Origin of the sequence: Ramlibacter humi, assembly GCF_004681975.1 — a bacterium.
Taxonomy (GTDB): Bacteria; Pseudomonadota; Gammaproteobacteria; order Burkholderiales; family Burkholderiaceae_C; genus Ramlibacter; species Ramlibacter humi.
The window spans coordinates 53,768-165,070 of record NZ_SMLK01000006.1 but is presented as its reverse complement, the minus strand read 5'-3'; the positions used below and the strand labels follow the sequence as shown (position 1 = coordinate 165,070).

The following is a 111,303-nucleotide window of genomic DNA, read 5'->3' as shown; positions in this document are numbered from 1 at the left end:
CTGGCCGGCGGCGTGCGCTTCGCGCACTTCTTCGGGGCCGAAGGTCTTGGACACCGCCAGCAGCGTGACTTCTTCCACTTGGCGTTGCGCCCGGGCACAGGCGGCGGCAATCCGTCCCCGGACGGTCTGGAGGTTGGCGGCAATCGTCGTCATAATCGCCCGGCGCTAGTTACGCAAGCAAACGTCAAGAGGTAGGGACTCGTGGATATTACCCAGCTGCTGGCCTTCAGCGTGAAGAACAAGGCTTCGGACCTGCACCTGTCCGCGGGCCTGCCGCCCATGATCCGCGTCCACGGCGACGTGCGCCGCATCAACGTCGACCCCATGGACCACAAGCAGGTCCACGCGATGGTGTACGACATCATGAACGACACGCAGCGCAAGCAGTACGAGGAATTCCTCGAGTGCGACTTCTCGTTCGAGATCGAAGGCCTGGCGCGCTTCCGTGTCAACGCGTTCAACCAGAACCGCGGCGCCGGCGCCGTGTTCCGGACCATTCCGTCCAAGATCCTCTCGCTGGAACAGCTGAACGCGCCCAAGATCTTCCAGGACCTGGCGCTCAAGCCGCGCGGCATGGTGCTGGTGACGGGCCCCACGGGCTCGGGCAAGTCCACCACGCTGGCGGCCATGATCAACCACCTCAATGAGACCGAATACGGCCACATCCTGACGGTGGAAGACCCGATCGAATTCGTGCACGAGTCCAAGAAGTGCCTGGTCAACCAGCGCGAAGTGGGCCCGATGACGCTGTCGTTCCAGGCCGCCCTGAAGTCCGCGCTGCGCGAGGACCCGGACTGCATCCTGGTGGGCGAAATGCGCGACCTGGAAACCATCCGCCTGGCCATGTCGGCCGCCGAGACGGGCCACCTGGTGTTCGGCACGCTGCACACGTCCAGCGCCGCCAAGACCATCGACCGCATCATCGACGTGTTCCCGGCCGAAGAGAAGGAAATGATCCGCGCCATGCTGTCCGAATCGCTGCAGGCGGTGGTGTCGCAGACGCTGTGCAAGACCAAGGACGGCTCGGGCCGCGTGGCGGCGCACGAGATCATGCTGGGCACCTCGGCCATCCGCAACCTGATCCGCGAAGCCAAGGTGGCGCAGATGTACTCGGCCATCCAGACCGGCAACAGCTTCGGCATGCAGACGCTGGACCAGAACCTCACCGACCTGGTGCGCCGCAACGTCATCAGCCCGGCCGAAGCGCGGTCCAAGGCCAAGATACCGGAAAACTTCCCGGGCTGAGCCCCGGCCACCTTTCGCGCCCCCGAAGGAAGCGACCATGGAAAGAGACCAGGCCAGTAAATTCATCAACGACCTGCTCAAGCTGATGATCAGCCGCAACGGCAGCGACCTGTTCATCACGGGCGACTTCCCGCCGGCCATCAAGGTCGACGGCAAGGTCACCAAGGTCTCGCCGCAGCCGCTGACCGCCGGGCACACGCTGGCGCTGGCGCGTTCGATCATGAACGACAAGCAGGCGTCGGAGTTCGAGCGCACCAAGGAGTGCAACTTCGCCATCTCGCCGCCCGGCGTCGGCCGCTTCCGCGTCAATGCGTTCGTGCAGCAGGGCAAGGTCGGCATGGTGCTGCGGGTCATTCCGCAGAACCTGCCCACCATCGACAAGCTGGGCGTGCCGCAGGTGCTCAAGGAAGTGGTGATGGCCAAGCGCGGCCTGGTGGTGCTGGTGGGCGCCACGGGCTCGGGCAAGTCCACGACGCTGGCCGCCATGATCGACTGGCGCAACGAGAGCAGCTACGGCCACATCATCACCATCGAAGACCCGGTGGAATTCGTGCACCCGCACAAGAACTGCGTGATCACGCAGCGCGAAGTGGGCCTGGACACCGACAACTGGGAAGCCGCGCTGAAGAACACGCTGCGCCAGGCGCCCGACGTCATCCTGATGGGCGAGATCCGCGATCGCGAGACCATGGAACACGCCATCGCCTTCGCCGAGACCGGCCACCTTTGCATGGCCACTCTGCACGCCAACAGCGCCAACCAGGCGCTCGACCGCGTGATCAACTTCTTCCCGGAAGAGCGCCGCGCCCAGCTGCTGATGGACCTGTCGCTGAACCTGAAGGCCATGATCTCGCAGCGCCTGGTGCCCAAGCAGGACGGCAAGGGCCGCCAGGCCATGGTGGAGATCATGCTGAACAGCCCGCTGATCAGCGACCTGATCTTCAAGGGCGAGGTCACCGAGATCAAGGAGATCATGAAGAAGAGCCGCAACCTGGGCATGCAGACCTTCGACCAGGCCCTGTTCGACGCCTTCGAGAACAACCTCATCAGCTACGAAGACGCGCTGCGCAACGCCGACTCGGTGAACGACCTGCGCCTGCAGATCAAGCTGAACAGCCAGCGCGCGAAGACGCAGGACCTGGCTTCGGGTACCGAGAACCTCGCCATCGTCTGAGGGCCTCACGCCTTCGCAAACGCCCGCCTCGCGCGGGCGTTTTGTTTGCTTCCTCCCTCCCCTCCGGGGGAAGGTTGGGTGGGGGCTCTCCGGCCTTCCATTCCGCGCAAAGCGGTTATGCGCCGCATGCCATTTCCCCACGCCGGCGCTGCGGGCACAGTCTCCCCTCCCAAAGGAGAAACCGCCATGCCCCTCGTCCGCATCGACCTGCCCGCCGCCACTTCGCCAACCGAAGTCGCGGCCATCTCGCGCACCGTCCACCAGTCGATGGTCGAAGTCTTCAACGTGCCGCAAGACGACATGTTCCAGGTGGTCGCACGCCGCCCGCCCGGCGAGATCGTGTGCACGCCGCAGTTCCTGGGCGTGCAGCATTCCGACCGGGTGCTGTTCGTGCAGATCTTCTGCGCGCCGGGACGCACGGTCGGCGTGAAGGAAGCGCTCTACGAGCGAATCGCGCACGGCATCGCGGCGCAAGCATCGTTCGCCGCGGCCGACGTGATCATCAACCTCGTCGAGACGCTGCGCGAGAACTGGTCGTTCGGCAACGGGCTGGCGCAGTACGCCTTGCAGGACCGCGCCCGTCCGCAGGCGCGTGCCTAGAATCCGCGATTCCGGCCCAGGCCATCCGCAACACCCGAGACCCCCATGCCCAGCACCAACCCGAAGACGTACGACTCCACGACCCCGCGCAAGGTGGCCTTCCTCGGCCTCGGCGTGATGGGCTTCCCGATGGCCGGCCACCTGGCGCTGGCCGGCCACGACGTGACGGTCTACAACCGCAGCGCGGCCAAGGCCAAGGCCTGGACCGATGAGTTCAAGGGCAGGGCCGCGCCCACGCCGCGCGAAGCGGTGGCCGGCTGTGACTTCGTGTTCTGCTGCGTGGGCAACGACGACGACCTGCGGTCGGTGGTGCTGGGCGATGACGGCGCGCTGGCGGGCATGAAGGCCGGCGCGGTCTTCGTGGACCACACCACCGCATCGGCCAACGTCGCGCGCGAACTGTCGGCCGCCGCGAAGGCCAAGGGCCTGCAATTCGTCGACGCGCCCGTGTCCGGCGGCCAGGCGGGCGCGCAGAACGGCATGCTCACCGTCATGTGCGGCGGCGATGCGGCGTCGTTCGAGTCGGCCAAGCCGGTGGCGATGGCTTTCTCGCGCGCGTTCACGCTGCTGGGCGCCAGCGGCGCCGGCCAGCTCGCCAAGATGGTCAACCAGATCTGCATCGCGGGCCTGGTGCAGGGCCTGTCCGAGGCCATCGCCTTTGGCCAGAAGGCCGGCCTGGACATGGAGCAGGTGCTGGAAGTGATCGGCAAGGGCGCCGCGCAAAGCTGGCAGATGGACAACCGCGGCAAGACCATGATCGCCGGCAAGTTCGACTTCGGCTTCGCGGTGGACTGGATGCGCAAGGACCTGGGCCTGGTACTGGACGAAGCCAAGCGCAACGGCGCGCGCCTGCCGGTCACCGCGCTGGTGGATCAGTTCTACGCCGACGTGCAGCAGCTGGGCGGCGGCCGCTGGGACACTTCTTCGCTGATCAAGCGGCTGAAGTAAAGCGGACACCCTTGCGCGGAGAGCGCGGAGCAAGCGCAGAGGCCGCGGAGGAGACCTTCAAAAGGTTTCTTCTCCGCGGCCTCTGCGCTTGCTCCGCGTACTCTGCGTACGGGAGTTTGGGGGTTACTGCGTCACCGTGGGCCCGCTAGCCGCCTTCGCCGGCGGCGGCGCGATGCGGCGCAGTTCCTCTTCCGAGATGATCTCGAACAACCGCACCACCTTCTGCACGCCGCCGACGCTGCGTGCGATGCTGGTGGCGCGCTCGGCTTCGCGCTGGGTGACGCGCCCCATCAGGTAGGTGGTGCCGCGCTCGGTGACGACGCGGAAGGCGCCGGCCGACAGTTCGCGGTCGTCGACCAGCGAAGCCTTCACCTTGCCGGTGACCAGAGCGTCCGATGAGCGCTGGGCCAGCGTGGACGCGCCCATCACGCCCAGTTCGTTGACGACGCTGCGCACGTTCTCCACGCGCGACACGAGCTGTTCCACCTGCTGCTTCTCGCGCTCGGAAGGCACCTCGCCGGTCAGCAGCACCTGGCGGTTGTAGCTGTTGACGTTGACGTGCACGCGATCGCCCAGCGCATCGCGCACGCGCGCGCCCGCGCGCAGGTCGATGCCTTCGTCCTCCACCTGCGCGCCGGAAGTGCGGCGGTCCACGGCCATGATGGTGCCGACGGCGGCGCCGCCCAGCACCAGTGGCGCGCAGGCGGCCAGGGTGGCGGCGAGGGAAGCGGCCGCGAGGGCGGCGAGGGCGAAGCGGGTGAAGGGTCGGGTCATGCGCTGGGTTCCTGTTCTCCGAGCAGTTGGGCATCCACGCCGTCGCAGAGGCAGTGGATGGCGAGGATGTGGACTTCCTGGATGCGGGCGGTGCGCTCGTGCGGCACGCAGATGTGCACGTCGGTCTCGCGCAGCATCGCGCCGATCTTGCCGCCGCCGCGGCCGGTGAGGGCCACCACCGACATCTCGCGCTCGTGCGCGGCTTCGATGGCGGCGATGACGTTGGCCGAGTTGCCGCTGGTGGACAGCGCGAGCAGCACGTCGCCCGCCTGGCCCAGCGCGCGCACCTGCTTGGCGAACACGCGGTTGAAGTCGTAGTCGTTGGCGATGGCGCTGAGGATGGAACTGTCGGTCGTCAGCGCGATGGCGGCCAGCTCCGGCCTCTCGCGTTCGAAGCGGCCGACGAATTCGGCCGAGAAGTGCTGCGCGTCGGCGGCCGAACCGCCGTTGCCGCAGGCCAGCACCTTGCCGCCGCTGGTGACGCAGGCCAGCACTGCCTGCACGGCCGCCGCGATGGGCTTGGACAGCGCCTGCGAAGCCTGGTACTTCAGGTCGGCGCTGTCGATGAAGTGCTGCTGGATCCTTTGTTCGAGCATGGATGGGATGATAGCGTGCGCTCCCTGACCCTCCCCGGTGCCGGTCATGCGGCATCGAAGGCCGCGCGCAGCCACTGCAGCCGGCCTTCCTGCACCGCCACCACGTCGAACCGGCAGGGCGGGGGCGACGCATAGCGCATCAGGAACAGCCGGGCGGCGAACACGATGCGCCGCCGCTTGGCGCTGCTGATGCTGGCCGCCGCGCCGCCGAAGTCCGCCCGGCCGCGCCGGCGCACTTCGACGAACACCAGCGTGGCGCCGTCGCGCATCACCAGGTCGATCTCGCCGCCGCCGCGGCCCGGCGTCCGATAATTGCGCGCCACCAGCCGCAGGCCGGCCTGCAGCAGGTGGTGCAGCGCGCGGTCTTCCGCGGCATCGCCGGCGGCCTTGGGGTTGCGCGGCGGGGCCGGCGGGTCGCGTCCGAACATCTCCATTTCGATCCTTTCCGGGAACAGCCTCTTGTCCGCCGCTTCCTCGTTCACCTCCGCGCGGCAGGCCGCGCGCGAAGCCGCGGGCGCGCAGGACTTCCCCAAGGGTGCGCTCTACATGGTGGCCACGCCCATCGGCAACCTGGCGGACATCTCGCTGCGCACCCTCCACCTGCTGGAGATCGCCGATCGCGTCGCGTGCGAGGACACGCGCCACACGCAGGCGCTGCTGCGCGCCTATGGACTGGAACGCGCGGGCGACCGGCTGCTGGCGCTGCACCAGCACAACGAGGCGCAGGCGGCGCAGCAGGTCGTCGCGTGGCTCAACGCGGGCGAGCGCGTGGCGTACGCCAGCGACGCCGGCACGCCGGCGGTCAGCGATCCCGGCGCGCGGCTCGCGGCGGCCGTGCGCGAAGCGGGCCTGCGCGTGGTGCCCATGCCGGGTGCCAGCAGCGTGACCACGCTGCTCAGCGCGGCGGGCTGCGCGGGCGAAGGTGCTTTCGTGTTCGCGGGCTTCCTGCCGTCCAAGGCGGGTGAGCGCGATGCCGCCGTCGCGGCGCTTGCGCAGGAACCGCGCCCAGTGGTGCTGCTGGAAGCGCCGCACCGCATCGAGGCGCTGGCTTCGTCGCTGGCGGTCCTGGGCGATCGCCTGGTGACCGTGGGCCGCGAGCTGACCAAGCAGTTCGAGGAGATCGCCACCGTGCCTTGCGCGCGGTTGGGCGATTGGCTGGCCGCCAACCCGCAGCGCACGCGGGGTGAGTTCGCGCTGGCGTTGCACGGCGCGCCGGCGGCGCCGAAGACGGGCGAGGGCGAGCGCGTGCTGGCGTTGCTGCTGCCGGAGCTGCCGGTGAAAACCGCCGTGAAACTTGCCGCCGAGATCAGCGGCGAGCCGCGCAACGCCCTTTACGACGCGGCGCTGCGCATGAAGAAAGAAACCTAGATCGCCTGCGGGTCGACGTCCACGGCCCAGCGGATCAGGCCTTTCACCCGCTGTTCGTGCAGCAGCGGCTGCCACGCCGCCAGGAAGCGCTGCAGCGCCGGGCGCGAGATGCCCTCGGCCACCATCTGCGCCCGCTCCACGTCGGCCACGCGCTGCACGGCCATCGGCACCGGCGGGTACACCGTGACGTGCGGCGCGTCGGGCAGCTGCTGCGCCGCTTCGGATGCGGCGCGCAGGAACTGCTGCGCGACGTCCTGCGTGCGGGCCTCCGCGCGCACCAGTGCCTGGAAAGAGAAAGGCGGCATGGCTGCGGCTTCGCGCTCGCGCAGCTGCTGCGCCGCGAAGGCCGCGTAGTCGTGCTTGCGCAGCGCGCCGAACAACGCATGCGTCGGATGCCAGGTCTGCACCCACAACTCGCTGTGGCCCGCGCGCGCTGCATCGCGGCCCGCGCGACCGCCCGCCTGCATCAGCAGTGCGAACAGCCGCTCGGGCGCACGGAAGTCGCTGGAGAAGAGCGCGGTGTCCGGGTTCAGCGCGGCCACCAGCGTGATGCGCCGGAAGTCGTGGCCCTTGGCCACCATCTGCGTGCCGACCAGCACGTCGACCGCGCCCGTGTGCACCTCGTCCAGCTGCGCTTCCAGCGCGCCCTTGGTGCGCGTGGTGTCGGCGTCGATGCGGCCGATGCGCACCGGCTGGCCGCCGGGCCGCGTGGTGCCGGCGAACAGTTCGGCCAGGTGCTCCTCCAGCCGCTCGGTGCCGCGGCCCAGCGGCAGGATGTCGGGGTTGCCGCAGACCGGGCAGGCGCGCGGCACGCGCTCGGTGAAACCGCAGTGGTGGCAGCGCAGCGTGCGGTCGACCTTGTGGAACACGCGGAACGCGCTGCAGTGCGGGCACTCGCTCTTCCACTCGCAGTTGCCGCAGGCCAGCACCGGCGCGTAGCCGCGCCGGTTGAGGAACAGCAGCGCCTGCTCGCCGCGCGCGATGCGCTCCTGGATGGCGGCGACGAGTCCCGGCGCCACCACCGTCTTCTTGGGCTGCAGGTTCATGTCCACCAGCCGCACCTGCGGCAGGCGCCCTTCGCCGATGCGGGAGGGCATCTCCAGGCGCGTGTAGCGGCCCTTCTCGCTGGCGTGCCAGCTTTCCAGCGAAGGCGTGGCCGAGCCCAGCACCACCTTGGCGCCTTCGCTCTTGCCTCTGTACAGCGCCAGGTCGCGCGCGGAATAGCGCGCGCCTTCCTGCTGCTTGTAGCTGGGGTCGTGCTCCTCGTCGACGATGACCAGCTTCAGGTGCGGCAGCGAAGCGAATACCGCCATGCGCGTGCCCAGCACGATGCGCGCGGCACCGGCATGCGCCGCGAGCCAGGCTTTCAGGCGCTGCGGATTCGTCAGGCCGCTGTGCAGCGCGACCACGCCTTGCGCGCCGAAGCGTTCGGCGAATCGCGCCTGCAGCTGCGGCGTGAGGTTGATCTCCGGGACCATCACCAGCGCCTGCGCGTCGGGATCCGCGGCCAGCGTCTCGGCCACCGCGCGCAGGTACACCTCGGTCTTGCCGCTGCCCGTGGTGCCGTGCAGCAGGAAAGGCCCGGGCTCCGCGCGCAGGCGTTCCAGCGCCGCGGATTGCTCGCTGCTCAATGCCGGCGCCGCGGCGCCGGGGTCCGCCGGCGTGGCCGCCACGCCGCGTTTGGCCCGCCGGGCCCATTGGGCCGGCGTCAGCTCGCGCAACTGCGGCGGCAGCGCCGCCAGGGCCACTTCGCCCACGCCGCGCTGGTAATAGCCGGCGGCGAAGTCCACCAGGCGCCGCCAGCCCTCGCCGAGCGCGGGCAGGCCTTCCAGCACCGCCGCCACCGGCTTCTCGTCGCCGCGCGGCGGCTCGGTCGCGTCGCCCCACACCACGCCCAGGACCTCGCGCCGACCCAGCGGCACGCGCACCAAGGATCCCGCCGCGAGCGGCTGCTCACTGCCGTACGTGAACGGGCCCGCCGCACCACTGTGCGCCGGCGTCGGCACGACCACGGCGAGGCGGAACGCCGGCGGGCTCATCGTTGCAACGAACTCCTCATGTTCAGCTTTGGAATGGCACCCAAGTCCTTGATTTCCAAGGCCTTTGCCGCTGTTCAGATTTTCTGTGGATAACTTTGTTGACAGCTCACCCGGGGAGCGGCGCGAGGCCCGGAAAATCAAGGGTTTGGCTGCGCTGCCCGGAAAAGCGGCACTCGGCGGTACCTAATGAAATCAAGCACTTAGCAAAACTACCGGTTGAGCAGCCCATCCGGACCCACTTCGCGGGATGCATTGCGCCGCAACACGGTTTTTGTGCATAAGTCAAGGCGACCGCCGGTATTTGGCCTGACGTCCACTAGGGTATTCACCAATGACGCGGGCTCAGGCCAACACCTTCCGGGCGGAGTGCCGGTGCACCGCTTCCACCAGCACTTGCACGTGCTCCGGCGGGGTGTGCTGGCTGATGCCGTGCCCCAGGTTGAACACGTGCGTGGGGCCGGCGCCCGGGCCGGTGTGGGGCGCGCCGAAGCTGGCCAGCACCGAACGCACCTGTTCGTCGATGCGCTCGGGCGGCGCGAACAGCACGTTGGGGTCCAGGTTGCCCTGCAGTGCCTTGCTGCCGCCCACCAGTTGCCGCGCGCGGCCCAGGTTCACGGTCCAGTCGACGCCCAGCACGTCGCAATCCAGCCCGGCCATCTGCTCCAGCCACGGGCCGCCGCCTTTGGTGAACACGATGCGCGGGATGACCGCGCCCTCGTGCTCCCGCTTGAGTTGCGACAGCACGCGGGCGATATAGGCCAGGCTGAATTCCTGGAACGCGCCGTCGGCCAGCACGCCGCCCCAGCTGTCGAACACCATCACGGCCTGCGCGCCGGCTTCGATCTGGGCGTTGAGGTAAGCCGCCACGGCGTCGGCGTTCACCGCCAGCATCCGGTGCATCAGGTCGGGCCGGCCGTACAGCATGGACTTCACCAGCCGGTAGTCGTCGGAGCCGCGGCCTTCCACCATGTAGCAGGCCAGGGTCCACGGACTGCCGGAGAAACCGATCAGCGGCACCCGGCCGTCCAGCGCGCGGCGGATGGATGTGACCGCGTCGAACACGTAGCGCAGCTTCTCCAGGTCCGGCACCGCCAGCTGCCCGACCGCGGCCTCGTCGCGCACCGGCGAGGCGAAGCGCGGGCCCTCGCCTTCGGCGAACGACAGGCCCAGGCCCATCGCATCGGGCACGGTGAGGATGTCGGAGAACAGGATGGCCGCGTCCAGCGCGTAACGCTCCAGCGGCTGCAGGGTCACTTCGGTGGCGAAGTCCACGTCGGTGGCCAGCCCCATGAAGCTGCCCGCCTTGGCGCGGGTGGCGCGGTATTCCGGCAGGTAGCGCCCCGCCTGCCGCATCAGCCACAGCGGCGTGTACGGCGTGGCCTGCCGCAGGCAGGCGCGCAGGAAGGTGTCGTTCTTCAGCGGGGCGAAAGGCATCGCGCGATTGTCGCAGGGCGGGTCCTATGATCCGCCGCGATGGATGCGACGTTCGAACAGGCCAAGGCCTTCTTTCTGCAGGGCCTGGCCCACTACCAGGCCGGCCGCTGGGCCGCCGCGGAGCGCGCTTTCGCCGCCTCGCTGGCGCTGGTGCCGGGGCGGCCTTCGACGCTGACCAACCTGGGCGCCACCGTGCTCAAGCTGGGCCGTGCGGAGGAAGCCGCGGAACTGCTGCAGGAAGCGCTGGCGCAGGAGCCGGACAACGCCGAGGCGCTGGCGCAGCTGTCGGCGGCGCTGGCGGAGCTGGGGCGTGCGCAGCCGGCACTGGAGTGCGTGATCCGCTCGCTGTCGATCGACGCCCGCAACGCGGCGGCGTGGACGCTGCGCGGCACGCTGGAGCGCGAAGCCGGCCGGCGTGAAGCCGCCGCGTCGTCGTTCCGCCGTGCGCTGGAAACCGGCGCCGACGCTTCGCTCGTGAACTACTACCTCGCCGGCGTTTCGGGCGCAGACGCGCCGGCTGCGCCGCCGCGCGGGTACGTCGAGCAGCTGTTCGACAGCTACGCCGACGGCTTCGAACAGCACCTGGCGGGCGCGTTGCAGTACCGCGGGCCGGAGATCCTCGTGGCCGGCCTTTCGCGCGATCGGTACGGCGCGGCGCTGGACCTGGGCTGCGGCACGGGACTGGCCGCGCCGCTGCTGCGGCCACTGTGCGAACGGCTCACGGGCGTAGACCTGTCCGCCAACATGGTGCAGCGCGCCCGCGCCGGCGGCCTCTACGACGAGGTGCGGCAAGGCGAGGCCGTCGAGGTCCTGTCGTCGATGCCCGCCGCATCGCTGGACCTGGTGCTGGCGGCCGACGTGTTCATCTACGTCGGCGCGCTGGAAGCCGTTTTCGCGCAGGCCGCGCGGGTGCTGCGGCCGGGCGGCGAGTTTTCTTTCTCGGTCGAGCAGGCGGATGAGCCTCATGCGTTCGAGCTGCGCATGAGCCTGCGGTACGCGCATTCGGAGCGTTACATCCGGACGCTGGCGGGCCAATGCGGTTTCGAACTACACGCGGTGCAGCGCCATCCCCTGAGGATCGACCAGGGGCAGCCCGTGGCGGGCTTGTTCGCCTGGCTGCGCCGCAACGGCTGAAGCATTCGCCGGCGGCCGAGGCAGCCCGTTGGAGATGTGCATGAGGAATTCGCTCGCAAGCCTGGCCGCGCTGGCCGGCCTGTTCGCCGCGACGGCGGCACCGGCCCAGGTGACGCCGGCCGAGCCTTTCGGCGGCCGCCCGTTCGGCGCTGCCACCGCGCCCGTGCCGGCTCCGGCCCCCGTTCCCGCAGCGCCCGCGCCCGTGGTGGTGCAGCCCGGTGCCGGGCCGGTGGTGGTGCAAGCGGCGCCGGCCGTCGTGCAGCCGCCCATGCCGGTTCCGGCGCCGGCGCCCGCCGACGTCGCCGGGCCGAACGGAAGGCCACCATCCACGGTGAATTCACCGCGCGCGATGAACGCGCCGATTCCCGCGCCGGCGCCGGCACCGGCTCAAGCCGCCGCACCCGCGCCTGCGCCGGTGGCCGCACCGGCGAACGTCACGCCGCCGTTCACCGCCAACCGGCCTGGCAACCAGGCCCCCGTCGCAACGGCGCCGCCTCCGCCGCCCGTCAAGGGCCTGCCCGCGGACGCGCCGCGCATCGTCATCAGCGGCAGCGTGTACTCGCCCAGCGCGTCTCAGCGCATGGTGATCGCCAACGGCCAGGTGGTGCGCGAAGGCGCGGAGGTGGCCAGTGGCGTGAAGCTGGAGGAAGTGCGGCCGGAAAGCGCGGTGCTGGACTTCCGCGGCAACCGCTACAACGTGTTTTTCTGAAGCGTCACTGCGCCAGCGGCAGCGCGGTTTCGGCGGACTCGCCGGCGCTCCAGGTGCGGCGCTCCTGGCCCACCGGCACCAGCTCGTCGCGCAGGAAGCTGCCGTGGCGGTGCCTCTCGCCGTCGAACCACGAGCAGTGGCCGACGTCGCCGGTGAGTGCCTGCAGCATCATCACCGGCCCGCCCTCGCGCAGCTGCACCAGCGTGTCCGGCACCAGCCCGCCTGCGGAACGTGTGGCGAGCCCTCCGGTGCGCGCCTCGACGGCGGACCGCAGTGCGCCGATCACCAGTTCCGGCTGCACCGGCTTGGCCAGGTGGTAGCTGAAGCCAGCCCGCCGTGAGCGGTCCACGTGCTGGGGCTGCGTGTGGCCCGACATCGCGATCAGCAGCAGCCCGGGCCGCGCGGCGCGCAAGCGGGCGCCGGCGGTGTAGCCGTCCATGTCCGGCATCGCCAGGTCCAGGATGGCGGCATCGAACGCCTGAGCGCTGCCTGTCTGCGCGGCCTGGCGGCCGTCATACACGGTGGTGACGTCGTGGCCCTCGATCTCCAGCAGCATGGAGAGAGTGTCGGCCGCGTCACGGTTGTCGTCGGCGACGAGGATCTTCACGGGTGATGCTTTCCCATCGCCGGAAGTCTGACCGGTGACTGAGCCGTTCACCGTAGGACGGCGCTGACAATTCGAAACAGGTCAGGCCACGGCCTTGCGCAGCGCCTGGTCGATGTCCCAGAGGATGTCGTCCACGTCCTCGATGCCGACGGACAGGCGGATCATGTCGGCGCCCACGCCCGCGCGCCGCAGTTCCTCTTCGCTCAACTGCCGGTGCGTGGTGGACGCAGGGTGGATGACCAGCGTCTTGGCGTCGCCGATGTTGGCCAGGTGGCTGAGGAACTCGCAGGCGTCGATGAAGCGCTCGCCCGCCTTCGCGGGATCGGCCGCACGGATGCCGAAGGTGAGGATGCCCGAGCAGCCCGGCGTGCCGTCGATGGCGCGGAACTGCTTTTTCGCCAGCGCGTGGTCGGGCGACGACTCGAGGCCCGGGTAGTTCACCCAGCTGACGTGCGGGTGGTCGCTGAGGAACTGCGCGATCTTCAGCGCGTTGCGGCAATGCGCCTGCATGCGCAGGTGCAGCGTCTCGATGCCTTGCAGGATCAGCCACGCGTTCAGCGGCGAGAGCGAGCCGCCGAACGTGCGATTGACCTCCATGCGCGCCTTCATCGTGTAGCCGAAGTCGCCGAAGGTCTCGTAGAACTTCACGCCGTGGTACGCGCGGCTGGGCTCCAACATCTCGGGGAACTTCGTGCGCGCGAGCGGCGAGCCCCAGTCGAACTTGCCCGACTCCACCACCACGCCGGCCATCGTGGTGCCGTGCCCGCCCAGGTACTTGGTGGCGCTGTGCACCACGATGTCGGCGCCGAACGCGAAGGGGTTGCACAGGTAGGGACTCGCGACCGTGTTGTCGATCACCAGCGGGATGCCGTGTTCGTGCGCGATGGCCGCGACGGGCTCGATGTCGAACACGTTCACGCGCGGGTTGCCCAGCGTCTCGCCGTAGATCGCGCGCGTCTGCGGGCGGATGGCACGGCGGAAGTTGTCGGGATCGGCAGGATCGACGAACGTGGTCTCGATGCCCAGGCGCGAGAAGCCCACGCCCAGCTGGCCGACGGTGCCGCCGTACAGCGTGGACGAAGCGACGATGTGGTCGCCGGCCTTCAGGATGGCCAGCAGCGCCGTCATCTGCGCCGCCATGCCGGTGGCGCAGGCCAGCGCGGCGCGGCCGCCTTCGAGCGAGGCCACGCGCTCTTCCAGTACCGCGACCGTCGGGTTGCTGATGCGCGAGTAGACGTTGCCGAAGGTCTGCAGGTTGAACAGGCTGGCCGCGTGCTCGGCCGAGTCGAACACGAAGCTGGTGGTCTGGTGGATCGGCGTGGCGCGCGCGCCGGTCACCGGGTCGGGTGTCGCGCCGGCGTGGATCGCACGCGTGCCAAAGCCGTAGTCGCGGTCCTGGTTCGCCATGTCAGTACGGAAGTTGCTGCGGCCGGCGCGACGAGATCACCTTCGTGTTCACGCCGGCCCAGTTGAGGCCGCCGAACAGGCGCGCATGTTCGATCTTCACGCAGCGGTCCATCACGACTTCGAGTCCCGCCGCGCGTGCCTTCGTCGCCGCGGCCTCGTTCACCACGCCCAGTTGCATCCACAGGCACTTCGCGCCGATGGCGATGGCCTCGTCGGCGACCGGCGGGATGTCTTCGCTGCGGCGGAAGCAATCCACCATGTCGATCTTCACGCCTTCTTTCGCCAGCACCCGCGCCGCTTCGGTCACGCTGGGATAACAGCGCTCGCCCAGGATTTCCTGCGCCGATGGATTGACCGGCACGATGCGATAGCCGTGCGCCTGCATGTACTTGGCCGCGAAGAAACTCGGGCGGTGCCATTGCGGCGACAGGCCCACCACGGCCAGTGTGCGGCAGGTGCCCAGGATGCGCCGAAGTTCGTGGACGGAGCTCATGCGCGCCAGTGTACGAAAGCGCCGCCGTCCTACCTCGGTCACCGGTGGCTCAGCCTAAGGTGCCGCTGGATGGGTTTCAACGATCAATTCCACCTCATCCGTCGGCGCGAACTGCTGCGCTGGGCGGCCTTGGCCGGCGTGCCCGCGTTGCCTGGCTGCTGGGTCGGCGACAGCAACGCGCAATCCGGCCCGCCCAAATCCGGCTTCTCGCTCGGCACCAACCTGTCCGGCATGGAATGGGCGCAGCCGGGTTTCCGCAAGGGCGGCAGCACGCTGCCCAACCTGCACTACACCGTGCCGCGCAAGGCCGACATCACCTGGCTGGCCCAGCAAGGGTTCAAGCGCAACCGCCTGCCGGTGGCGTGGGAGATGCTGCAGCCGGTGCTGTTCGACGCGAAGCCCAACGACGCGGCGCGCGCGCTGGTGGGCCAGCCGGGCGAGTTCAACGCGCAGTACGCGCAGTTCATCACCGACGTGCTGGACGCGCATGCGGCCGCGGGCGCGAAGTGCATCGTCGACCTGCACAACTATTGCCGCTACCGCGACTTCCGCTACGGGCCCGATGGCGGCGTTGCCGGCCTCAAGCCCGGCAGCACGCCGCGGCACTGGCCCTACACCGAAGACCCGAACGGCGTGCAGGAGCGCATCTTCTCGCTGGCGGCGAACGCCACGCTGACGCAGGCGCACTTCGCCGACTTCTGGCGGCGCGCGGCGCAGCGCTGGAAAGACCATCCGGGCCTGGCCGGCTACGGCCTGATGAACGAGCCGCATGACCTGCCGCGGCCGGGCGAACTGGAAGCCAGCGAAGGCGGCGGCGAAGACCTCGCGATCTGGCCCGCGTACGCGCGCGCCGCGCTCGACGCCATTCGCAAGGTGGACGCGCGCACGCCGGTCTACGTCGCCGGCAACGAGTGGAGCGCGGCGACGTCCCTCGCCAGGAGCAACCCGGGCTTTCCGCTCGCAGGCGACAACGTGGTGTACGAAGTGCATCTGTACCTCGATGCGTCCAGCAGCGGCCACGCCTTCGACTTCGACACCGAAGCGAAGAAGGGCTACTCCGCGGGGCTGAGCCGCCGCGCGATCAACGCCGACACCGGCGTGAAGCGGCTGGAGCAGGCCGTCGAGTGGGCGCGCGACAAGAAGGCGCGCGTGGCGCTGACCGAGATCGGCATGCCGCTGGACGACCCGCGCTGGCAGGAGATGTTCATGCGCACCATGGCGTATGCGGCGTCCAACGGCGTGGAGGTCTACAGCTGGATGGGCGGTGGCCACTGGCCGGTGCGCAACTACCCGATCCACCACGTGCCGGGCTGGCACGAGAACCGCACGCTGCCACCGCCGGTGGCGGGGCCGATGCAGCAGGCCGCGGGCATCGAGCACTTCGCGCTGTTCGACGACGGCGCGGGCTGGGCGCAGCAGGGGCAGCCGGTGACCATCACCGTCTATGCGCGCGGGTTCCTGCGGCAAGCCATCACGCTGGAGGTGGCGTCGGACGGCGGCAAGTTGGGCAAGGCCCGCGTCACCATCCCGGCCGGCGCGAACGGCAGCGACAGCTACACCTTCACGCCCGAGCCGGGCCGCGTGCACACGCTGTCGTACAAGGCCGCGGGCAACCTGGCGTTGCCGCCTGCGCGGCGCGTGTACGCCATCGCCGACCCGGTGGCGTACGCCTCGCGCGACCTGGCGGAAGCCGCGCACGCCATCCTTGCGCGCTACGGCGCAGCGAAATGGGACATGGCGCAGGCGTACACCGACTACGTCAACGGTGCGCCTTCGCGCGACGGGCAGCCGGTGCGCGCGGTGTCCGACTCGGGCTTCGGTTCCAGCTTCGGCAATGCGCTGGAGATGCTGCACTTCGCCAACAACGACGGCGCGACGGCGAAGGTGAACCTGCCGCCCGTGATGCGCCCGGTGAACGGCCGCGCGGCCATCGACCTGTCGCCGCCCGAGACCTGGGGCCTGTGGTGCAAGAAGAGCGCGCCCCAAGCCGAAGTGCTGCCGCGCCCGCGCAACCGCGTGCCGTATGACGTGGGCGACGAGCAGTTCGCGCTGGTGGTCATCCGGCCCGCCGACGAACGCGCCGGCGGCGTTGCCTTCCAGGCTTCGCGCGCGGAGAAGGGCTGCCTGTCCGAGCTGTCGCTGGCGGAAGGCAAGCCGCAGGCGCGCTGGATCGACGAAGGCGGCGGGCAGGCGGTGCTGGCCGCGCCCGAACCGCTGCCGGCGCAGAAGCCCGCGGTGCTGGCCTTCGCGGCTTCGCGCGGCGCGCAGGTGCTGCGCGTGAATGGCCGCGCGGTGGCGCAGGGCAACTCGACCCTCGGCCAGGGCGTGTTCAACCAGCTGCTGCTGGGGTGGGGCTTCGTCGACTACTACCCGCGCGACAGCCTGCGCGGGCAACTGCATGCCGCGGTGACCGGCCGCGGCCGTCCGTCCGATGCCGAACTGGCGGTGCTGGAGAAATACCTGCTGTCGCTGGCGGCTGAGCGCTCAGCGTGACTGCAGGTCGGAGGGGCGGCTGATGTAGCGCTCGCGCGCGCGGCGCAGGTGCTGCTCGCGCGCCTGGCGCAGGTGGCGGTCTTCCTGCACGCGGCCGGCCAGCGAGTCGTGCAGCTTGGCCAGCGCGCCCGGCTGGCGCGAGCATTCGCCGGCCACCACGTCCGGGACCAGGATCACTTCGCCGCCGTCGGCTTCCATCTCGAAACGGCATGGCGTGCCGAGCGCGCCGAACACGGTGACCATGGCTTCGTCGTGCGTGAAGCCCTTGAGCAGCAGGGCGAAGCGGGCGGGCCCCGTGTGTGCCGCCAGCCCACGGCCGGCCGCCAGCGATTGCAACGCCGCGCCCACCTGGTGCACCGCCGCGCGGCGGATGTCCTCGCCGTACAGCTTGCGCAGCTCGTCCAGTTCCTCGAAGTCGAACACCAGCAGCGTCACCAGGCGCGAAGTGCCGGCCATCAGCCCGGCGCCTTCGTCCAGGAAGGCGTGCAGGTCCAGCAAAGGCCTCGTGGGCCGCCGCAGCCAGCGGCCCGTGATGCGGCGCCACCAGCCGGCGGTGCGCGGGTGCGAACGCCGGGGCGGCTGCCAGGTCGACGGCGACTCGGAAGCCGCAACTGTGTCCATGAATCCTCCCTGCATGCGGCGTCCGACCCTGTGCCGGGACGTGGTGCCGCTGGAAGGCCATTTTGGGGCGGCTGCGCCGCTTGTCAGCGCAATTCGTGACGCACACCCCGGCAGGTCTTACGGGGGTGTGTGGCGCCTGCGCGCCAATACGCCGGGAGGGCGCCCTGTCAGGGCTTGGCGGCGGTTGCGACGCGCCGGGGGATCTTCACGCTGGGCTTGCCTCCCAGGGAATCCAGGCGGTGGCCCATGGCGCGCTCCAGCGTGTCCAGGCGCTGCTGCGCCGGCGGGTGCGTGGAGAGCGACAGCGAGAACAGCGGGTTGTCCGGCGCCTGCGCGCGCAGCAGCTGCAACACGCCCGGCAAGCCGAACGGGTCGAAGCCCGACCGCGCGGCCAGGCCCACGCCCAGGCGGTCGGCCTCGAACTCGTCGGCCTGGTCCAGCCCGCTGGAATACAGGTTCTTGCCCAGCGCCAGCAGCTGCTGCGACACCATGCTGCCGATCGCATTGTTCGTGCGGATCTGCGACCCGAGCAGTTGCGTGGCGAGCCCAGCGCGTGCCTTGGCACGCAGCGCGTTGAGGTGGTGGCGCGAAGCCACGTGGCTGACCTCGTGCGCCAGGATGCCGGCCAGCTCCGCCTCGTCGACGCGATCGAGCACGCCCTTGGTGACGAACACGAAACCGCCGGGCGCGGCGAACGCGTTGAAGCCGGCGTCGTCCAGCACGCCGAAGGTCCAGGGCAGGTTGGGCCGGCTGGACTGCAGCGCGATCCAGCGGCCCAGCTGGTTGACGTAGCGCTGCGTGGCGGTGTCGGCCACCAGCGGCTTGCTGCCCAGGAGCACCGCGGCCAGCTGGCGGCCGATGGCGATCTCGTTGGCTTCGTCGATCTCGCCCTGCGATTGCGACAGCAGCTCGAACAGCGAGTTGCCCGGTTGCTGTCCCTGCGCCTGCTCCGTGGGCAGCACGCTGCCCAGCTTGCCGCCGCCGCCGGGAAGGATGTTGCCCAGCAGGCCGCCGAGATTGGGTTGCGCCGCGGCCGGCAGGCAGGCCAGCGCCGCGGCCAGGCCGAAGGTGAAAACGATGGCGCGGCACTTCATTGCGTCACCCCCGATTGGATGGCGGTTGCGGGAGCGGGGGCCGGCAGCGGCTCCACGTTCACCGGCGCCAGGTTGGCCTGCTTCGCGAACCGCTGCGCGTCGGCTTCGCTGGCGCGAAGTTTTTCCATGCGCGTGACGGCCTGCAGGTCGGGCTGCGCCTGGGCCAGGTCTTCGGCGCCCAGGCCGCGGATGCCGATGGTGGCGGTGGGCGTGGTGGTCTTCTGTTCCGGCGCCTTGCTGAAGAAGCCGGTGACGCCGCGCAGGGCGCCGGCCATGGTGCCGCCGCCGCTGCCGTCGCCGGTGCTGCCGGGCGAGCGCAGGTCGAACATGTGGAGCCAGCCGGTGGCGCCGGAAGCCGCCTTCACCTTGACCCAGGGACCTTGCCGGTCGCCGAGCCGCGTGACCTGCGAGTCGGCGGGCAGCGAGGCGGCGACGGCGCCGTCCGCGGCGGGCGTGGCGCGCAGTTCGCTGGCGCGGCGCACGACCGCGGCTTCGTCCTGCGCATGCGCGGCGGGCGCGGCGGCGGCCAGCGCCGCGGCGAGCACCACGGCCGCGCGAAGGTTCAAGGGTGTGAGCAGCCCCACGGGAATCCTCTCCTGATGTGCTTGAGGGCGCAAATGATGCCCGCGATTCGGGGGCGTGCCCGCGCCGCGGGTGGCCCAGCGCGTGAAGAAGTTCCGCGACCGGCCGGTCTTCAGGGGCGGGCGATGGCCGAGCGCACTTCGGCCACGCTCAGCACTTCGGTCAGCACCTGCGGCGCGCTGCCCTTGCGATAGAGCACGTAGACCGGCACCCCGCTGCGGCCCAGCGAGGCCAATGCCGCGGTGATGGCGGGATCGCGCCTCGTCCAGTCGGCGCGCAGCAGCGCGACGTTGGCGCGGCGGAAGTCGCCCAGCACGTCGGCGTTCGAGAGCGTCGTCTTCTTGTTGTATTGACAGGTGACGCACCATGCGGCGGTGAAGTCGACGAACACCGGCTGGCCCGCGCCCACCAGCTGGTCGGCCTTGGCGGTCGACCAAGGCTGCCAGTCGCCTTCGGCCTGCGTGGTGGCAGCCGCCGGCGGCTGGGTCAGCAGCGGACCGGCGGTCCACGCCACAGCCGCCAGCGCCGCCACCGCGGCCGCCGACAGCAGCAGCCGCGCGCGGCCATTCAGCGTCAGGGTCCACACCAGCAGGCTGAGGGCCACCAGCAGCGCGAGCAGCGCGCCCGCGCCGTCGATGCCGCTTTGCTGGCCCAGCACCCACACCAGCCAGGCGACGGTGGCGAACATCGGGAAGGCCATCAGCTTGCGGAAGATGTCCATCCACGCGCCGGGGCGCGGCAGCACGCGCGCGATCGCCGGCAGCGCGCTGGCCGCGAGGTAAGGCAGGGCCATCCCCGCGCCCAGGCAGGCGAACACCAGCAGCGCCTGGAACGCCGGCAGCGTGACCGCCAAACCGAGCGAGGCGCCCATGAAAGGCGCGGTGCAAGGCGATGCGATGGCGACCGCCAGCACGCCCGAGAGAAACGCGTTGGCGACCGGATGCCTCGCTTCCATGGATGCCACCGACGAAGGCAGCATGGAGCCGAACTCGAACACGCCCGCGAAGTTCAGCGCGATGAGCGTGAACAGCGCGGCCAGCCCCGCCACCACCAGCGGCGACTGCAGCTGGAAGCCCCAGCCCAGCTGTTCGCCCGCGGCGCGCAGCGCCAGCATCAGCCCGCCCAATGCGAGGAAGGCGATCACGACGCCGGCCGTGTAGGCCAGCCCCGAGATGCGATGCGCGCGCGCGTCTTCCGAATGCGTCGCGAAGCCCACCACCTTGATCGCCAGCACCGGGAAGACACAAGGCATGAGGTTGAGCACCAGGCCGCCGAGCAGCGCGCCCAGCAGCGCGGCGACCAGGCCGATCGGCGGCGCGGCGGGCGCGCCGGTGTTGCTGCGCAAGGCATCCTGCAGTGCGGGCGACACCGTCGCCGCGGCGCTGACCTGCGGCCAGGTGCCCGAGACGGCGAGTTCGGCGCGCCAGCCTTGCGCGCCTTCGGCCAGCACCACGGGCATCACGGTGGGGCTGCCGCTGCGCTGCGCCGACAGCGGCACGTGGGCGTGCCACACCGCGCCCTTCCACTCCTGCGTCCAGGCACCGGCGCTCTCGATCACCTCCGGCGTTTCGGGGAAGAACTGCAGCTGCTTGCCGCGCGCCTGCACCGGCAGTCCCTGCACCTGGATGTCCAGCGCGTCACCCGCGACGCGCGCCACGCTGGGCGGGATGGCGCCGCCGGGCACCTTCGGCAACTCGCGCGGCTGGGCATTGGCCGCGGCTTCGAACGCCGCGCCATTCAGCGCGGTGGACCCACGAACCGGGATGCGCAGCGTGAAGTCGCCTTCTTCCGGGATGCATTCCTGCCGGCACACCAGCCAGGCGGCATGCGCCTTCACTTCCAGGGAGTCCGCAAGGGGCGACGGCTTGAAGTCCGGCGACACCGTCAGCGGCACCGGCAGCAGCACCGTGCCTTCGTAACCGTAGTTGGCCAGCGTGCCGATGGGGATCTTCTTCGGCACCGGCCACTGGATGTCACCCGCGGTGACGCCGGGCGGCAGCGTGAACTGGATCTGCGTGGGCAGCCCCGAGTCGCCCGAGTTTTTCCAGTAGGTGTGCCACTCGGGCTGGTGCGCCAGCTGCAGGCCCACCAGCAGCGGCTGCCCCGGCTGCACGCCCTGGGGCGCGTACGCCATCAGCTCGGCGCGCACGCGCTCGGTGGTGACCACGGACTTGCCGGCACCCTGCGCGGACGCGCCCAGGCCCAGGGTGAGCAGCCACGTGGCGAAAAGGCAGCGCAGGAAAAAGGACATGGTGCTGTCGGAGCCCAACCGTGGCCTGAAGTTCCGCGCGCTCAGGCGAAGCCCAGCACCACGCGGCGCGTGGTGGCTGATTTCTTCTCGATCCTGGTGACGACCACGCCGCCGATCTCGGACGTGTTGGCCACGTGCGTGCCGCCGCAGGGCTGGAAGTCGATCAGGGCATCGGCGCCCACGCGGATGGTGCGGATGCGGCCCGTGCCTCGCGGGGGCTGCACCGACATGCTCTTGACCAGCGCCGGGTTGGCGTCCAGCTCCTCGTCGGTGATGGAGCCCACGGCGACGGGGTGCGCCGCGGCCACCAGGCGCGCGATGCCCTGCGTCAGCGCGTCCTTGTCCAGCGGGTCGGTCATGTTGAAGTCCAGCCGCGCGTACTCGGGCGTGATGGAGCAGCCGTTCACCAGTTGCGGCACCAGGTGGCACAGCAGGTGCGTGGTGGTATGGAAGCGCATCAGCTTGTGGCGGCGGTCCCAGTCGATGCGCGCGGTGACGCGCTGGCCGGGTTGCAGCGTGGCCAGCAGGGCTTCCTGCCCTGCCGCGGGCACGTGCCAGATGCCGCCGGTGGGCTGGCCCTGCTCGTCCTTGGCCTTGCGCGTGTCGGCGATGGAAAGCGTGCGGCCGTCGGCCAGCACCAGCACGCCGCTGTCGCCGGCCTGGCCGCCACCGAGCGGGTAGAACACGGTGCGGTCCAGCTCAAGGCCATGCTCGTTGACGGAGCGCATCTCGGCGTCGCATTCGCGCAGGTAGCCGTCGTCGCGGAAGAGCTCTTGGGTCATCCCCGGATTGTCGCGGTTTCTCCCTACAGCCCGTCCGCGCGCCGCGCCCGACACTGCCCGGGATGAGGCTTCACTGGATCCCCCTGGCGGCCGTCGCGGCACTGACGGCATGCAGCGGACTCGCGCAGTTGCCCGAGTCCAGCACCGTCGGCCCTTCGCCGCAACTGCCCGCGCCGCAGCAGAGCCTGGTGCCCACGGTGCACATCGCGCCCGCCGAAGGCTGGCCGGAGGGCGCGATGCCCAAGGCGCCCGCGGGCTGGCGCGTGACCGCGTTCGCGCGCGGCCTGGACCACCCGCGCTGGCTGTACGTGCTGCCCAACGGCGATGTGCTGGTGGCCGAGACCAACAAGCCGCAAGTGCCGGAAGACCGGAAGGAAAAGGGCTTCAAGGTGTGGGCGCAAGGGCTGGTGATGAAGCGCGCCGGCGCGCAGGTGCAAAGCCCCGACCGCATCACGCTGCTGCGCGATGCCGACGGCGACGGCGTGGCCGAAACGAAGTCGGTGTACCTGGAGAAGCTGCATTCGCCTTTCGGCATGGCGCTGGTGGGCGGCCAGCTGTACGTGGCGAACGCCGATGCCATCGTGAAGTTTCCGTATGCCGCGGGCCAGCAGCGCAACACCGCGGCGCCCACGCCGGTGACCGACCTGCCGGGAGGCCGCAACCACCACTGGACCAAGAACATCCTGGCCAGCCGCGACGGCCGCAAGCTGTACGCGACGGTGGGCTCCAACAGCAACGCCGCCGAAGGCGGCATGGGCATCGAGGAAGGCCGCGCGGCGATCTGGGAGGTGGACCTCGCCAGCGGGCAGAAGCGCCAGCTCGCCGGCGGCATCCGCAACCCGAACGGCCTGGGCTGGGAGCCCACGACCGGCGCGCTGTGGACCGTGGCGAACGAGCGCGACGAGCTCGGGGACGACCTGGTGCCCGACTACCTGACGTCGGTGAAGGACGGCGCGTTCTACGGCTGGCCCTGGAGCTACTGGGGCGCGCACGTGGACGACCGCGTGCAACCGCCGCGGCCCGACATGGTGGCCAAGGCCATCGCGCCCGACTACTCGCTGGGCAACCACGTCGCGCCGCTGGGCATGGCGTTCTCTGACGGCAAGCTGCCCGCGCCTTTCGCCAGCGGTGCTTTCGTCGGCGAGCACGGCTCGTGGAACCGGCGTCAGTTGTCCGGCTACAAGGTGGTGTTCGTGCCGTTCGCGAACGGCAAGCCTTCGGGCGCGCCGGTGGATTTCCTCACCGGCTTCCTCAGCCCGGACGGAAAGGCCTTCGGCCGGCCCGTGGGCGTGGTGCTGGATGGAAAGGGTGGCGTGCTGGTGGCCGACGACGTGGGCAACGCCGTCTGGCGCGTGGCGCCGCAGGCGGCGCGCTAGAGTGCGGGGTTTCGATCCTTTCGGGAGTCCCATCTTGCGTTCGCTTTTCATCGCCGCTTCTCTCGCCTTCATCGCCTCCGCTGCCGCCCACGCGGCCGAGCCCGTCAAGACCGCCAGCGGCCTGGTCTACGAGTCCCTGAAGGAAGGCAGCGGCGAATCGCCCAAGGCCACCGACGTGGTGCGCGTGAACTACCGCGGCACCTTCCAGGACGGCCGCGAGTTCGACAGCAGCTACAAGCGCGGCGAACCGGCCGAATTCCCGCTGAACCGCGTGATCCCCTGCTGGACCGAGGCGGTGCAGAAGATGAAGCCGGGCGGCAAGGCCAAGCTGACCTGCCCGCCCGAGATCGCGTACGGCTCGCGCGGCGCGGGTGGCGTGGTCCCGCCGAACGCGACCTTGAACTTCGAGGTCGAGCTGCTGTCCGTCAAGCGCTGATCACGTTCGCCGGAGAACCTGCTCCCAGGCCATCTTCGGCTTCGCGTACCGCAGCACCTGCCGTTCTTCGCGGTTCACCTCGGTCCATGCGGCCGGGGTGAACAGCCGATCCAGGTCGGCCGCATCGAAAAACCGTTTGAAGTCCGCGTAGTGCGCGTCCTGCCGGAAGTAGTGCGGCTCGACCTCCGTGCCTTGCATCGCGCCGTGATCCACGTCGTTGGTCGAGTTCACGCGGCATAGCAGCAGGCCGCCCGGACGCAAGCAGCGGCGGATCTCCGCGACGGCGGCCACGGTGGTGTGCCAGTCGAAGTAGTGCAGGCACAGGCTCGCGACCACGACGCCGAAGCTCGCATCCGCGAACGGCATCGGCTGCCGCAAATCGTGCAGCAGCAGCGCGGCGCGCGGTGCGGCCACCGAGCAGCGGCGCAACGCGTCCTCGGCGATGTCGGTGCCGATCACCTCGAACCCCTGCGCCAGCAGCCACGCCGTGTCGCCGCCGGTGTCGCAGCCCAGTTCCAGCACCGGCGTGCCCGCGGCGGCCGCGCGCATGGCGGGCAGCCAGTGCTCCATCCAGCGGTCGGCCTGTGGGCCATGCATCTGCGCACAATCGGGGTCGGTCACGGCGCGAGTGTCGCACCGTGCGCATGGAGATCGGCACGATGGCATTCCGGTACGTGAGCGTGGAAGAAGCGGTGCAGGCTCCCGGGCTGCGCATGGTGGTGGTGGGCGGCGTGCCCAGCCCGTGGGGCGAAGCGGCCAAGGGCATCTTCCACGTCAAGAAGCTCGATTGGCTGGCGGTGCGCCTGGACTACCAGAGCGACGCGATGAAAGCCTGGGCGGGCCAGCGCAGCGGGCCGGTGGCCATCCACGGCGAAGAGGCGCCGCGCGACCGCTGGATCGACATCCTGATGCTGGCCGAGCGGCTGGCCCCTTCGCCTTCGCTGCTGCCCGCCGACCCGGCGGATCGCGTGCTGGCCATCGGCTTGTCGCACGAGCTCATGGGCGAGCGGGGCCTGTGCTGGTCGCGCCGCTTGCAGCTGGTGCACATGGGCCTGGCGGAGCAGGGCGGTTTCGTGCCCCAGGTCGCGCAGTACCTCGCGCGCAAGTACGGCCACACGCCGGATGCGGGCGGGGCCGCGACGGCGCGCGTGGTGTCGCTCCTGCGGATGCTGGCGCAACGACTGAAGGCGCAGCAGGCCGCCGGCAGCCGCTACCTCGTGGGCGCCGCGCTGACCGCGGCGGACATCTACCTGGCCGCCGGGCTTGCGTTGTTCCGCCCGCTGGGTGCCGACCTCTGCGCGATGAAGCCCGACACGCGCGCGGCTTTCGAGACGCCCGATGCCCAGACCGATGCGGCCCTGGACCCGGTGCTGGTCGAGCACCGCGACCGCATCTACCGCGATCACCTGGTACTGCCCCTGGCCCTGTGATCAGGCGGCAGAAAGAGTGATGTCGCCGTACCAGGCCTGCAGCTCGATGTGCAGGTCGTCGCTGTCGGTCAGCACGCCGGCGTTCAGCAGCGGCCCGGGCTCCTCGCCGAACACCTGCTGGTAGTCCTTCGCGGCGTCGCGTTCGTACGAAAGCCATTGGCCGGCGCGCGCGGCGCCGCTCTCCACCACCAGGTAGCGGATGCGCTGGGTGCGCGCGTTGCTCACCACCGTGCCGACCGGCAGCCTGGCGTCCCAGACGTACATCAGCGTCGCATAGGGCAGGCGGTGGCCGGTGAACAGTTCGACCAGTTCGTAGAAAGCGCGGTCGCGGTTGTTCAGCGTGGTGTGGTCGCCGTCGAAGCCCAGCGCCACCCGCGCCGGCGAATCGTCCGTGTCGCGCTCGCCCACGCACAGGCCGTCGGGCACGCCGGCGACCTGCCAGCTCCAGCGCAGCTTCGGCGTGGCGACCGGATCGCCCACGCAGCCGCAGCGAAGGCCCGATGTGCCGCCCGTGCCGCTGGCGGCGTGCAGCACGCGGCGCCCGTCCAGCGCCGATACGCGGTAGTCCGTGCGGGGCAGGTCGCGGCGCAGCACGTACGGCTCCCAGCCGGGCGGCAGTTCTCCCAGCTCTTCGGCAGTGGAAAACGGCGCGATGCCGCCCCGCGCCGCGGGTGACGACTGGGGCGCCGCGCAGCCGCCAAGCCCGAGGGCGGCCACGGCGCCGGCCATGCCGAGCAGTTGCCGGCGCGTGGGCATGCGTGCGGCATCGGGATAGGAAGACTCGTGGGCCATGGCGCGCGGCAGTATCCGGTTGGGGCAAGTCGCAGGCATGACATCAGCCGTCATGTGCGGTGGGCCGCAAGGTTAGGGCGCCGCGAAGGCGAAATCAGTCCGCCGAAAGCAGTAGTCCGGCGCTCAGGAAGTCCGCTTCGGCAAGGGCAGCGCCGTCTTGTAGCGAACCTGCTTCAGCGCGAACGAGGAGCGGATCTTCTCGATGCCCGGGATGGGCGTGAGCTGCTCCAGGATGAAGCGTTCCAGCGCCGCGATGTCGGCGACGGCCACGCGGATCAGGTAGTCGCTGTCGCCCGTCATCAGGTAGCACTCCATCACCTCGTCGTGCTCGGCGATGCGCTGCTCGAACTCGGCCAGCGATTCGCGCGACTGCGCCTTCAGGCTGATGTTGATGAAGACGTTCAGGCCCAGGCCGACCGCCTTGGGGTCCGCCAGCGCGACATAGTGGCGGATGACGCCGGCGTTCTCCAGCGCCTTGACGCGGGCCAGGCAGGGCGAGGGCGAGAGGTGGACGCGCCGCGCCAGCTCCACGTTGGTGAGCGAGCCGTCCTGCTGCAGTTCCGCCAGGATGCGCAGGTCCAGCGCGTCCAGTTGCATGTCATGCCTTGAAAGTGTCTATATGCAGAATTTTATGCGGCCAAGCTCATCCGGGCGACAACATTCGACACCCGATTCCGCGCGGGGCGGCCTACAGTGGCGCGCATGACCGACCACAGCCTCTCCCGCTTCCTGCTCGCCCCGGGTGCCGACACCGACCCCGGAGAAACCGCCGAGTGGCGCGAGGCGCTGCAGACGCTGGTGGCGCACGAAGGGCCGCAGCGGGCGCGCTTCATCCTCGACCAGCTGGCCGCCATCGCGCGTTCGCCGCAGGTGGGCTGGTCGCCGGAACTGGTGACGCCCTACGTCAACACCATCCCGGTCGAGCAGCAGCCGCCTTTTCCGGGCGACCTGGCCATCGAGGAGCGGCTGGCGTCGCTGATGCGGTGGAACGCGCTGGCCATGGTGGCGCGCGCCAACAGCGCGTACGGCGAGCTGGGCGGGCACATCGCCAGCTACGCCAGCGCGGCGGACCTGTTCGAAGTCGGCTTCAATCACTTCTTCCGCGCGAGGAGCGGCGCGGATGGCGGCGACCTGGTGTTCTTCCAGCCGCACAGCGCTCCCGGTGTCTATGCGCGCGCGTTCCTCGAAGGACGGCTGGCCGAAGCGGACCTGGCGCACTACCGTCAGGAGATCGCCGCGCCGCAGTCCGGCGCGCGCGGGCTTTCCAGCTACCCGCACCCGTGGCTGATGCCGGACTTCTGGCAGTTCCCGACCGGGTCGATGGGCATCGGGCCGATCAGCTCGATCTACCACGCGCGCTTCATGCGCTACCTCACGCACCGCCAGCTGCTGGATTGCGGCGGCCGCAAGGTGTGGGGCGTGTTCGGCGACGGCGAGATGGACGAGCCCGAGAGCATGAGCGCGCTGACGCTCGCGTCGCGCGAGAAGCTGGACAACCTGGTGTGGGTGGTCAACTGCAACCTGCAGCGGCTGGACGGCCCGGTGCGCGGCAACGGCCGCATCGTCGACGAACTGGAAAAGCTGTTCCGCGGCGCGGGCTGGCACGTCGTGAAGCTGCTGTGGGGCAGCGACTGGGACGGCCTGTTCGCGCGCGACGTCACCGGCGCGCTGGTGAAGGCTTTCGCACACACCGTGGACGGGCAGATGCAGACCTTCGCTGCCAAGGACGGCCGGTTCAACCGCGACACGTTCTTCGGCCAAAACGATGCTCTGGCCGCGCTGGCGCAAGGCATGACCGACGAGCAGATCGACCGCCTGAAGCGAGGCGGCCACGACCTGGTGAAGATCCACGCGGCGTACCACGCGGCCGCGCGCCACGAGGGGCAGCCGGTGGTGATCCTGGCGCACACCAAGAAGGGCTACGGCATGGGCGCGGCGGGGCAGGGCCGCATGACCACGCACAGCCAGAAGAAGCTGGACGAGGCCGCGCTGCTGGAATTCCGCAACCGCTTCAACCTGCCGATCTCCGACGAGCAGGCCAAGACATTGGCGTTCTTCAAGCCGGCCGAGGACAGCGCCGAGCTGAAGTACCTGCACGCCAAGCGCCAGGCGCTGGGCGGCTACCTGCCCAAGCGCGAGACGAAGGCGCCTGTGCTGCCCGTGCCCGCGCTGCAGTCGTACGCGCAGTTCGCGACGCAGGCGGCCGGCAAGGAGATGTCCACCACGATGGCTTTCGTGCGCCTGCTGGGCAACCTGCTGAAGGACCCGCAGCTGGGCCCGCGCATCGTGCCCATCGTGGCCGACGAAGCGCGTACTTTCGGCATGGCCAACCTGTTCAAGCAGGTGGGCATCTACTCCAGCGTGGGGCAGAAGTACGAGCCGGAAGACATCGGTTCGGTGCTGTCGTACCGCGAGGCGCTGGACGGTCAGATCCTGGAAGAGGGCATCAGCGAAGCCGGCGCCATCGCCAGCTGGACGGCCGCGGCCACCAGCTACAGCGTGCACGGCTTCCCGATGCTGCCGTTCTACATCTACTACTCGATGTTCGGCTTCCAGCGCGTGGGCGACGCCATCTGGGCCGCGGCCGACCAACGCGCCCGCGGCTTCCTGCTGGGCGCCACCTCGGGCCGCACCACGCTGGGCGGCGAAGGCCTGCAGCACCAGGACGGCAGCAGCCACCTGGCCGCCGCGACCATTCCCAACTGCAAGGCTTACGACCCCGCTTTCGCCGGCGAGATGGCGGCGATCATCGACCACGGCATGCGCGAGATGCTGGTGGAGCAGCAGGACGTCTTCTACTACCTGACGCTGATGAACGAGAACTACGCCCAGCCGGACTTGCCGGAAGGCGCGGTGCAGGGCGTGGTGCGCGGCGGTTACCGCTTCGCGGCCTACGGCGAAGGCGAGCCCAAGGTCACGCTGCTGGGCTCGGGCGCGATCCTCACCGAAGTGATCCAGGCGGCGCAGCAGCTGGCCGCCGAAGGCATCGCGTGCGAAGTCTTTTCCATCACCAGCTGGAGCGAGCTGGCGCGCGATGGACTGCATTGCGAACAGCGGGCGATGCGCGGCGAAGGGCACACCACGCCGTACCTGCACACGCTGCTGGGCGACTCGCGTGCGCCCATCGTGGCCGCGACGGACTACGTGCGTGCGGTGCCGGAAGCCATCCGTGCGCACCTGCCGCGGGGGCGGCGATACCTCACGCTGGGCACCGATGGGTTCGGCCGCAGCGACACGCGCGCCGCTTTGCGGCAGTTCTTCGGCGTGGACGCGGCCAGCGTCGCGCAGGCCGCGCGGCACGTGCTGAACGAAGGGTAGTCGCGCGGTTTGTGGCACGCTGCGGCGGCATGAGCAACCTGACTCCTTTGCGCACCATCGCGGCCGGCGTGCTGGACGTCGCGTATTTCGAAACCGGGCCCGCGGACGGGCCGCCGGTGTTCCTGATGCACGGCTTCCCGTACGACGTGCACGCGTATGCGGAAGTCGCGCCGCTGCTGGCGAAAGCCGGCTGCCGCGTGATCGTTCCCTACCTGCGCGGCTATGGGCCAACGCGCTTCCGCGATGAGGCCACGATGCGCTCGGGCGAACAGGCGGCGCTGGGCGCCGACCTGCTGGCGCTGATGGACGCGCTGGCCATCCCGCGCGCGGTGCTGGCCGGCTACGACTGGGGCGGCCGCGCATGTTGCGTGGTCGCGGCCCTGTGGCCGGACCGCTGCGCGGGCCTGGTCTCGTACAACAACTACAACATCTTCGACCACTCGAAGGCGCTGGTGCCCGACACGCCGGAGAACGAGCAGAAGCTCTGGTACCAGTACTACTTCCACTCGGAGCGCGGCCGCGAAGGCCTGGCGCGCGACCGGCGCGCGTTGACGAAGCTGTTGTGGCGCACCTGGTCGCCGACCTGGAAGTTCGACGATGCGACGTTCGAGCGCTCGGCCGCCGCTTTCGACAACCCGGACTTCGTGGATGTGGTGATCCATTCGTACCGCCACCGCTTCAACCTGGTGCCGGGCGATCCCGCGTATGCGGACATCGACCTCCGGCTGGCGGCGCAGCCGGCCATCGCCGTGCCCACGATCACCTTCGACGGCACGGACGACGGCGTGCGGCCGCCTTCACCGGCCTCGGTGCATGCGCACCGCTTCACCGGGCCGCGCGAGCACCACATCGTGCCCGGCGCGGGGCACAACCTGCCGCAGGAGAACCCGGCGTTGTTCGCCGGCGCGGTGCTGAAGCTGGTGCGGGGCCGCTGAAGCGCGGACTAAGATGCGCGCCATGTCCCTTCCTTCGCGCTTCTGGGCCGACTTCGGCACCCGCGATTTCGCTCGCATGGCGGCTTTGCCCGACGCCGCGAACGCGGTCGCGGTGCTGCCCGTCGCCGCGATCGAGCAGCACGGCCCGCACCTGCCGGTGAACGTGGACCAAGTGCTCGTGGACGGCGTCGTCGCGGCCAGCCTGCCGCACCTGCCCGCACAGCTGCCGGTGCTGTTCCTGCCCACGCAGGCCGTCGGCCGCAGCACCGAGCACATCCGTTTCCCGGGCACGCTGACGCTGTCGGCGGAAACGACCATCCGGCTCTGGACGGAGATCGGCGAGTCGGTCGCGCGCGCCGGGCTGAAGAAGCTGGTGCTGTTCAACTCGCACGGCGGGCAGGTGAGCGTGATGGACATCGTCGCGCGCGACCTCCGCACCAAGTGCGGCCTGCTCGTGTATTCGGCCAACTGGTACGGCCTGCCGCTGGGCGACGAGGTCAACGGCCTCTTCTCGCGCGAGGAGCACCGCTTCGGCATCCACGGCGGCGACATGGAGACGTCGATGATGCTGGCGCTGCGCCCCGAACTGGTGGACATGGCGCAGGCGCGCGATTTCCGCTCCACCTCGCAGGACCGCGCGGCGAAGTACCCCATCCTCGGCAATGGCACCAGCGCCAAGCTGGGCTGGCAGATGCAGGACTACCACCCGGCGGGCGCGGCGGGCAACGCCACACTGGCCACGGCGGAGAAGGGCCGGCAGGTCGTCGAGGCGGCGGGGCGGCAGCTCGCGCTGCTGCTGCAGGAAGTCTCGCAGCTGCCGCTGTCCACGCTGGTGGACCAACCGCAGATCCCGCGCTGACGCTTCGGGCGCGAGCCCGGCGGCAATCGCGCCCTACCGATCCCGGGCCCGCGCGCCGATGGCGGGCCGCGCGGAATAATCGGGCCATGCTGCACTACAGGACGATCCCCGTCACCGCCTTTGCCCAGAACTGCTCCCTCGTCTGGGACGACAAGACGAAGCGCGCGGCCATCATCGATCCGGGTGGCGACCTGGACGAACTGCTGGAAGAGGTGCAGGCACTGGGCGTGACGCTGGAGCAGATCTGGCTGACGCACGCGCACATCGACCACGCCGGCGCCACCGGCGAACTGGCGCGGCGGCTGCAACTGCCGATCGTGGGCCCGCACCAGGGCGACCAGTACTGGATCGACGCGCTGCCGGAGCAAAGCCGCATGTTCGGGTTTCCACAAGCCGAGGCGTTCACGCCCACGCGCTGGCTGGAAGACGGCGACACGGTCAAGCTGGGCGCGCACACGCTGCACGTGCGGCATTGCCCGGGCCACACGCCGGGGCACGTCGTCTTCCACTCGCCGGAACTGCAGCGCGCCTTCGTCGGCGACGTGCTGTTCGCCGGCAGCATCGGCCGCACGGACTTCCCCGGCGGCGACCACGGCACCCTCGTCCGCAGCATCACCGAACGCCTGTGGCCCATGGGGGACGACACGGTGTTCATCCCGGGCCACGGCCCGGAAAGCAGCTTCGGCCGCGAGCGGCGCAGCAACCCTTTCGTCGGAGGCACCTGAAGACAGGCCAAAAAAAGGCCGCCTCGCGGCGGCCTTCGGGCAGGCGCATCGCGCCGGTCTCACATGGAAGAAGACTTCTTGCGATTGGCGCTGCGGGCCATGCCGCCCTTGCGGCCGGCCTCGCGGGCTTCTTCGGAAGTGAACTCGTGGGCCGTGCCCTTTTCGTGTGCCGCCTTGCCGCCTTCGCTGGCGATCTGGCGCTGGCGCTCGGGATCCATCGAAGCGAAACCGCGGTTGGACTTGCCGCTGTTCAGGCCGCTCTGGTTGTTGGAAGCCATCTGGTACTCCTGAAAAAAAGGCTTGGGAAGAACATGGGAGCTGTTTCGCGCCCGCCATGCGAAAGATTGGGCGGGCAAAGCCGAGGAAGCCTCGTCAGGGCGCTCTGGTGCGTGCTGTAGGACTTGGCCTTGCTGGGTTACATCCCGGCACGGCCTGTATCGGCTGCTAGCTTTTTCGGAGCAACAAGGGTGCGATGCGCACCAGCAGCGCGTGTGCTTCCGCAGGGGTTTCGCGGCCCGCGCGAGGGTCGTCGCGCAGCGATTCCAGCAGCCGCGCGACCTGCGCGGCCGAAGGTTGGACGGGGCCGAAGAAGCGCGCCCGGCCGTCCTGCGCGACCAGCAGCGTGGGGAAAGTCTCCACGTCCACGTCGCCCATGGCGTCGGCCTCGTCCTCGATGTCGATCCAGCCGAAGCGCACCTGCGGGTGCTGGGCGGAGAGCTCGTCGAACACGGACGTCCATTCGCGGCAGACGCCGCACCAGGCGGCGCACAGGCAGATCACCTGCCAGCCGGGGCCCTCTTCGCGTGGCGACTCGGTCATGCGCGGCAGTCTAGCAACGCGGGTGCGGCCTCACAGGTGCTTGTAGAAATAGGTGGTGGAGCAGGCGGGGCCGTCGGGCATCAGCGCGTAGTTGGGAATATCTCCCACGGCCTGCCAGCCGCTCCGTTGGTACAGGCGGTACGCATCGCCGTGCGTCACGGCGTCGAGCACGAGCACCGTGCGGCCCTCACGCACCGCTTCGCGCTCCGCCGCTTCCAGCAGCCTTTGCGCGAGACCCTGGCGCCGCGCGCTGCTGTGGACCTGCATCTTCGCGAGGTCCGCGCGGTGCGGCTGGTTCTCGGGCAGGTCCAGGATGAGCTGCACCGTGCCGGCGATGCGGCCATCGGGCGCCTGCGCGACCAGCAGCACGCGGTCGCCGCGCACCACCGCGTCGGCCACGCGGGTCCAGAAGGCGAGCGCCTTTTCGCGCGTGATGGGCAGCATGAACCCGACCGAAGCGCCGTGTTCCACCACGTCCACCAGCAGGTCCGCCAGGCCTTCGATGCAGCCGCGCGCTTCGTGCGGCGCGACCCGTCGCACCACGATGTTTTCCATGCCCATGACCGCCTCCTGTGCCGGAGGCAGTATGGCTCAGGCGTAGGTCACCCAGTCGCGCAGCTCCGGCGCGTCCAGGTGGGGCAGGGTGTTGAAGGTCACCAGCATGTGCCGCTTGGGCGTGAACGCGAACTCGGTGACCGCGGTGTTGCGGATGCGCAGGTTCAGCTCGATGGTGGTTTCCGGGCTGGTGCCCAGCACGTGCCCCACCGCGGTGGAGATCGGGCCGCCGCTGGTGACGATGAGCACCTTCTGCCCGTAGTGGTTGGCGCGCACGTGGTCCAGCGCGCCGGCCACGCCGGCGACGAAGTCGCCGTACGCCGGCATGCCGCGCGGGCTGGTGGTGCCGGCCATCCATTGCGCCAGGCCGTCGCGCAGCAACCGGAAGTGGTGGCGGTACATCTCGGGCGAATCGGGCTTCTTCAGCGGCTCGGGGTGCACGGCGGCGATGACCGCTTCGCTGTCGTATTCGTTCAGGCCTTCCCAGGACAGGTGCTCGCCCGCCCGGTTCATGCCCTGCAGGATGCCGGCCAGCGTCTGCTTGTGGCGGCGCAAAGTGCCGGCGATGAGGCCGTCGAAATGGATGCCCTGGTGCGCGAAGTACTCGCCCAGGCGAACGCTCTGGCGGTGGCCCAGCTCACTGAGCTGGTCATAGTCGTCGGCGCCGAAGGAGGCCTGGCCGTGGCGCACGAGGTACAAGGTTCCCATGCGCCGATTCTGGCGACGTCGCGATGCGCGGCGGTCCCGCGCGTGACTGGCGCGGCGCGGATCGTCACCTACGCGATAACGCGGCGCATTCCTTCAGGAGGGCATGGCTCAGCCGTGTTGACATCCCCGTTTTCCGTCCAACAACAGGAGTCCCCATGGCACGCTATGGCAAGAAGTCGCAAGACAAGGTCGAGGAAACGATGCACGAGCTCAAGCACGGCGAGCTCAAAAGCGGGTCCGGCAAGAAGGTGACCAGCCGCAAGCAAGCCATCGCCATCGGCCTGTCGGAAGCGCGCAAGGAAGGGGACAAGGTGCCGGCGAAGAAGGGCACCGCCAAGAAGAGCACGGCGAAGAAGAGTGCGGCCAGGAAGTCGTCGCCGTCCCGCAAGACGGCCGCCAAGAAGGCGCCGGCGAAGAAGTCCGCGGCTCGCAAGCCGGCGGCGAAGAAGACGACCGCACGGAAGACCACCGCGCGAAAGACGGCGCCTGCGAAGAAGGCCACCGGCCGCAAGACCGCCGCGAAAAAGACGACGGCACGCAAGAGCACGGCCCGCAAGACGACCACCAAGCGGCCGGCGCGCAAGTCGTCGAAGTAAACGGAAGGGAGAGGGCGGCGCAGCCGCCCGGGTCACGCGCGGCGCGCGGGCTTGACCGAAGGCGCGGTGCCGGGCTGCGGCTGCTGCGTACCTTCTGTGGCCGGGACGCCGCCGACCGGTACGCGGCCGCGGATGTGGCTGCGTGCCAGCAGTTCGGCACTGGCCATCGCGGCTTCGGGCGTGTCGAATAAGCCACCGCCGCACAGGTGCGCGCAGCAGTCCGGTTCCTCGCACAGCGTGGCCAGCCAGAAGCTGCCCGGCCGGGCGCAGCACACCTTGGCGAACCCGAGGTAGCGGCCGCTGATCTCGTTGGCGGAACTGGCGACGTAGTAGCCGTCGAACGGCCCGGTGACTCGGTCCATGCTCAAACTCCCGCGCCCCTGGGCGCTGCGTGGGAGGGCCACTCTAGACGGAGAGCGCCGACGCCGGTGTAGGACGGGGCTGACGCTGTGTCAGAACGCGAGCGAACACGGGGCTGTCCACGTTGCCCCCGGTCAGCGCGACCCCGATGGTGCGGCCGGCCCAGCGCTCCTTGCGCTGCAGGGCGGCCGCCAGCGCCGCGGCGCCGGCGCCTTCGGCCACGTTGTGGGTGTCGTGGAACAGGATGCGCATGGCCTCGGCCACTTCGTCGTCGGTGACCGCGACGATGTCCTCGGCTTCCCGCAGCACGATGTCCAGCGCTTCCTGGTCGGCGATGCGGCAGGCCATGCCGTCGGCCAGTTCGGTGGTGACGGGCGCCTCGCGCACCTGGCGTGCCCGGAAGGAGTCGAGGTAGGTGGTCGCGTGGGCGGACACCACGCCCACCAGCTTGCTGCGCGCGCCGGTGAACTCGCGCGCGGCCGCGGCGGCGCAGAAGCCCGAGCCCTGGCCGATGGGCACGAACACCACGTCGGGTGCGGCGCCGGGCGCGAAGCTCTCGAAGAATTCCAGCCAGTAGGTCATCACGCCCTTGATCAGGCCGTGGTGGAACGAGGGCACCATGTGCAGGCCCTGCTCGCGCGCGAGAGCACCCGCATGTTCGCGCGCCGCCTGGAAGTCTTCGCCATGCTCCACCAGTTGCACGCCCAGCGTGCGCATGGCCGTGTTCTTTTCGGTCGAATTGCCGTGCGGCACGACGATGGTGGCTGGCAGCCCGTGCAGCCGGGCGGCGAAGCCGACCGACTGGCCGTGGTTGCCGCGCGTGGCGCTGATCACACCCGCGGGCCGGCCCTCGCGCACCAGCTCCTCGAAGTACGTCAGGCCGCCGCGCACCTTGAAGGCGCCGGCCGCCGTGTGGTTCTCGTGCTTCACCCACACGGTGGCGCCCAGGCGGTCGCGCAGCATGGGCCAGGCGTACTGCGGCGTGGGCGACAGGTGGGCGTAGACCGTGCGGCGCGCCGCGTCCACTTCTTCGCGCGCGAAACGCATCGTCATCAAAGTCCTTTCGATTGCAGCCGAACCGGCTCGCCAGGGGTGTTCAGCGCGGCGCAAAGGTTGGCCGGGCCTTCCTTGACCGCGAGGCTTTCGAGCCCGATGGCCTCGAAAGCCTTGGCCAACAGCGCGGCTTGCGGATGGCGCACGCCGGCGCCGCGCAGCGTGACGCCGGACTCCGGCAGCGAATGCGCTGGGTGCGTCTCGCCCCACTGGATAAGCGTGGGCAGGCACCCGTCCAGCAAACGCTGGCCGTCGCGGCGGATGGTGATCTGCCATTGCAGCAGGCCGCGCGGCGTCATGCGGCTGGCTTCCACGATCTCGCCGCGGTCGATGCCCAGCTTCGCCCATGCGTCCACGGCCGTGCGCAGGTCCGGCACCTTCACCACCCAGTGGATCAGCCGGGGACCTTCGTCGCGCAGCGCGGACTTGACGGCGGGCTGGTCCAGGTCGAACCACCGCGCGCGCCCGTCCTGCGGCTGCGCCGGCGGGTTGTGCGCGATGATTTCGAGATACGCACAAGGGAAGTCGACGGTGGCGATGCGCATCAACTGGTTGTGCGTGCCCATCAACGGGTGCTGGCCGCCGGGATTCGGCTCGGCGCCCAGCGTCTTGCGGCTCCACGCGGCGCCCTGGGCCAGCGTGTCGGCACCGATGACGAGGTGATCGATGCGTGCTGCGGTCATAACCTCGCCTGGCCGTCTATGCAAGTGACCGATTGGCCGCCGATCCACAGCTCGGCGCCTTCGCGCTGCACGTGCACGCGGCCGGCGCGGCCCAGCGCCGTGCCTTGCGCGGCGACATAGCTGTCGCCGGCGTAGCCGGCGCGCGTGAGCCACTGCGCCAGCGCGGCGTTCAGGCTGCCGGTGACAGGGTCTTCCACCGTGCCGTTGCTGCTGGGGAAGAAGGCGCGCACTTCGAAGGCACACTCGTCCCCCGCCGTGCGCGGTGCGACCACGCCGACCTTGGCATGCGGGCCGGTGACGCCGACGAACAAGCCTTCGAGCACCGCGCCATCGGGTTGCAGCTTGAGCACCTGCCCGGCGCTGCGCAGCATCACGCCGCGCCAGCCGGGGCCGTTGTCGCACCAGGCATGGTCGACGATGTCTTCCCGCGCGATGCGCAGGCCGCGGGCGATCAGCTGCAGGTCGGCTTCGTCCAGCGGGCCCGACTTGCGCAGCGGCGGCGCGGCGAAAGCCAGGCGTTCGCCATCGCGGCGGATGTTCACCAGGCCGATGCCGCATTCCTGCACGACGTGTTCACCCTTGGGGCGGCCGCCCGCTTCCAGCCACGCATGGCAGGTGCCCAGCGTCGGGTGGCCGGCGAACGGCAGCTCCTGGCTGGTGGTGAAGATGCGCACCTTGTAGTCGGCCTTGGGGTCTTCGGGCGGCAGGACGAAGGTCGCTTCCGACAGGTTGGTCCACCTGGTGAAGCCTTGCATCTGCTCCGTCGTCAAACCCTTGCCGTCCAGCACCACGGCAACAGGGTTGCCCAGGTAGGGCTTGGCGGTGAAGACATCGACTTGCTTGAAGGGGCGGTTCATCGTGGACTCTCGTTTTTCAGGACAGGGGAAGGTCGAGCACGCCGCGAGCGGCGGGCAGGGCGAGCATGCGGTCGTACCAGGCGTCAAGGCGGGGCCGCTCGCGCCATGCCAGCGGCAGCCCGCGCCAGCGGTGCATTTCGCAGGCGATGGGCACGTCGGCCACCGTGATCACGTCGCCGGCCATGAAGCGGCGGCCTTGCAGGTGGCCTTCGAGCAGGTCCCACAGCGGCTCGGTGGCGATGATGGACTGGTCGACCAGCTTCTGGTCGCGCTGCGCGGCCGGCGTGCGGATCAACTGCACGAAGGCATTGCGGCCCGCGCCGTTCAGCGTGGTCTGCTGCCAGTCCATCCAGCGTTCGGCATCGAAGCGGCCGCGCAGGTCCTGCGGGTAGAACGCGCCGTTCGAATACCTGGCGCCGAGGTAACGCACGATGGCGTTGGATTCCCACAGCTCGAAGCCGTCGTCGTCCAGCAGCGGCACCAGCGCGTTCGGGTTGCGCGCCAGGTAGCCGGGCGTGCGCACGATGCCGAACTCGCCGCCGGCGTCGATGCGCTCGAAGCGCAGCCCCAGGTGCTGCAGCGTGAAAACCGCCTTGCGGACGTTGATGGACGAGATGCGGCCCCAGAGCCGGATCACGCCCCGCCTCCCGCCGCCTGGCGGATGGCTTTCGCCAGCGCGGCGATGCCACGGTCGATCTGTTCCACCGTGGCGGTGACGAACGACAGGCGCAGCGTGCGCAGGGCTTCGGGGTCGTTCTCCCCGCCGGCGTAGAAAGCGGCGCCCGGCACGAAGGCCACGCCCAGGTCCACCGCCTTGGGCAGCAGCGTGACCGCGTTCATGCCGCGCGGCAGGCGCGCCCACAGGAACATGCCGCCGTCGGGCGAATTCCATTGCACGTCCAGGCCGGCCATCTCGCGGTCCAGCGCGGCCAGCATGGCGTCGCGCTGCGAGCGGTACAGGGCGCGGATGCGCGGCACGTGCCGGTCGAGGAAGTCGCCTTCCACCACCTGCGCGGCCATGCGCTGGTTGAAGCTGGGGCTGTGCAGGTCGGCCGCCTGCTTGGCCTGCAGCAGCTTGGGGTACAGCGCGGGCGGCGCGACCAGGAAGCCCAGGCGCAGGCCGGGGGCCAGCACCTTGGAGAACGAGCCCAGGTAGATGCAGCCTTCGGGGTTGCGGGCCGTCAACGGCGCGGGCGGCGGCTGGTCGAACCACAGGTCGCCGTACGGGTTGTCTTCGATGATGGGCACGCCCAGGCGCGCCGCGGTCTTGGACAGCGCGGCGCGGCGCTCTTCGCTCATCGTGCGCCCGGTGGGGTTCTGGAAGTTGGGCAGCAGGTACAGGAAGCGCGCGCCGGCGGCCTTGGCTTCGAAGTCGTCCAGAGCCAGGCCTTCGCTGTCGCTGCCCACGCCGACCACTTCGGGTTCCATCGGCGTGAAAGCCTGCAGCGCGCCCAGGTAGGTGGGCGTCTCGACGAGGATGCGCGAGCCCGCGTCGATCAGCACCTTCGCCACCAGGTCCAGGCCCTGTTGCGAGCCCGTGGTGATGAGCACCTGCGCCGGGTCGACCGTCCAGGGCAGCTGCGCGGCCACGCGCTCGCGCAGCGGGCCGAAGCCTTCGCTGGCGGCATACTGCAGCGCGCCCGGGCCGTCGTTGGCCAGCACCTGCGCGCTGGCCGCGGCGAATTCCTTCACCGGGAAGGTGGCGGGCGAGGGCAGGCCGCCGGCGAAGCTGATGATGCCGGGGCGTTCGGTGACCTTGAGGATCTCGCGGATGACCGAGGGGTTCATGCGGTTGGCGCGGCGCGCCAGGGTCCACGGGGCGGGCAGGTCGTTCGGTTTCATGCGGTCTCCTGGGAAGCAAGGGGTCGTACCGGCATCTTCTTGCCGATGAACACGGTGGCGATGACGGCCACGGCGAAGGCGAGTGTGACGGCGTCGAGCGTCTCGCCCAACAGCGACACGGCGAAAACCATGCTGAGGAACGGCTGCACCAGCTGCACCTGGCTGACGCGCACGGTGCCGCCCATGGCCAGGCCGCGGTACCAGGCGAAGAACCCCAGCCACATCGAGAACACGGCGACGTAGCCGAAGGCCCACCAGGCGGACGGCTGCACGGGCTGGCGCGGCATGGACCACCACGCCAGCGGCAGCGTGAGCGGCAGCGACAGCACCAGCGCCCAGCAGATCACGTGTTCGGCGCGCATGCGCTGCGACAGGCGCGCGCCGTACCCGTAGCCCACCGCGGCGCAGACCATCGCCGCGAGCAGCAGCATGTCGGCGGGATGCAGCACCGTGCCCGTGCCGGCCTTGAGCAGCGCGAAGCCGACCACCAGCGCGCTGCCCAGCGCGGCGCACAGCCAGAAGCCGCTGCTGGGGCGCTGGCGGTGCAGCCACGCGCCGACCAGCGCGGTAGCCAGCGGCAGCACGCCGACGATCACGCTGGCGTGCACCGCCTGCACGTAGCGCATGGCGATGGACGTGAGCAGCGGGAAACCGAACACCACGCCGGCGGAGGTGATCACAAGCGGCACCCACTCGCCGCGCCGCGGCCAGGGCGCGCGGCTGGCGACCAGGAAGGCGGCCGACAACATCGCCGCGACCACGGCGCGCCCCAGCGCGATGAACACGCCGGACATCTGCGGTGCCTCGGGCGTGCCGACGGCCAGCCGCGTCATGGGCAGCGTCAGCGCGAAGATGGTCACGCCCACCAGGCCGAGCCAGAGGCCGCGCACTTCCTGCTGGTTCATGCGCGCGCCTCCGCGCGCCGCGCCGGGCAGATGGTCGCAAGGGTGGGTTGCGTGGGCATGGCGGTCACTGTAAGCTCGCTCGCCAGTACACTACCAATACAGTTGGCCGGATCACTCGGTTCACTGTACTGGTCGATGCGGCGATACACGAAGGATGCCCCGATGCTGATGAAGACTTCCACCCAGTCGCTGACGGAGCAGCTGTCGGGACGCTTCGCGCAGCGCATCCGCGACCGGCTGCTGGCGCCTGGCGCGCGGCTGCCTTCGGTGCGCGAATGCGCGCGCCAGCACGGCGTGAGCCCGTCCACCGTGGTGGCCGCTTACGACCAGCTGTTGGCGCAGGGCCTGGTGGAAGCGCGCAAGAACCGCGGGTTCTTCGTGCGCGAACCTTCGCCCGAGCCGGAAAGCGTTCGCGCCGACGCGCCCGCCGGCGATCGGCCGGTGAGCCCCTGGGGCACCGCCACCGGCTGGATCACGGCGCGCCACGTGGCGCCGACGCAGGCTACCGCGCTGATCCGCGGGATGTTCCACAAGGTCAGCGGCCGGCCGCAGCCTGGGATGGGCGCTTTCCCGCCCGAGTGGCTGGAATCCACTTTCATGCCGGCCGCGGTGCGCAAGGTCACCGGCACCAAGGTGCTGCAGGACTTCTCGCTGCAGTACGGCGAGCCCATGGGCGACTCGAACCTGCGCCGCGTGCTGGCGCAGAAGCTGGCGCGGCTGAACGTGCCGGCCACGCCGGAAAACATCATCACCAGCGTCGGCGCGACGCACGCGCTGGACATCGTGAGCCGCACGCTGCTGCGCCCGGGCGACCCGGTGATGGTGGAGGAGCCGGGCTGGGCGGTGGAATTCGCGCGCCTCACCGCGCTGGGCATGCGCCTGCTGCCGGTGCCGCGGCGCGCCGACGGGCCCGACCTGGAAGTGATGGCCAAGTACTGCGAGGCGCACAAGCCCAAGCTGTACGTCAGCGTGAGCGTGCTGCACAACCCGACGGGCTATTCGCTCTTACCCGGCAGCGCGCACCGCATCCTGCAGCTGGCCAACCAGCACGACTTCCATATCGTCGAGGACGACACCTACAGCCACATCGCGCCGGAACACGCCACCCGGCTGTGCGCGCTGGACGGCCTGCAGCGCACCATCCACGTCAGCGGATTCGCGAAGATCCTGGCGCCCAACTGGCGCGTGGGCTTCCTGGCCGCGCCGCCCGCGCTGGTGGAAAGGCTGCTGGACACCAAACTGCTGGCGACGCTGACAACGCCGGCGCTGCTGGAGCGCGCGCTGTCGCTGTGTATCGAGCAGGGACAGCTGCGCCGCCATTCGGAGCGCATCCGCGCGCGGCTGGACCAGGCGCGCAGCCGCAGCGTGAAGCTGGCGCTGAACGCGGGCTGCCGCTTCGAGTCGGAGCCCGCGGGGCTGTTCGGCTGGGTGGACACCGGCGTGGACACCGACGTGCTGGCCCAGCGCATGCTGGACGAGGGTTACCTGCTGGCACCCGGCGCGCTGTTCCACGCCGAGCGAAAGCCCAGCACGCTGATGCGCATCAATTTCGCGACCACGCAGGACGCCGCGTTCTGGAAGAAGTATTCGGAGCTGGTGCGCCGGATGTGAGCCGCGGGCTCAGAGCATTTCTTCGGGCGCGAACGGGCCGAGCAGGTCGACGAACAGGCGCAGCTTCAGCGGCGCGTCCGGCTCGCTGGTGGCGTCCTTGAAGGGCGCGCCGGGCGGTGCCTTCCAGAGCAGCTGGCCGTCATTGAGCACCACCTGGTAAGCGGCCTGGCTGAACTCGCGCTCGATCAGGCGGGCCGAAGCGTCCGACAGCGCGCGGCTGCGGATCAGCAGCGCCACTTCGCTGTTCTTGCGCTGCGAACGCAGGTCCAGGTTCATCGAGCCGATGACGCTGAGGCGCCGGTCGATGATCACCGCCTTGGAGTGCAGGCTGGCGCGTGACGCGCCGCTCTTGGAGCCGCCCGCCGCGCTGCCGAGGCCGAAACCCGATCCGCCCGAAGAACCGCCGGAGCCGTGCAGGCCTGCGGTCGCGGGATCGGACCGCATCTCGTGCAGTTCCACGCCCACGGCGAGCAGGTCTTTCCGGTAGCGCTTGTAGCCCGCATGCGCCGCCGGCGCGTCGTTGGACGCGAGCGAGTTGGTCAGCACGCGCACCGGGATGCCGCGCCCGCGCAACTCGCGGAAGACTTTCATCATCTCGGCGCCCGGCACGAAGTAGGGCGAGATGATCATCACTTCCTGACGCGCGCCGCGGATCAGCTGCAGGAGGCCATCGACCACCGTCTCGCCCGCGTCGGCTTCGTCGTCGCCGGGACCGATCTTGCCGGGCTCGTCGGCCAGCAGCGTGGCCGGCGCCCAGGTCAGCGTCACGCGCTGCAGGTCCATCGACGGCGTGGGCCTGGGGTTGACGCCGGGCAGCACCTGGCCGTGCGCCGGTTTGGCGGCGGCGGCATCGGCCGGCGCGTCGGGTTCGCGCCTGGCCGGCTGGCTCAGCTTGTCCAGATCGCGCTCCGACAGCAGCGACTGCACCGGGTACGACAGCTCGTCATTCCAGTAGCGGTCGAAGCTGGCCGACATCTGCCGCACGATCGCACCGCCGGCCAGCACGTCGAGGTCGACGAAGGCGCTCTTCTCGTCGCCGCCGAAGTAGGCGTCGCCGAGGTTGCGCCCGCCGGCGATGCCCCAGGCGTTGTCGGCGATGAACAGCTTGTTGTGCATGCGCTTCTGGATGCGGTCGGCTTCGTGCACGGAGCCCAGGAGGCGGGTGATGAGCGAGGCGCGCGAGCCGGTCAGCGGGTTGAAAAGGCGCATCTCCACGCCTTTCTCGAACGCCAGGCGCAGCACCTGCGCGTCGTCGCCCACCGTGTTGAAGTCGTCCAGCAGCACGCGCACGCGCACGCCGCGGCGCGCCGCCGCGCGGATGCGCTCGAGCAGCAGTTCGGTGCTGCGGTCGGCGTGCACCGCGTAGTACTGCAGGTCGAGCGTGCGCTGCGCGCCGTCCACCAGCGCCAGGCGGCTGGACAGCGCCGCGTCGACACTGTCCAGCAGGGTGAAGGCGGACTCGGGTTTGGCGCGTGCCTGCGCGCGGCGTGCCTGCACCAGCTGCCCGAGCGCCGTGGACTGGGGTGCATCGAAAGCGCGCGAGGGTTCGCGCTGGACGTTGCTGGGCAGGCTGGCGCAGCCGGCGGCCCAGCCGGCCAGCAACAGGCACAGCAGCTGGCGCCACCACCAACGGAAATTGAAGGCGGCCGGGATGGCGGACGGTGCGCGCTGCGCTTGCATGGCCCAGTCACTTTAGGGCCGGGCGCGCCGCGGCGGGGCTCGTCCAAGGTCAGCCTTGGACGCGAGTTGCGGACGGCGCGGCCCTACAGGCCGCCCAGCGCTTCCCAGCGTTCCAGGGCGGACATCAGTTCGTCTTCGATGGCGGCGCTGCGGGTGGCGAGCTGCGTGGCGCGGCCGGCGTCGGACGCATAGAGCGAGCCGTCGGCCAGTTCCGCCGCGATGGTGGCCTGTTCTTTCTCCAGCGCGTCGATGCGCTCGGGCAGCGTTTCGAGTTCGCGCTGCTCCTTGTAGCTGAGCTTGCGGCGCGCCGAAGACGCTGGTGCGGGGACGGCGGTTGGCGCCGACGCAGGTGTCGCCTTGGGCGCGGGGGCCGCTGCGGCTTCGGCCCAGGCCCGCGAACGCTGCGACTGCTGCAGCCAGTCCTGCACGCCGCCTTCGTACTCGCGCCAGCGGCCGTCGCCTTCGAAGGCGATGGTGCTGGTGACCACGTTGTCGAGGAAGGCCCGGTCGTGGCTGACGAGGAACACCGTGCCTTCGTAGTTCTGCAGCAGGTCTTCCAGCAGTTCCAGCGTGTCGATGTCCAGGTCGTTGGTCGGCTCGTCCAGCACCAGCACGTTGGCCGGCCGCGCGAACAGGCGCGCCAGCAGGAGGCGGTTGCGCTCGCCGCCGGAGAGGGATCGGACGGGCGAAGCGGAGCGCGCAGGGGAAAAGAGGAAGTCGCCCAGGTAGCTCTTGACGTGCTTGCGCTGGTTGCCGATCTCGATCCACTCGCTGCCAGGGCTGATGAAGTCTTCCAGCGTGGCGTCCAGCTGCAGCGCCTCGCGCATCTGGTCGAAATAGGCGACCTGCAGGTTCGCGCCCTGGCGCACCCGGCCACTGTCCGGTGCGAGTTCACCGAGGATCAGCTTGAGCAGCGTGGTCTTGCCGGCGCCGTTGGGACCGATCAGGCCGACCTTGTCGCCGCGCAGGATGGTGGCGGTGAAGTTGCGAACGATCGTCTTGGCGCCGAACGACTTGCCGACGTCCTGCAGCTCCGCGACGATCTTGCCGCTGGGCGCGCCGGACGCGACGTCCATGCGCACGCGGCCCAGGGCGTCCCGGCGCTCGGCGCGCTTCTGCCGCAAGCGTTCCAGGCGCACGATGCGGCCCTGCGCGCGCGTGCGGCGCGCTTCCACGCCCTTGCGCACCCACACTTCTTCCTGCGCCAGCAGCTTGTCGGCCTTGGCGTTGATCACCGATTCCTGCGCCAGCTGTTCTTCCTTCAGCACCTGGTAGCGGGTGAAGTTGCCCGGGTAGGAGCGCAGCTGGCCGCGATCGAGTTCGACGATGCGGGTGGACACGCGGTCGAGGAAGGCGCGGTCGTGCGTGATGGTCACCAGGCTGCCGCGGAAATCGACCAGCAGGCCTTCCAGCCATTCGATGGCGTCCAGGTCGAGGTGGTTGGTGGGCTCGTCGAGCAGCAGCACGTCGGGCCGCGTGACCAGCGCCTGCGCCAGGGCGACTCGCTTGCGGGTGCCGCCGGACAGGGTGGCGATGCGCGCTTCTTCCGGCAGGCGCAGGCGGTGCAGGGTTTCGCGCACGCGCTGTTCCCAGTTCCAGCCGTCCTCGGCTTCGATGCGGGCCTGCAGCGCGTCGAGATCGCCTTCGCCGCGCGTGTACTGCTCCACGAGCTGCAGCACGCCGGACAGGCCGGCACGCACGCTGTCGAACACCGTGGCTTCATCGTCCAGCGAAGGTTCCTGCGCGACGTAGGCGATGCGCAGGCCCTGCTGCAGTTGCAGGGTGCCATCGTCCAGCCGTTCGAGGCCGCCGAGGATTTTGAGAAGGGAAGACTTGCCGGCGCCGTTGCGGCCGATCAGGCCGACGCGCTCGCCGGCTTCTAGGGAGAACTGCGCGCGGTCCAGCAGCGGCACGTGGCCGAAGGCCAGCTGGGCATCGAGAAGGGTGATGAGGGCCATGGAGCGCGCGATTATGGGCGGCGGGAGTGGAGGCGTTCCCCTATCGGCGCGCTCATCCGCGCTGTTAGAGTGGGCCGCGAGGAGGTGGACGTGCAGCTGAACATCAATGGGCGCGTGGTCGAGGCGCAGGCCGAGCCGGACATGCCGCTGCTGTGGGTGCTGCGCGACGTGCTGAACCTCACGGGCACCAAATATGGATGCGGCGTCGCCGCCTGCGGCGCGTGCACGGTGCGGGTGGATGGGCAGGCCACGCGCTCTTGCGTCACGCCCGCCGGTTCCGTCGCGGGCAAGAAGGTGGTGACCATCGAAGCGCTGGGCACCGCCGCCGCGCCGCATCCGCTGCAGGCTGCGTGGATCGCGGAACAGGTGCCGCAGTGCGGCTATTGCCAGAGCGGCATGCTGATGGCCGCCGCCGCGCTGCTGGAGCGCAAGCCCAAGCCGACCGACGCCGAGATCGACGAGGCCATCACCAACCTGTGCCGCTGCGGCACCTACCAGCGCGTGCGCGCCGCCATCAAGCGCGCCGCGGGCATCAAGGCATGAAGCGCCGCACGCTGCTGCTGGCGGGAACGGCCGGCGCCGGGGCGCTGGTGATCGGCTGGCTGGCGGTGCCGCAGCGGTCGCGCCTGGGCAGCGGCGGACTGTTGCCGCCCGGCGAAGGGCAGGTGGCGCTGAACGGCTGGATCAAGGTGGTGGAAGATGGCGGCGTGGTGCTGGCCATGCCGCGCAGCGAGATGGGGCAGGGCGTGCACACGGCGCTGGCCATGCTGGCCGCCGAGGAGCTGGACGTGCCGCTGCGGTCGGTGCGGCTGGAGCAGGCGGGTGCCGACGCGATCTACGGCAACGTCGCCATGCTGGCGGGCGGGCTGCCTTTCCATCCGCTGGATTCGGAAAAGGAAGACGGCTTCGGGCGCGCGAAGGCGGCGCGCTGGGTGGTGGGCAAGCTGGCGCGGGAGCTGGGCATCAATGCCACCGGCGGATCCACCAGCGTGGCGGATGCGTGGGAGGTGGTGCGGACGGCCGCGGCCACGGCACGTGCTTCGCTGCTGGGCGCGGCGGCATTGCAGTGGAAGCTGCCGGTGGACGAGCTGCAGGTGGTGGACGGCGTGGTGACGCATCCATCGGGCAAGTCGGCGCGCTACGGGGAACTGGCCAAGTTCGCGGCCGCCACGCCGCCGGGCGAAGTCAAGCTGAAGGAGCGCGCGGCCTGGAAGCTGATCGGCAAGCCGGCGCCGCGCGTGGACGTGCCGGCCAAGGTGAATGGATCGGCGGTGTTCGGGTTGGACGTGCGGGTGCCGGGCATGAAGTTCGCTGCGGTGCGCCTGTGTCCGATCCTGGGCGGGTCGCCGGGGCGGGTGGATGGCACGGCGGCGCTGCGCATGCCCGGCGCGGAACGGCTGGTGATGTTGCCGGCGTATGCGGGCACGGCGGCGGGTTTCGCGGTGATCGCGCGCACATCCTGGCATGCGATGCGTGCGGCGGCGGCGGTGAACGTCGATTGGCAACCTCATGCGCGCGGCACGGTGGATTCGGCCGAGGTGGATCGCGCCCTGGAAACCGCCGTCCGCGAACAGGATGGGTTCGCCTTCCATGGCAGGGGCGACGTGCCGGGGGCGGAGCGCGGCGCGGCACGCGTGTTCGAAGCCTGGTACCACGCGCCTTATCTGGCGCACATGGCGCTGGAACCGATGAACTGCACGGCCCGCGTTGCCGCTGGCCGCGTGGAAGTCTGGGTGCCGACGCAGGTTCCCGGCATGGCGCGTGACGTGGCCGCGCGGGTGGCGGGCGTGCCGGCAGACCAGGTCACGCTGCATGTCACTTTGCTGGGCGGTGGCTTCGGCCGCCGGCTGGAGGTGGACTATGTGGCGCAGGCCGTGCGGGTGGCCATGGATGCGGGCGGGGCGCCGGTGCAGCTGGTGTGGCCGCGGGAAGAAGACACGACCCACGACTTCTACCGGCCGATGCAGGTGGCCCGGCTGCGCGCGGCGCTGGATGAGAACGGGGTTCCTTCCAGCCTGCATGTGCGATCGGCCGGCGATGCGATCACGCCGCGTTGGTTCGCCCGTGCGATGCCGATGCTGGCGGGGCCCGTGGATCTGCCCGACAAGACGACGTCGGAAGGGCTGTTCGACCAGCCGTATGGCTTCGCTAACCAGCGCATGGAGCATGTGTCCACCCGATCGCACGTGCCGGTGGGCTTCTGGCGATCGGTCGGGCACTCGCACAACGCCTTCTTCATGGAGAGCTTCGTCGATGAGCTGGCGGCCGAGGCGAAGGTGGATCCGGTGGAGTTCCGCCGGCGCCTGCTGAAGGATGCGCCTCGCTATCTTGCGGTGCTGGATGCGGCAGCCAGGCAGGCAGGTTGGGGAACGCCGCTGGCGCCGGGGCGTGCCCGCGGCGTGGCACTGCACGAATCGTTCGGCTCCGTCGTGGCTGAGGTGGCCGAGGTGTCGCTGGAACAAGGGCGGCCGCGCGTGCATCGCGTGGTTTGCGCCATCGACTGCGGTACTGTGGTGAATCCCGGCATCGTGGCGCAACAGATGGAGAGCGCGGTCGTCTTTGCCCTGAGTGCCGCGCTGAGCGGGCGCATCGACATCAAGGGTGGCGTGGTTCAGCAGCGGAACTACCCGGACGCGCCGCTGGTCACATTGGCGCGTGCGCCCAAGGTAGAGACAGTCGTCGTTCCCAGCGGGCGCTCCCCCAGTGGAGTGGGCGAACCGGGCGTGCCTCCTCTGGCTCCCGCGGTGGCGAACGCCGTCTTCGCGCTGACCGGCCGGCGCCTGCGACGGCTGCCGCTCAGCCTGGATGGTGAAGCGTAAGAAACTGAATCAGTGCGGGACCCCCTCGAATGCGTGCTATAGTCGCGGGCTCCGCTGACGACGGCGCCGCAAGTGCGGTGGCAGACGAAGGCGGAGAGAGCCGAAGAAGAAAAAGAAGAGATTGAGTTGACCGGGACGAAAAAACCGGTATAGAATTCAAGGCTCCGCTGAATACAGCAAGGCAAGCAAGCGATACCGCAAAGCAAGCCGGCAGTAATCAGCAAAAACCCTCAAGGTTGACTGGTCTTAATAAAGCATGTCATAATCGAGGGCTTCGCCGAAAGCGATTCGCCAAGCTGCAAACAACGCAGCGACAAACGAAAAAAATTCGGCAGCGATTGACAAGACGCTAAAAAATCTGTCATAATCCAAGGCTTCGCTGATCGCAGCAAAGCAGACAAAACAAGGCAGGCGCCGAGTCGAGTCAAGCGGTTCGTTAACAACATACAGCCGATAAGCGTGGGCGTTTGATGGCGATTGCCAAGTTCTTCGGAACTATGGTCGCAAGACCATTAAACGCTCAACGAAAAGAAGTGAAGTTCACTTCGATTCCTATTGAGCAACAAATCAAGATCGAACTGTAGAGTTTGATCCTGGCTCAGATTGAACGCTGGCGGAATGCTTTACACATGCAAGTCGAACGGCAGCACGGGGGCAACCCTGGTGGCGAGTGGCGAACGGGTGAGTAATACATCGGAACGTGCCCAGTCGTGGGGGATAACGTAGCGAAAGCTACGCTAATACCGCATACGATCTACGGATGAAAGCGGGGGATCGCAAGACCTCGCGCGATTGGAGCGGCCGATGGCAGATTAGGTAGTTGGTGGGGTAAAGGCCTACCAAGCCTGCGATCTGTAGCTGGTCTGAGAGGACGACCAGCCACACTGGGACTGAGACACGGCCCAGACTCCTACGGGAGGCAGCAGTGGGGAATTTTGGACAATGGGCGCAAGCCTGATCCAGCCATTCCGCGTGCAGGATGAAGGCCCTCGGGTTGTAAACTGCTTTTGTACGGAACGAAACGCGCTGAGCTAATACCTCGGCGTAATGACGGTACCGTAAGAATAAGCACCGGCTAACTACGTGCCAGCAGCCGCGGTAATACGTAGGGTGCAAGCGTTAATCGGAATTACTGGGCGTAAAGCGTGCGCAGGCGGTGATGTAAGACAGATGTGAAATCCCCGGGCTCAACCTGGGAACTGCATTTGTGACTGCATCGCTGGAGTGCGGCAGAGGGGGATGGAATTCCGCGTGTAGCAGTGAAATGCGTAGATATGCGGAGGAACACCGATGGCGAAGGCAATCCCCTGGGCCTGCACTGACGCTCATGCACGAAAGCGTGGGGAGCAAACAGGATTAGATACCCTGGTAGTCCACGCCCTAAACGATGTCAACTGGTTGTTGGTCCTTCACTGGATCAGTAACGAAGCTAACGCGTGAAGTTGACCGCCTGGGGAGTACGGCCGCAAGGTTGAAACTCAAAGGAATTGACGGGGACCCGCACAAGCGGTGGATGATGTGGTTTAATTCGATGCAACGCGAAAAACCTTACCCACCTTTGACATGTACGGAATTCCGCAGAGATGTGGAAGTGCTCGAAAGAGAGCCGTAACACAGGTGCTGCATGGCTGTCGTCAGCTCGTGTCGTGAGATGTTGGGTTAAGTCCCGCAACGAGCGCAACCCTTGTCATTAGTTGCTACGAAAGGGCACTCTAATGAGACTGCCGGTGACAAACCGGAGGAAGGTGGGGATGACGTCAAGTCCTCATGGCCCTTATAGGTGGGGCTACACACGTCATACAATGGCTGGTACAGAGGGTTGCCAACCCGCGAGGGGGAGCTAATCCCACAAAACCAGTCGTAGTCCGGATCGCAGTCTGCAACTCGACTGCGTGAAGTCGGAATCGCTAGTAATCGCGGATCAGAATGTCGCGGTGAATACGTTCCCGGGTCTTGTACACACCGCCCGTCACACCATGGGAGCGGGTTCTGCCAGAAGTAGTTAGCCTAACCGCAAGGAGGGCGATTACCACGGCAGGGTTCGTGACTGGGGTGAAGTCGTAACAAGGTAGCCGTATCGGAAGGTGCGGCTGGATCACCTCCTTTCTGGAAAACCGCAATCCAAATTAAACGCCCACACTTATCGGTTGTTGGAAGATGTCGCCAGCGACGTACTGCTCGTCAGCGACCGGCCTGGGTCTGTAGCTCAGTTGGTTAGAGCACCGTCTTGATAAGGCGGGGGTCGTTGGTTCGAGACCAACCAGACCCACCATCCCATCCAGGAACAAACGGGGGATTAGCTCAGCTGGGAGAGCACCTGCTTTGCAAGCAGGGGGTCGTCGGTTCGATCCCGTCATCCTCCACCAATTTTACCGCTCAACACCAAAGCGGCTTCGACAAGAGGCTGCTTTGTTGTTGACGCCAGCATTGTCTGGCTCAATCGGCTGTTCTTTAACAATTCATAGAGTCGAATCAGCGTTGTTCACGGAAACCGCTTCATGGCGGACCGTGCCGTGGACAACATTTTTGATTGCGTCAACCAAAATTCAATTTCGAAGCAATTCGAATTGAACGGCATAACGCGCCAGGTGAAAGACCTGGCAAGTCCTTGATAAACCAAGAATCCTCGTGAGAGGGGTCAAAGTTATAGGGTCAAGTGACTAAGAGCATGTGGTGGATGCCTTGGCGATGATAGGCGACGAAGGACGTGATAGCCTGCGATAAGCCTCGGGGAGCTGGCAAATAAGCTTTGAACCGGGGATTTCCGAATGGGGAAACCCACCTTTATAGGTATCGCACGATGAATTCATAGTCGTGCGAGGCGAACCGGGTGAACTGAAACATCTCAGTAGCTCGAGGAAAAGACATCAACCGAGATTCCGAAAGTAGTGGCGAGCGAAATCGGAGAAGCCTGCTGGTAATAGCACAAGACTTAGCGGAACGGCTTGGAAAGGCCGGCTACAGAGGGTGATAGCCCCGTACGCGAAAAGACCTGTGTGGTACTGAGCCAGCGACAAGTAGGGCGGGACACGTGTAATCCTGTCTGAACATGGGGGGACCATCCTCCAAGGCTAAATACTCATCATCGACCGATAGTGAACTAGTACCGTGAGGGAAAGGCGAAAAGAACCCCGGGAGGGGAGTGAAATAGATCCTGAAACCGCATGCTTACAAAAAGTCGGAGCCCGCAAGGGTGACGGCGTACCTTTTGTATAATGGGTCAGCGACTTACATTCAGTGGCAAGGTTAACCGAATAGGGTAGCCGTAGAGAAATCGAGTCCGAATAGGGCGTCCAGTCGCTGGGTGTAGACCCGAAACCAAGTGATCTATCCATGGCCAGGATGAAGGTGCCGTAACAGGTACTGGAGGTCCGAACCGACTAGTGTTGCAAAACTAGCGGATGAGCTGTGGATAGGGGTGAAAGGCTAAACAAACTTGGAAATAGCTGGTTCTCTCCGAAAACTATTTAGGTAGTGCCTCAAGTATTACCGTCGGGGGTAGAGCACTGTTTAGGCTAGGGGGTCATGGCGACTTACCAAACCTATGCAAACTCCGAATACCGATGAGTACAGCTTGGGAGACAGAGCACCGGGTGCTAACGTCCGGACTCAAGAGGGAAACAACCCAGACCGCCAGCTAAGGTCCCTAAAATTGGCTAAGTGGGAAACGAAGTGGGAAGGCTAAAACAGTCAGGATGTTGGCTTAGAAGCAGCCATCATTTAAAGAAAGCGTAATAGCTCACTGATCGAGTCGTCCTGCGCGGAAGATGTAACGGGGCTAAGCCAGTTACCGAAGCTGCGGATTTGCACGCAAGTGCAAGTGGTAGGAGAGCGTTCCGTAAGCCTGTGAAGGTGGCTTGTAAAGGCTGCTGGAGGTATCGGAAGTGCGAATGCTGACATGAGTAGCGTTAAAGCGGGTGAAAAGCCCGCTCGCCGTAAGCGCAAGGTTTTCTACGCAACGTTCATCGGCGTAGAGTGAGTCGGCCCCTAAGGCGAGGCAGAGATGCGTAGCTGATGGGAAACAGGTCAATATTCCTGTACCGATGTGCAGTGCGATGTGGGGACGGAGAAGGTTAGCTCAGCCGGGTGTTGGATGTCCCGGTTCAAGCCTGTAGCCGTGCCTGGTAGGTAAATCCGCCAGGCTTAGGTGAGGGGTGATAACGAGGAGGCTTGCCTCCGAAGTGAGTGATACCCTGCTTCCAGGAAAAGCCACTAAGCTTCAGCTGCACACGACCGTACCGCAAACCGACACTGGTGCGCGAGATGAGTATTCTAAGGCGCTTGAGAGAACTCGGGAGAAGGAACTCGGCAAATTGACACCGTAACTTCGGAAGAAGGTGTGCCTTTAGTAGGTGAAGTCCCTGCGGATGGAGCCCAATGAGGTTGCAAAAAATCGGTGGCTGCGACTGTTTAATAAAAACACAGCACTCTGCAAACACGAAAGTGGACGTATAGGGTGTGACGCCTGCCCGGTGCTGGAAGATTAAGTGATGGGGTGCAAGCTCTTGATCGAAGTCCCAGTAAACGGCGGCCGTAACTATAACGGTCCTAAGGTAGCGAAATTCCTTGTCGGGTAAGTTCCGACCTGCACGAATGGCGTAACGATGGCCACACTGTCTCCTCCCGAGACTCAGCGAAGTTGAAATGTTTGTGATGATGCAATCTCCCCGCGGAAAGACGGAAAGACCCCATGAACCTTTACTGTAGCTTTGTATTGGACTTTGAACAGATCTGTGTAGGATAGGTGGGAGGCTTTGAAGCAGGGTCGCTAGATCTTGTGGAGCCAACGTTGAAATACCACCCTGGTGTGTTTGAGGTTCTAACCTAGGCCCGTTATCCGGGCTGGGGACAGTGCATGGTAGGCAGTTTGACTGGGGCGGTCTCCTCCCAAAGCGTAACGGAGGAGTTCGAAGGTACGCTAGTTACGGTCGGACATCGTGACGATAGTGCAATGGCATAAGCGTGCTTAACTGCGAGACTGACAAGTCGAGCAGATGCGAAAGCAGGACATAGTGATCCGGTGGTTCTGTATGGAAGGGCCATCGCTCAACGGATAAAAGGTACTCTGGGGATAACAGGCTGATACCGCCCAAGAGTTCATATCGACGGCGGTGTTTGGCACCTCGATGTCGGCTCATCTCATCCTGGGGCTGTAGCCGGTCCCAAGGGTATGGCTGTTCGCCATTTAAAGAGGTACGTGAGCTGGGTTTAAAACGTCGTGAGACAGTTTGGTCCCTATCTTCCGTGGGCGCTGCAGAGTTGAGGAAGCCTGCTCCTAGTACGAGAGGACCGGAGTGGACGCACCTCTGGTGTACCGGTTGTCACGCCAGTGGCATTGCCGGGTAGCTATGTGCGGAAGAGATAACCGCTGAAAGCATCTAAGCGGGAAACTCGTTCCAAGATGAGCTCTGCCGGGGCCTTGAGCCCCCTGAAGAGTCGTTCAAGACCAGGACGTTGATAGGTCGGGTGTGGAAGCGCAGTAATGCGTTAAGCTAACCGATACTAATTGCTCGTGCGGCTTGACCCTATAACTTTGATCGAGTGATCGATCAGGACAGTTATGCTAGTGGTCGGCGCAATCAAATAAAAGCTGATTTAGCTCTATGAATTGGTCGTCCTGCATGCAATGCAGGCCGGCAAAAAGTTATGCCTGATGACCATAGCGAGGTGGTCCCACTCCTTCCCATCCCGAACAGGACAGTGAAACGCCTCTGCGCCGATGATAGTGCGGATTCCCGTGTGAAAGTAGGACATCGTCAGGCTATTACAGCGGCAAGAGCCCGGTGAGAAATCACCGGGCTTTTTGCTTTTCTGGCGTGAAATTCCCGGAAATAACCGAGGCGCGCGGAAACAGCCACAGTCTGCGGCTGTGCTAGGACTTGGCCCGCTTATTTCCCGTTTCGCAGCTCGCGGCGCAAGATCTTCCCGACGTTGGTCTTGGGCAAGTCCTCGCGGAACTCGATGTATTTGGGCACCTTGTAGCCGGTGAGGTTCTGGCGACAGAACTTGGCCACATCGTCTTCGGTCAGGATCGGGTCGTTCTTCACCACGAACACCTTGATCGTCTCGCCCGATTTCTCGTCCGCCACACCGACGGCCGCGCACTCGATGACCCCGGGACAGGTGGAAATCACGTTCTCCAGTTCGTTGGGGAACACGTTGAAGCCGCTGACCAGGATCATGTCCTTCTTGCGGTCGATGATCTTCGTGTAGCCGCGGTCATCCATGATGCCGACGTCGCCGGTGCGCATGAAACCGTCCGGCGTGAACGCGCGCAGCGTCTCTTCTGCCTGGTTGTAGTAGCCGCGCATCACGTTTGGGCCCTTGATGCAGATCTCGCCTGGGTCGCCGATGGGCAGGCTGCGCCCTTCGTCGTCCTTGATCGCGACCTCGATGCTGGGCAGCGGCAGACCGATGCTGCCGGAGAACTCCTTGCTCAGCACGGGGTTGTTGGTGCCGATGGCGCAGGTTTCGCTCATCCCCCAGCCTTCCACCATCGTGCAGCCGGTCGCTCTCTGCCATGCGCGCGCTGTTCCCTCAGAAGCGGCCATGCCGCCGGCCTGCGAAACGCACAGCTGCGAGAAGTCAATCGAACGGAACTGCGGATGCTGCAGCAGCGCGTTGAACAGCGTGTTCACCGCGGGAAGGATGTGGAACGGCCGGCGCTTCAGCACTTCGATGAACTTGCCGATGTCGCGCGGGTTGGGGACCAGCGTCAGGTGCGCGCCCCAGCGGATGCCCAGCAGGCACAGCGTGAGCGCGAAGATGTGATACAGCGGCAGCGCGGCGACCAGGTTGCAGCGGCTCACGTCGCCCACCCGCGCCAGCGCCGGCGTGAACCACGCCTCCGCCTGCAGGATCGCGGCCACGATGTTGCCGTGCGTCAACACCGCGCCCTTCGAAAGTCCGGTGGTGCCGCCCGTGTATTGCAGGAAGGCGATGGACTCCAGGCTCTGCTCCGTCGGCTTCAGTGGCAGCGAACTGCCTTGGGACAGCGCACGCGCGAACGGTGTCACCTTGCGACCGCCGCCCAGTGGAAGCTTGTACTCCGGGACCAGCTTGGCCAGGTGGCGGACGGCGAAAGTGATCCAACGGCCGTACGCCGCACCCAACAGATCGCCCATCGAAGCCATCACGACGTGCTTCACTGACGTCCGTTCGACGATCTCGGACAGCGTGTGCGCGAAGTTCTCCAGGATGATGATCGCGCTGGCGCCGGAGTCCTTCAGCTGGTGCTCCAGCTCCCGCGCCGTGTACAGCGGGTTGACGTTCACGCAGGTGTAGCCGGCACGCAGGATGGCCGCCATGCTCACGGCGAACTGCGGCACGTTGGGCATCATCAGCGCGACACGCGCCCCGGGTTCCAGCCCCTGTGCCTGCAACCACGCACCCAGCGCCGTGGACAACCGGTCCAGGTCCCCATAAGTCATCCACTGCTCCATGCAGACCGAGAACGGCCGCGACGCGTTCTTGCGGAACGACTCCTCCAGCAGCTGCGTGAGCGAGCGGTACTGCCCCGGGTCGATGTCGTGCGGAATGCCCGCGGGGTAGCTGCGCAGCCAATGCTTTTCCATCCGGTTCTCCTTTTGCGCGCGGATTGTGCGGACCCGGCGCGCAGCGGCTAGGGGACTTGTCCTAGGGTGCGCGCAAGTTCGGTCCCGGAAGCGACAAGATCGCGCTCGTACAGCAGCGCGAACAAGGCCCGCTCGCGCGTATCCACCGTGCGAAGGAAATCCTCCACTGCGCCGGCCCGCTTCGACATGCCGGCGAAGGTATCGAACCCGTTTTCCAGGAACTGTTGCAGTGCCCCGAGCCCAGCGGCCGTGGCAGGGCCGCGCATCATCCGCAGCATCGTCCGCAACCCCGGCATGCGGGTCAGGCGCGCAAGTTCGTGCCCCAGCGCCAGCACCGACCGGAGCTGGTCCTCACGTTCCTCGCGGCGGCCCAGCTCTCGCCACGCGAGTGCATAGCGGTGCGCGGGCGGCGCCGACGCGTCAGCTTGCGCCAGCCACAACCGTCCCATCTGCACGTCCAGGTCTTCCGTCATCGCGTGCAACCGCGCCAGGGCCGCGGCCGTCTGCGCCACGTGCGCGGGAAAGAACTTCTCGATCGCGCCCGCGATGCGCGCGAACTGCTCGTCGCGTTGCGCGTAGTCCTTGTCGCCGTACAGCTCTTCGAGGAAGAACCGCGCGGCCGGCGCATACAACGGGCTGCGCAGCAGGTCAGTGTAGGTGCCGGAGAAGCGATCCGATTGCAGCCGCTTGATCTCCACCAGCGCTTCGTGCAATCCCTGTTCGGTCGCAGCCGACTGCCGCAGCCGGGACACGGCGGCGACGGCGTCGCGGATGGTGCGTGCGGCGTCCATGCAAACCCGCAGTCTAACTAGGCGGCTATGCCTACCTCGCGCGCGGGCGCCCTGCGATAGTGCGTCGATGAAAAGGAGAAGCTGGCTCAAGCTCGGGCTCGCGGCGGGCGCGCTGCTCGCCGCCGGCGGCGGCGCGCTCGCGCTGCTGGAACCCGGCTGGCAGTCCGGCCGGCTCACCGCTTCCGGACGCCGGGTCTTCCTGAACGCGGGCCGGGCTTTCCTCGATGGCAGCTTGCCGGCGGAGCCCTCCGCACGTGAAGCCGCTCTGGCCTCGTTCCTGGACCGCACGGATGCGCTGATCGCCGCGCTGCCCGCCCACGCGCAGCGCGAGCTGTCACAGCTACTGGCCCTGCTAGCGTCCGCTCCCGGCAGACGCGCACTCGCCGGCCTCGTACCCGACTGGCAGGACGCGAACCTCGGCGAATTGCAGCAAGCGCTGCAATCCATGCGCACGTCGCCGCGCGAACTGAAGCAGCAGGCTTACGGCGCCCTGCACGACATCTGCGGCGGCGCGTACTTCTCCGACGTCGGCACCTGGGCACGCCTCGGCTATCCCGGGCCGATGGAGATCTGAAGCGTGAGCAAACTCCCCGACCCGGTGAAGGAAGGCCTGGCGCGCGGCTGGCAGGTGAAGGGCGGCCCGCACGGCGCAGCCCCGGAGCGCGTGGACTGTGACGTCGCCATCGTCGGCACCGGCGCGGGCGCCGGCATCACCGCGGAAATCCTCGCCAAGGCGGGCCTCAAGGTCGTGCTGGTCGAAGAAGGCCCGCTGCGGACCAGCACCGACTTCCGCCAGCGCGAGTCGGACGCCTACCCCTCGCTGTACCAGGAGAGCGCCGCGCGCAAGACGCGCGACAAGGCGATCAACATCCTGCAGGGCCGTTGCGTCGGCGGGTCAACCACCGTCAACTGGACCAGCTCGTTCCGCACGCCCAGCCCGACGCTCGCTTTCTGGCGCGACCACTTCGAGCTTGCCGACTTCCACGACGACGATCTCGCGCCCTTCTTCCTGCAGGCGGAACGCCGGCTCTCCATCGGGCCCTGGCTCGCCGCGCCCAACGAAAACAACGACCTGTTGCGCCGTGGCGCGGCCAAGCTGGGCATCCCCGCCGCGGCCATCCTGCGCAACGTCAAGGGCTGCTGGAACCTCGGCTCCTGCGGCATGGGCTGCCCCACCAATGCCAAGCAGTCGATGCTGGTCACCACCATCCCCTGGGCGCTGGACCACGGCGCGCAGCTGCTGGTGGAAACGCGCGCGCAGCGCTTCGAGCTGGCCAACGGCGAAGTGAAGTCGCTCCTGTGCGAGCCGGCTTCCGGCGCGGGCCCCGGGACCCGCATCACGGCGAAACACTATGTGCTGGCCGGCGGCGCCATCAACTCGCCCGCCGTCCTGCTGCGTTCTCAGGCGCCCGACCCGCATGGCAGGCTGGGCGCCCGCACCTTCCTGCACCCGACGCTGCTCAGCGCCGCGCACATGCCCGGCAAGGTGGAAGGCTGGCAAGGCGCGCCGCAGACCATCTACACCGACCACTTCCTCGGCACGCAGCCGATCGACGGCCCCATCGGCTACAAGCTGGAAGCGCCGCCCATCCATCCCGTGATCTTCGCGTCCACGCTCACCGGCATCGGGCAGGAGCAGGCGCAGATGCTCTCGCGCTTCGCATTCACGCACGTGCTCATCGCGCTGTTGCGCGACGGCTTCCATCCCGAGTCGCCCGGCGGCACGGTGCGCCTGCGTGGCGACGGCAGCGCCGAACTCGACTACGCGCTGGACGCCTACACGCTGGAAGGCGCGCGGCGAGCGATGCTCAGCATGGCCGAAATCCAATTCGCGGCCGGCGCCGAACAGGTCGCGCCGGTTCACGAACTGGCCAAGCCCTATCGCAGCTGGGTGGAGGCACGCGAAGCCATCAACGCATTGCCGATGGTGCCCCGCCTGACCAAGGTGGCCAGCGCGCATGTGATGGGCGGCTGCGCCTTCGCCGGCCGCGCCGACCTGGGCGTGACGCGCCCCGATGGCGTGCACTGGCAATTGCGCAATCTCTCCATCCACGACGGCTCGATCTTCCCCACCAGCATCGGCGCCAACCCGCAGTTGTCGATCTACGGCATCGTCAACCGGCTGGCCCAGGGCCTGGCGCACCGGATGACGGGCCGCGACGTCATACTCGCCTGATGCCCGTCGTCTCGCGGCTCGCGCGGCTGCAACAGCTGCTGGTGGCCGGCCTCTTTCTCCTTGCCTTTCTTTGGCTCATGGGGTGGTGGTCCACGCGGCCGGTGCTGGCGTGCGCCGGTGCCGTGGTCATCGTGCTGGTCCACGCCATCGTGCTGGCGGTTGAGTTCGTGCTGCTGCGCGTCGCCAGCGGCGCCGACCCCGCTCCGAAACCCGCGTGGGGTCAGGTGACTGCGGCGTGGTGGCGCGAAGTGGTCCAGGACATCGTCGTGTTCGGCTGGCGCCAGCCGTTCGCGTGGCGCGCCGAGCCGGACCGCCTCGACGGCGCGCGGGGGCGCACCGGCTTCGTCTTCGTCCACGGCTTCGTCTGCAACCGCGGGTTCTGGACCCCTTGGCTGCGGCAAGCGCGTGTCCTCGGACATTCGTTCGCCGCGGTGAACCTGGAGCCGGTGTTCGGCTCGATCGACCACTACGCGGACATCGTTGAAGACGCCGTCGCCAAAGTCGCGGCTGCAACCGGAAAGCCGCCGATGCTCGTCTGCCACAGCATGGGCGGCCTGGCCGCGCGGGCCTGGCTGCGGCGGTACGGTGGCGTATCGCGCGTGGCGCGCGTGGTCACGATCGGCACGCCTCACCAAGGCACCTGGCTCGCGCGCTTCAGCCGTTTGCCCAACGGCCGCCAGATGCGCATCGGCGGCGATTGGCTGCAAGAACTGGCGGGCCATGCCCACGACATCCCGTTCACGTGCTGGTATTCCAACTGCGACAACATCGTGTTCCCGCCTTCGACCGCCACGCTTCCCGGCGCGGACAACCAGCACCTCGGCGGCGCGGGACACGTGGACCTGGCTTTCCGGCAGCAAGTGATCGACAGGACCTTCGCGCTGGCGCACGCCCTGTAAGATCGACGCACGCGGCGAAACGTCGCCGCGGCAGCAACACCACGCATTCCCATGGCCCTGATCGTCCTGATGGAAGACGACGCCGGCACCCGGACGCTGATCGCGTCGGTGCTGAAGAAGGACGGCCATGAAGTGCTGCAGGCGGAAGACGGCGCGCAGGGCCTGCTGCTGGTCGAAGAAAGGCGTCCGCACCTCGTCATCAGCGACGTGCAGATGCCCCAGCTGAACGGCTTCCAGATGCTGGCCGCGCTGCGCCAGAACCAGGTCATCGCCGCCACGCCGGTCATCCTGCTGACCTCGCTGCAGGAGCGCGCGCACATGCGCATCGGCATGACCACCGGCGCCGACGACTACATCACCAAGCCGTTCCGCCCGGGTGAGTTGCGCGACGCGGTGAGCGCGCAGTTGAACAAGCGCGAGATGCAGGCGAGCCTGCAGGGGTTGGCCGTCGACAAGGCGGTGCAGGCCGCGCTGGAAGAGCAGCGCCACCAATTGGCCAAGCTGTACGAGCAGCGCCTGGCCGTCGAACTGAGCGAGCGCTGGCCCAGCGGCGACGGCCAGGCGGCGGACGAGAAATTCCCCAGCGCCAGCGTCCTCTTCGTCGACATCCCCAACTACGCCGGCGTCGCCGAGCGGCTGAACCCGGCCGAGCTGACCGAGCTGGTGCGCCGCTTCTACGGCAGCGCCAACGACACGGCCCACCTCTTCGGCGCCCGGCATATCCAGTTCATCGGCGAAGGCGTGCTGGCGGTGTTCATCGATGCCACCGACACGCGCACCGTCAACCACGGGTTGCGCGCGGCGCGCGCGGCATTGGGCCTGGTGGAAGCCGGCAAGACCATCCAGCACTACCTGGCCGCCACCTACCCCGGGCGCAACCTGCCGCGTTTCGTCGCGCACGTGGCCCTCCACGCGGGGCCTGTCGCACTCACGGTGCTGCACGACCCGCTGCATGCGCCGCGTCCGCAGACCTTGCCGATCGGCGATGCCGTCGCGGCCGCCATGCAGCTGCAGCGGCAGGGCCGCACGCTGGGCTGGCCGGTCGTCGCCAGCGTCGCGGCCTTGCGCATGGTGACCGGCGCGGTGGACATCGGGCGCCGCGCGCTGGTGCAATTGCCCGGCCGCAGCGCGCCGATCGACGTGGCCGAGATCACCGGCCTCGCGCACTGAGGCGATGGCTCGGCGCATGTACCCGCTCGGCCGGCTGTTGGCGGCCGGCCTGTTGCTCCTGGCCACGCTGCCGGCGTTGCTCTCGGCCTTCGAGCTGGCCCGCGCGGGCCGCGACTCGGTGGAGACGCTGGCCGGCAAGATCCTCGGGCAGGTCGCGTCGGTCGTGCAGACGGGCACCGAAGCGCACCTGCGGCAGGCGCACGACGTGCTCAACGGATTGGTGTCCGAGCGTCCCAGCCCGGGCGAACTGCAGCGGCTGCGGCGTGAGCTGCTCAGCCCCGAGCGGTTCGAAGCCGTCGCTTACGCTCTCGTACGCCAGTCACCCGACATCGGCATCGTGCACGTCGGCACCCGCCGCGGCGAGTACCTTGGGCTTGCGCCCGCGCGCGATGCCACGGCCCGCGTGTCGCTGCGGCGCGAAGGCGGCACGGAACTCGGGGTGTTCGAGGTCGTCACGCCGGGGGACCGCAGCCGGCCGCTGCCATCGTCGCCCGCCTTCGAGCCGCGCAGCACCGGCTGGTACTCGGGCGCCATGCAGGCCAAGGACCGGGTGTTCTCGCCCGTGCAGGTGTCGGCCGACGGCCGCGAACTGCTGGTGACGCTGTCGCAGCCGGTCTATGACGAGGACACCGGCGCGGCGGGCGTGCTGGGCGCCGAGCTGCGCCTGAAGCGGCTGGCCGACAACCTGCGCACCCAGCGCATCAGCTCACACGGCGCCGCGTACATCGTCGACGAGCGCGGCGCGCTGGTGGCCAGCTCCGCGGGCGACACGCTCTTCACGCAGAACGGAGGCGCGCCGGTGAGGCAGGGCCCGGCCGACAGCTTCAACCCCGTCATCCGCGCCAGCTTCGCCGCGCTGCAGGCCGCGCAGGCGAACCGCACGCAGGACAGCGTCGCGATGGACACCAGCCTGCGCCGGCTTTCCGGCCCGGGCGGCGATGCGCTGTTGACGGTACAGCGGCCATTCGGCGAAGCGCTGGGCTTGCGCTGGACGCTGGTCGTCGCCGCGCCCGAAAGCGACTTCACCGGCGAGCTGGACGAAGGCTGGCGCCGCGCGCTGATGGTGATGGCGCTGCTGGTGCTGCTCGGCGCCGCCGCCGCATTTGCCATGGCGCGCGGCCTGGGGCGCCGCTTGGGCAACCTGAGCGTGGCGGCGGGCCAGATCGGCCGCGGCGAGGTGCCGGTCATCGAGGACCGCACGCGCATCCGCGAAGTGCACGAACTCTCGCGCGTGTTGCACGACAGCGCCGAGCAGTTGCAGGGTTACCGCCGGCAGGTGGAAGACGACGCGCGCGAACTGCAGCGGGTGAACGAAAGCCTGGAGCAGCGCGTGCGCGAACGCACCACCCAGCTGGAAGCATCACGCGAAGAGGCACTGAGCGCCGCGCGGGCCAAGGCGGCTTTCCTGGCGACCATGAGCCACGAGATCCGCACGCCGCTCAACGGCGTGGTGGGCATGAGCACGCTGCTGGCGGAGACCCGGCTCGACCCCGAGCAGCGCGACTACCTGCAGACCATCCGCATCTCCAGCGACCAGCTGCTGGCCGTCATCAACGACGTGCTGGACTTCTCCAAGATCGAGTCCGGCAAGCTGGACCTCGAGCGCGAGCCGCTCAGCGTGCGCGGCGCGGTGGAGGAGGCGTGCGACATCGCCGCGCCACGTGCGCGCGAGAAAGGGCTGGAGCTGATCGTCGACGTGCCGGAAGACGGCCCCGAGGCGGTGCCGCCGGCCATCCTGGGCGACGTGACGCGCATCCGCCAGGTGCTGATCAACCTGGTGAACAACGCGGTGAAGTTCACCTCGCAGGGCGAAGTCGCGGTGCACGCGCGCCGGCTGCCCGGCGTGGATGCGCAGGGCCGCTGCACGCTGGAATTCCGCGTGCAGGACAGCGGCATCGGCATCCCGCCCGATCGCGTGGGTGCGCTGTTCCAGGCGTTCACGCAGGTGGACGCGTCCACCACACGAAAGTACGGCGGCACCGGCCTGGGCCTGGCCATCTGCAAGCGGCTGGTGGAGATGATGGGCGGCGACATCGGCGTGAAAAGCCGGCTGGGCGAAGGCTCCACGTTCTGGTTCACCGTGGTGGCGGAGCCGGCGCAGGCCGTGCAACCCATCGCGCCGGCGCAGGCCGCGGCCCTGGGCGGCGTGCACGTGCTGGTGGTCGACGACCATGCCACCAACGTGCGTGTGCTCACGCGGCAACTTCAGCTGTGGGGCATGGCCGTGACGAGCGCGTCTTCCGGCGCGCAGGCATTGCAGGTGCTGGCGCAAGCGGCGCAGCCGCCGCGGCTGGTGGTCACCGACATGCACATGCCCGAGATGGACGGCGTGGCCCTCGCACGCGCGCTGCGCGCGGACGAGCGTTGGCGCGGGATCCGCATCGTCCTGCTCAGCTCCGGCTTCATGCCGGCGGGCGAGGAGAGCGCCACGCTGTTCGATGCCCGCCTGCTCAAGCCCGCGCGGCAGAACCAGCTGTTCGACGCGCTGGCCCGCTGCCTCAGCGCCGACCCGGGCGCCGCGCGCGGGCAGGCCGAAGCGCCGGATCGCCGCAAGGGCGTGACGGTGCTGGTCGCGGACGACAACGCGGTGAACCTGAAGGTGGCTTGCGCGATGCTGCTCAAGCTGGGCTACGAAGTGCGCACCGCGGTGGATGGCCGCGAGGCGGTGGAAGCCGTGGCGCGGTTCCACGCACAGGGCGGCGCCTTCGGCGCCGTGCTGATGGACGTGAACATGCCCGACGTCGACGGGCTGGAAGCCACGCGGCAGATCCAGGCCACGTGGGGATCGGACGCGCCGCCGATCATCGCGCTGACCGCCGCCGCGTCCGCCGAGGACCGCCTGCGCTGCGAAGCCGCGGGCATGGACGACTACCTCACCAAGCCGCTGCAGGTCGCGGCGCTGGCGCAGACGCTGGACAAATGGCTTGCTCAGGAAAAGCCGGCATCCCAGCCTGCGCCGGTGTTCGCGGCGGCGCAGGCCGCGGAGGTCGGCGATGCGGCGCTGATGGATTTCGGCCGCCTGCAGGAATTCCGCGACTACGACGACGAAGATTTGTCGATGACGCACGAGGTGATCGGCCTCTTCATCGCCGATGCGCCACAGCGCATCGAAGCCATTGCGCAGGCGGTCGGTGCCGCGGACGCGGGCGCGCTGTCGCAAGCGGCGCATGCGCTCAAGGGGGCCGCCTCGAACATTGGCGCCGTGGCGATGCAGAAGCTGGCCGCGGCGCTGGAATCGGACGCGCGCGGCGGTGGCGTCCCTGTGGATGCGGCGGAGCGCGTGGCTGCATTGCGCCTGCTCTGGGACCGCACGCACCGGGTGCTCGCCAGCTGGGCCTGATCCCTCGCGGCGCATGACCGCGCGGTGAACCAGGTCACAGGAATTGCGGGCCTTGTTTACTGGCCCGCGTCCTTCATCCTGCCTAACCTCTTCCCCTGTTTTCCACGAACAACAGAGGAGGAATGGAAATGGAAGCCAACCTGCAGGCCACCGTGGCGGCCGAACCGCGCTGGGCATCGCCCTCGATGCTGGACCTGGTGCTCGACGAACTCGCCTATGGCGTGGCGCTGGCCACGCGCGAAGGCGAGCTGCTGCACGCCAACCACGCCGCGCGGCACGAACTGGCGCGGCGCCGCGCCCTGCTGGTTCACAACGGACGGCTGCGCGCGCAGGCGCCGCAAGACGCGCCGCTGCTGCAGGAAGCGCTGGCCAAGGCGGCGGGCGGCCGCCGCAGCCTCATCACGCTGGGCAACGACGAGGCGGAGCGCGTGTGCCTGGCCGTCGTCCCGGTCCGGGGCCGCGAAGGTCAGGCCGGTGTCGCCGCGCTGCTGTTCTCGCGCGCATCGGTGTGCGAATCGCTGATGCTCTGCTTCTTCGCCCGCAACCACTCGCTCACGCCGGCGGAAGAAAACGTGCTGGCCCACCTGTGCCGCGGCCACTCGGCGCCGGAAGTCGCGCGGCTGCTCGAGGTGGCGGTGTCCACCATCCGCAGCCACGTGCGCAGCCTGTGCGCCAAGACGCGGTCCAGCGGCGTGCGCGAGCTGGTCAGCCGCGTCGCCATGCTGCCGCCGGTGGCCACCGCGCTGCTGTACGAGCCGGTGCATTGACGCGCGGCTTCCGCGCGTTGCTCTGCTAGAGTGGCCCAAGGGAGGTCACGATGGCCACGTTCGATGCGGCAGCGCGCGAGCGCCTGCTCGCGCGGCTCGAACCAACGATCGCCTCGCTGGCGCGCGCCGGCCGGTTGCGCGGCTACCCGCGCAACGCGGTCATCGTGCACGAGGGCGAGGCGGGCGACGACACTTTCGTGCTGCTGCAGGGCCGCGTGAAGGTCTACTCGTCCGACCTGGACGGCCGCGAGATCACCTACGGCGTCATCGAGGCCGGCGACTACTTCGCCGACATGTGGTTCGACGGCCAGCCTCGCTCGGCCTCGGTGATGACGCTGGAAGACTGCATCTGCTCCGTCGTGCCGCGCGCGGCGATGGAAGATCTTCTCGCCAGCATGCCGGCACTGGCGCGCCTGATGCTGGCCCGGATGACGGCGCGCGTGCGCACTGCCACCACCAAGCTGCGCGACCTGGCGCTCAAGGACGTGTACGGCCGCGTGGTCAGCGTGCTGGAAGGCCAGCGCGGGCCGGCCACGGTCAGCGAGCCGGTCACGTTGTATCCGCTGACGCACCAGGCTTTGGCCAGCCGCGTGGGCTCTTCGCGCGAGATGGTCAGCCGGTTGCTGAAAGACCTGGAGCGCGGCGGCTACGTCGAGCTCGGCGTCAAGCGCATCACGCTGAAGAAGAAGCTGCCGCCTCGCTGGTAAGCGGTTCCGGCAGCATGCGCCAGGCCCGCACGGGCTGGCTGAAGTGACGCACCTGGTGCGTACCGGCATCACGGCTGCGGGTGGCCAGGTCCGGATCCAGCAACTCGCGTACGGCATGGGAGACGTACAGCTCGCCGGGCGCGGCCAGCTTCACCAACCTTGCCGCGAGGTTGACGTCCGAACCGTAGATGTCGAATTCATCGGCCACGAATTGCGCGACGTGGGCCGCGATGCGAAGGCGCAGCGGCTCGGCGCCCGCCGCCTCCCCGCACAGCCGCAGCAATTCGAAGGAAGTGCCGACCGCCGCGCCGGTGTCGTGGAACTCCAGCATCAGCCCGTCGCCCGTGCTCTTGAGGATGCGCCCACCGCGCGGCGGCAGCACTTGGTCGCGCGCCTGCCGCATGAACTGCTGCCAGCGGCGGATGAAGCCCGGCTCGTCGCCTTCCATGAGCCGGACCGATTCGACGACGTCCAGCAACACGATCACGCGCGTGCGCCGTTCTTCGGTGAAAGCATCGGCGCGCAGGGGAGTCATGGGGCGCGGATTGTCCGGCGGCCCCCCAAAGGCGGATGACACGCGAGAGCCACGCGACCCGTCAGGACTGACAGTCGCCGAAGAAGGCGCCGGAAACCTCAGCCGCCTTGTGCCAGCACGCCGCGGCGCATCTGGTCCAGCTCCATCGTCTCGAACAGCGCCTTGAAATTGCCTTCGCCGAAACCTTCGTTGCCCTTGCGCTGGATGAACTCGAAGAAGATCGGGCCCAGCTGGTTCTCGCTGAAGATCTGCAGCAGCAGCTCGCCGGGCTGGCCGTCCACCAGGATGTTGCGCTGCTGCAGCGCTTCGATGTCTTCGGACAGCTGCGGGATGCGCCTGGGCAGCAGCTCGTAGTACGTCTCGCTGGTGTTCAGCAGCTTCACGCCCGCCAGCTGCAGCGAGTCGACGGTGTCGTACAGGTTGGTCGAACCCAGCGCGATGTGCTGGATGCCTTCGCCGCGGTACTTGTCCAGGTACTCCTGGATCTGGCCGGCCTTCTCGTTGCCTTCCTCGTTGATCGGGATGCGGATCTTTCCGCACGGGCTGGTCATGGCCTTGCTCTTCACGCCGGTGGCCTGGCCTTCGATGTCGAAGTAGCGGATCTCGCGGAAGTTGAACAGGCGCTCGTAGAACTCCGACCATTCGGCCATGCGGCCGCGGTGCACGTTGTGCGTGAGGTGGTCGATGTACGTGAGCCCGAAGCCGGCCGGGTTCAGCGCGCCGGCGCCCATCGCGCCCGGCAGCGGCTCGAAGTCCACGTCGAAGAAGCCGATGTTGCCGATGTCGCCTTCCTGCGCGCCGTTCTTGCCGCGCCAGCGGTCCACCAGGTAGATCAGCGAATCGCCGATGCCCTTGATCGCGGGGATGTTCAGCTCGCCCGGGCCCGCCTGCCCGGCGTAGCCCCAGGCGCCCTGCGAGATGGCGCGCTCGTACGCCGCCTTGGCGTCCTGCACGCGGAAGGCGATGGCGCAGATGCTGGGCCCGTGCAGGCGCGCGAAGCGCTGCGCGAAGGAATCCGGCTCGGCGTTGACGATGAAGTTGATGCCGCCCTGGCGGTACAGCACCACGTCCTTGTGGCGGTGGCGCGCGATGGCGCGGAAGCCCATGCGCTCGAACAGCTCGCCCATCGCCTGCGGGTCCGGCGCGGCGTACTCGATGAATTCGAAACCGTCGGTCCCCATCGGGTTGTCCCAGCCCTGGAAGACTCGGGTGGCTTGGGCGGGCAGGGCGGAGTTCATGGCGCGGGGTCTCCGGGTGCTTGGGTGGTTGCGGCGAGCCGCCACTTTAGGCGCTTGGCCAAGCAATTTTCCGCCGGAGATCGGCTTGGAAAGGCCTGGTAGCTCAATAAAATTGTGCGATGCCCGAATCCGCCGCACTCGACAAGCTCGACAAGTCCATCCTGCGCGCGCTGCAGGCCAACGGGCGGGAGACTTACGACGTCATCGGCGAACAGGTGGGCCTGTCGCCCAGCGCCGTGCTGCGGCGGGTGAAGCGGCTGGAGGAGGCCGGCATCATCGACCGCTACGTGGCCCTGGTGCGGCCGGAGGCGATCGGCCTGGGCCTCACCGCGTACATCAACGTCCGTCTCGAAAAGCACACCGAGACCCACAAGCGCAACCCGATGGACGTCTTCCGTGCCAGCGTGCAGGGCTGGCCCGAGGTGGTGGAATGCGCCGCGCTCACCGGCGAGATGGATTTCCTGCTGCGCGTCGTCGTCCAGGACATGGCGCACTACAGCCGCTTCATCATGGACACGCTGCTCAAGCACCCCAGCGTGCAGGACTGCAAGACCAGCTTCGTGCTCGACAGCGTCAAGGCCACCACCGCGATGCCGATCTAGGCGTCATGGGCACAAGATTGTGAGTTTTGACTCACATCGGATTTAGGTAGAACTACCTGCCCACCCTGCTCAAAGCTTGGCGGCGGCGGGATCACCCTTAAATTCCTCCCATGGTTTCCGCACCCGAGACGTTGCGCGATCCCGTGGTGGTCCCGATCCGCTCGATGGGGCCCAGCCACCGGGGGCGCATCGAGACGCACCTGTTGTCGCTGGGGCCGGACGACCGCTACCTGCGCTTCGGCTACCAGGCCACGGATGAGCAGGTCCAGCGCTACGTCGCCCAGCTCGACTTCGAGCACGACGACGTGTTCGGCATCTACAACCGCAAGCTCGAACTCATCGCCATGGCGCACCTGGCGTTCTCGCGCGACCCGCAGGCCAACCGCTGCGCCGAATTCGGCGTGTCGGTGCTGGCCAAGGCGCGTGGGCGCGGCTACGGCTCGCGCCTGTTCGAGCGCGCCGCCATCCACGCCCGCAACGAAGGCGTGGACCTGCTTTTCATCCACGCACTGAGCGAGAACCAGGCGATGCTGAAGATCGCGCGCAAGGCGGGCGCGACGCTGGAACGCTTCGGCAGCGAGACCGAGGCGCACCTGCGCCTGCCGCCGGCCACGCTGGATTCACGGATGAGCGAGTTGCTGGTCGAACAGATCGCCCAGACCGACTACCGGCTCAAGCGCCAGGTGAAGAGCTTCTGGGACTTCCTGGCCGGCGTGCGGGAAACCCGGCAGGGCGTGCGCGAAGGCCGCCACAAGTCCGGCAGCTGATCCCCGCCGGCTGGACGGTTCGTCACCGTCGCGCAAAGGGGTTTGCGCTATCCTAGTTGCCCCTCCACCACCGCACGCCCTGTGTCCGACCCTCACCCTGCGCGGCCGCACGAAAAGGAAGACCGCCGCACGTTCCTGCAGAAGGTCGCCGAGTTCATCCATCCGGGACCCGATTCGCGCGACGAACTGATCGAAACCCTGGCCGACGCCGAAGACAACGAGATCATCGACGCCGAGTCGCGCGTGATGCTCGAAGGCGTGATCCGCATGGCGGACCTCACCGCCGGCGACGTGATGGTGGCGGCGCCGCGCATGGACCTGGTGAACATCGATTCGCCGTACGAGGACATCCTGCATCTCGTCATCGACACGGCGCACTCGCGCTTCCCGGTGTACGAAGGCGACCGCGAGAACATCATCGGCATCCTGCTCGCCAAGGACCTGCTCAAGCTGCAGCGCGCGCCCGAGCTGAACATCCGCGCGCTGCTGCGCCCGGCCGTGTTCGTGCCGGAGAGCAAGGGCCTGAACGACCTGCTGCGCGAGTTCCGCGGCAACCGCAACCACCTGGCGGTGGTGATCGACGAGTTCGGCCGCATCGCCGGGCTGATCACCATCGAGGACGTGCTGGAGCAGATCGTCGGCGAGATCGAGGACGAGTTCGACATCGCCGAGGAAGACGGCGACATCTTCGCGCTGGCCGACCGCACCTACCGCGTCAGCGGCGACACGGCCATCGAGCGCGTGAACGAGGCGTTCGGCGTGCAGCTGAACACCGCCGCCGACGGCGACGACGGCGAGCACCGTTTCGAGACCATCGGCGGCCTGATCGCGCACGAGATGGGCCACGTGCCCAAGCGCGGCGAGCACCACACCCTGGGCGGCCTCAACTTCGTCGTGCTGCACACCAAGGGCGGCGCCGTGCGCTGGTTCAAGGTGGCGCCGGTGAGCACGGACGACAACACCGGGTGACGCCCAGGCTGCGTCCCGCCGCGCTGCGCTGGGCGCTGGCGCCCGTGGCCGGCCTGGCCCAGGCCGCTTCCATCGCACTTCCGGGCAGCGGCCAGCCGGCATGGTGGCTGCAGCTGCTCTCGCTGACGGTGCTCGCGGGCTGCGTCACGCATGCCGCGTCGGTGCGCCAGGCCTTCGGGCTCGCGTGGGCCTTCGCCACCTGCTGGCTGGCCGGCACGTTCTGGTGGCTGTACATCTCCATGCACTCGTATGGCGGACTGGCGGCGCCGCTGGCCGCGCTGGCGGTGCTGGCGCTCGCCGCTTTCCTGGGCAGCTACTACGCGTTCGCCGCCGCGGTGCATCGCAGGCTGGCGCCGGCGCGACCTTGGCTGGCGATCCCGGGCTTCGCGGCGCTGTGGTTGCTGGCGGAGCTGATGCGCGGGCGCTGGTTCACCGGCTTCCCGTGGGGCGCGGGTGGGTACGCGCACCTCGACGGGCCGCTCGAAGGGCTGGCGCCGTGGATCGGCGTGTACGGCATCGGCTTCGTCGCGGCCGCGTTCGCGCAAGCCATCGCGCTGATGCCGGCGCTGTGGCGAAGCACGCGCTACTGGGTCGCGCTGGGAACGGTGGCGATGGTGGTCGCAGCCGCGACCGAAGGTGCACCCGAATGGGACCGCCGCGCCGGCACGCCGCTGTCCGTCACGCTGCTGCAAGGCAACATCCCGCAGGACGAGAAATTCGAAGGCCATACCGGCGTGCCGCTCGCGCTGCAGTGGTACGGCGAGCGGCTGCTGGGCAGCACCACGGCCCTGGTGGTCGCGCCCGAAACCGCCATCCCGCTGCTGCCGCAGCAGCTGCCCGAGAACTACCTGCAGGACATCGCGGCGCGCTTCACCAAGGGAAACCAGGCCGCGCTGCTCGGCATGCCGCTGGGCAGCTTCCAGGATGGCTACACCAATTCGGTCGTCGGCCTGAAGCCCGGCGCCGACGCGTACCGGTTCGACAAGCACCACCTCGTGCCTTTCGGCGAATTCATCCCGCCGCTGTTCCGCTGGTTCACCGACCTGATGAACATCCCGCTGGGTGATTTCAACCGCGGGCCCGTGGGCCAGTCTTCGTTCGAGTTCCAGGGCCAGCGCCTGGCGCCGAACATCTGCTACGAAGACCTCTTCGGCGAGGAACTGGCCGCGCGCTTCCTCGAGCCGGCGCGCTCACCGACCGTGTTCGTCAACGTCAGCAACATCGGCTGGTTCGGCGACACGCTGGCGATCGACCAGCACCTGCACATCAGCCGCATGCGCGCGCTGGAGTTCGCGCGGCCGGTGATCCGCGCCACCAACACCGGCGCCACCGCGTTCATCGACCACCGCGCGCGGGTCACGCAGATGTTCCCGCGCTTCACCCGCGGCGCCCTAGTGGGCGAGGTGGAAGGCCGCGAAGGCACGACGCCTTTTGCCTGGTGGGCAGCACGGTTGGGGCTGTGGCCGCTGTGGATCGTGGGCATCGCTCCGCTTTTGCCAGCGGCGCTGCGGCTTCGCAGGAGAGCGCCCACTTAAAATCGGGGCAAATGCTCTCCTTCCAGCAAATCATCCTGAAACTGCAGTCGTACTGGGACGCCCAGGGCTGCGCGCTGCTGCAGCCCTACGACATGGAAGTGGGCGCCGGCACCTCGCACACCGCCACCTTCCTGCGCGCCATCGGCCCCGAGCCGTGGAAGGCCGCCTACGTGCAGCCCAGCCGCCGCCCCAAGGACGGCCGCTACGGCGAGAACCCCAACCGCCTGCAGCACTACTACCAGTACCAGGTGGTGCTCAAGCCCGCGCCGGCCAACATCCTGGAGCTGTACCTGGGTTCGCTGGAAGCCCTGGGCTTCGATCTGAAGAAGAACGACATCCGCTTCGTCGAGGACGACTGGGAGAACCCCACGCTGGGTGCCTGGGGCCTGGGCTGGGAAGTCTGGCTGAACGGCATGGAGGTCACGCAGTTCACCTACTTCCAGCAGGTGGGCGGCATCGACTGCAAGCCGATCACCGGCGAGATCACCTACGGCCTGGAACGCCTGGCCATGTACCTGCAGGGCGTGGACAACGTCTACGACCTGAAGTGGACCGAAGGCCTTTCGTACGGCGACGTGTACCTGCAGAACGAGAAGGAACAGTCGGCCTACAACTTCGAGCACAGCGACACCGAGTTCCTGTTCACCGCGTTCGGCGCGCACGAGAAGCAGGCCAGGTACCTGATGGAGCAGCAGTTGGCGCTGCCTGCCTACGAGCAGGTGCTGAAGGCCGCGCACACCTTCAACCTGCTGGACGCGCGCGGCGCCATCAGCGTCACCGAGCGCGCCGCGTACATCGGCCGCATCCGCAATCTCGCGCGCAGCGTCGCGCAGGCTTACTACGACAGCCGCGAGCGCCTGGGCTTTCCCATGGCGCCGCGCGAGTGGGTCGCGCAACTGTCGAAGAAGGCAGCGTGACCATGGCCAACGACAAGAACCTGCTGGTCGAGCTGTTCGTCGAGGAACTGCCGCCCAAGGCCCTGAAGAAGCTGGGCGAGTCTTTCGGCCACACGCTGCTGGACCAACTGAAGTCGCAAGGCCTGCTGGCCGCGGACTCCGCGCTCACCACTTTCGCTTCGCCGCGCCGCCTGGCCGCGCGCGTGACGAACGTGGCCGGCAAGGCCGCCGACAAGGCCGTGTCGCAAAAGCTCATGCCCGTGAGCGTGGGCCTGGATGCGCAAGGCCAGCCCACGCCGGCGCTGGTGAAGAAGCTGCAGGCGCTGGGCGCCGACGCTTCCGCCGCCGCCAGCCTGAAGCGCGCCATGGACGGCAAGGCCGAGGCGCTGTTCTACGAAAGTACCGCGCGCGGCGCGTCGCTGGCGGAAGGCCTGCAGAAAGCGCTGGCCGAAGCCATCGCGAAGCTGCCCATCCCCAAGGTCATGACCTACCAGCTGGCCGACGGCTGGACCGACGTGAAGTTCGTGCGGCCTGCGCACGCGCTGGTCGCACTGCACGGCTCGGACGTCGTGCCGGTGGAGGCCCTCGGCCTGAAGGCGGGCAACACGACGCAAGGCCACCGCTTCGAATCCAGGGGCGCGGTGACCATCCCCGACGCGGACGGTTATGCGCAGGCCCTCGAGAAGGAAGGCGCGGTCATCGCCAGCTTCGAAGCCCGCCGCGCCGAGATCGCGCGCCAGCTGCAGGTCGCCGCGCAGAACGTGGGTTCCGGCGCGAAGCCGATCGAGGACGATGCGCTGCTCGACGAAGTCACCGGGCTGGTCGAGCGCCCCAACGTGCTCACCTGCCAGTTCGAGCAGCAGTTTCTGGAAGTGCCGCAGGAATGCCTCATCCTCACGATGAAGGCCAACCAGAAGTACTTCCCGCTGCTGGACGCGCAGGGCAGGCTCACGCACCGCTTCCTGGTGGTGAGCAACATCCGCCCGCAGGACCCCTCGGCCGTCATCGGCGGCAACGAGCGCGTGGTGCGCCCGCGCCTGGCCGACGCCAAGTTCTTTTTCGACCAGGACCGCAAGAAGCCGCTGGAATCGCGCGTCGCCGGCCTGGGCAAGGTCGTGTACCACAACAAGCTGGGCACGCAGGGCGAGCGCGTGCAGCGCGTGCGCGCGCTGGCGCAGGTGATCGGCGCGAATTGGGAGGGCGACCTGCTCGCGCGCAAGGCCGACCAGGCCGCGATGCTGGCCAAGGCCGACCTGCTGACCGACATGGTGGGCGAGTTCCCCGAGCTGCAAGGCATCATGGGCCGCTACTACGCGCAGGCCGACGGCCTGCCCGGCGACATCGCCGACGCGATCGAGGACCACTACAAGCCGCGCTTCGCCGGCGACGCGCTGCCGCGCGGCTCGGCCGGCGTGGTGGTCGCGCTGGCCGACAAACTGGAGACGCTGGCCGGCCTGTTCTCCATCGGCCAGCTGCCCACCGGCGACAAGGACCCGTTCGCGCTGCGCCGCCACGCGCTGGGCATCGTGCGCATGCTGATCGAGCGCGACCTGCCGCTGGGCCTGGACCGGCTGATCGCCGAAGCGCTGGCGCTGTTCCCGCAGGCACCCAGGGACACGGCCGCGCAGCTGTCCGACTTCATCTACGACCGCCTGGCCGGCTCGCTGCGCGAGCAGGGCTACAGCGCGCAGGAGGTGGACGCCGTGCTGGCGCTGCGCCCGCAGCGCCTGGGCGACGTGGCCAAGCGCCTGGCCGCCGTGCGCGCCTTCGCCGCGCTGCCGGAAGCGCCCGCGCTGGCCGCGGCCAACAAGCGCATCGGCAACATCCTGAAGAAGGCGGAAGGTGCGGTGGACCCGCACGTCAGCGAGGTGCTGCTGCAGGAAGACGCCGAGAAGGCGCTGTACGCCGCCACCCGCGACCTGGCGCCCACGGCGAAAGCCAGGTTCGACGCCGGCGACTACACCGGCTCGCTGCAGACGCTGGCCGCGCTGCGCGGCCCGGTGGACGCGTTCTTCGACGGCGTGATGGTCAACGCCGAACAGACCGACCTGCGCCTGAACCGGCTGGGCCTGCTGGCCACGCTGCACGGCGCGATGAACCGCGTGGCCGATCTTTCCCGCCTGGTGTCATGAAACTCGTCATCCTCGACCGCGACGGCACCATCAACGCCGACAGCGACGAATTCATCAAGTCGCCCCAGGAGTGGCAGCCGCTGCCCGGCGCGCTGGAAGCCATCGCGCGGCTGAACCACGCCGGCTGGCACGTGGCCATCGCGTCCAACCAGTCGGGCCTGGGCCGAGGCCTGTTCGACGTGGCTTCGCTCAACGCCATGCACGCCAAGATGCACAAGCTGCTGTCCGCCTTCGGCGGCAGGGTGGACGCGATCTTCTACTGTCCGCACACGCCCGAAGACAACTGCACCTGCCGCAAGCCGTTGCCGGGCCTGTTCGAGCAGATCGGCGAGCGCTTCGGCATCGAGCTGAAGGGCACGCCCGTGGTGGGCGACGGCCTGCGCGACATGCAGGCCGCTGTCGCGGCCGGCTGCGAGCCGCACTTCGTGCTGACCGGCAAGGGCGCGGAATTCCGCGGGCAGCCGCTGCCGGAAGCGTTCCCGGCGGGCACGCGGGTGCACGACGACCTGGCGGCCTTCGCCGACTGGCTGGTGGCGCGCCCTGCCCCGCGCCCGCAGGCCTGACGCCATGGTGTTCATTCGCTCGGCGCTGCACGCGCTGTGGATGCTGGTGACGGTGGTGCCCTGGGCCATCATCATGATCGTGGCTTCGATCTGGCGCCGCGGCGTGCCGATGTACTGGATGGCGGTCACCTGGCTGTCGTGGGCCATGCGCGGGCTGCGCACCCTCTGCGGCGTGCAGTGGCGCGTCACCGGCATGGAAAACCTGCCGCAGGGCACCACCGCGCCCGCCATCCTGCTGGTCAAGCACCAGTCGACGATGGAAACCTTCCTGATGCCGACGCTGATGCCTCACCCGCTGGCCTACGTGTTCAAGAAGGAGCTGCTCTACGTGCCCTTCTTCGGCTGGGCGATGGGCCGGCTGGACATGATCCACATCGACCGCAGCCAGCGCGCGCAGGCGTTCAACAAGGTCGTCGAGCAGGGCAAGCGCCTGCTGGCGCAGGGCATCTGGGTCATCATGTTCCCGGAAGGCACGCGCATCCCGCGCGGGCAGAAGGGCCACTACAAGTCCGGCGGCACGCGGCTGGCCGTGGCCACCGGCGCGCCGGTCATCCCGGTGGCGGTGTCGTCGGCCAAGTGCTGGCCGCGCAAGGCCTTCCTCAAGCGCCCGGGCATCGTGGACGTGTCCATCGGCAAGCCCATCCCCAGCGAAGGCCGCGAACCCGACGAACTGATGCGCGAAGTGGAAGCCTGGATCGAGGCCGAGATGCGCCGGCTCGATCCTGACGCCTACAAGTAACAGCGGGCAGCGCGGCCCTGGTCCACGGCCGGGCTGCCTATACTCGCGCTCGTGCTGAAGCTCATCCAGCTCACGCTCGACCTGTTCGATCCGCCGGCTCCCCCGGCGCTCGCCGCTCCCCCCGAAACCGTCCCGCTGCCGGTGGCCACCGCGCCGGCCGAGCCTTTGGACGCGGTGCTGGCGCCCGCCACCTTCCACCACCCGCGTGCCAACCGGCAGGCGGTGCTGGGCCACACCTTCGTCGCCTACGAATTCAGGCGCGCCAAGCGCCGCACCATCGGCTTCGTGGTCGGCGCCGAGGGCCTGACGGTCAGCGCGCCCAAGTGGGTGCCGCTGGGCGAAGTGGACTCGGCGGTGCAGGAGAAATCGGCCTGGATCCTCTCCAAGCTCGACGCGGCGCGCGACCGGCACGACCGCATCGAGTCGGCGCGCATCCAGTGGCGCGACGGCGCGACCTTCCCGTTCATGGGCGAGGAAGTGATCGTGGTGCTGGACCCGCGGCATGGCGGCGGCGCATTGCTCAACACGGCCGCCGAAGCGCTGCCTGGCGTGCCGCGCCACACGCTGCACGTCGCGCTGCCGCAGCGAGCCACGGGCGAGCAGATCCGCGACGCCGTGCAGGCCTGGCTCATGCGCCAGGCCAAAAGCCTGTTCATCGAGCGCCTCGACCACTTCGCGCCGCAGCTGGGCGTGCAGTGGCGCAAGCTGGCCTTGAGCAACGCCGGCACGCGCTGGGGCACGGCGCATTCGGACGGCACCATCCGCCTGAACTGGCGGCTGATCCATTTCCGGCTGCCGGTCATCGACTACGTGGTGGCGCACGAGCTGTCGCACCTGCGCGTGATGGACCACAGCCCGCGCTTCTGGGACACCGTGGCCACCGTGGTGCCGGACTACGCGCAGCTGCGCGGCCAGCTCAAGGACGAGGCGATTCCGACCTGGTGAATGACGAATGACTTCGCGCTGCGCGCTCGATGACAAATGACTGAGGCCTTTGTCATTCCGCCGCGCAGCGGCGAGTCATCTGTCATTCGTCATGCGGGCGCGCCGAAGCGCCAGATGCCGTCGGCGCCGCGTTCGCGCCGCAACTGCCCCGAATACCAGAGCGCATGCAGGTGCGCCACCGACTCGCCCATCGCGAACGTGGTCTGGTGCAGGTCCAGCGTCCGCTTGAACAGCACCGACAGCATTTCGGCGGCGGTGCCCGGCTTCGCCAGGCAAGCCTCCAGCACCTCGACCAGGCGGTCGCGATGGTGCTCGTGCAGTTGCTCCACGCGGCGGTGCAGGCCGGTGAAGGGCTTGCCGTGCGAAGGCAGCACCAGCGTGCCTTCGGGCAGCGGCTTGAACTTGTCGACGGAAGCGAGGAACAGGCGCAGCGGGTCCGACTCGGGCTCGACGTCGTGCACGCTGATGTTGGTGGAGATGCGCGGCAGCAGCATGTCGCCGCTGACCAGCACCTTCAGCTCGGCGCAGAACAGCGAGATGTGCTCGGGCGCGTGGCCGTAGCCGCTGATGCAGCGCCATTCGCGGCCGCCGATGCGCACGGCGTCGCCGTCCTGCAGCCGCCGGAAGGCGCGCGGCACGGCGGGCACCATGCTGGGGTAGTAGTTGGCGCGGCCGCGGATCTTCTCGAGCGATTCGGGATCCGTCAGCCCATGCGAGGCGAAAAAGTTTGCCGCGCTTTCACCGCCGAACCCGGTGGTCCCCTGCGAAGCCACGCGCGCCGCGTTGTAGTCGGTGGCGCTGATCCACAGGCGGCAGGGATGCCCGGGCGTGCTCCAGCGCTCGCACAGCCAGTGCGCCAGCCCGATGTGGTCGGGGTGCATGTGCGTGACGATCACGCGCAGGATGGGCAGGCCTTCCAGCGAGTTGGCGAACACCTGTTCCCACTGCGCCTTGGCTTCATCGCGGGCGATGCAGCAATCCACCACGGTCCAGCCCTCGCGGCCGTCCAGCCGGTCGCGCAGCAGCCAGAGGTTGATGTGGTCCAGCGCGAACGGCAGCGCCATGCGGATCCAGCGCACGCCGGGCGCCACTTCCAGCGTGCCGCCGGGCGCCGGCAGCTTGTCGCCGAAGGGGTAGTGGAGCTGGGCTTCGAGGGCGTTCATTCGCGGGTCCTGCTGGCGATGAAGAAATTGACGTTGACGTAAACGTCAGATGTAATCGGCCATTCTAGGCAGCGCCGCCGGCGCTTTCCTGTCTCCAGCCATACACCCACACGAATGGCCACCACGTACACCATCAGCGACCTGGCCCGGGAGTTCGACCTCACCACGCGCGCCATGCGCTTCTACGAGGACATGGGCCTGCTGCAGCCCACGCGATCGGGGCCCGGCGGCCGCAACCGCGTCTACACCGCGCGCGACCGCACCCGCCTGAAGCTCACGCTGCGTGCCAAGCGCCTGGGCCTGTCGCTGTCCGAGGCCCGCGAAATCATCGACATGTACGACAGCCCGCGCGACACCGGTCCGCAGCTGAAGAAGTTCCTGGCCATCCTGTCGCAGCATCGCAAGCAGCTGGAAGAGCAGATGGCCGACCTGCAGGCCAACCTGGACGAGGTGCGCGTGCACGAGCGCGAAGCCCGCACGCTGCTGGCCAGGCTGGAGAAGGAAGGCGCGTCGCGGGCGAAAGCGGCATAATTGACGTTTACGTAAACGTCAATTGGAATCCGCCATGCCCACCGAGTTCCAGCCCGCCGATCCCGACTTCGAGCAACGCGTGCGCGCCAGCTTCGGCCGGCAGACCGCCATGGGCACCATCGGTGCCGCCATCGTCCGGGCCGAGCCCGGCGAGGTGGAGATCCAGCTGCCCTACGCGGTCCACCTGACGCAGCAGCACGGCTTCCTGCACGGCGGCATCGTCGGCGCGGCGCTCGACTCGGCCTGCGGCTATGCCGGGTCCACCCTGATGCCCGCCGACGTCGGCGTGCTCAGCATCGAATACAAGATCAACTTCGTCGCGCCCGCCAAGGGGCAGCGCTTCCGCATGGTGGGCACCGTGGTCAAGCCGGGGCGCACCGTCACCGTCGTCGAAGGCCGCGCGTACGCCGTCGATGAAGGCCGCGAGAAGCTGGTGGCCACCATGAGCACCACGCTGATGGCCGTCGTCGGGCGCGAAGACGTCAAGCACTGAACACAGGAGACCACCATGAGCCTGCCGGGCCTGAACTTCCAGCTGGGTGAAGACATCGACGCGCTGCGCGACGCGGTGCGCTCGTTCGCCGAAGCCGAGATCGCGCCGCGCGCATCGGAGATCGACCGCAGCGACCAGTTCCCGATGGACCTGTGGCGCAAGATGGGCGAGCTCGGCGTGCTGGGCATCACCGTGCCCGAAGAGTACGGCGGCGCGAACATGGGCTACCTCGCCCACATGATCGCGATGGAGGAAATCTCGCGCGCGTCCGCGTCGGTGGGCCTGTCGTACGGCGCGCACAGCAACCTGTGCGTCAACCAGATCAAGCGCAACGGCAACGAGGCGCAGAAGAAGAAGTACCTGCCCAGGCTGATCTCCGGCGAGCACGTGGGTGCGCTGGCGATGAGCGAGCCCGGCGCCGGCAGCGACGTCATCTCGATGAAGTTGAAGGCCGACGACAAGGGCGGCTACTACCTGCTCAACGGCAACAAGATGTGGATCACCAACGGCCCCGATGCCGACACGCTGGTGGTCTACGCGAAGACGGAGCCCGAGCTGGGCGCGCGCGGCGTCACGGCCTTCCTGATCGAAAAGGGCATGAAGGGCTTCTCCATCGCGCAGAAGCTGGACAAGCTGGGCATGCGCGGCAGCCACACCGGCGAGCTGGTGTTCCAGAACGTCGAAGTGCCGGCGGCCAACGTGCTGGGCACGCTGAACGGCGGCGCCAAGGTGCTGATGTCCGGCCTGGACTACGAGCGCGCGGTGCTCGCCGCGGGGCCCATCGGCATCATGCAGGCGGTGATGGACAACGTGGTGCCCTACATCCACGATCGCAAGCAGTTCGGCCAGAGCATCGGCGAGTTCCAGCTCATCCAGGGCAAGGTCGCCGACATGTACACGGTGCTGCAGGCCGCGCGCGCGTTCTGCTACACGGTCGGCAAGAACCTGGACATGCTGGGCAGCGAGCACGTGCGCCAGGTTCGCAAGGACTGCGCTTCCGTCATCCTGTGGTGCGCCGAGAAGGCGACGTGGATGGCGGGCGAGGGCATCCAGGTCTACGGCGGCAACGGCTACATCAACGAGTACCCGCTCGGCCGCCTGTGGCGCGATGCCAAGCTCTACGAGATCGGCGCGGGCACCAGCGAAATCCGCCGCATGCTCATCGGCCGCGAGCTGTTCGCCGAAACGATGTGATGTGATCATGCGCGGCGGGAATGCCGTGCAGGTCTTCCCTTACGTAATCGCACGAGCGTGCGAAAGTCACCGTCCCTCCTCGACAATCCAGCCATGCCCGACATCCAGGACCTCTTTGCCCACAACCGCGCCTGGGCCGCGGAGATGGAGCGCACGCGGCCGGGCTTCTTCGGCTCGCTGGTGCAGCAGCAGAAGCCCAAGTTCATGTGGATCGGCTGCAGCGACAGCCGCGTGCCGGCCAACCAGATCACCGGCCTGGAACCGGGCGAGGTGTTCGTCCACCGCAACGTCGCCAACCTGGTGGTGCACTCCGACCTGAACGCGCTGTCGACCATCCAGTTCGCGGTGGACATGCTGAAGGTCGAGCACATCATGGTCGTGGGCCACTACGGCTGCGGCGGCGTGATGGCGGCGCTGAACGACACGCGCGTGGGCCTGGCCGACAACTGGATCCGCCACATCCAGGACGTGCGCGACCGCCACAAGCCGCTGCTGGAGCAGGTGCCCGCCGACAAGCGCGGCGACCTTCTCGTGGACCTGAACGTCATCGAGCAGGTGGTCAACGTCTGCGTCAGCACCGTGATGACCGATGCGTGGGCCGAAGGCCAGAGGGTGACGGTGCACGGCTGGGCGTTCGGCGTCCACGACGGCCTGCTGCAGGACCTGGGCATGTCGGTGAGCAGCACCGAAAGCATCGACCGGCTGTATCGCGCCGCGCTCGACAAGGTGGTCGCCGCCCGGCGGTAGGCGGCCAAGGAAGCGGCATGTTCCCGCAGCGCCTGGATTCCCCGCTGGCCTATGACATCGCCAAGGCCATGCTGGACGGCTTCAACCGGCACTACCGGCTGTTCCGCCTGGAATCGCAGCGCGCCAAGCACCGCTTCGAAACCGCCGACTGGCACGGCCAGCAGCGCGCGCAGCGCGAGCGCATCGAGTTCTACGACCTGCGCGTGCGCGAAGCCGTGGCGCGGCTCGAGAAAGAGTTCAAGGCCGGCGAGCAGCCGATGGAGGTGTGGCACCAGGTCAAGCTGCACTTCATCGGCCTGCTGATCGACCACCACCAGCCGGAGTGCGCGGAAACGTTCTTCAACTCGGTGACGACGAAGATCCTGCACCGCACGTACTTCCACAACGACTTCATCTTCGTGCGCCCCGCGGTCAGCACCGAGTACATCGAGAACGACGAGCCCGCGGCCACGCCCACGTACCGCGCGTACTACCCGACGCGCGAGACCATGCACGAGAACATCGTGCGCATCATCACCAACTTCCAGCTGCGCCGGCCGTTCGACGACCTGGACCGCGATGCGCGCCACGTGCTGGCGGCCATGGGCGCGCGCCTGGCCAACGTGAAGCTGCGCGCCAATTTCCAGATCCAGGTGCTGTCGTCCCTGTTCTTCCGCAACAAGGGCGCGTACGTGGTGGGCAAGCTGATCAACGGCTTCAACGAAGTGCCGTTCGCGCTGCCCATCCTGCACGACGACGAAGGCAAGCTGGTGATCGACGCCTGCCTGTTCGGCGAGGACGACCTGCAGATGCTGTTCTCGTTCGCGCGGGCCTACTTCATGGTGGACATGGAGACGCCGGCGGCGTACGTGCAGTTCCTGCGCTCGCTGATGCCGCGCAAGCCCCGCGCCGAGATCTACAACGCCATCGGCCTGGCCAAGCAGGGCAAGACGCTGTTCTACCGCGACTTCCTCTACCACCTGAAGCACTCCAGCGACCGCTTCCGCATCGCGCCCGGCATCAAGGGCATGGTGATGCTGGTGTTCGACCTGCCGTCGTTCCCGTACGTCTTCAAGGTCATCAAGGACTACTACCCGCCGCAGAAGGACACCTCGCGCGAGCAGATCAAGGGCAAGTACCTGCTGGTGAAGCAGCACGACCGCGTGGGCCGCATGGCCGACACGCTGGAATACAGCGAGGTGGCTTTCGCGCGCGACCGCTTCGACGACGACCTGCTGGAGGAGATCCGCAAGTTCGCGCCCAGCCAGCTGGAAGTGAGCGACCGCGACGGCGACGGCCACGAGGAGGTGATCATCAAGCACCTCTACATCGAGCGGCGCATGATCCCGCTGAACATCTACCTGCAGGAAGCGTTCGACGCGGGCGCGCAGGACCAGGTGGAGCGCGCGGTGGTCGAGTACGGCAACGCCATCAAGGACCTGGTGGCGGCCAACATCTTTCCCGGCGACATGCTGTGGAAGAACTTCGGCGTCACCCGCAACGGCAAGGTCGTGTTCTACGACTACGACGAGATCGAATACCTCACCGACTGCAATTTCCGCAAGGTGCCGGCGGCGCGCAACGAGGAAGACGAACTCTCCGGCGAGGTCTGGTATTCGGTCGGTCCGAAGGACGTCTTTCCCGAGACGTTCGGCCCGTTCCTGCTCGGCAATCCTTCCGTGCGCGAGGTGTTCCTGGCCAACCACGGTGAGCTGCTCGACCCGGAGTTCTGGCAAAGCCACAAGCAGCGCATCCAGGCCGGCCACGTGCACGACGTGTTCCCGTACGACCATGACAAGCGGTTCGCGCCCATGGCCGCGGAGGCCGCCGCGTGAACGTTCGCCATGTCATCGCCGCACTGCTGGCCGCGTGCTCGTTCGGCGCGGCAGCGCAGGCCGCGCAGCAGGTGGTGGACATCCCCAGCCGCCCCGGCGTCACCGAGCGTGCGCTCGTGCTGCGCCCGGCCGCCGCGCCCACCAGCACCGTGATCCTGCTCACCGGCGGCTCGGGCCGCGTGGGCATCTACAACAACGGCAGCCTGCAGAACGGCGGCAACTTCCTCGTGCGATCGCGCGAGCTGTTCCAGCAGCACGGCCACGCCGTGCTGGTGCTGGACACGCCCAGCGACCACAGCAGTCCGCCGTTCCTGAATGGTGAATTCCGTGCAAGCCCCGAGCACGCCGCCGACTTGGCCGCCGCCATTGCATGGGCACGCCAGCAGTTCGGCGTGCCGGTGTGGGTGATCGGCACCAGCCGCGGCACGCACTCCGCCGCGCTGGCCGCCACGGCGCTCGTGCCGCCGCAGGCGCCGGACGGCGTCGTGCTCACCTCGTCCATCCTCGTGCGCAGCCCGCCGCGCGCGCCCACGCATTTGCCGGGCGTGCAGGAACTTGACTGGTCGCGCGCGCAGATGCCCGTGCTGGTCGTTCATCACGCGCAGGACGCGTGCCAGGCCACGCCGCCTTCGCAGCTGCCGCAGCTGATGGGCAAACTGGTGCCGGCGCGCAGCGCGCTGCTGACCTACGAGGGGGGCAAAGCCGACGGCGACCCGTGCGAGCCTTGGCACCACCACGGCTTCAACGGCCTGGACGAGAAGGTCGTGGCCGACATCTCGGCCTGGATCGGGAGCCGCAAGTGAGCGCGCGCGATGCCTGGGAGCTGGCCAGCTTCATCGTCACCACGCTCGGCCTGCCGTGCGCCATCCTCTTTTTCGCCTGGGAGCAGCGCAAGGAGCGCGACAACGAAGAGGAAGAGCAGTACCAGCTGCTGTCCGACGCGTACATCGACTTCCTCGAAGTCGTGCTGCGGAACCCCGACCTGCAACTGCGAACCAATGAGCCGCTCGAGAATCCAACGCCCGAGCAGCGCGAGCGCATGCTGGTGATCTTCGACATGCTGATCTCGCTGTTCGAGCGCGCCTACCTCGTGGCGTACAAGCCGCGCATGGGCGAGACCGAAGCCCGGCGCTGGAACAGCTGGGACGACTACATGCGCGAGTGGTGCCGGCGCGAGGATTTCCGCAACATCCTGCCGCTGCTGCTGCGCGGCGAGGATCCAGAGTTCCAGAGTTACCTGCGCCGCATCGCCGAGGAAGAGCGCGGCGGCGTCGTTCCCGCCTACTGAATTTTGTTGAAGGAGTGAAACATGGCTGAATCCGTCGTCATCGTCAGTGCCGCCCGCACGCCCATGGGGGCGTTCCAGGGCGACTTCTCCACCCTGGCCGCGCACGACCTCGGCGGCGCCGCCATCAAGGCCGCCGTCGAGCGCGCCGGCATCCCGGCCGATGCCGTGGGCGAAGTGCTGTTCGGCAACTGCCTGATGGCCGGCCAGGGCCAGGCGCCCGCGCGCCAGGCCGCGTTCAAGGGCGGCCTGCCCAAGAGCGCCGGCGCCGTCACGCTGTCCAAGATGTGCGGCTCGGGCATGAAGGCCGCGATGTTCGCGCACGACATGCTGCTGGCCGGCACCCATGAGGTGATGATCGCCGGCGGCATGGAGAGCATGACCAATGCGCCGTACCTGCTGCTCAAGGGCCGCGGCGGCTACCGCATGGGCCACGACAAGGTGTACGACCACATGATGCTGGACGGCCTGGAAGACGCCTACGAGCCGGGCCGCGCGATGGGCACCTTCGGCGAGGACTGCGCCGCCAAGTACAAGTTCACGCGCGAGGCGCAGGACGCCTTCGCCGTCGCTTCGGTCACCCGCGCGAAGAAGGCCACCGAGTCCGGCGCCTTCGCCACCGAGATCACGCCCGTGACGGTGAAGACCCGCGCCGGCGAGTCGGTGGTCAGCACGGACGAAGGCCCGGGCAAGGTGAAGCTGGACAAGATCCCGACGCTGAAGCCCGCGTTCAAGAAGGACGGCACCATCACCGCCGCTTCCTCGTCGTCCATCAACGACGGCGCCGCGGCGCTGGTGATGATGACCGAGAGCACGGCCAAGCGCCTGGGCTGCAAGCCGCTGGCGCGCCTGGTGGGCCACACCATGCATGCGCAGGAGCCGGGCTGGTTCACCACCGCGCCCGTCGGCGCCACGCAGAAGCTGCTGGCCAGGACCGGCTGGAAGGTGAGCGACGTCGACCTGTGGGAAGTGAACGAGGCTTTCGCCGTGGTGCCGATGGCGCTGATGGAAGAGCTGAAGGTGTCGCACGACATCGTCAACGTCAACGGCGGCGCCTGCGCCCTGGGCCACCCGATCGGCGCTTCCGGCGCGCGCATCATGGTCACCCTGCTGCACGCCCTGAAGGCCCGCGGCGGCAAGCGCGGCATCGCCACGCTGTGCATCGGCGGCGGCGAGGGCACGGCGGTGGCGCTGGAGCTGCTGTAAGCGGAAGCGGACACCCTTACGCAGAGTGCGCGGAGGAAGCGCAGAGAACGCAGAGAAAACCTTGTGAACTTTTCTCTCCTCTGCGACCTCTGCGCTTCCTCGGCGAGCTCTGCGTAAGGGAGTTTTTGACTTCTTCTCAACATGCCCACCGTCCTCATCCTCGGCGCCTCGCGCGGCATCGGCCTCGAGTTCGCGCGCCAGTACGCGGACGCGGGCGACCGCGTCATCGCCACAGCGCGCAACGCCGAAGGGCTGAAGAAGGTCGAAGCGCTGGGCGCCAAGGCGCTGAAGCTCGACGTCGCCGACCCGGCCAGCGTCAGCGGGCTGGCGTGGCAGCTCGATGGCGAGAAGATCGACGTCGCGGTGTACGTCGCGGGCGTCTACAACACCGACGGCGCCACGCAGCCGCCCACGCAGCAGGAATTCGACCGCCTGATGCACACCAACGTGCTGGGCGCGATGCAGGCCATCCCGCAGGTCGCGCCGCTGGTCGAGGCGGCGGGCGGACGCTTCGTCTTCATCACCAGCGACATGGGCCACATCGCCGGCGCGGGCTCCAGCTTCGGCTGGCTGTACCGCGTCAGCAAGGCCGCGCTGAACATGGCGGTGAAGGCGGCCTGCACCGACTATCCCGCGGCCACGTTCGCGGCGATGAGCCCCGGCTGGGTGAAAACCGACATGGGTGGCGCGGGCGCGCCGCTGACCGCGCAGCAAAGCGTCGCATCGCTGCGCAAGACGATCGCCGCACTTTCTAAGCGCCAGAGCGGCGCTTTCCTCAACCACGACGGCAAGCCCTTCGCGGGCTGGTGACATGCTGCTGACCGAAGACCAGGAAATGATCCGCGACGCCGTGAGGGCGTTCGCGAAGGAACAGTTGTGGCCCCACGCGGCCCGGTGGGACAAGGAACACACCTTCCCGCGCGAGGCGCACAAGGGGCTGGCCGCGCTGGGCGCGTACGGCATCTGCGTGCCCGAGGCCTACGGCGGCGCGGCGCTGGACTACGTCAGCCTGGCGCTGGTGCTGGAAGAGATCGCCGCCGGCGACGGCGGCACCAGCACCGCCATCAGCGTGACCAACTGCCCGGTGAACGCCATCCTCATGCGCTACGGCAGCGAAGCGCAGAAGAAGCAATGGCTGGTGCCCTTGGCGCAAGGCGAGCTGCTGGGCGCGTTCTGCCTCACCGAGCCGCACGTGGGCAGCGACGCCGCGGGCCTGCGCACCACCGCGCGGCGCGAAGGCGACGAGTATGTCCTCGACGGCGTCAAGCAGTTCATCACCAGCGGCCAAAACGGGCAGCTGGCCATCGCCATCGCGGTCACCGACAAGGGCGCCGGCAAGAAAGGCATGAGCGCGTTCCTCGTGCCCACGAACACGCCGGGCTACGTGGTGGCGCGGCTCGAGGAGAAGGTCGGCCAGCATTCCAGCGACACCGCGCAGATCCGGCTGGAGAACTGCCGCGTGCCGGTGGACCACCGCATCGGCGAGGAAGGCGAGGGCTACCGCATCGCGCTGTCCGCGCTGGAGGGCGGCCGCATCGGCATCGCCGCGCAAAGCCTGGGCATGGCACGCAGCGCGTTCGAAGTGGCGGTGGCCTACGCGAAGGACCGGCAGAGCTTCGGCACCGCCATCCTCAACCACCAGGCCGTGGGTTTTCGCCTCGCGGACTGCGCAACGCAGCTGGAAGCCGCGCGCCAGCTGATCTGGCACGCGGCCAGCCTGCGCGACGCGGGCCGCCCTTGCCTCACGGAGGCCGCGATGGCCAAGCTGTTCGCCAGCGAGATGGCCGAGCGCGTATGCAGCGCGGCCATCCAGACGCTGGGCGGCTACGGCTACGTCAGTGACTTTCCCGTGGAACGCATCTGGCGCGACGTGCGCGTCTGCCAGATCTACGAAGGCACGTCCGACGTGCAGAAGATCCTCATCCAGCGCTCGTTCTCGTGAGCGCCGATGCCTGTCCTTGTGGCCGCGCAGACGTGCGCGGCCACCCGCTGGCCTTCGCGCAGTGCTGTGGCCGCTTCCTCGCCGGCGAGCCTGCGCCCGACGCCGAATCGCTCATGCGCTCGCGCTACACGGCGTTTGTGCGCGGTGACGAGGCTTACCTGCGCGATACATGGCATGCGAGCACCCGTCCCGCCGACGTGCGCGCCGGCGACGGCACGCGCTGGCTGGGGCTGGAGGTGCGCGACCACCGCGTGATCGACACCGGGCACGCCGAAGTGGAATTCGTCGCGCGCTACCGCGGTGCAGGTGGCAAGGGCGGCAGGCTTCACGAGCGCAGCCGCTTCGTGCGCGAAGGCGGGCGCTGGTTCTACGTCGATGGCGACCACCGCTGACAAGCCGCGCCGCCGCCGGTGGCTTTTCGTGCTGCTGGTGCTGGCCGCGCTGGCGGTGTGGAGCGTCGGCATCGAGCCATACTGGATCGCCGAACGCCACCTGGAATACCGCCTGCCCGGCTGGGAACGGCCGCCCCTGCGCGTGGCCGTGGCGAGCGACTGGCACTTCACCAAGCGGCCGGGCTGGCGCGTCACCACGGTGTCGCGCGCGCAGCGCATCGTCGAGGACATCAACGCGGCCAACCCCGACGTCATCGTGCTGCTGGGCGACTTCATCTCCGACCGCGACTACCAGCCGACGCTGGCGCTCACGGCGCCCGAAGAAATCGCGCTCGTGCTGGGCAAGCTGCGGGCGCCGCTGGGCGTCTACGCGGTGCTGGGCAACCACGAGTGGCAAGTCGATGGCCCGGCCTTCGCCGCGGCGCTGAAGGCGCGCGGCATCCGCGTGCTGGAGAACGAAGCGAGGCTGCTCGATTCCGGCGTTTGGGTCGTGGGCATCGGCGACCGGTCCACCGGCCATTCGCGGCCCGCGCAGGCGATGAGCACGGTGCCGCCGCAGGCCGCGGCCCTGGTGCTGATGCACGACCCTGTCAGCCTGGAAAAACTTCCGCCGCACCGCGGCCTGGCGCTGGCCGGCCACACCCACGGCGGGCAGGTCTACCTGCCGTGGATCGGCGCGCCCGTGGTCCCGAAAGGCGTTCCCCGCCGCTGGGCCTACGGCTGGATCGGCGACGCGCCCATGCCCGCCTACGTCACCAGCGGCATCGGAGTCAGTATCCTGCCGGTGCGATTCAACATGCGGCCCGAATGGCTGCTGATCACGCTCGACGCCTCGGTCGGCTAGAACCCACAAGATGATTTCTCCCTCCCCCTTTGCCGGCGTGCTGTTCGACTGCGACGGCGTGCTGGTCGACAGCGAACCCATCACCAATGGCGTCCTGCGCGAGATGCTGGCCGAACTCGGCTGGCGGCTCACGCCATCCGAATGCATGCGCCTTTTCATCGGCAAGGCGGTGAAGGACGAGCGCGCGATCATCGAGGCCAACACGGGGCAGCCGCTGACCGAGGAATGGCTCGCGCTGTTCCGCCAGCGGCGCAACGAGCGGCTGGAAGCGCAGCTGCAGGCCGTGGCCGGCGCGCTCGAAGCGGTGGGCCAGGCGCACGAGCAGTTCGCCGGGCGCATCGCGTGCGCCAGCGGCGCCGATCGCGGCAAGGTGGAACTGCAGCTGGCCAAGTGCGGTTTCCTGCGTTACTTCGAGGGCCGCATCTTCAGCGGGCACGAGCTGCCGCGGTCCAAGCCGGCGCCGGACGTGTACCTCGCGGCGGCCGCGGCGCTGGGCGTCGATGCGGCGAAGTGCGCGGTCGTGGAGGACACGGTCACCGGCGTCACCGCCGGCGTGGCCGCGGGCGCGACGGTGTTCGGCTACAGCCCGCCGGAAGCGGGGCACGACGCGCCGGGCGCGCTGCGGGCCGCGGGCGCGGAGCACATCTTCACGGACATGCGGGAACTCGCGGGGCTGCTGCGCCCCGCGTGAGCTAGCCGCCCGCGTGAAAGTGGATGGCGCAGCGCCATCCGCGTCCTTCCGGCCCGCTGCCCAGCACCATGCGCGCATCCAGCAGCTGCGCGTATTGCGAGACCAGCGCCAGGCCGAACCCGGCGCCTTGCCCGAGCAGCTGCCCGGTCTGTCCCTGCGCGCCGCGCTGCACCAGCTGCGCCTGCTGTTCGCCCGGAAGGCCCGGCCCGTTGTCCTGCACCGCCAGCACCACGTCGCCGTCGCGCCGTTCCACCGACACCGTGACCGCCGCCTGCTGCCCCGGCGAAGGCGCGCCGTAACGCAGCGCGTTGTCCAGCAGGTTGTTCAGGATGCCGTCCACCAGCGTCGCATCGGTGCGCACGCGGCAGGGCGCGTCGATGCCGACGGCGCCCAGGTCCACGCCCGCGGCGTCCGCGCGCGGCAGGAACCGCAGCACCGCGTCGCGCACCAGTTCGTCCAGCGCCACCGGCTCCAGCCGCAGGCCGGCCTCGGCTTCCTGCGCCAGCGCGAGTTCCAGCAGCTGGTCGACCAGCCGGCTGGCGCGCGCCTGGCTCGCGGCGATGCGCTCCAGCTGCTCGCGCCAGGCATGAGGATCCGATTGCGACAGCCCGTAGTCGGCGAGCGCGCGGATGCCCGCCAGCGGCGTGCGCAGCTCGTGCGCCACGTTGCCCGCGAACTCGCGCTGCGACCGCACGCTGCTGTCCAGCCGGCCCAGCAGCTGGTTGAGCGCGGTGGCCAGCGTGGCCACGTCGCGGCTGCTGGCCTGCACGTCCACCGGCGCCAGGTCGTTGGCGCTGCGCCGCTCCAGGCCGTCCTGCAGGTGCGCCAGCGGCTGCAGCTCGTGCCGGATGGCGCGCCGCAGCCAGATCGCCAGCGCCACCAGCAGCAGCATCTGCGGCACGATCGAGAACCACACGAGGCGCTCCAGCGCCGCGTTGCGGCCCTTCGTGGTCTCGGCCACCATCACGTCGAACGGCACCGGCGTTTCGCGGTGCAGGCTCACGCCGCGCAGCGACATGCCGTTGAGCCGCACGTCCGCGAAGCGCTGCGGCGCCGACCCTTCCGCGGGCGGCACGTGCAGGTCGCGCAAGCCCGCCACCAGCGTGCCGTCGGCCGCGGTGACGCTGTAGTACATGGTCTCCACCTGGTCGAACAGCACGCGGTTCACCTCGCGCGGCGACAGCGCCAGCTCCAGCTTGTCGCCGCGCAGCTGCACGTTGGTGGCCAGGAGGTGCGCGTCGTCCAGCAGCGAGCGGTCGAAGGCTTTCTGCGCGAAGTAGTAGGCGATGCCGGCGGCCACCAGCGTGCCCGCCAGCCAGGTCAGCGCCAGCGGCACCAGCACCTGGCGCAGCAGGCGCGAGGAGAGCGGCCGCAGGCCGTCGGCCATCAAGGCTCCGCTTCGAGCAGATAGCCCAGGCCGCGCAGCGTGCGGATGCGCACGCCGCTGCCGGCCAGCTTCTTGCGCAGCCGCGAGATGAAGGCTTCCAGCGCGTTGTCGCCCAGGTAGTCCTCCAGGTCCGACAGCTTGTCGGCCATCTCGCGCTTGCTCACCACGCGGCCCGCGGGCGTCATCAGCTCCCATAGCACCTCGAACTCGCGCGCGGGCAGCTCCAGCGGCTGGCCGTGCACGCCGAAGCGGCGGCTGATGCGGTCCAGCGAAAGCCCGCCCACCTGCACCTGGTCCTGCGTGCCCTGGGTGCGGCGCACCACGGCGCGCAGGCGGGCTTCGACTTCGGCCAGGTCGAACGGCTTGCCCAGGTAGTCGTCGGCGCCTGCGTTCAGGCCGGCGATGCGTTCGTCGGTGCGGTTTCGTGCCGTGAGCACCAGCACCGGCGTGCGGTCGCCGCGCGCCCGCGCCGCCTTGAGGGCGGTGAGGCCGCTGCCCAGGCCGCTGCGCGGGTGGGCGCTGTGGGGCAGGTTCAGATCGAGCAGCACGGCGTCGAAGCCCGCCATCTGCCAGAGCTGGTCGGCTTCTTCCAGGGTGCCGGCCACGTCCACGCGGTGGCCCGCCTCGCGCAGGAAACGCAGCATGACGTCGCGAAGGACGAGGTCGTCCTCGATGAGCAGGATTCGCATGGTTGGCAAGGGTCCGCCGCTTGGAAGCCGCCGATGCTACGCACTTTCCGCAACCTGTCAGGTCAGCCACAGGTCAGCTTCAGACGGCGTTAATCCCGGGTCGGCCGAAGTGCCGCACCCCTCCAAGAAGGACCTATGAGGATCAAGAGCCAGAAAGACTTCTTCGCCGGGCTGATGTTCACCATCACCGGCGCCGCGTTCGCCATCGGGGCGACCACCTACACCGTTGGCGAGGGCGCCCGCATGGGCCCCGGCTACTTCCCGCTCATGCTGGGAATCGTGCTGGGCCTGCTGGGCGCCTTCATCATCTTCGAATCGCTGATCGTGGAAACCGAGGACGGCGAGAAGATCGGTCCCTGGGCCTGGCGCCCGCTGGGATTCATCATCGGCGCCAACGTGCTGTTCGGCGTGCTGCTGGGCGGCCTGCCCAGCATCAACCTGCCGCCCATGGGCATGGTCATCGCGATCTTCGGCCTGACCTTCGTCTCGGCGCTGGCCGGCGACGAGTTCAACGCCAAGGAAGTCGCCATCCTGGCGGCCGTCCTGGCGGCCGGCTCCTACCTGGCCTTCGTGGTGCTGCTGAAACTGCAGTTCCCGGTGTGGCCCACCTTCATCGCCGGCTGAAGGAGGCACGGACATGGACCTGATCGCCAACCTCGCCACCGGCTTCGGCGTCGCCGTCACGCCGCTCAACCTCCTCTACTGCTTCATCGGCTGCCTGCTGGGCACGCTGATCGGCGTGCTGCCCGGCATCGGCCCGGTGGCCACCATCGCCATGCTGCTGCCGGCGACCTACGCGCTGCCGCCCGTGTCGGCGCTGATCATGCTGGCCGGCATCTACTACGGCGCGCAGTACGGCGGCTCCACCACGGCCATCCTGGTCAACCTGCCGGGCGAATCGTCCTCGGTCGTGACCGTGATCGACGGCTACCAGATGGCACGGCAGGGGCGGGCGGGTCCCGCGCTCGCGGCCGCGGGCCTGGGCTCGTTCTTCGCGGGCTGCGTCGGCACGCTGATCCTGGCCGCGTTCGCCGCGCCGCTGACCGAAGTCGCGTTCAAGTTCGGCCCCGCCGAATACTTCTCGCTGATGGTGCTGGGCCTGATCGGCGCCGTGGTGCTGGCGTCCGGTTCGCTGATCAAGGCCATCGCCATGATCGTGCTGGGCCTGCTGCTGGGCCTGGTGGGCACGGACGTCAACTCCGGCGTCGCGCGCTACTCGTTCGACATCCCGGAGCTCACCGACGGCATCGGCTTCGTGGTCATCGCCATGGGCGTGTTCGGCTACGGGGAGATCATCTCCAACCTGTCGCAGCCGGCGGAAAACCGCGAGGTGTTCACCGGGAAGGTGAGTGGCCTGATGCCCACCCGGGAGGACTTCAAGCGCATGGTGCCGGCGGTGCTGCGCGGCACGCTGCTGGGTTCGGCGCTGGGCATCCTGCCGGGCGGCGGCGCGCTGCTGGCTTCGTTCGCGGCCTACACCGTGGAGAAGAAGACCAAGCTGCAGCCGGGCGAACTGCCGTTCGGCCGCGGCAACATCCGCGGCGTCGCTTCGCCCGAGTCGGCCAACAACGCCGGTTCGCAGACTTCCTTCATCCCGCTGCTGACGCTGGGCATCCCGCCCAACGCGGTGATGGCGCTGATGGTGGGCGCGATGACCATCCACAACATCCAGCCGGGCCCGCAGGTGATGACCAGCAACCCGCAGCTGTTCTGGGGCCTGATCGCCTCGATGTGGGTGGGCAACCTGATGCTGGTGATCCTGAACCTGCCGATGATCGGCATCTGGATCAAGCTGCTGACAGTCCCTTACCGCTGGCTGTTTCCCGCCATCGTGCTGTTCTGCGCCATCGGCGTGTACTCCACCAACAACAACACGTTCGACGTGTGGATGGTGGCCATCTTCGGCTTCATCGGCTACCTGTTCATCAAGCTCGGCTGCGAACCCGCGCCGCTGCTGCTGGGCTTCATCCTGGGGCCGATGATGGAAGAGAACCTGCGCCGCGCGCTGCTGCTGTCGCGCGGCGACTGGAGCGTGCTGGTCACCCGCCCGCTGTCGGCTTCGCTGCTGGCCGCCGCGGTGGCGCTGGTGGTGATCGTGGCGCTGCCGTCCATCAAGGCCAAGCGCGAAGAGGCGTTCGTCGAGGACTGATCCGGGAACTTGCCACCCAGGAAAGGCGGGCCCTGGCCCGCCTTTTCCATTTGTGAATCTACGTAGGCGGCCGCCGCACCAGCCGTGTAAGCTCGCCGCCATCCACCCGCGGGACCGGGTGCGCACTACTACAAGGAGAGCTCCATGGACGTTTTGGCCACCCCCGAGTTCTGGATCGGGCTGTGGAAGATCATCCTGATCAACATCGTGCTGAGCGGCGACAACGCCGTCGTCATCGCGTTGGCCAGCCGTGCGCTGCCTCCCCACCAGCAGAAGAAGGCCATCGTCTTCGGCAGCGTGGGCGCCATCGTGCTGCGGCTGGTTCTCACCTTCTTCGCGGTCTACCTGCTGGAGCAGCCCTACCTGAAGCTGGTGGGCGCCGCGCTGCTGCTGTGGATCGGCATCGGCCTGCTGAAGCAGGAGGACGAAGAGGAAGAGATGGAAGGCAACTCCAGCCTCGCGGGCGCCATCCGCACCATCATCGTGGCCGACCTGGTCATGAGCCTGGACAACGTCATCGGCGTGGCCGCGGCGGCGCAGGGCAATGTCGTGCTGCTGACGCTGGGCCTGGCCATCAGCATCCCGCTCATCATCTTCGGCAGCGCCGTGCTGCTCAAGCTGATGGAGCGCTTCCCCATCATCATCATCATCGGCGCCGGCCTGCTGGGCTGGGTGGCCGGCGAGATGGGCCTGACCGACCCGGCGCTGAAGGGTTGGGTCGGCGACATCGGCGAACACAGCCTGCTGCACTGGATCGTGCCGGCCATCGGCGCGGTGGTCGTGGTCGGTGCCGGCAAGTGGCTGGGGGCCCGCTCCGGCGGTGACGACACGGCCCAGCGCCCCGCCCAATAACGCACGACGCAAAAGGGGCGCCCCGCCGATCGCGAGGCGCCCCTTTCCTTTGGCGCTTACCAGCTCGCGGCCATCGAGCCGGCGTCGAAGCGCGGGTCGCCGGTCACGGCGCCCATGTCCACGAACTCCATGGCCGACAGCGGGATGTGGCCCAGGTCGCGGAACGTCTGCTCGTTCCAGGCGACGTTGGGTTCGCCCTGCACGTAGAAGTCGCTGCCGATGTCCGCGACGTACAGGCCGTAGCGCTTGGCTGCCCGCGCGATGGCCTTGGCCTGCGGCGTCCAGTTCGCCGGGATCACGAAGTCGGCACGCAGGCGCAGCACCGAGCCGAACGGGATGGAACCCGAGCTGCCGCCCGCGCCGTGCCGCGCGGGCCAGACGAAGCCGTTGGACAGCACCGCGTCGCGGAAGGTCACGCGCAGCGCGTGGCGGATCTCGCCGCTGTCGGCTTCCGCCGCCTTGACCAGGAAAGGCGTGATCGGCAGGCCGGCCGCATCACCCGACGTCCAGCCCGAGGGCCGCAGCACCAGCGACTTCAGGTCCCAGGCTGCGCTGGACAGCGAATACCACTGGCCGCCGGCCTGGTAGCTGTGTTGAACACGGCCTGCGCCGGGAACATCTCGCAGTTGGCCAGCAGCGTGGAAGAGCCGCCCGCGGCGCTCACCGAGCTGCCGGTGGCCATGCCGCCGGCGGCATCGTCGCTGCCGTCACCACCGCCGCCGCAAGCACCCAGGCCCGCGGCCACCAGGCTTGCCCATGCGATGCCGCCCAACGCGACGCGTCGCTTCGTGCCCATCCACTCCTCCTGCTCAGTTGGGGACCGGGCATCTTCGACGGGCAACGCGGGTTACAAACGTGTCGAGCTGCAAAGCCCGGCGGCAGCTTTTTACAGATGAGCACGGAGGGGGTTAGAGAACTTCACGGGGCAGCCAATCCGTGAGGCAATGCGCCAACGCAGTGCGCATCCGCTTCGCATGGGAGCCGCGCCAGTAAAGGCGTCCGCAGCCGGGGCAGGCGCGGGCGGGACCCGGCAGTTCGCGCACGTCGGGCGGCAGTCGCGCGGCGCGTTCGGCGTCGGACAGCGGCGGCGACAGCTCGGTGTTGCACACCGTGCAGCGGGTGAAGAGTTCGTGCGGCGGTTCGGGATTCAGCTCGCGCACCACTTGCCGCAACTGTTCCAGCGGGCCGTCGTGATGCACCTCGACGAATCGGTCCGGGCGCAGGTCGCGCAAAAGGCCGCGATCCCGCGTGAGCAGGATGCGGCCTTCCTCATTCGCTTGCCGGACGAGCGTCGTGTCGTCCAGCCCGGGCTGCAGCGTGGTGTCCCAGCCCAGCACCCGCAGCCACCGGGCCAGCCGCGCCAGCATGGCGTCGGCCGCGAACTTCGGCTGCGCGGGCGCGGTCACTTCACTTCTTGCCGAGCCCCATGCGGGCCGCGCCCTCGGTGTACAGCTTGGTCTTCTCGGCCATGAACGCGGGCATCTGTTCGATGCCGACATTCACCAGTTCGAAGCCGGACTTGGCCGCCAGTTCCTTCATCTCCGGGTCGTTGTTCAACGCCATCCACATGTCGGAGATCCTCTTGCGCTGCTCCGGCGGCGTGGACTTCGGCACCCCGATGCCGCGGTAGGCGCCATCCACCCAGTCGACGCCCAGTTCCTTGAACGTGGGCACGTCGGGCATCAGCGGGTGGCGCTTTTCCATCGCCACGGCCAGCGGGCGCACGCCCTTGTCGCGGTTGGCGATGGCGAACGGCGTGTACGTCATCGCGCCGTCCACCTGGCCGCCGATGACCGAGGTGGCCAGGTCGCCCGTGCCCTTGAACGGCACGTACAGCGTCTTGATGCCGAAGGCCGCGTCCAGCCGCTCGTGCGCGGCGTGGTTGGCGGAGTACTGGCCGGAACCCGCCAGGCTGATGGTGCCGGGCTTGGCCTTGGCCGCCGCGATGAACTCCTGGAAGTTCCTGATCGGGCTCTTGGCGTTGACCACCAGGATGTCGGGCGTGAAGTGGAACCAGAACACCGGCACCACGTCCTCGGTCTTGTACTGCACGTCGCCCTGGATCGGCTGGAACACGATGTGCGGCAGGTTGACGCCCACCACGTTGCTGCCGTCGCCGGCCAGCTGGTTCATCTGTGTCCACATCAGCGCGCCGCCCGCGCCGGCCTTGTACTGGACGACGGTTTCCACGGCCGGGCACTTCTTCTTCAGCACCAGCTGCTGGTGGCGCGCGGCCAAGTCCGACTCGCCGCCCGGCGGGAAAGCCTGCCAGTAGTTGACGTTCTTGTCCGGGCACGCCTGGGCGAGTGCCATCGGGGCGGCCAGCGCGATCCCCAGCGCGGCGATCCAGTGCTTCATGTCTTGTCTCCTGGTTTTGGTTGGCATGCGAACGGGTGAGGTTGTCGCAGGAATTCAGGCGGCGAGCAATCGGTGGCACACCGCATCGGTGACCTGCGCCGTCGTGGCATTGCCGCCGAGGTCTTTCGTGTGCAGTTTCGCGTCGGCGGTCACTGCCTCGATCGCTTTCATCAGCTTCGCGGCCGCTTCCTTCTCGCCCAGGTGCTCCAGCAGCATCACGCAACTCCAGAAGGTGCCCACCGGGTTGGCCAGGCCCTTGCCCATGATGTCGAACGCCGAGCCATGGATGGGCTCGAACATGCTGGGGTAGCGGCGCTCCGGGTCGATGTTGCCGGTGGGCGCGATGCCCAGGCTGCCGGCCAGCGCGGCCGCCAGGTCGGACAGGATGTCGGCGTGCAGGTTGGTCGCGACGATGGTGTCCAGCGACTTCGGGCGGTTCACCATGCGCGCGGTGCAGGCGTCCACCAGCTCCTTGTCCCACTTCACGTCCGGGAAGTCTTTCGAGACCTGCGCGGCGATCTCGTCCCACATCACCATCGCGTGGCGCTGCGCGTTCGACTTGGTCACCACCGTCAGCTGCTTGCGCGGCCGCGACTGCGCCAGCCTGAACGCGTAGCGCAGGATGCGCTCGACACCCGCGCGGGTCATGATGCTGACGTCGGTGGCCACCTCGATGGGGTGTCCCTGGTGCGCGCGACCGCCCACGCCGGAGTACTCGCCCTCGGAGTTCTCGCGCACGATCACCCAGTCCAGGTCCTGCGGGCCGCAGCGCTTCAGCGGCGCGTCGATGCCCGGCAGGATGCGCGTGGGCCGCACGTTGGCGTACTGGTCGAAGCCCTGGCAGATCTTCAGCCGCAGGCCCCAGAGCGTGACGTGGTCGGGGATCTCAGGATCGCCCGCGCTGCCGAACAGGATGGCGTCGAAGCCCTTCAGCTGCGCCAGTCCGCCGGCCGGCATCATCTCGCCGTGTTCGCGGTACCAGTCGCCGCCCCAGCCGAAAGCGGCGAACTCGAAGCGAAAGCCGTCCTGCGCCGCGGCCAGCGCTTCCAGCACCTTCTGTCCCGCCGGGACCACTTCCTTGCCGATGCCGTCGCCCGGGATGCAGGCGATGCGGTACGTCTTCTTGCTCATGCGCGGTTTCCTTCCTATGCAGGCGCGCCATCGTGCGCGCCTGCGGCCGGAATGAATGCGCCAGAATTCAAGCCATTCTGAACCTGGCATTCACCAATGGCTTCCACCCGTTCCGCTTCCGGCGACATGCAGTTCTTCAGCACCCTGGTGCGCTGCGGCAGCCTGGCCGCGGCCGCGCGCGAACTGCAGGTGACGCCGCCGGCGGTGAGCAAGCGGCTGGCGCAGCTGGAGCAGCACCTGGGCACGCGCCTGCTCAGCCGCACCACGCGCCGCATCGGCCTGACGGCGGAAGGGGAGGCCTACCTCGCGCACGCGCGCCGCATCCTCACGGACATCGCGGCGGTGGAGCGCGAACTGCAGGGCGCACGCGAGCAGCCCACGGGCCTGCTGCGCGTGAACGCGACCCTGGGCTTCGGCCGCCTGCACGTGTCGCCGCTGGTGTCCAGCTTCGTGCGCGAGCACCCCGGCGTGCAGGTGCAACTGCAGCTGTCGGCCAGCCCGCCGCCGCTGACGCAGGACGCGTTCGACGTCTGCGTGCGCTTCGGCGAGCCGCCGGACGCGCGCGTCATCGCGCGGCTGCTGGCGCCCAACCGGCGATTGCTGTGCGCTTCGCCCGGCTACCTGGCGCGCCACGGCACGCCGAAGACGCCGGCCGACCTGGCGCGGCACGCCACCATCGCCATCCGGCAAGGCGACGAGGCGTATGGCGTGTGGCGGCTGCGTTCAGGCAAGCGCACCGAGACGGTGAAGGTGCACGGCAACCTGTCCAGCAACGACGGCGAGATCGCCGTGCAGTGGGCGCTGGCCGGCCACGGCATCGTGCTGCGCGCGGAGTGGGACATCGCGCGCTACTTGAAGAGCGGGCGGCTGCGCGAGGTGCTGCCCCACTGGCAAACCCCGCCGGCCGACGTGTACGCGGTGTACCCGGTGCAGCTGCAGGGCGCCGCGCGCGTGCACGCCTTCGTCGAGCACCTGGCGCGCCACCTGGGCGCGCAGGCGGCGTGAGGCTTATTTCGCGAACAGGCGCGTGATGTCCGAGAACGCCTTCACTTCGATGGCGTTTTCCGACGGGTCCAGGAAGAACATGGTCGCCTGCTCGCCGGGCTGGCCCTGGAAGCGGATGTAGGGCTCGATCACGAACTTCACGCCCTGCGCCTTCAGCTTCGAGGCCAGCGCGTCCCAGTCGGCCATGGGCAGCACGATGCCGAAGTGGCGCACCGGCACGCCGTGGCCATCCACCGCGTTGCGCTGCGCGCGGCCGGTCTCGCTGGGCGCCAGGTGCGCCACGATCTGGTGGCCGTAGAAGTTGAAGTCGATCCACTCGTCGGAGCTGCGGCCTTCGGGGCAGCCCAGCAGGCCGCCATAGAAGCGGCGCGCTTCGGCCAGGTCGTGCACGGGGAAAGCCAGGTGGAAAGGGGAGAGCGGGGCGGGGTTGGTGGCGGGCGCTTGCATGGCGGCATCCTAGGGCGCGGCCAGCCAAAAGAAAATCAATGTTTCTTGAGCCTCAGCATAGAATTTCATTGAATGATCCGCGAGCTCCGAACCCTGCTGGCCATCGCGCGCGAAGGCACCTTCGCGGCCGCCGGCGGCCGCGTCGGCCTGACCCAGGCCGCGGTCAGCGCGCAGATGCAGCGGCTGGAGGGCGAGCTGGGCTTCGAGCTGTTCGACCGCAGCGCCCGCGCCGCGCGGCTCAACGCGCGCGGCCAGCAGGTGGTGGAGCAGGCCCAGGAACTGATGCGGCTGTATGCCGCGCTCGGATCGCCCCAGGAAGCGCCCGCGCCGGCCACGCGCGTGAACATCGGCGCCATCGCTTCGGCGCAGCGGAGCGAACTGCCTGCCGTGCTGGCCCGATTCCACCGCCAGGTGCCCGGCTGCAGCACCCGCGTGGTGCCGGGACTGTCGGGACAACTGGCCGACCTGGTGGACGCCGGCGAGCTGGACCTGGCCATCGCCATCCGCCCGCCGCACGCGCTGCCGGCCGACCTGCGCTGGACCACGCTGGCGCAGGAGCCGTTCCGCCTGCTCGTGCCGCGCGCGACGAAGGGCCGCGACTGGGCGAAGCTGCTGGCCGAGCAGCCTTTCGTCCGCTATGACCGCGGCTCGTTCGGCGGGCGGCAGGTGGACCGCTTCCTGCGCGCGGCCAACCTGCCCGTGCACGACGTGTGCGAAGTCGATGAGCTCGAGGCCATCGTCGCGCTGGTGGCCGAAGGCTTGGGCGTGGCGCTGCTGCCCCAGGCCGCGAGCCTGGGCCGCTGGCCCGCGGAGGTGCGCGCCATCGACCTGGGCGAGCACACCTTCCACCGCGAGATCGGCCTGCTGCGGCGCGCCCGCATCGCGCCGGGCGCGCCGGCGGACACGCTGGCCGGCCTGGTGCTGTCGGCTTACCGGCGGCGGCGCTGACGGCATCGCCGCGTTGCGCGGCCAGGCCATCCGGTAACCGCCGGAACGTTTCACGAAGCTGACCGCGGGCCTTCGTCACTCGCGCGATCGCATGCGCGCGCTTCGCGAAAGGTGTGCGGCAGCTTACGCAGGTTGCACTCCGACAAACCGCTGGCGCAGCGGCAGTGGTTTCCTCCGCGTTGGCTCTGGCATTCGAGCCGCCAACGGAGAAGAAATCATGAGGGAGATCCCGCCCAGCAGGCTTCGCATCACCGCGGCGCTCGCGGCACTCTGGCTGGCCGCCTGCGGCGGTGGCGGCGGCACGGGCGATCCGGTGGCCGGCGGCGGCAGTGCCGCGCCGAGCGAATTCACGGCCAGCCAACGGGTGACCACGGCGCCTTCGTTCGCGTGGACGCAGGCTTACCCGGCGGCGCTGATCTGGCACTCGCTGGCTTCGGACACCACGGGCGACATCCTCGTCGCCGGCGAGGCGCCGAATGGCCGCGTGCACGTCTCCACCAACGGCGGCGCGAGCTGGACTTCGGGCAACAGCCCCTCGGGCGTTTGGATCGGCAGCGCCGTGTCGGCCGGCGGCGCGCGCATCGTCTCGCTGGTGTACGGCGGCGGCATGTACATGAGCACGGATCGCGGCGCCAGCTGGACCCAGGTGAACAACAGCCCGCTGGTGGGCAGCGGCACGCTGTTCGAAGCGGTGACCCTCTCGCAGGACGGCCAGCGCATCGCGGCGGTAGTGCAGAACGGCCCCATCGTGCTCAGCAGCGATGGCGGCGCCAGCTGGCACCAGGGCGTGCTGCCCGACGCGCCGCAGCAGCGCTGGTGGCGCTGGATCGACGGCTCGCAGGACGGCCGCGTGCTGGTGGCCGTGTCGCACAACGGCGAGGTGTACCGCTCGCTCGACTACGGCGCCAGCTGGTCGGCGGTGAACTACTCGCCCGCGCCACAGGGCGAGCACTGGTACCGCGTGAAAGTGTCCGCCGATGGCCATGCGGTGGCGATGGCGGGCAACAGCTTCGGCGGCGGGCCGGGCACCGGCATCTACGTCTCGCACGACTACGGCGCCAGCTGGTCGCGCGGCTACCCGGTCGTCGGCGACTACACCGGCATCGCGATGAGCGCGGATGGCTCGGTGATCGGTGTGACCATGTCCACCAGCGGCTCGTCGGCGGGGCGGGTGCTGTACTCCAACGACAGCGGCGCCAGCTTCGTGACGCTGCCCATGCCGGCGGGCGACACCGAGTGGCGCACGATCACCGTGTCTTCCGGCGGCGACCGCTGGGCCGTGGCGGCCGGCGCGTTCAACACCGGCACGGCCGGGCACCTGTACACCGCGAGGACCGGCGCGCCGGCGCCGACGCCCGCGCCTTCGCCGACCCCGGCGCCAGCACCTTCTCCCGCGCCCACGCCGGCGCCGACGCCCGCACCGACCCCGGCGCCCGCGCCCTGCGCCGCACCCACGTGGAACGGCACGACGCGCTACCTGCCCGGCGACCGCGTGATGCGCAACGGCGTCATGTACGTGGCGACGGCCGCGTCGGCCAACGCCTGGAATGTGAACAGCCCGCCGGAGTGGACGCCTTCGCTGTGGGCGGTGACGGCGTGCAGCGCGCCTGCACCCGCGCCGACGCCGGCGCCTTCTCCCTCGCCCACACCGGCGCCGACCCCGGCTCCCACGCCCGCACCGACGCCGGCCCCCACGCCTGCGCCGACGCCCGCACCTGCACCGTCGTGCAGCGCGCCGGCCTGGAGCGGCACGACGCACTACCTGCCCGGCGCGCGCGTGACGCGCAACGGCACGCTGTACGTCGCGACGCAGGCATCGGCCACGGTGTGGAACGAGAACAGCCCGCCGGAGTGGACACCGTCGCTGTGGGCGGTGGCGTCGTGCAGCTGAGCTGCGAGCTGACGTCCCCCTGACCCGTCATCCCGCGAAGGCGGGAATCCATGGCTGCCGTTTGCGCCTTCCCTGTGGAAGCCATGGATTCCCGCCGCCGCGGGAATGGCGCGGGGATGCGTGTATCGTCTCCCGCTTCGAGGAGACGACATGAAGAAGCTGGGGAAGATCGCGTTGGGCGTGGTGGGCGTGCTGGTGGTGGCCGGCGCGGCCGGCTGGTTCAGCCTGGACAAGGAGACGCGCGGCCTGCTGGCCACGGTGCCGACCAACCGCGACCTGCTGTTCTGGAACCAGTCGCAGCGCGACGCCGCTTTCCGCGCGCTCGACCGCATTTCGCTGCTGGCCAAGTGGCACGTCATCCCCGCCAGCACGAACCCGATGCCATTGCCGCCGGGGCCGCCGCTGAAGCTGCCGGTGGACGTCGACCAGTTCATGGCCGGCCAGCGCAGCGCCGCCGTGCTGATCGTGCAAGACGGCAAGCTGCGGCTGGAACGCTATGGCCTGGGCTTCGGCCCCGACGGCCGCTGGACCAGTTTCTCGGTCGCCAAGTCGTTCACGTCCACGCTGGTGGGCGCCGCGCTGAAGGACGGCTACATCAAGAGCATGGACGACAAGGTCAGCACCTACATCCCGCAGATGAAAGGCTCGGCGTACGACGACGTCAGCGTGCGGCAGCTGCTCACCATGACCTCGGGCGTGCGCTGGAACGAGAACTACGGCGACCCCAATTCCGACGTCGCCAAGTTCAACAACCACAAGCCCGAAGCGGGCGTGCCCGCCATCGTCAGCTACCTGCGCCAGCTGCCGCGCGAAGTGCCGGCCGGCACGCGCTGGCACTACAGCACGGGCGAGACCAACCTGGTGGGCATCCTGGTGGGCAACGCGGTGAAGAAGCCGCTGGCCGACTACCTGGCCGAGAAGGTGTGGCAGCCCGCGGGCATGGAGCAGCAGGCGACGTGGATCCTGTCGAAGACCGGCCAGGAGATCAGTGGCTGCTGCATCCAGGCCGCGTCGCGCGACTACGCGCGCATGGGCGTGTTCCTGCTGAACGGCGCCCGCGCCAACGGCCAGAGCATCGTGCCCGACGGCTGGCTGGCGGAAGCCACCACCACGCGCGTGCCCACCGGCCGGCCCAACCTGGGCTACGGCTACCAGTGGTGGACCTTCGACGACGGCAGCTATTCGGCGCGCGGCATCTTCGGCCAGGGCATCTTCGTCGACCCGAAGCGCAAGCTGGTGGTGGCCGTCAACGCCGACTGGGGCGGCGGCGCGACCGACAAGGTAGCCAGCGAAGCGCGCGATGCGTTCTACCGCGCGGTGCAGAAGGCGGTGGACGACGAAGCGGCCGGCGCGCCGCAGGCCAACGCGGCGCGCTGAAGCGATGCGCCGCCTGCTGCTCCTGCTGGCCGCCTGCCTTGCCGCCGGCGCGGCGAGCGCGCAGGAACGCATCACCGTCGGCTCCAAGCGCTTCACCGAGAGCTACATCCTCGGCGACATCCTGGCGCAGACGGCGCGGCAGGCGGGCGCGCACGCCGAGCACAAGCCGGGCCTGGGTTCCACCGCGGTGGTGCTGGAAGCGCTGAAGGCCGGCGCGATCGACGTCTACCCCGAGTACCTGGGCACCATCGAGCAGGAAATCCTGAAGCTGCCCGCGGGCAGCCCGCCCGACACGGTGCAGCGCGAACTGGGCAAGCTGGGCCTGGCGATGGGCGTGCCGCTGGGCTTTTCCAACGGCTACGCGCTGGCCACCACGTCGCGCCGCGCCAACGAGCTGAAGCTGCGCACGCTGGGCGACCTGCGCTCGCATCCCGAACTGCGCATCGCGCTTTCGCAGGAATTCATCGGCCGCGCCGACGGCTGGCCGGGCCTGGCCAGGCGCTACTCGCTGCCGCAGCGGCCCACGGGCATCGACCACGGCGTGTCGTACGACGCGCTGGCCGCCGGCCGGATCGACGTCACCGACATCTACACCACCGACAGCAAGATCGCCGAACTCGGCCTGGTGGTGCTGCAGGACGACGCCGGCTACTTCCCGAGCTACGAAGCGGTGCTGCTGTACCGCGCCGACCTGCCGCAGCGCGCGCCCAAGGCGTGGGCACGGCTTCGCACGCTGGAAGGCCGCATCGACACCGCAAAGATGATCCGCATGAATGGCGAAGCGGAACTGCGCGGCCGGCCGTTCGCCGCGGTGGCGAAGGACTTCGTCGAAGGGGCGGGCGGCGCCGCGCCCGCGGCGGCGAAGTCGAGCTGGCGCGACCGCCTGTTCGGCGACGACCTGGGCCGGCTCACGCGCGAACACGTGTCGCTGGTGGCCATCTCGGTGGGCATCGCGGTGCTGGTTGGCGTGCCGCTCGGCGCGCTGGCGGCCGCGCGCCGGCGCCTGAACCAGGGCATCTTCGCAATCGTCGGGCTGCTGCAGACCATCCCTTCGCTCGCCTTGCTGGCCGCCTTGATCCCGCTGCTGGGCCGCATCGGCACGGTGCCCGCGATCGTCGCGCTGTCGCTGTATGCGCTGCTGCCCATCGTGCGCAACACCGCCACCGGCCTGGACGAAGTACCTGCCGGCCTGAAGCAAGCGGGGCTGGCCCTGGGCATGACGCCGGCCCAGCGCTGGCGGTACGTCGACCTGCCGCTCGCGTTGCCGGTGATCCTGGCCGGCATCAAGACCGCGGCGGTGCTGACCGTGGGCACCGCCACCATCGCCGCGTTCATCGGCGCGGGCGGCTACGGCGAGCGCATCGCGCAAGGCCTGGCGCTGAACGATGGCGCGATGCTGCTGGCCGGCGCCATCCCTTCGGCGGCGCTGGCGCTGGTGACGCAGGTGGTGTTCGAACTGCTGGAGCGCTGGGTCGTGCGGCGCGGCCGCGCGCCCGCCTGAATCAACGCGCCAGCAGTTCGCGGATGGCCGAATCGAGCGCAACGTGAAGACGCAGGCGCGCATCATCAGCCTGATCCGCTACGGCGGCACGGCGGCCACCAGATGTGGCTGGCCATCGCGGCCGGGCATCGGCTTTGGAGACAAGGCCGACCTGATCCGCGAGATGCGCGCGCTGGCCGAGTGAGCGCGGCTGCGCGGCCTGCGCGGCAACAGCTGTCACTTCCCGCCGCACACGTGCGGCGCACATCGCACTAGCTTCTTCGCGAAGGCCCGCACCGGGCCGCCGGAAAGAGCGACATGTCCACAGAAGCCTACGACCGCTACCTCGACTGCATCGCCGCCTGCAACTCGTGCGAGGTGGCCTGCCTGCATTGCGCCGCATCCTGCCTGCAGGAGCCGGACGTGAAGATGATGGCGCGCTGCATCGCGCTGGACATGGACTGCGCGCAGCTGTGCCAGGTGGCCGTGTCCCTGATGGCCGGTGCGAGCGAACTGGCGCCGGCAGTGTGCGGCGTGTGCGCACAAGCTTGCCGCGCGTGCGCCGAAGAGTGCGGCAAGCACGACCAGGACCATTGCCAGCAGTGCGCCGACGCGTGCCGGCGGTGCGCCCAGGCGTGTGAAACAATGGCCGCGTGATCGTCGTCTTCTGGCTGCAAAGCGACAGTGAAGCGGGCCCCGTGCGGGCGCTGCACGAAGTCTTTCCGCCCGACCAGCTGGGCGAGGCGCTGAAGTTCGCGGAAAGTCTTCGCGCCCAGCGGCGCGCCGGCGAGCCCATCAGCCACGTGGCCATCCAGTCGGAGTTGCAGGAATCGGTGGGCCAGGCCGGCGTGTCCGATCCCTCGCGCGACTACGCGCACTACAAGCGGCGCATCGATCCGTCGATCCCGCTCGGGCGGCCCTCGGGCGAAACCAGGGAGGAGTAGCGGAGGGAGAGGGAGCAGAAAGTGCTCGGTGTTTCTCCTGCCGCCGATGCGCGCTGCACCGCCGCATACTGGCCGCCCGACCAAGGAGACACGAATGCATCCCGCGATCCGCCGCCAGACGCTGGCCGACCTGCTGCACCGATCGGCGCAACGGCTGCCCGACAAGACGGCGCTGGTGTGCGGCGGCACGAGCTGGACCTTCGCGCAGTTCGACGAGGTGGTGGACCGCGTGGCCGCCGGCCTGGCGCGGATGGGCATCGCGCACGGCACGCGCGTGGCGGTGCTGGCGCGCAACTCGCACGGCTTCGCGGCGCTGCGCTTCGCCGTGGCGCGGCTGGGCGCGGTGCTGGTGCCGATCAACTTCATGCTGCAGGCCGCCGACGTGGCCTACATCCTGCGGCACGCCCAGGCCGAGACGCTGGCCACCGACAGCGGGCTGGCCGAGCTCGCGCGCGCCGCGGCGGCGCAGGACACCAAGGTGCGGCAGTTCATCTGGCTGCCTTCGGAAGACGCGAGCGAGCCGGTGGCGGGCATGACCAGTTTCCACGAGCTGGCGAAGACCGAAGGCGCGCCACCCGCTTCGCCGGTGCAGTCGGGCGACCTGGCGCAGATCGTCTACACCAGCGGCACCGAGTCGCTGCCCAAGGGCGCGATGCTCACGCACGACGCCATCCTGTGGCAGTACGCCAGCTGCGCCATCGACGCCAGCATCCAGCAGGCCGACGTGATGCTGCACGCGCTGCCGCTGTACCACTGCGCGCAGCTGGACGTTTTCCTGGGGCCGTGCATCTACGTCGGCGCGACGAGCATCGTCACCGCCAAGCCCACGCCCGACAACCTGCTGCCGCTGCTGCAGCGGCACCGCATCACTTCCTTCTTCGCGCCGCCGACGGTGTGGATCTCGCTGCTGCGGTCGCCGCAGTTCGACGCCACCGACCTGTCGGCGCTGCGCAAGGGCTACTACGGCGCGTCCATCATGCCGGTGGAGGTGCTGCGCGAGATGGCGCGCCGGCTGCCGCAGGTGGGCTTCTGGAACCTGTACGGCCAGACCGAGATCGCGCCGCTGGCCACGCTGCTGGGTCCCGGGGACCAGCTGCGCAAACCCGGCTCCTGCGGACGCCCTTGCCTGAACGTGGAGACGCGCGTGGTGGACGACGCGATGAACGACGTGAAGCCCGGCGAAGTGGGCGAGATCGTGCACCGCTCGCCGCACCTGATGCTGGGCTACTTCCACGACGACGAGCGCACGAAGGCGGCGTTCGCGGGCGACTGGTTCCACTCGGGCGACCTGGCCACCATCGACGACGAGGGCTACATCACCGTCGTCGACCGCAAGAAGGACATGATCAAGACCGGCGGCGAGAACGTCGCCAGCCGCGAGGTGGAAGAGGCCATCTACCGCCATCCCGCGGTGTCCGAGGTCGCCGTCATCGGCGTGCCGCACCCGCGCTGGGTGGAGGCGGTGGTGGCGGTGGTCGTGCCCAAGGCGGGGCAGTCGCTGAGCGAGGACGACCTGCTGGCGCACTGCGGCGAGCACCTGGCCACGTTCAAGCGGCCCAAGGGCGTGGTGCTGGCGGAGAGCCTGCCGAAGAACCCCAGCGGGAAGCTGCTGAAGCGGGAGCTGCGGCAGCAGCATTCGAAGCTGTTCGGGTAGGCGCCGCTCCCGCGAAGGCGGGCGCCCTGGATCCCCGCCTTCGCGGGGAAGACGCGGCGCGAGGGTGCGGCCGCGTCAAATTGCCGTGTGCCGCCCCAGCGCCCGCGCATACGCCCACCCCACCACCGGCAGCATGATCACCGACGGCATCAGCATCCACGCCGCACCCAGGTGATCGAACGCGGCGCCGGCCAGCGCGGCACCCAGCGCCTGGCCCGCGAAGAAAAACGCGGCGAACAGGCTGACGGAGGTTCCGCGCGCCGCGGGCGCCATCTGCGTCGCATGCGTCTGCAGCGTCGCGTGATAGAGATACGTCCCGAACCCCACCAGCAGCGCCACCGGCCCGGTGATCCACACGACCGGCGACAGCAGCCAGGCCAGGCAGCCCAGCCCCATGATCACGCCGCCGGCGATCACCATGCGGCGCTGCCCGAGGCGGCGCACGATGGTCCTCGCGGCGACCGCGTACGCCAGCCCGCCGATCGCGAACAGCGCGAGCAATGCCGACGCATGGGTGAGCGTCAGGTCGAAGCGCGCATGCAGCAGCGCCGGCATGTACGCCAGCGGGCCGAACAGCAGAACGCCCTCGATCAGGCTCGCGCCCAGCACCACCCAGCTCCAGCGCTCCTTCAGCACCGAATGCCATTGCCGGTGCAGCGGCAGGCGCTGCCCGGCGGGCGTTGGCGGCGACCAGCCGGTGCTGCGGAAGCGCCCGATCAGCAGGACCGCGACGCACGCGTACGCCAGCGCCAGCACGCCGAACGCGCCGCGCCAGCCCCAGGGCTGGTCGGCGAACAGGCCGCCCAGCAGCTGGCCGGCCGTCATGCCGGAGAGCGTGCCCACGAGCAGGCGCGCGAGCATGGGCTGCCGCTCGTCCAGCGGCACGGTGTCGCCGATCCACGCCATCGCCAGCGGCACCACGCCCGCGGCGGCCATGCCCCACGCGCAGCGCGCGGCCAGCAGCATGTGAAAGGTGGGCGATGCGGCGGCAACCACGCTGGCCGCGAGCGAGCCAACGATCGCGACGACGATCACCCGCGCCTTGCCCAGGCGGTCACCCAGCGGCCCGAACAGCAGCTGCAGCACGCTGTAGGCCATCGCGAACACGGTGACGACGTAGCCCGCCACGCCCGGCGTGGTGCCGAACTCGCCGCCCAGGCGCGGCAACAGGCCGTCGCACACGCGCGTGGCGGCGCCGCTGAGGAAAGTGGCCGCCGACAGGACGGCGACGGTGCGCTGGGTTTGTTTCAGGGACGAAGACAAGGGCGCGAGATTGCCACAGCCGGCCGGCCTTTTCCACGAAGCCTGCCTTCGCGCGCCGCGACGGCCGCTGCGCGCGCATGCCGCTAGACTGCCTGCCACACCTGCAAGGAGACAACGCCATGCGACCCATCCTGCGCCTGTGCGCCGCCCTCGCGGCCGCCGGCTTCGCCGCCGCGGCCCTGGCCCAAGGCACGTACCCCAACAAGCCCGTGAAGGTGATCGTGCCGTTCGCGGCCGGCAGCGCCACCGACCAGATCGCGCGCGCGTTCACCGCGAAGATCCAGGAAGCGCTGGGCCAGCCCTTCGTGGTGGACAACAAGCCGGGCGTCAACGGCATGCTGGGCGCCGATGCGCTGGCCAAGTCGCCGCCGGACGGCTACACCATCATGGTGGGCACCAACAGCACCAACGCGGCGCTCAAGAGCCTGATGAAGAAGCTGCCGTACGACCAGGACACGGCGTTCGCGCCCATCGCCTACATGGGGCAGGTGCCGCTGATCGTGGCCGTGAACAACGATGTGCCGGCGAAGACGCTGAAGGAGCTGGTCGACATGGCCAGGGCCAAGCCGGGCAGCGTCACCTTCGCCAGCGCCAGCACCTCGCAGCTGGTGTCTTCGGAGGTGCTGGCCAGCATGGCCGGCGTGCAGATGACCAACGTGCCGTACAAGAGCGGCCCCGCGGCGATGACCGACCTGATCGGCGGCCAGGTGATGATGTTCACCGCCGACTTCGCGGTGATGCTGCCGCAGGTGCAGGGCGGCAAGGTGCGCGGCCTGGCCGTGACTTCGGCCAGGCGATCGCCCGCCGTGCCGAACCTGCCGACGGTGAACGAGGCGCTGGGGCTGAAGGACTATGAGCTGATCGCGTACTTCGCCGCGTTCGCGCCCGCGGGCACGCCGGCCGACGTCATCAGGAAGCTGAACGAAGCCTTCAACGCCGCGGCGTCCAGCAAGGACATCGCCGAGAAGTTCTCCGCGCTGGGTTTCGTCCCCGACCCGGGCACGCCGGAAGCCCTGGCTCAACGCACCAAGGCTGAAACCGTGAAGTGGGCGAAGGCGATCAAGGACGCCAAGATCGAACCACAGTGAGGTGACCGGGGCGCACCGGAATCGCGTAGCGATTCCGATGTGAATCTAGGCCGCTTCGACCTGCTCGCCGCGGTATTTCTCGAGGAAGACACGCAGGCGCCGATAGTCAGACTTGGAGATGGCGTCCAGCGCCCCCTGGCTGCGGCACTTGCGCACCACGGCGGGCGACGCGAAGTCGCTGAAGACGACGACATCGACGGGCGATCCGGCCGCGATGCGCGAAAGCACCGAAAAGCCCGAGCCTTCGCGCAGCATCAGGTCCAGCACCACCAGGTCGGCTTCGCCGGGATGGTCCAGCAGCCAATGCTGGGCGGCGGACTCGGTGACGCAGTGCGCGACGATGCGGAAGCCACCGACGAATTCCATCAGCTCGGCAATCAGCTCTGCCGTGGCCTTGACGTCCTCGACTAGCAATACTCGGATGGTCACGCGATAGGTTCTCCCGCGCTCAGCGCGCCGCGCAAGGTATCACCGTCGCGCTGGCGAGTCTGTAGGCGTGGGCCTACTCATCCGGAAACAGTGCTTGCGAAGCAGCCCAGCCATGGGGCCAAGTGGCCCGCGCCGGGCGATGCGTTCCTAGACTGGCGTCATGACCACGGTGCGCAAAGGGCAAGCGGGGCCCCCTCTGCCGCGGGACGAATTCCGCCGGCGATTCCTGCAGGACTTCCACGACCCGGCATTCGAAGCCGAATCCGCCGCCATCGAGCGGCTGGAGGCGATCGCCTGGGAGGCTTACCAGGGAGGCCGCAAGGCGCCTCGCACGCAGAAGGCCGGGCCCGGTTTCGCCGACCCGGACTACGACCTGTCGATCGAATGGCGCGAAACGCGCGACCGCTTGATCGCCGCGCAGAAGCGGTGGGGCGAGCGCGGCACGCCTTCGCGCGTGCTGCTGGTGTGCGGCGCCTCGCGCAACGACGGTTCGTGCCCCGGCGAGATGAGCAAGACGTACAGGCTCGCGCAGCAGGCGCGCGCGGTGTTCGAGCAGGCCGGCATCGAGGTGGACCTGCTGGACCTGAGCCGGCTGACGTCCGACTACGGGCTGCACATCCACCCGTGCAAGGGCTGCGTGTCCACCGCCATGCCGCTGTGCCACTGGCCATGCAGCTGCTATCCGAATCATTCGACGCGCCAGGTGGGCGACTGGATGAGCGAGATCTACGAGAAGTGGGTGAGCGCGCACGGCGTGATGCTGCTGACGCCGACCTACTGGTATTCGGCGCCCAGCCCGCTGAAGCTGATGATGGACCGCCTGGTGTGCGCCGACGGCGGCAACCCCGACCCGACCAGCACGCACGGCAAGAAGGCGGAGGAAGCCAAGGCCATCG

General features: G+C 68.8%; 107 protein-coding genes, 2 tRNA genes and 3 rRNA genes (2 of these 112 only partly in view). 67 read left to right on the top strand and 45 right to left on the bottom strand.

Features of this window, described 5'->3' with window-relative positions; translation table 11 throughout:
- Positions 1-153: the start of a YggS family pyridoxal phosphate-dependent enzyme gene (locus EZ216_RS17145; RefSeq protein WP_135251007.1), read on the bottom strand. It extends 543 nt beyond the left edge of the window; 153 of the gene's 696 nt are visible here — the first part of the coding sequence; its start codon is at positions 151-153; its stop codon lies beyond the left edge, outside the window.
- A 48-nt stretch (positions 154-201) separates the two neighbouring features.
- Here EZ216_RS17145 and EZ216_RS17140 point away from each other — a divergent pair, with 48 nt between their 5' ends.
- The 4 genes from EZ216_RS17140 to EZ216_RS17125 all read left to right on the top strand — a co-directional run bounded on the left by EZ216_RS17140 (position 202) and on the right by EZ216_RS17125 (position 3,967).
- Positions 202-1,245, top strand: a complete 1,044-nt coding sequence (locus tag EZ216_RS17140) for a type IV pilus twitching motility protein PilT (protein ID WP_135251006.1) — start codon at positions 202-204, stop codon at positions 1,243-1,245.
- A 37-nt stretch (positions 1,246-1,282) separates the two neighbouring features.
- On the top strand, positions 1,283-2,419 hold the full coding sequence (locus EZ216_RS17135; RefSeq protein WP_135251005.1) for a PilT/PilU family type 4a pilus ATPase: 1,137 nt from the start codon (positions 1,283-1,285) through the stop codon (positions 2,417-2,419).
- Positions 2,420-2,605: 186 nt separating this feature from the next.
- Positions 2,606-3,019: a tautomerase family protein gene (locus tag EZ216_RS17130; RefSeq protein WP_167772947.1), complete on the top strand. Its 414-nt coding sequence runs from the start codon at positions 2,606-2,608 to the stop codon at positions 3,017-3,019.
- A 45-nt stretch (positions 3,020-3,064) separates the two neighbouring features.
- Positions 3,065-3,967: an NAD(P)-dependent oxidoreductase gene (locus tag EZ216_RS17125; RefSeq protein WP_135251003.1), complete on the top strand. Its 903-nt coding sequence runs from the start codon at positions 3,065-3,067 to the stop codon at positions 3,965-3,967.
- Between the two features lie 123 nt (positions 3,968-4,090).
- On the opposite strand, the gene EZ216_RS17120 is transcribed toward EZ216_RS17125, so the two are convergent.
- The 3 genes from EZ216_RS17120 to EZ216_RS17110 are packed head-to-tail and all read right to left on the bottom strand — an operon-like array spanning position 4,091 to position 5,771.
- Complete coding sequence (locus tag EZ216_RS17120; protein WP_135251002.1) at positions 4,091-4,741, bottom strand: BON domain-containing protein; 651 nt, start codon at positions 4,739-4,741, stop codon at positions 4,091-4,093.
- The gene (locus EZ216_RS17115) at positions 4,738-5,337 is read right to left on the bottom strand and encodes a phosphoheptose isomerase (protein WP_135251001.1); all 600 of its coding nucleotides are present in this window, start codon (positions 5,335-5,337) and stop codon (positions 4,738-4,740) included. The genes EZ216_RS17120 and EZ216_RS17115 overlap by 4 nt, the downstream gene beginning before the upstream one ends.
- Positions 5,338-5,381: 44 nt before the next feature.
- Entirely contained in the window at positions 5,382-5,771 is a 390-nt protein-coding gene (locus EZ216_RS17110) for a YraN family protein (RefSeq protein WP_135251000.1), read from the bottom strand.
- Positions 5,772-5,796: 25 nt separating this feature from the next.
- Here EZ216_RS17110 and rsmI point away from each other — a divergent pair, with 25 nt between their 5' ends.
- The gene (gene rsmI / locus EZ216_RS17105; RefSeq protein ID WP_239024422.1) at positions 5,797-6,705 is read left to right on the top strand and encodes a 16S rRNA (cytidine(1402)-2'-O)-methyltransferase; all 909 of its coding nucleotides are present in this window, start codon (positions 5,797-5,799) and stop codon (positions 6,703-6,705) included.
- Here rsmI and priA read toward each other — a convergent pair.
- Positions 6,702-8,744, bottom strand: coding sequence for a replication restart helicase PriA (priA, locus tag EZ216_RS17100; RefSeq protein ID WP_135250999.1), 2,043 nt, complete (start codon positions 8,742-8,744; stop codon positions 6,702-6,704). The two genes, rsmI and priA, sit on opposite strands and share 4 nt — an antisense overlap.
- Positions 8,745-9,086: 342 nt before the next feature.
- On the bottom strand, positions 9,087-10,178 hold the full coding sequence (gene hemE, locus EZ216_RS17095) for a uroporphyrinogen decarboxylase (protein WP_135250998.1): 1,092 nt from the start codon (positions 10,176-10,178) through the stop codon (positions 9,087-9,089).
- A gap of 39 nt (positions 10,179-10,217) precedes the next feature.
- Between hemE and EZ216_RS17090 the strand changes: the two genes are divergently transcribed.
- Both EZ216_RS17090 and EZ216_RS17085 read left to right on the top strand, forming a co-directional pair.
- A complete protein-coding gene (locus tag EZ216_RS17090; RefSeq protein ID WP_135250997.1) occupies positions 10,218-11,312 on the top strand; it encodes a methyltransferase domain-containing protein in 1,095 nt (364 codons plus the stop codon).
- Between the two features lie 40 nt (positions 11,313-11,352).
- On the top strand, positions 11,353-12,021 hold the full coding sequence (locus tag EZ216_RS17085; RefSeq protein ID WP_135250996.1) for a general secretion pathway protein GspB: 669 nt from the start codon (positions 11,353-11,355) through the stop codon (positions 12,019-12,021).
- 4 nt (positions 12,022-12,025) lie between these two features.
- On the opposite strand, the gene EZ216_RS17080 is transcribed toward EZ216_RS17085, so the two are convergent.
- The 3 genes from EZ216_RS17080 to EZ216_RS17070 all read right to left on the bottom strand — a co-directional run bounded on the left by EZ216_RS17080 (position 12,026) and on the right by EZ216_RS17070 (position 14,528).
- Entirely contained in the window at positions 12,026-12,628 is a 603-nt protein-coding gene (locus tag EZ216_RS17080) for a DUF2158 domain-containing protein (RefSeq protein ID WP_135250995.1), read from the bottom strand.
- Between the two features lie 81 nt (positions 12,629-12,709).
- Positions 12,710-14,035, bottom strand: coding sequence for an O-acetylhomoserine aminocarboxypropyltransferase/cysteine synthase family protein (locus EZ216_RS17075; RefSeq protein ID WP_135250994.1), 1,326 nt, complete (start codon positions 14,033-14,035; stop codon positions 12,710-12,712).
- A gap of 1 nt (position 14,036) precedes the next feature.
- Entirely contained in the window at positions 14,037-14,528 is a 492-nt protein-coding gene (locus tag EZ216_RS17070; protein WP_135250993.1) for a CoA-binding protein, read from the bottom strand.
- A gap of 69 nt (positions 14,529-14,597) precedes the next feature.
- Here EZ216_RS17070 and EZ216_RS17065 point away from each other — a divergent pair, with 69 nt between their 5' ends.
- Positions 14,598-17,021 carry a glycoside hydrolase family 5 protein gene (locus EZ216_RS17065; protein ID WP_135250992.1) on the top strand — a complete coding sequence of 808 codons (2,424 nt, stop codon included), beginning with the start codon at positions 14,598-14,600 and terminating at the stop codon, positions 17,019-17,021.
- Here EZ216_RS17065 and EZ216_RS17060 read toward each other — a convergent pair.
- The 5 genes from EZ216_RS17060 to EZ216_RS17040 form a co-directional block, all read right to left on the bottom strand.
- The gene (locus EZ216_RS17060) at positions 17,013-17,642 is read right to left on the bottom strand and encodes a hypothetical protein (RefSeq protein ID WP_135250991.1); all 630 of its coding nucleotides are present in this window, start codon (positions 17,640-17,642) and stop codon (positions 17,013-17,015) included. The genes EZ216_RS17065 and EZ216_RS17060 overlap by 9 nt on opposite strands.
- A 167-nt stretch (positions 17,643-17,809) precedes the next feature.
- On the bottom strand, positions 17,810-18,736 hold the full coding sequence (locus EZ216_RS17055; RefSeq protein ID WP_135250990.1) for a M48 family metalloprotease: 927 nt from the start codon (positions 18,734-18,736) through the stop codon (positions 17,810-17,812).
- Positions 18,733-19,320, bottom strand: a complete 588-nt coding sequence (locus tag EZ216_RS17050) for an SH3 domain-containing protein (protein ID WP_135250989.1) — start codon at positions 19,318-19,320, stop codon at positions 18,733-18,735. Before EZ216_RS17050 ends, EZ216_RS17055 begins: the two co-directional genes overlap by 4 nt.
- Before the next feature lie 110 nt (positions 19,321-19,430).
- On the bottom strand, positions 19,431-21,569 hold the full coding sequence (locus EZ216_RS17045) for a protein-disulfide reductase DsbD family protein (protein ID WP_135250988.1): 2,139 nt from the start codon (positions 21,567-21,569) through the stop codon (positions 19,431-19,433).
- Between the two features lie 41 nt (positions 21,570-21,610).
- Positions 21,611-22,351 carry an alanyl-tRNA editing protein gene (locus tag EZ216_RS17040; protein ID WP_135250987.1) on the bottom strand — a complete coding sequence of 247 codons (741 nt, stop codon included), beginning with the start codon at positions 22,349-22,351 and terminating at the stop codon, positions 21,611-21,613.
- A gap of 62 nt (positions 22,352-22,413) precedes the next feature.
- Between EZ216_RS17040 and EZ216_RS17035 the strand changes: the two genes are divergently transcribed.
- Complete coding sequence (locus EZ216_RS17035) at positions 22,414-23,727, top strand: PQQ-dependent sugar dehydrogenase (protein ID WP_135250986.1); 1,314 nt, start codon at positions 22,414-22,416, stop codon at positions 23,725-23,727.
- 34 nt (positions 23,728-23,761) lie between these two features.
- On the top strand, positions 23,762-24,163 hold the full coding sequence (locus EZ216_RS17030; RefSeq protein ID WP_135250985.1) for an FKBP-type peptidyl-prolyl cis-trans isomerase: 402 nt from the start codon (positions 23,762-23,764) through the stop codon (positions 24,161-24,163).
- On the opposite strand, the gene EZ216_RS17025 is transcribed toward EZ216_RS17030, so the two are convergent.
- Positions 24,164-24,784, bottom strand: a complete 621-nt coding sequence (locus EZ216_RS17025) for a class I SAM-dependent methyltransferase (protein ID WP_167772946.1) — start codon at positions 24,782-24,784, stop codon at positions 24,164-24,166.
- A 38-nt stretch (positions 24,785-24,822) separates the two neighbouring features.
- Here EZ216_RS17025 and EZ216_RS17020 point away from each other — a divergent pair, with 38 nt between their 5' ends.
- Entirely contained in the window at positions 24,823-25,593 is a 771-nt protein-coding gene (locus tag EZ216_RS17020; protein ID WP_239024421.1) for a glutathione S-transferase family protein, read from the top strand.
- Here the strand turns inward: EZ216_RS17020 and EZ216_RS17015 are convergent, their stop codons facing one another.
- Together EZ216_RS17015 and EZ216_RS17010 are read right to left on the bottom strand one after the other, a co-directional pair.
- Positions 25,594-26,385: a DUF3047 domain-containing protein gene (locus EZ216_RS17015; protein ID WP_167772945.1), complete on the bottom strand. Its 792-nt coding sequence runs from the start codon at positions 26,383-26,385 to the stop codon at positions 25,594-25,596.
- A 123-nt stretch (positions 26,386-26,508) separates the two neighbouring features.
- Positions 26,509-26,982, bottom strand: coding sequence for an Lrp/AsnC family transcriptional regulator (locus tag EZ216_RS17010; RefSeq protein ID WP_135250981.1), 474 nt, complete (start codon positions 26,980-26,982; stop codon positions 26,509-26,511).
- 105 nt (positions 26,983-27,087) lie between these two features.
- On the opposite strand from EZ216_RS17010, the gene mdeB reads away from it, so the two are divergent.
- From mdeB to EZ216_RS16990, 4 genes are all read left to right on the top strand, one after another.
- Positions 27,088-29,703, top strand: coding sequence for an alpha-ketoglutarate dehydrogenase (gene mdeB, locus EZ216_RS17005; protein WP_135250980.1), 2,616 nt, complete (start codon positions 27,088-27,090; stop codon positions 29,701-29,703).
- 29 nt (positions 29,704-29,732) lie between these two features.
- A complete protein-coding gene (locus tag EZ216_RS17000) occupies positions 29,733-30,638 on the top strand; it encodes an alpha/beta fold hydrolase (RefSeq protein ID WP_135250979.1) in 906 nt (301 codons plus the stop codon).
- Between the two features lie 22 nt (positions 30,639-30,660).
- The gene (locus EZ216_RS16995) at positions 30,661-31,497 is read left to right on the top strand and encodes a creatininase family protein (protein WP_135250978.1); all 837 of its coding nucleotides are present in this window, start codon (positions 30,661-30,663) and stop codon (positions 31,495-31,497) included.
- Positions 31,498-31,583: 86 nt separating this feature from the next.
- Entirely contained in the window at positions 31,584-32,222 is a 639-nt protein-coding gene (locus tag EZ216_RS16990; RefSeq protein ID WP_135250977.1) for an MBL fold metallo-hydrolase, read from the top strand.
- A gap of 59 nt (positions 32,223-32,281) precedes the next feature.
- Here the strand turns inward: EZ216_RS16990 and EZ216_RS16985 are convergent, their stop codons facing one another.
- The 4 genes from EZ216_RS16985 to EZ216_RS16970 form a co-directional block, all read right to left on the bottom strand.
- Complete coding sequence (locus EZ216_RS16985) at positions 32,282-32,500, bottom strand: KGG domain-containing protein (protein WP_135250976.1); 219 nt, start codon at positions 32,498-32,500, stop codon at positions 32,282-32,284.
- 166 nt (positions 32,501-32,666) lie between these two features.
- Positions 32,667-33,041, bottom strand: a complete 375-nt coding sequence (locus EZ216_RS16980) for a thioredoxin family protein (protein WP_135250975.1) — start codon at positions 33,039-33,041, stop codon at positions 32,667-32,669.
- A gap of 30 nt (positions 33,042-33,071) precedes the next feature.
- Positions 33,072-33,602 (bottom strand): GNAT family N-acetyltransferase, encoded by a 531-nt coding sequence (locus EZ216_RS16975; RefSeq protein WP_239024420.1) that lies wholly within the window; start codon positions 33,600-33,602, stop codon positions 33,072-33,074.
- A 30-nt stretch (positions 33,603-33,632) separates the two neighbouring features.
- Positions 33,633-34,304 carry a histidine phosphatase family protein gene (locus EZ216_RS16970; RefSeq protein ID WP_135250973.1) on the bottom strand — a complete coding sequence of 224 codons (672 nt, stop codon included), beginning with the start codon at positions 34,302-34,304 and terminating at the stop codon, positions 33,633-33,635.
- Between the two features lie 155 nt (positions 34,305-34,459).
- Here EZ216_RS16970 and EZ216_RS16965 point away from each other — a divergent pair, with 155 nt between their 5' ends.
- A complete protein-coding gene (locus EZ216_RS16965) occupies positions 34,460-34,900 on the top strand; it encodes a DUF6496 domain-containing protein (RefSeq protein ID WP_135250972.1) in 441 nt (146 codons plus the stop codon).
- A 32-nt stretch (positions 34,901-34,932) separates the two neighbouring features.
- Here EZ216_RS16965 and EZ216_RS16960 read toward each other — a convergent pair whose 3' ends face one another.
- From EZ216_RS16960 to EZ216_RS16930, 7 genes are read right to left on the bottom strand one after another with little or no spacing between them, the layout of a single operon-like run.
- Positions 34,933-35,262 carry a hypothetical protein gene (locus EZ216_RS16960; RefSeq protein ID WP_135250971.1) on the bottom strand — a complete coding sequence of 110 codons (330 nt, stop codon included), beginning with the start codon at positions 35,260-35,262 and terminating at the stop codon, positions 34,933-34,935.
- 43 nt (positions 35,263-35,305) lie between these two features.
- Entirely contained in the window at positions 35,306-36,307 is a 1,002-nt protein-coding gene (locus tag EZ216_RS16955) for a threonine dehydratase (RefSeq protein WP_135251114.1), read from the bottom strand.
- Positions 36,308-36,312: 5 nt separating this feature from the next.
- Positions 36,313-36,996 carry a VOC family protein gene (locus EZ216_RS16950; RefSeq protein WP_135250970.1) on the bottom strand — a complete coding sequence of 228 codons (684 nt, stop codon included), beginning with the start codon at positions 36,994-36,996 and terminating at the stop codon, positions 36,313-36,315.
- The gene (locus tag EZ216_RS16945) at positions 36,993-37,853 is read right to left on the bottom strand and encodes a PhzF family phenazine biosynthesis protein (RefSeq protein WP_135250969.1); all 861 of its coding nucleotides are present in this window, start codon (positions 37,851-37,853) and stop codon (positions 36,993-36,995) included. The genes EZ216_RS16950 and EZ216_RS16945 overlap by 4 nt, the downstream gene beginning before the upstream one ends.
- A gap of 16 nt (positions 37,854-37,869) precedes the next feature.
- A complete protein-coding gene (locus tag EZ216_RS16940) occupies positions 37,870-38,490 on the bottom strand; it encodes a glutathione S-transferase family protein (RefSeq protein ID WP_135250968.1) in 621 nt (206 codons plus the stop codon).
- On the bottom strand, positions 38,487-39,695 hold the full coding sequence (locus EZ216_RS16935) for an aminotransferase-like domain-containing protein (RefSeq protein WP_135250967.1): 1,209 nt from the start codon (positions 39,693-39,695) through the stop codon (positions 38,487-38,489). The genes EZ216_RS16940 and EZ216_RS16935 overlap by 4 nt, the downstream gene beginning before the upstream one ends.
- The gene (locus EZ216_RS16930; protein WP_135250966.1) at positions 39,692-40,600 is read right to left on the bottom strand and encodes a DMT family transporter; all 909 of its coding nucleotides are present in this window, start codon (positions 40,598-40,600) and stop codon (positions 39,692-39,694) included. The genes EZ216_RS16935 and EZ216_RS16930 overlap by 4 nt, the downstream gene beginning before the upstream one ends.
- Before the next feature lie 162 nt (positions 40,601-40,762).
- Between EZ216_RS16930 and EZ216_RS16925 the strand changes: the two genes are divergently transcribed.
- A complete protein-coding gene (locus EZ216_RS16925; protein ID WP_135250965.1) occupies positions 40,763-42,211 on the top strand; it encodes an aminotransferase-like domain-containing protein in 1,449 nt (482 codons plus the stop codon).
- A gap of 9 nt (positions 42,212-42,220) precedes the next feature.
- Here the strand turns inward: EZ216_RS16925 and EZ216_RS16920 are convergent, their stop codons facing one another.
- A complete protein-coding gene (locus EZ216_RS16920) occupies positions 42,221-43,891 on the bottom strand; it encodes a phospholipase D family protein (RefSeq protein ID WP_135250964.1) in 1,671 nt (556 codons plus the stop codon).
- Between the two features lie 83 nt (positions 43,892-43,974).
- Positions 43,975-45,849 carry an ATP-binding cassette domain-containing protein gene (locus tag EZ216_RS16915; RefSeq protein ID WP_135250963.1) on the bottom strand — a complete coding sequence of 625 codons (1,875 nt, stop codon included), beginning with the start codon at positions 45,847-45,849 and terminating at the stop codon, positions 43,975-43,977.
- Between the two features lie 90 nt (positions 45,850-45,939).
- Between EZ216_RS16915 and EZ216_RS16910 the strand changes: the two genes are divergently transcribed.
- The 7 genes from EZ216_RS16910 to rrf all read left to right on the top strand — a co-directional run bounded on the left by EZ216_RS16910 (position 45,940) and on the right by rrf (position 54,430).
- The gene (locus tag EZ216_RS16910; RefSeq protein WP_135250962.1) at positions 45,940-46,392 is read left to right on the top strand and encodes a (2Fe-2S)-binding protein; all 453 of its coding nucleotides are present in this window, start codon (positions 45,940-45,942) and stop codon (positions 46,390-46,392) included.
- On the top strand, positions 46,389-48,668 hold the full coding sequence (locus EZ216_RS16905) for a xanthine dehydrogenase family protein molybdopterin-binding subunit (protein WP_135250961.1): 2,280 nt from the start codon (positions 46,389-46,391) through the stop codon (positions 48,666-48,668). Before EZ216_RS16910 ends, EZ216_RS16905 begins: the two co-directional genes overlap by 4 nt.
- A 575-nt stretch (positions 48,669-49,243) precedes the next feature.
- Positions 49,244-50,774 (top strand): 16S ribosomal RNA (locus EZ216_RS16900).
- An 89-nt stretch (positions 50,775-50,863) separates the two neighbouring features.
- Positions 50,864-50,940: transfer RNA gene (locus tag EZ216_RS16895), tRNA-Ile, on the top strand.
- Positions 50,941-50,958: 18 nt separating this feature from the next.
- A tRNA-Ala gene (locus EZ216_RS16890) sits at positions 50,959-51,034 on the top strand.
- Positions 51,035-51,318: 284 nt separating this feature from the next.
- Positions 51,319-54,195, top strand: a 23S ribosomal RNA gene (locus tag EZ216_RS16885).
- 122 nt (positions 54,196-54,317) lie between these two features.
- Positions 54,318-54,430, top strand: a 5S ribosomal RNA gene (rrf, locus tag EZ216_RS16880).
- The 16S, 23S and 5S rRNA genes sit together here with 2 tRNA genes alongside, the layout of an rRNA operon.
- Before the next feature lie 126 nt (positions 54,431-54,556).
- Here rrf and EZ216_RS16875 read toward each other — a convergent pair.
- Together EZ216_RS16875 and EZ216_RS16870 are read right to left on the bottom strand one after the other, a co-directional pair.
- Positions 54,557-56,242: an AMP-binding protein gene (locus EZ216_RS16875; protein WP_135250960.1), complete on the bottom strand. Its 1,686-nt coding sequence runs from the start codon at positions 56,240-56,242 to the stop codon at positions 54,557-54,559.
- Positions 56,243-56,289: 47 nt separating this feature from the next.
- Positions 56,290-57,033 (bottom strand): FFLEELY motif protein, encoded by a 744-nt coding sequence (locus tag EZ216_RS16870; RefSeq protein WP_135250959.1) that lies wholly within the window; start codon positions 57,031-57,033, stop codon positions 56,290-56,292.
- Between the two features lie 67 nt (positions 57,034-57,100).
- Here EZ216_RS16870 and EZ216_RS16865 point away from each other — a divergent pair, with 67 nt between their 5' ends.
- The 7 genes from EZ216_RS16865 to EZ216_RS16835 all read left to right on the top strand — a co-directional run bounded on the left by EZ216_RS16865 (position 57,101) and on the right by EZ216_RS16835 (position 66,092).
- On the top strand, positions 57,101-57,607 hold the full coding sequence (locus tag EZ216_RS16865) for a hypothetical protein (RefSeq protein ID WP_135250958.1): 507 nt from the start codon (positions 57,101-57,103) through the stop codon (positions 57,605-57,607).
- A 3-nt stretch (positions 57,608-57,610) separates the two neighbouring features.
- Complete coding sequence (locus EZ216_RS16860) at positions 57,611-59,209, top strand: GMC family oxidoreductase (protein WP_135250957.1); 1,599 nt, start codon at positions 57,611-57,613, stop codon at positions 59,207-59,209.
- Positions 59,209-60,108, top strand: a complete 900-nt coding sequence (locus EZ216_RS16855) for an esterase/lipase family protein (protein ID WP_135250956.1) — start codon at positions 59,209-59,211, stop codon at positions 60,106-60,108. The genes EZ216_RS16860 and EZ216_RS16855 overlap by 1 nt, the downstream gene beginning before the upstream one ends.
- A 51-nt stretch (positions 60,109-60,159) precedes the next feature.
- Entirely contained in the window at positions 60,160-61,278 is a 1,119-nt protein-coding gene (locus tag EZ216_RS16850; protein WP_135250955.1) for a response regulator, read from the top strand.
- Positions 61,279-61,294: 16 nt separating this feature from the next.
- Positions 61,295-64,618 carry a hybrid sensor histidine kinase/response regulator gene (locus tag EZ216_RS16845; RefSeq protein ID WP_205959697.1) on the top strand — a complete coding sequence of 1,108 codons (3,324 nt, stop codon included), beginning with the start codon at positions 61,295-61,297 and terminating at the stop codon, positions 64,616-64,618.
- Positions 64,619-64,746: 128 nt separating this feature from the next.
- A complete protein-coding gene (locus tag EZ216_RS16840; RefSeq protein WP_167772944.1) occupies positions 64,747-65,385 on the top strand; it encodes a helix-turn-helix transcriptional regulator in 639 nt (212 codons plus the stop codon).
- Between the two features lie 50 nt (positions 65,386-65,435).
- Complete coding sequence (locus EZ216_RS16835; protein WP_135250952.1) at positions 65,436-66,092, top strand: Crp/Fnr family transcriptional regulator; 657 nt, start codon at positions 65,436-65,438, stop codon at positions 66,090-66,092.
- On the opposite strand, the gene EZ216_RS16830 is transcribed toward EZ216_RS16835, so the two are convergent.
- Positions 66,058-66,627, bottom strand: coding sequence for an adenylate/guanylate cyclase domain-containing protein (locus EZ216_RS16830; protein ID WP_135250951.1), 570 nt, complete (start codon positions 66,625-66,627; stop codon positions 66,058-66,060). The genes EZ216_RS16835 and EZ216_RS16830 overlap by 35 nt on opposite strands.
- 98 nt (positions 66,628-66,725) lie before the next feature.
- A complete protein-coding gene (gene hppD, locus EZ216_RS16825) occupies positions 66,726-67,865 on the bottom strand; it encodes a 4-hydroxyphenylpyruvate dioxygenase (RefSeq protein ID WP_135250950.1) in 1,140 nt (379 codons plus the stop codon).
- A gap of 119 nt (positions 67,866-67,984) precedes the next feature.
- Here hppD and EZ216_RS16820 point away from each other — a divergent pair, with 119 nt between their 5' ends.
- From EZ216_RS16820 to EZ216_RS16780, 9 genes are all read left to right on the top strand, one after another.
- Entirely contained in the window at positions 67,985-68,467 is a 483-nt protein-coding gene (locus EZ216_RS16820; protein WP_135250949.1) for an Lrp/AsnC family transcriptional regulator, read from the top strand.
- Positions 68,468-68,577: 110 nt separating this feature from the next.
- Positions 68,578-69,234 carry a GNAT family N-acetyltransferase gene (locus tag EZ216_RS16815; protein WP_135250948.1) on the top strand — a complete coding sequence of 219 codons (657 nt, stop codon included), beginning with the start codon at positions 68,578-68,580 and terminating at the stop codon, positions 69,232-69,234.
- Between the two features lie 81 nt (positions 69,235-69,315).
- A complete protein-coding gene (locus tag EZ216_RS16810; protein ID WP_135250947.1) occupies positions 69,316-70,203 on the top strand; it encodes a CorC family transporter in 888 nt (295 codons plus the stop codon).
- A complete protein-coding gene (lnt, locus tag EZ216_RS16805) occupies positions 70,200-71,738 on the top strand; it encodes an apolipoprotein N-acyltransferase (protein ID WP_135250946.1) in 1,539 nt (512 codons plus the stop codon). Before EZ216_RS16810 ends, lnt begins: the two co-directional genes overlap by 4 nt.
- An 11-nt stretch (positions 71,739-71,749) precedes the next feature.
- Positions 71,750-72,655 carry a glycine--tRNA ligase subunit alpha gene (glyQ, locus tag EZ216_RS16800; protein ID WP_135250945.1) on the top strand — a complete coding sequence of 302 codons (906 nt, stop codon included), beginning with the start codon at positions 71,750-71,752 and terminating at the stop codon, positions 72,653-72,655.
- A gap of 2 nt (positions 72,656-72,657) precedes the next feature.
- Entirely contained in the window at positions 72,658-74,766 is a 2,109-nt protein-coding gene (gene glyS / locus EZ216_RS16795) for a glycine--tRNA ligase subunit beta (RefSeq protein WP_135250944.1), read from the top strand.
- Complete coding sequence (gmhB, locus tag EZ216_RS16790; RefSeq protein WP_135250943.1) at positions 74,763-75,329, top strand: D-glycero-beta-D-manno-heptose 1,7-bisphosphate 7-phosphatase; 567 nt, start codon at positions 74,763-74,765, stop codon at positions 75,327-75,329. The genes glyS and gmhB overlap by 4 nt, the downstream gene beginning before the upstream one ends.
- 4 nt (positions 75,330-75,333) lie before the next feature.
- Entirely contained in the window at positions 75,334-76,068 is a 735-nt protein-coding gene (locus EZ216_RS16785) for a lysophospholipid acyltransferase family protein (protein ID WP_135250942.1), read from the top strand.
- A gap of 51 nt (positions 76,069-76,119) precedes the next feature.
- Positions 76,120-77,013: a M48 family metallopeptidase gene (locus EZ216_RS16780; protein WP_135250941.1), complete on the top strand. Its 894-nt coding sequence runs from the start codon at positions 76,120-76,122 to the stop codon at positions 77,011-77,013.
- Positions 77,014-77,102: 89 nt separating this feature from the next.
- Here the strand turns inward: EZ216_RS16780 and EZ216_RS16775 are convergent, their stop codons facing one another.
- Positions 77,103-78,176, bottom strand: a complete 1,074-nt coding sequence (locus EZ216_RS16775) for an MBL fold metallo-hydrolase (protein WP_135250940.1) — start codon at positions 78,174-78,176, stop codon at positions 77,103-77,105.
- Between the two features lie 114 nt (positions 78,177-78,290).
- On the opposite strand from EZ216_RS16775, the gene EZ216_RS16770 reads away from it, so the two are divergent.
- The 13 genes from EZ216_RS16770 to EZ216_RS16710 all read left to right on the top strand — a co-directional run bounded on the left by EZ216_RS16770 (position 78,291) and on the right by EZ216_RS16710 (position 89,315).
- Positions 78,291-78,707 carry a MerR family transcriptional regulator gene (locus EZ216_RS16770; protein ID WP_135250939.1) on the top strand — a complete coding sequence of 139 codons (417 nt, stop codon included), beginning with the start codon at positions 78,291-78,293 and terminating at the stop codon, positions 78,705-78,707.
- Positions 78,708-78,741: 34 nt separating this feature from the next.
- Entirely contained in the window at positions 78,742-79,200 is a 459-nt protein-coding gene (locus tag EZ216_RS16765; RefSeq protein WP_135250938.1) for a PaaI family thioesterase, read from the top strand.
- 15 nt (positions 79,201-79,215) lie between these two features.
- Positions 79,216-80,394 carry an isovaleryl-CoA dehydrogenase gene (locus tag EZ216_RS16760; RefSeq protein WP_135250937.1) on the top strand — a complete coding sequence of 393 codons (1,179 nt, stop codon included), beginning with the start codon at positions 79,216-79,218 and terminating at the stop codon, positions 80,392-80,394.
- A gap of 93 nt (positions 80,395-80,487) precedes the next feature.
- Entirely contained in the window at positions 80,488-81,141 is a 654-nt protein-coding gene (gene can, locus EZ216_RS16755) for a carbonate dehydratase (RefSeq protein ID WP_135250936.1), read from the top strand.
- Positions 81,142-81,158: 17 nt separating this feature from the next.
- Positions 81,159-82,955: a bifunctional isocitrate dehydrogenase kinase/phosphatase gene (aceK, locus tag EZ216_RS16750; protein WP_135250935.1), complete on the top strand. Its 1,797-nt coding sequence runs from the start codon at positions 81,159-81,161 to the stop codon at positions 82,953-82,955.
- Positions 82,952-83,758 (top strand): alpha/beta hydrolase, encoded by an 807-nt coding sequence (locus EZ216_RS16745; RefSeq protein ID WP_135250934.1) that lies wholly within the window; start codon positions 82,952-82,954, stop codon positions 83,756-83,758. Before aceK ends, EZ216_RS16745 begins: the two co-directional genes overlap by 4 nt.
- A complete protein-coding gene (locus EZ216_RS16740; protein WP_135250933.1) occupies positions 83,755-84,243 on the top strand; it encodes a hypothetical protein in 489 nt (162 codons plus the stop codon). The genes EZ216_RS16745 and EZ216_RS16740 overlap by 4 nt, the downstream gene beginning before the upstream one ends.
- A gap of 21 nt (positions 84,244-84,264) precedes the next feature.
- Entirely contained in the window at positions 84,265-85,446 is a 1,182-nt protein-coding gene (locus EZ216_RS16735) for an acetyl-CoA C-acyltransferase (protein WP_135250932.1), read from the top strand.
- Between the two features lie 141 nt (positions 85,447-85,587).
- On the top strand, positions 85,588-86,256 hold the full coding sequence (locus EZ216_RS16730) for an SDR family oxidoreductase (protein ID WP_135250931.1): 669 nt from the start codon (positions 85,588-85,590) through the stop codon (positions 86,254-86,256).
- A gap of 1 nt (position 86,257) precedes the next feature.
- Entirely contained in the window at positions 86,258-87,388 is a 1,131-nt protein-coding gene (locus EZ216_RS16725) for an acyl-CoA dehydrogenase family protein (RefSeq protein WP_135250930.1), read from the top strand.
- A gap of 32 nt (positions 87,389-87,420) precedes the next feature.
- Positions 87,421-87,780 (top strand): YchJ family protein, encoded by a 360-nt coding sequence (locus tag EZ216_RS16720; RefSeq protein WP_239024419.1) that lies wholly within the window; start codon positions 87,421-87,423, stop codon positions 87,778-87,780.
- Positions 87,764-88,624 carry a metallophosphoesterase gene (locus tag EZ216_RS16715; protein WP_135250928.1) on the top strand — a complete coding sequence of 287 codons (861 nt, stop codon included), beginning with the start codon at positions 87,764-87,766 and terminating at the stop codon, positions 88,622-88,624. The genes EZ216_RS16720 and EZ216_RS16715 overlap by 17 nt, the downstream gene beginning before the upstream one ends.
- A gap of 10 nt (positions 88,625-88,634) precedes the next feature.
- Positions 88,635-89,315: an HAD family hydrolase gene (locus EZ216_RS16710; RefSeq protein WP_135250927.1), complete on the top strand. Its 681-nt coding sequence runs from the start codon at positions 88,635-88,637 to the stop codon at positions 89,313-89,315.
- A 1-nt stretch (position 89,316) separates the two neighbouring features.
- On the opposite strand, the gene EZ216_RS16705 is transcribed toward EZ216_RS16710, so the two are convergent.
- Positions 89,317-90,702 (bottom strand): sensor histidine kinase, encoded by a 1,386-nt coding sequence (locus EZ216_RS16705; protein WP_135250926.1) that lies wholly within the window; start codon positions 90,700-90,702, stop codon positions 89,317-89,319.
- The gene (locus EZ216_RS16700) at positions 90,702-91,391 is read right to left on the bottom strand and encodes a response regulator transcription factor (RefSeq protein WP_135250925.1); all 690 of its coding nucleotides are present in this window, start codon (positions 91,389-91,391) and stop codon (positions 90,702-90,704) included. Before EZ216_RS16700 ends, EZ216_RS16705 begins: the two co-directional genes overlap by 1 nt.
- A 135-nt stretch (positions 91,392-91,526) precedes the next feature.
- Between EZ216_RS16700 and EZ216_RS16695 the strand changes: the two genes are divergently transcribed.
- The 3 genes from EZ216_RS16695 (at position 91,527) to EZ216_RS16685 (ending at position 94,392) form a co-directional block, all read left to right on the top strand.
- Positions 91,527-92,015, top strand: a complete 489-nt coding sequence (locus EZ216_RS16695) for a tripartite tricarboxylate transporter TctB family protein (RefSeq protein WP_135250924.1) — start codon at positions 91,527-91,529, stop codon at positions 92,013-92,015.
- Positions 92,016-92,028: 13 nt separating this feature from the next.
- Entirely contained in the window at positions 92,029-93,540 is a 1,512-nt protein-coding gene (locus EZ216_RS16690; protein WP_135250923.1) for a tripartite tricarboxylate transporter permease, read from the top strand.
- 144 nt (positions 93,541-93,684) lie between these two features.
- On the top strand, positions 93,685-94,392 hold the full coding sequence (locus EZ216_RS16685; protein ID WP_135250922.1) for a TerC family protein: 708 nt from the start codon (positions 93,685-93,687) through the stop codon (positions 94,390-94,392).
- 56 nt (positions 94,393-94,448) lie between these two features.
- Here the strand turns inward: EZ216_RS16685 and EZ216_RS16680 are convergent, their stop codons facing one another.
- From EZ216_RS16680 to EZ216_RS16660, 5 genes are all read right to left on the bottom strand, one after another.
- On the bottom strand, positions 94,449-94,919 hold the full coding sequence (locus tag EZ216_RS16680) for a hypothetical protein (RefSeq protein WP_135250921.1): 471 nt from the start codon (positions 94,917-94,919) through the stop codon (positions 94,449-94,451).
- Between the two features lie 8 nt (positions 94,920-94,927).
- The gene (locus EZ216_RS16675) at positions 94,928-95,188 is read right to left on the bottom strand and encodes a hypothetical protein (protein ID WP_135250920.1); all 261 of its coding nucleotides are present in this window, start codon (positions 95,186-95,188) and stop codon (positions 94,928-94,930) included.
- A 112-nt stretch (positions 95,189-95,300) separates the two neighbouring features.
- Entirely contained in the window at positions 95,301-95,798 is a 498-nt protein-coding gene (locus EZ216_RS16670; RefSeq protein ID WP_167772943.1) for a Mut7-C RNAse domain-containing protein, read from the bottom strand.
- Position 95,799: 1 nt separating this feature from the next.
- Complete coding sequence (locus tag EZ216_RS16665; RefSeq protein WP_135250918.1) at positions 95,800-96,750, bottom strand: tripartite tricarboxylate transporter substrate binding protein; 951 nt, start codon at positions 96,748-96,750, stop codon at positions 95,800-95,802.
- A gap of 54 nt (positions 96,751-96,804) precedes the next feature.
- Positions 96,805-97,881 (bottom strand): tartrate dehydrogenase, encoded by a 1,077-nt coding sequence (locus tag EZ216_RS16660; RefSeq protein WP_135250917.1) that lies wholly within the window; start codon positions 97,879-97,881, stop codon positions 96,805-96,807.
- 96 nt (positions 97,882-97,977) lie between these two features.
- On the opposite strand from EZ216_RS16660, the gene EZ216_RS16655 reads away from it, so the two are divergent.
- The gene (locus EZ216_RS16655; protein ID WP_135250916.1) at positions 97,978-98,886 is read left to right on the top strand and encodes a LysR family transcriptional regulator; all 909 of its coding nucleotides are present in this window, start codon (positions 97,978-97,980) and stop codon (positions 98,884-98,886) included.
- 3 nt (positions 98,887-98,889) lie between these two features.
- On the opposite strand, the gene EZ216_RS16650 is transcribed toward EZ216_RS16655, so the two are convergent.
- A complete protein-coding gene (locus tag EZ216_RS16650; RefSeq protein ID WP_135250915.1) occupies positions 98,890-99,333 on the bottom strand; it encodes a VOC family protein in 444 nt (147 codons plus the stop codon).
- Positions 99,334-99,405: 72 nt separating this feature from the next.
- Here EZ216_RS16650 and EZ216_RS16645 point away from each other — a divergent pair, with 72 nt between their 5' ends.
- From EZ216_RS16645 to EZ216_RS16605, 8 genes are all read left to right on the top strand, one after another.
- On the top strand, positions 99,406-100,281 hold the full coding sequence (locus EZ216_RS16645) for a LysR family transcriptional regulator (protein WP_135250914.1): 876 nt from the start codon (positions 99,406-99,408) through the stop codon (positions 100,279-100,281).
- Positions 100,282-100,498: 217 nt separating this feature from the next.
- Entirely contained in the window at positions 100,499-102,172 is a 1,674-nt protein-coding gene (locus EZ216_RS21650) for a WD40/YVTN/BNR-like repeat-containing protein (RefSeq protein ID WP_205959696.1), read from the top strand.
- A 150-nt stretch (positions 102,173-102,322) separates the two neighbouring features.
- Entirely contained in the window at positions 102,323-103,549 is a 1,227-nt protein-coding gene (locus EZ216_RS16625; RefSeq protein ID WP_135250911.1) for a serine hydrolase domain-containing protein, read from the top strand.
- Positions 103,550-103,553: 4 nt separating this feature from the next.
- Positions 103,554-105,050, top strand: a complete 1,497-nt coding sequence (locus tag EZ216_RS16620; RefSeq protein ID WP_135250910.1) for a glycine betaine ABC transporter substrate-binding protein — start codon at positions 103,554-103,556, stop codon at positions 105,048-105,050.
- A 43-nt stretch (positions 105,051-105,093) separates the two neighbouring features.
- Positions 105,094-105,234 (top strand): hypothetical protein, encoded by a 141-nt coding sequence (locus tag EZ216_RS21480; protein WP_167772942.1) that lies wholly within the window; start codon positions 105,094-105,096, stop codon positions 105,232-105,234.
- A gap of 113 nt (positions 105,235-105,347) precedes the next feature.
- Positions 105,348-105,686: a four-helix bundle copper-binding protein gene (locus EZ216_RS16615; RefSeq protein WP_135250909.1), complete on the top strand. Its 339-nt coding sequence runs from the start codon at positions 105,348-105,350 to the stop codon at positions 105,684-105,686.
- Positions 105,683-105,973 (top strand): hypothetical protein, encoded by a 291-nt coding sequence (locus tag EZ216_RS16610; protein ID WP_239024418.1) that lies wholly within the window; start codon positions 105,683-105,685, stop codon positions 105,971-105,973. The genes EZ216_RS16615 and EZ216_RS16610 overlap by 4 nt, the downstream gene beginning before the upstream one ends.
- 94 nt (positions 105,974-106,067) lie before the next feature.
- Positions 106,068-107,627: an acyl-CoA synthetase gene (locus EZ216_RS16605; RefSeq protein ID WP_135250908.1), complete on the top strand. Its 1,560-nt coding sequence runs from the start codon at positions 106,068-106,070 to the stop codon at positions 107,625-107,627.
- Between the two features lie 75 nt (positions 107,628-107,702).
- On the opposite strand, the gene EZ216_RS16600 is transcribed toward EZ216_RS16605, so the two are convergent.
- A complete protein-coding gene (locus EZ216_RS16600) occupies positions 107,703-108,890 on the bottom strand; it encodes an MFS transporter (RefSeq protein WP_239024417.1) in 1,188 nt (395 codons plus the stop codon).
- A gap of 119 nt (positions 108,891-109,009) precedes the next feature.
- On the opposite strand from EZ216_RS16600, the gene EZ216_RS16595 reads away from it, so the two are divergent.
- A complete protein-coding gene (locus EZ216_RS16595; RefSeq protein WP_135250907.1) occupies positions 109,010-109,978 on the top strand; it encodes a Bug family tripartite tricarboxylate transporter substrate binding protein in 969 nt (322 codons plus the stop codon).
- Positions 109,979-110,023: 45 nt separating this feature from the next.
- On the opposite strand, the gene EZ216_RS16590 is transcribed toward EZ216_RS16595, so the two are convergent.
- Positions 110,024-110,407 carry a response regulator gene (locus EZ216_RS16590; RefSeq protein ID WP_205959695.1) on the bottom strand — a complete coding sequence of 128 codons (384 nt, stop codon included), beginning with the start codon at positions 110,405-110,407 and terminating at the stop codon, positions 110,024-110,026.
- A gap of 160 nt (positions 110,408-110,567) precedes the next feature.
- Between EZ216_RS16590 and EZ216_RS16585 the strand changes: the two genes are divergently transcribed.
- Positions 110,568-111,303: the 5' portion of a flavodoxin family protein gene (locus EZ216_RS16585; protein ID WP_135250905.1), read on the top strand. The gene runs 335 nt beyond the window's last position; only the first 736 of its 1,071 coding nucleotides appear in the window; the start codon lies at positions 110,568-110,570; its stop codon lies beyond the right edge, outside the window.

Excerpts from the sequence above, each read along its gene's own strand:
- EZ216_RS17135 (WP_135251005.1), top strand. The coding sequence starts at position 1,283 with ATGGAAAGAGACCAGGCCAGTAAATTCATCAACGACCTGCTCAAGCTG.
- EZ216_RS17130 (WP_167772947.1), top strand. The coding sequence starts at position 2,606 with ATGCCCCTCGTCCGCATCGACCTGCCCGCCGCCACTTCGCCAACCGAA.
- EZ216_RS17125 (WP_135251003.1), top strand. The coding sequence starts at position 3,065 with ATGCCCAGCACCAACCCGAAGACGTACGACTCCACGACCCCGCGCAAG.
- EZ216_RS17120 (WP_135251002.1), bottom strand. The coding sequence starts at position 4,741 with ATGACCCGACCCTTCACCCGCTTCGCCCTCGCCGCCCTCGCGGCCGCT.
- EZ216_RS17115 (WP_135251001.1), bottom strand. The coding sequence starts at position 5,337 with ATGCTCGAACAAAGGATCCAGCAGCACTTCATCGACAGCGCCGACCTG.
- EZ216_RS17110 (WP_135251000.1), bottom strand. The coding sequence starts at position 5,771 with ATGGAGATGTTCGGACGCGACCCGCCGGCCCCGCCGCGCAACCCCAAG.
- priA (WP_135250999.1), bottom strand. The coding sequence starts at position 8,744 with ATGAGCCCGCCGGCGTTCCGCCTCGCCGTGGTCGTGCCGACGCCGGCG.
- hemE (WP_135250998.1), bottom strand. The coding sequence starts at position 10,178 with ATGCCTTTCGCCCCGCTGAAGAACGACACCTTCCTGCGCGCCTGCCTG.
- EZ216_RS17090 (WP_135250997.1), top strand. The coding sequence starts at position 10,218 with ATGGATGCGACGTTCGAACAGGCCAAGGCCTTCTTTCTGCAGGGCCTG.
- EZ216_RS17085 (WP_135250996.1), top strand. The coding sequence starts at position 11,353 with ATGAGGAATTCGCTCGCAAGCCTGGCCGCGCTGGCCGGCCTGTTCGCC.
- EZ216_RS17075 (WP_135250994.1), bottom strand. The coding sequence starts at position 14,035 with ATGGCGAACCAGGACCGCGACTACGGCTTTGGCACGCGTGCGATCCAC.
- EZ216_RS17070 (WP_135250993.1), bottom strand. The coding sequence starts at position 14,528 with ATGAGCTCCGTCCACGAACTTCGGCGCATCCTGGGCACCTGCCGCACA.
- EZ216_RS17065 (WP_135250992.1), top strand. The coding sequence starts at position 14,598 with ATGGGTTTCAACGATCAATTCCACCTCATCCGTCGGCGCGAACTGCTG.
- EZ216_RS17060 (WP_135250991.1), bottom strand. The coding sequence starts at position 17,642 with ATGGACACAGTTGCGGCTTCCGAGTCGCCGTCGACCTGGCAGCCGCCC.
- EZ216_RS17055 (WP_135250990.1), bottom strand. The coding sequence starts at position 18,736 with ATGAAGTGCCGCGCCATCGTTTTCACCTTCGGCCTGGCCGCGGCGCTG.
- EZ216_RS17045 (WP_135250988.1), bottom strand. The coding sequence starts at position 21,569 with ATGTCCTTTTTCCTGCGCTGCCTTTTCGCCACGTGGCTGCTCACCCTG.
- EZ216_RS17040 (WP_135250987.1), bottom strand. The coding sequence starts at position 22,351 with ATGACCCAAGAGCTCTTCCGCGACGACGGCTACCTGCGCGAATGCGAC.
- EZ216_RS17035 (WP_135250986.1), top strand. The coding sequence starts at position 22,414 with ATGAGGCTTCACTGGATCCCCCTGGCGGCCGTCGCGGCACTGACGGCA.
- EZ216_RS17020 (WP_239024421.1), top strand. The coding sequence starts at position 24,823 with ATGGCATTCCGGTACGTGAGCGTGGAAGAAGCGGTGCAGGCTCCCGGG.
- EZ216_RS17015 (WP_167772945.1), bottom strand. The coding sequence starts at position 26,385 with ATGGCCCACGAGTCTTCCTATCCCGATGCCGCACGCATGCCCACGCGC.
- EZ216_RS17010 (WP_135250981.1), bottom strand. The coding sequence starts at position 26,982 with ATGCAACTGGACGCGCTGGACCTGCGCATCCTGGCGGAACTGCAGCAG.
- mdeB (WP_135250980.1), top strand. The coding sequence starts at position 27,088 with ATGACCGACCACAGCCTCTCCCGCTTCCTGCTCGCCCCGGGTGCCGAC.
- EZ216_RS17000 (WP_135250979.1), top strand. The coding sequence starts at position 29,733 with ATGAGCAACCTGACTCCTTTGCGCACCATCGCGGCCGGCGTGCTGGAC.
- EZ216_RS16995 (WP_135250978.1), top strand. The coding sequence starts at position 30,661 with ATGTCCCTTCCTTCGCGCTTCTGGGCCGACTTCGGCACCCGCGATTTC.
- EZ216_RS16990 (WP_135250977.1), top strand. The coding sequence starts at position 31,584 with ATGCTGCACTACAGGACGATCCCCGTCACCGCCTTTGCCCAGAACTGC.
- EZ216_RS16985 (WP_135250976.1), bottom strand. The coding sequence starts at position 32,500 with ATGGCTTCCAACAACCAGAGCGGCCTGAACAGCGGCAAGTCCAACCGC.
- EZ216_RS16980 (WP_135250975.1), bottom strand. The coding sequence starts at position 33,041 with ATGACCGAGTCGCCACGCGAAGAGGGCCCCGGCTGGCAGGTGATCTGC.
- EZ216_RS16975 (WP_239024420.1), bottom strand. The coding sequence starts at position 33,602 with ATGGGCATGGAAAACATCGTGGTGCGACGGGTCGCGCCGCACGAAGCG.
- EZ216_RS16970 (WP_135250973.1), bottom strand. The coding sequence starts at position 34,304 with ATGGGAACCTTGTACCTCGTGCGCCACGGCCAGGCCTCCTTCGGCGCC.
- EZ216_RS16965 (WP_135250972.1), top strand. The coding sequence starts at position 34,460 with ATGGCACGCTATGGCAAGAAGTCGCAAGACAAGGTCGAGGAAACGATG.
- EZ216_RS16960 (WP_135250971.1), bottom strand. The coding sequence starts at position 35,262 with ATGGACCGAGTCACCGGGCCGTTCGACGGCTACTACGTCGCCAGTTCC.
- EZ216_RS16955 (WP_135251114.1), bottom strand. The coding sequence starts at position 36,307 with ATGCGTTTCGCGCGCGAAGAAGTGGACGCGGCGCGCCGCACGGTCTAC.
- EZ216_RS16950 (WP_135250970.1), bottom strand. The coding sequence starts at position 36,996 with ATGACCGCAGCACGCATCGATCACCTCGTCATCGGTGCCGACACGCTG.
- EZ216_RS16945 (WP_135250969.1), bottom strand. The coding sequence starts at position 37,853 with ATGAACCGCCCCTTCAAGCAAGTCGATGTCTTCACCGCCAAGCCCTAC.
- EZ216_RS16935 (WP_135250967.1), bottom strand. The coding sequence starts at position 39,695 with ATGAAACCGAACGACCTGCCCGCCCCGTGGACCCTGGCGCGCCGCGCC.
- EZ216_RS16930 (WP_135250966.1), bottom strand. The coding sequence starts at position 40,600 with ATGAACCAGCAGGAAGTGCGCGGCCTCTGGCTCGGCCTGGTGGGCGTG.
- EZ216_RS16925 (WP_135250965.1), top strand. The coding sequence starts at position 40,763 with ATGCTGATGAAGACTTCCACCCAGTCGCTGACGGAGCAGCTGTCGGGA.
- EZ216_RS16920 (WP_135250964.1), bottom strand. The coding sequence starts at position 43,891 with ATGCAAGCGCAGCGCGCACCGTCCGCCATCCCGGCCGCCTTCAATTTC.
- EZ216_RS16915 (WP_135250963.1), bottom strand. The coding sequence starts at position 45,849 with ATGGCCCTCATCACCCTTCTCGATGCCCAGCTGGCCTTCGGCCACGTG.
- EZ216_RS16905 (WP_135250961.1), top strand. The coding sequence starts at position 46,389 with ATGAAGCGCCGCACGCTGCTGCTGGCGGGAACGGCCGGCGCCGGGGCG.
- EZ216_RS16875 (WP_135250960.1), bottom strand. The coding sequence starts at position 56,242 with ATGGAAAAGCATTGGCTGCGCAGCTACCCCGCGGGCATTCCGCACGAC.
- EZ216_RS16870 (WP_135250959.1), bottom strand. The coding sequence starts at position 57,033 with ATGGACGCCGCACGCACCATCCGCGACGCCGTCGCCGCCGTGTCCCGG.
- EZ216_RS16865 (WP_135250958.1), top strand. The coding sequence starts at position 57,101 with ATGAAAAGGAGAAGCTGGCTCAAGCTCGGGCTCGCGGCGGGCGCGCTG.
- EZ216_RS16855 (WP_135250956.1), top strand. The coding sequence starts at position 59,209 with ATGCCCGTCGTCTCGCGGCTCGCGCGGCTGCAACAGCTGCTGGTGGCC.
- EZ216_RS16850 (WP_135250955.1), top strand. The coding sequence starts at position 60,160 with ATGGCCCTGATCGTCCTGATGGAAGACGACGCCGGCACCCGGACGCTG.
- EZ216_RS16845 (WP_205959697.1), top strand. The coding sequence starts at position 61,295 with ATGTACCCGCTCGGCCGGCTGTTGGCGGCCGGCCTGTTGCTCCTGGCC.
- EZ216_RS16840 (WP_167772944.1), top strand. The coding sequence starts at position 64,747 with ATGGAAGCCAACCTGCAGGCCACCGTGGCGGCCGAACCGCGCTGGGCA.
- EZ216_RS16835 (WP_135250952.1), top strand. The coding sequence starts at position 65,436 with ATGGCCACGTTCGATGCGGCAGCGCGCGAGCGCCTGCTCGCGCGGCTC.
- EZ216_RS16830 (WP_135250951.1), bottom strand. The coding sequence starts at position 66,627 with ATGACTCCCCTGCGCGCCGATGCTTTCACCGAAGAACGGCGCACGCGC.
- hppD (WP_135250950.1), bottom strand. The coding sequence starts at position 67,865 with ATGAACTCCGCCCTGCCCGCCCAAGCCACCCGAGTCTTCCAGGGCTGG.
- EZ216_RS16820 (WP_135250949.1), top strand. The coding sequence starts at position 67,985 with ATGCCCGAATCCGCCGCACTCGACAAGCTCGACAAGTCCATCCTGCGC.
- EZ216_RS16815 (WP_135250948.1), top strand. The coding sequence starts at position 68,578 with ATGGTTTCCGCACCCGAGACGTTGCGCGATCCCGTGGTGGTCCCGATC.
- glyQ (WP_135250945.1), top strand. The coding sequence starts at position 71,750 with ATGCTCTCCTTCCAGCAAATCATCCTGAAACTGCAGTCGTACTGGGAC.
- glyS (WP_135250944.1), top strand. The coding sequence starts at position 72,658 with ATGGCCAACGACAAGAACCTGCTGGTCGAGCTGTTCGTCGAGGAACTG.
- gmhB (WP_135250943.1), top strand. The coding sequence starts at position 74,763 with ATGAAACTCGTCATCCTCGACCGCGACGGCACCATCAACGCCGACAGC.
- EZ216_RS16785 (WP_135250942.1), top strand. The coding sequence starts at position 75,334 with ATGGTGTTCATTCGCTCGGCGCTGCACGCGCTGTGGATGCTGGTGACG.
- EZ216_RS16775 (WP_135250940.1), bottom strand. The coding sequence starts at position 78,176 with ATGAACGCCCTCGAAGCCCAGCTCCACTACCCCTTCGGCGACAAGCTG.
- EZ216_RS16770 (WP_135250939.1), top strand. The coding sequence starts at position 78,291 with ATGGCCACCACGTACACCATCAGCGACCTGGCCCGGGAGTTCGACCTC.
- EZ216_RS16765 (WP_135250938.1), top strand. The coding sequence starts at position 78,742 with ATGCCCACCGAGTTCCAGCCCGCCGATCCCGACTTCGAGCAACGCGTG.
- EZ216_RS16760 (WP_135250937.1), top strand. The coding sequence starts at position 79,216 with ATGAGCCTGCCGGGCCTGAACTTCCAGCTGGGTGAAGACATCGACGCG.
- can (WP_135250936.1), top strand. The coding sequence starts at position 80,488 with ATGCCCGACATCCAGGACCTCTTTGCCCACAACCGCGCCTGGGCCGCG.
- aceK (WP_135250935.1), top strand. The coding sequence starts at position 81,159 with ATGTTCCCGCAGCGCCTGGATTCCCCGCTGGCCTATGACATCGCCAAG.
- EZ216_RS16735 (WP_135250932.1), top strand. The coding sequence starts at position 84,265 with ATGGCTGAATCCGTCGTCATCGTCAGTGCCGCCCGCACGCCCATGGGG.
- EZ216_RS16730 (WP_135250931.1), top strand. The coding sequence starts at position 85,588 with ATGCCCACCGTCCTCATCCTCGGCGCCTCGCGCGGCATCGGCCTCGAG.
- EZ216_RS16725 (WP_135250930.1), top strand. The coding sequence starts at position 86,258 with ATGCTGCTGACCGAAGACCAGGAAATGATCCGCGACGCCGTGAGGGCG.
- EZ216_RS16715 (WP_135250928.1), top strand. The coding sequence starts at position 87,764 with ATGGCGACCACCGCTGACAAGCCGCGCCGCCGCCGGTGGCTTTTCGTG.
- EZ216_RS16710 (WP_135250927.1), top strand. The coding sequence starts at position 88,635 with ATGATTTCTCCCTCCCCCTTTGCCGGCGTGCTGTTCGACTGCGACGGC.
- EZ216_RS16705 (WP_135250926.1), bottom strand. The coding sequence starts at position 90,702 with ATGGCCGACGGCCTGCGGCCGCTCTCCTCGCGCCTGCTGCGCCAGGTG.
- EZ216_RS16700 (WP_135250925.1), bottom strand. The coding sequence starts at position 91,391 with ATGCGAATCCTGCTCATCGAGGACGACCTCGTCCTTCGCGACGTCATG.
- EZ216_RS16695 (WP_135250924.1), top strand. The coding sequence starts at position 91,527 with ATGAGGATCAAGAGCCAGAAAGACTTCTTCGCCGGGCTGATGTTCACC.
- EZ216_RS16690 (WP_135250923.1), top strand. The coding sequence starts at position 92,029 with ATGGACCTGATCGCCAACCTCGCCACCGGCTTCGGCGTCGCCGTCACG.
- EZ216_RS16685 (WP_135250922.1), top strand. The coding sequence starts at position 93,685 with ATGGACGTTTTGGCCACCCCCGAGTTCTGGATCGGGCTGTGGAAGATC.
- EZ216_RS16675 (WP_135250920.1), bottom strand. The coding sequence starts at position 95,188 with ATGGGCACGAAGCGACGCGTCGCGTTGGGCGGCATCGCATGGGCAAGC.
- EZ216_RS16665 (WP_135250918.1), bottom strand. The coding sequence starts at position 96,750 with ATGAAGCACTGGATCGCCGCGCTGGGGATCGCGCTGGCCGCCCCGATG.
- EZ216_RS16660 (WP_135250917.1), bottom strand. The coding sequence starts at position 97,881 with ATGAGCAAGAAGACGTACCGCATCGCCTGCATCCCGGGCGACGGCATC.
- EZ216_RS16655 (WP_135250916.1), top strand. The coding sequence starts at position 97,978 with ATGGCTTCCACCCGTTCCGCTTCCGGCGACATGCAGTTCTTCAGCACC.
- EZ216_RS16650 (WP_135250915.1), bottom strand. The coding sequence starts at position 99,333 with ATGCAAGCGCCCGCCACCAACCCCGCCCCGCTCTCCCCTTTCCACCTG.
- EZ216_RS16645 (WP_135250914.1), top strand. The coding sequence starts at position 99,406 with ATGATCCGCGAGCTCCGAACCCTGCTGGCCATCGCGCGCGAAGGCACC.
- EZ216_RS21650 (WP_205959696.1), top strand. The coding sequence starts at position 100,499 with ATGAGGGAGATCCCGCCCAGCAGGCTTCGCATCACCGCGGCGCTCGCG.
- EZ216_RS16625 (WP_135250911.1), top strand. The coding sequence starts at position 102,323 with ATGAAGAAGCTGGGGAAGATCGCGTTGGGCGTGGTGGGCGTGCTGGTG.
- EZ216_RS16620 (WP_135250910.1), top strand. The coding sequence starts at position 103,554 with ATGCGCCGCCTGCTGCTCCTGCTGGCCGCCTGCCTTGCCGCCGGCGCG.
- EZ216_RS16615 (WP_135250909.1), top strand. The coding sequence starts at position 105,348 with ATGTCCACAGAAGCCTACGACCGCTACCTCGACTGCATCGCCGCCTGC.
- EZ216_RS16605 (WP_135250908.1), top strand. The coding sequence starts at position 106,068 with ATGCATCCCGCGATCCGCCGCCAGACGCTGGCCGACCTGCTGCACCGA.
- EZ216_RS16595 (WP_135250907.1), top strand. The coding sequence starts at position 109,010 with ATGCGACCCATCCTGCGCCTGTGCGCCGCCCTCGCGGCCGCCGGCTTC.